The organism is Catenulispora sp. GP43 (assembly GCF_041260665.1).
Classification (GTDB): domain Bacteria; phylum Actinomycetota; class Actinomycetes; order Streptomycetales; family Catenulisporaceae; genus Catenulispora.
In genome coordinates this window covers 57672-167364 of sequence record NZ_JBGCCT010000026.1, presented here as the reverse complement: position 1 = coordinate 167364, position 109693 = coordinate 57672, and the positions used below count along the sequence as shown (strand labels likewise).

At 71.3% G+C, this 109693-nt stretch carries 91 protein-coding genes (1 of these 91 running past the window's edge); 42 read left to right on the top strand and 49 right to left on the bottom strand.

Annotated elements, in window-relative coordinates:
- The first annotated feature begins 190 nt into the window (after positions 1-190).
- Positions 191-712, top strand: coding sequence for a GNAT family N-acetyltransferase (locus ABH926_RS39140; protein ID WP_370371081.1), 522 nt, complete (start codon positions 191-193; stop codon positions 710-712).
- Between the two features lie 122 nt (positions 713-834).
- Here the strand turns inward: ABH926_RS39140 and ABH926_RS39135 are convergent, their stop codons facing one another.
- Positions 835-1062: a hypothetical protein gene (locus ABH926_RS39135; RefSeq protein WP_370371079.1), complete on the bottom strand. Its 228-nt coding sequence runs from the start codon at positions 1060-1062 to the stop codon at positions 835-837.
- A gap of 95 nt (positions 1063-1157) precedes the next feature.
- Positions 1158-1628 (bottom strand): MarR family winged helix-turn-helix transcriptional regulator, encoded by a 471-nt coding sequence (locus ABH926_RS39130; protein WP_370371077.1) that lies wholly within the window; start codon positions 1626-1628, stop codon positions 1158-1160.
- A gap of 64 nt (positions 1629-1692) precedes the next feature.
- On the opposite strand from ABH926_RS39130, the gene ABH926_RS39125 reads away from it, so the two are divergent.
- The gene (locus ABH926_RS39125) at positions 1693-2076 is read left to right on the top strand and encodes a cupin domain-containing protein (RefSeq protein WP_370371076.1); all 384 of its coding nucleotides are present in this window, start codon (positions 1693-1695) and stop codon (positions 2074-2076) included.
- Between the two features lie 13 nt (positions 2077-2089).
- Here ABH926_RS39125 and ABH926_RS39120 read toward each other — a convergent pair whose 3' ends face one another.
- Entirely contained in the window at positions 2090-3133 is a 1044-nt protein-coding gene (locus ABH926_RS39120; protein ID WP_370371092.1) for a S1C family serine protease, read from the bottom strand.
- A 326-nt stretch (positions 3134-3459) separates the two neighbouring features.
- Between ABH926_RS39120 and ABH926_RS39115 the strand changes: the two genes are divergently transcribed.
- Positions 3460-3966 carry an RNA polymerase sigma factor gene (locus ABH926_RS39115; RefSeq protein WP_370371074.1) on the top strand — a complete coding sequence of 169 codons (507 nt, stop codon included), beginning with the start codon at positions 3460-3462 and terminating at the stop codon, positions 3964-3966.
- On the top strand, positions 3963-4613 hold the full coding sequence (locus ABH926_RS39110) for a hypothetical protein (RefSeq protein WP_370371072.1): 651 nt from the start codon (positions 3963-3965) through the stop codon (positions 4611-4613). The genes ABH926_RS39115 and ABH926_RS39110 overlap by 4 nt, the downstream gene beginning before the upstream one ends.
- 83 nt (positions 4614-4696) lie before the next feature.
- Here ABH926_RS39110 and ABH926_RS39105 read toward each other — a convergent pair whose 3' ends face one another.
- Both ABH926_RS39105 and ABH926_RS39100 read right to left on the bottom strand, forming a co-directional pair.
- Positions 4697-5260 carry a hypothetical protein gene (locus ABH926_RS39105; protein ID WP_370371071.1) on the bottom strand — a complete coding sequence of 188 codons (564 nt, stop codon included), beginning with the start codon at positions 5258-5260 and terminating at the stop codon, positions 4697-4699.
- An 81-nt stretch (positions 5261-5341) separates the two neighbouring features.
- Entirely contained in the window at positions 5342-5839 is a 498-nt protein-coding gene (locus ABH926_RS39100) for a hypothetical protein (protein ID WP_370371069.1), read from the bottom strand.
- Between the two features lie 315 nt (positions 5840-6154).
- Here ABH926_RS39100 and ABH926_RS39095 point away from each other — a divergent pair, with 315 nt between their 5' ends.
- Both ABH926_RS39095 and ABH926_RS39090 read left to right on the top strand, forming a co-directional pair.
- A complete protein-coding gene (locus tag ABH926_RS39095; protein WP_370371068.1) occupies positions 6155-9880 on the top strand; it encodes a beta-mannosidase in 3726 nt (1241 codons plus the stop codon).
- A 37-nt stretch (positions 9881-9917) separates the two neighbouring features.
- Complete coding sequence (locus tag ABH926_RS39090; protein WP_370371067.1) at positions 9918-11990, top strand: glycosyl hydrolase family 8; 2073 nt, start codon at positions 9918-9920, stop codon at positions 11988-11990.
- A gap of 83 nt (positions 11991-12073) precedes the next feature.
- Here ABH926_RS39090 and ABH926_RS39085 read toward each other — a convergent pair whose 3' ends face one another.
- Positions 12074-12973 carry an SDR family oxidoreductase gene (locus tag ABH926_RS39085; protein ID WP_370371066.1) on the bottom strand — a complete coding sequence of 300 codons (900 nt, stop codon included), beginning with the start codon at positions 12971-12973 and terminating at the stop codon, positions 12074-12076.
- Positions 12974-13061: 88 nt separating this feature from the next.
- Here ABH926_RS39085 and ABH926_RS39080 point away from each other — a divergent pair, with 88 nt between their 5' ends.
- The gene (locus ABH926_RS39080) at positions 13062-13628 is read left to right on the top strand and encodes a TetR/AcrR family transcriptional regulator (protein WP_370371065.1); all 567 of its coding nucleotides are present in this window, start codon (positions 13062-13064) and stop codon (positions 13626-13628) included.
- Positions 13629-13640: 12 nt separating this feature from the next.
- On the opposite strand, the gene ABH926_RS39075 is transcribed toward ABH926_RS39080, so the two are convergent.
- Positions 13641-14234 carry a DUF3995 domain-containing protein gene (locus ABH926_RS39075; RefSeq protein ID WP_370371064.1) on the bottom strand — a complete coding sequence of 198 codons (594 nt, stop codon included), beginning with the start codon at positions 14232-14234 and terminating at the stop codon, positions 13641-13643.
- A gap of 1 nt (position 14235) precedes the next feature.
- Entirely contained in the window at positions 14236-14961 is a 726-nt protein-coding gene (locus ABH926_RS39070; RefSeq protein ID WP_370371062.1) for a TetR/AcrR family transcriptional regulator, read from the bottom strand.
- A gap of 101 nt (positions 14962-15062) precedes the next feature.
- On the opposite strand from ABH926_RS39070, the gene ABH926_RS39065 reads away from it, so the two are divergent.
- The gene (locus tag ABH926_RS39065) at positions 15063-16229 is read left to right on the top strand and encodes an FAD-dependent monooxygenase (protein WP_370371061.1); all 1167 of its coding nucleotides are present in this window, start codon (positions 15063-15065) and stop codon (positions 16227-16229) included.
- 20 nt (positions 16230-16249) lie between these two features.
- Here the strand turns inward: ABH926_RS39065 and ABH926_RS39060 are convergent, their stop codons facing one another.
- Entirely contained in the window at positions 16250-17218 is a 969-nt protein-coding gene (locus ABH926_RS39060; protein ID WP_370371090.1) for a zinc-binding alcohol dehydrogenase family protein, read from the bottom strand.
- 98 nt (positions 17219-17316) lie between these two features.
- Positions 17317-17748: a DUF4234 domain-containing protein gene (locus ABH926_RS39055; RefSeq protein WP_370371060.1), complete on the bottom strand. Its 432-nt coding sequence runs from the start codon at positions 17746-17748 to the stop codon at positions 17317-17319.
- A gap of 253 nt (positions 17749-18001) precedes the next feature.
- Between ABH926_RS39055 and ABH926_RS39050 the strand changes: the two genes are divergently transcribed.
- Positions 18002-19255 carry a polysaccharide lyase family 7 protein gene (locus tag ABH926_RS39050; RefSeq protein ID WP_370371058.1) on the top strand — a complete coding sequence of 418 codons (1254 nt, stop codon included), beginning with the start codon at positions 18002-18004 and terminating at the stop codon, positions 19253-19255.
- On the opposite strand, the gene ABH926_RS39045 is transcribed toward ABH926_RS39050, so the two are convergent.
- Positions 19228-19572: a hypothetical protein gene (locus ABH926_RS39045; protein ID WP_370371057.1), complete on the bottom strand. Its 345-nt coding sequence runs from the start codon at positions 19570-19572 to the stop codon at positions 19228-19230. The genes ABH926_RS39050 and ABH926_RS39045 overlap by 28 nt on opposite strands.
- Before the next feature lie 49 nt (positions 19573-19621).
- On the bottom strand, positions 19622-20002 hold the full coding sequence (locus ABH926_RS39040; protein ID WP_370371055.1) for a winged helix-turn-helix transcriptional regulator: 381 nt from the start codon (positions 20000-20002) through the stop codon (positions 19622-19624).
- A gap of 122 nt (positions 20003-20124) precedes the next feature.
- Here ABH926_RS39040 and ABH926_RS39035 point away from each other — a divergent pair, with 122 nt between their 5' ends.
- Positions 20125-20712: a carboxymuconolactone decarboxylase family protein gene (locus ABH926_RS39035; RefSeq protein ID WP_370371053.1), complete on the top strand. Its 588-nt coding sequence runs from the start codon at positions 20125-20127 to the stop codon at positions 20710-20712.
- On the opposite strand, the gene ABH926_RS39030 is transcribed toward ABH926_RS39035, so the two are convergent.
- On the bottom strand, positions 20672-21133 hold the full coding sequence (locus tag ABH926_RS39030; RefSeq protein ID WP_370371052.1) for an FAD-dependent monooxygenase: 462 nt from the start codon (positions 21131-21133) through the stop codon (positions 20672-20674). The genes ABH926_RS39035 and ABH926_RS39030 overlap by 41 nt on opposite strands.
- 174 nt (positions 21134-21307) lie before the next feature.
- Here ABH926_RS39030 and ABH926_RS39025 point away from each other — a divergent pair, with 174 nt between their 5' ends.
- Together ABH926_RS39025 and ABH926_RS39020 are read left to right on the top strand one after the other, a co-directional pair.
- Positions 21308-21658, top strand: a complete 351-nt coding sequence (locus ABH926_RS39025; protein WP_370371050.1) for a WhiB family transcriptional regulator — start codon at positions 21308-21310, stop codon at positions 21656-21658.
- Positions 21658-22317, top strand: coding sequence for an alpha/beta hydrolase (locus tag ABH926_RS39020; RefSeq protein ID WP_370371048.1), 660 nt, complete (start codon positions 21658-21660; stop codon positions 22315-22317). Before ABH926_RS39025 ends, ABH926_RS39020 begins: the two co-directional genes overlap by 1 nt.
- Positions 22318-22374: 57 nt before the next feature.
- Here the strand turns inward: ABH926_RS39020 and ABH926_RS39015 are convergent, their stop codons facing one another.
- The 6 genes from ABH926_RS39015 to ABH926_RS38990 form a co-directional block, all read right to left on the bottom strand.
- Positions 22375-23826, bottom strand: a complete 1452-nt coding sequence (locus tag ABH926_RS39015; RefSeq protein WP_370371046.1) for a S41 family peptidase — start codon at positions 23824-23826, stop codon at positions 22375-22377.
- A 167-nt stretch (positions 23827-23993) separates the two neighbouring features.
- Complete coding sequence (locus tag ABH926_RS39010; protein ID WP_370371045.1) at positions 23994-25631, bottom strand: phospholipase C; 1638 nt, start codon at positions 25629-25631, stop codon at positions 23994-23996.
- A 112-nt stretch (positions 25632-25743) separates the two neighbouring features.
- Positions 25744-26985 carry an iron uptake transporter deferrochelatase/peroxidase subunit gene (gene efeB, locus ABH926_RS39005; protein WP_370371043.1) on the bottom strand — a complete coding sequence of 414 codons (1242 nt, stop codon included), beginning with the start codon at positions 26983-26985 and terminating at the stop codon, positions 25744-25746.
- 73 nt (positions 26986-27058) lie between these two features.
- The gene (locus ABH926_RS39000) at positions 27059-28282 is read right to left on the bottom strand and encodes an EfeM/EfeO family lipoprotein (protein WP_370371041.1); all 1224 of its coding nucleotides are present in this window, start codon (positions 28280-28282) and stop codon (positions 27059-27061) included.
- A 143-nt stretch (positions 28283-28425) separates the two neighbouring features.
- Complete coding sequence (locus ABH926_RS38995; RefSeq protein WP_370371088.1) at positions 28426-29412, bottom strand: zinc-dependent alcohol dehydrogenase family protein; 987 nt, start codon at positions 29410-29412, stop codon at positions 28426-28428.
- Positions 29413-29574: 162 nt separating this feature from the next.
- Positions 29575-32277, bottom strand: coding sequence for a carbohydrate-binding protein (locus ABH926_RS38990; protein ID WP_370371039.1), 2703 nt, complete (start codon positions 32275-32277; stop codon positions 29575-29577).
- A 276-nt stretch (positions 32278-32553) separates the two neighbouring features.
- Here ABH926_RS38990 and ABH926_RS38985 point away from each other — a divergent pair, with 276 nt between their 5' ends.
- Both ABH926_RS38985 and ABH926_RS38980 read left to right on the top strand, forming a co-directional pair.
- Complete coding sequence (locus tag ABH926_RS38985) at positions 32554-34401, top strand: arabinofuranosidase catalytic domain-containing protein (RefSeq protein WP_370371038.1); 1848 nt, start codon at positions 32554-32556, stop codon at positions 34399-34401.
- Between the two features lie 189 nt (positions 34402-34590).
- Positions 34591-35259 carry a DUF4097 family beta strand repeat-containing protein gene (locus ABH926_RS38980; RefSeq protein WP_370371036.1) on the top strand — a complete coding sequence of 223 codons (669 nt, stop codon included), beginning with the start codon at positions 34591-34593 and terminating at the stop codon, positions 35257-35259.
- Positions 35260-35275: 16 nt separating this feature from the next.
- On the opposite strand, the gene ABH926_RS38975 is transcribed toward ABH926_RS38980, so the two are convergent.
- The 7 genes from ABH926_RS38975 to ABH926_RS38945 all read right to left on the bottom strand — a co-directional run bounded on the left by ABH926_RS38975 (position 35276) and on the right by ABH926_RS38945 (position 42705).
- Positions 35276-35857 carry a hypothetical protein gene (locus tag ABH926_RS38975; protein ID WP_370371034.1) on the bottom strand — a complete coding sequence of 194 codons (582 nt, stop codon included), beginning with the start codon at positions 35855-35857 and terminating at the stop codon, positions 35276-35278.
- A 94-nt stretch (positions 35858-35951) separates the two neighbouring features.
- On the bottom strand, positions 35952-37496 hold the full coding sequence (locus ABH926_RS38970) for an MFS transporter (RefSeq protein WP_370371033.1): 1545 nt from the start codon (positions 37494-37496) through the stop codon (positions 35952-35954).
- Entirely contained in the window at positions 37493-38152 is a 660-nt protein-coding gene (locus ABH926_RS38965) for a TetR/AcrR family transcriptional regulator (protein ID WP_370371031.1), read from the bottom strand. The genes ABH926_RS38970 and ABH926_RS38965 overlap by 4 nt, the downstream gene beginning before the upstream one ends.
- A 194-nt stretch (positions 38153-38346) precedes the next feature.
- A complete protein-coding gene (locus ABH926_RS38960; protein ID WP_370371029.1) occupies positions 38347-41121 on the bottom strand; it encodes an AAA family ATPase in 2775 nt (924 codons plus the stop codon).
- 222 nt (positions 41122-41343) lie between these two features.
- Positions 41344-41634, bottom strand: a complete 291-nt coding sequence (locus tag ABH926_RS38955) for a hypothetical protein (protein ID WP_370371027.1) — start codon at positions 41632-41634, stop codon at positions 41344-41346.
- A 14-nt stretch (positions 41635-41648) separates the two neighbouring features.
- Positions 41649-42101 (bottom strand): carboxymuconolactone decarboxylase family protein, encoded by a 453-nt coding sequence (locus ABH926_RS38950; RefSeq protein WP_370371025.1) that lies wholly within the window; start codon positions 42099-42101, stop codon positions 41649-41651.
- Between the two features lie 28 nt (positions 42102-42129).
- Entirely contained in the window at positions 42130-42705 is a 576-nt protein-coding gene (locus ABH926_RS38945; protein WP_370371024.1) for a carboxymuconolactone decarboxylase family protein, read from the bottom strand.
- Between the two features lie 58 nt (positions 42706-42763).
- Between ABH926_RS38945 and ABH926_RS38940 the strand changes: the two genes are divergently transcribed.
- On the top strand, positions 42764-45787 hold the full coding sequence (locus tag ABH926_RS38940; RefSeq protein WP_370371022.1) for a BTAD domain-containing putative transcriptional regulator: 3024 nt from the start codon (positions 42764-42766) through the stop codon (positions 45785-45787).
- A 70-nt stretch (positions 45788-45857) separates the two neighbouring features.
- Here ABH926_RS38940 and ABH926_RS38935 read toward each other — a convergent pair whose 3' ends face one another.
- Entirely contained in the window at positions 45858-46805 is a 948-nt protein-coding gene (locus ABH926_RS38935; RefSeq protein WP_370371021.1) for a pyridoxal-phosphate dependent enzyme, read from the bottom strand.
- A gap of 84 nt (positions 46806-46889) precedes the next feature.
- Here ABH926_RS38935 and ABH926_RS38930 point away from each other — a divergent pair, with 84 nt between their 5' ends.
- A complete protein-coding gene (locus ABH926_RS38930; protein WP_370371019.1) occupies positions 46890-47288 on the top strand; it encodes a nuclear transport factor 2 family protein in 399 nt (132 codons plus the stop codon).
- 6 nt (positions 47289-47294) lie between these two features.
- Here ABH926_RS38930 and ABH926_RS38925 read toward each other — a convergent pair whose 3' ends face one another.
- From ABH926_RS38925 to ABH926_RS38885, 9 genes are all read right to left on the bottom strand, one after another.
- Positions 47295-48002, bottom strand: coding sequence for a glycosyltransferase family 2 protein (locus ABH926_RS38925; protein ID WP_370371018.1), 708 nt, complete (start codon positions 48000-48002; stop codon positions 47295-47297).
- Positions 48003-48131: 129 nt separating this feature from the next.
- The gene (locus tag ABH926_RS38920) at positions 48132-49562 is read right to left on the bottom strand and encodes an aminobutyraldehyde dehydrogenase (protein WP_370371016.1); all 1431 of its coding nucleotides are present in this window, start codon (positions 49560-49562) and stop codon (positions 48132-48134) included.
- Positions 49555-50871, bottom strand: a complete 1317-nt coding sequence (locus tag ABH926_RS38915; RefSeq protein ID WP_370371014.1) for a flavin monoamine oxidase family protein — start codon at positions 50869-50871, stop codon at positions 49555-49557. The genes ABH926_RS38920 and ABH926_RS38915 overlap by 8 nt, the downstream gene beginning before the upstream one ends.
- Positions 50872-50897: 26 nt before the next feature.
- Positions 50898-52025 (bottom strand): ABC transporter ATP-binding protein, encoded by a 1128-nt coding sequence (locus ABH926_RS38910; RefSeq protein ID WP_370371012.1) that lies wholly within the window; start codon positions 52023-52025, stop codon positions 50898-50900.
- A 5-nt stretch (positions 52026-52030) separates the two neighbouring features.
- Positions 52031-52894 (bottom strand): ABC transporter permease, encoded by an 864-nt coding sequence (locus ABH926_RS38905; RefSeq protein ID WP_370371010.1) that lies wholly within the window; start codon positions 52892-52894, stop codon positions 52031-52033.
- A complete protein-coding gene (locus tag ABH926_RS38900; protein WP_370371008.1) occupies positions 52891-53790 on the bottom strand; it encodes an ABC transporter permease in 900 nt (299 codons plus the stop codon). Before ABH926_RS38900 ends, ABH926_RS38905 begins: the two co-directional genes overlap by 4 nt.
- On the bottom strand, positions 53790-54959 hold the full coding sequence (locus ABH926_RS38895) for a spermidine/putrescine ABC transporter substrate-binding protein (RefSeq protein ID WP_370371006.1): 1170 nt from the start codon (positions 54957-54959) through the stop codon (positions 53790-53792). Before ABH926_RS38895 ends, ABH926_RS38900 begins: the two co-directional genes overlap by 1 nt.
- A 211-nt stretch (positions 54960-55170) precedes the next feature.
- Positions 55171-55809 (bottom strand): TetR/AcrR family transcriptional regulator, encoded by a 639-nt coding sequence (locus tag ABH926_RS38890; RefSeq protein WP_370371004.1) that lies wholly within the window; start codon positions 55807-55809, stop codon positions 55171-55173.
- Positions 55806-57050 carry an aromatic ring-hydroxylating dioxygenase subunit alpha gene (locus tag ABH926_RS38885; RefSeq protein ID WP_370371002.1) on the bottom strand — a complete coding sequence of 415 codons (1245 nt, stop codon included), beginning with the start codon at positions 57048-57050 and terminating at the stop codon, positions 55806-55808. The genes ABH926_RS38890 and ABH926_RS38885 overlap by 4 nt, the downstream gene beginning before the upstream one ends.
- Positions 57051-57184: 134 nt before the next feature.
- On the opposite strand from ABH926_RS38885, the gene ABH926_RS38880 reads away from it, so the two are divergent.
- The 7 genes from ABH926_RS38880 to ABH926_RS38850 all read left to right on the top strand — a co-directional run bounded on the left by ABH926_RS38880 (position 57185) and on the right by ABH926_RS38850 (position 64505).
- Complete coding sequence (locus ABH926_RS38880) at positions 57185-57622, top strand: hypothetical protein (protein WP_370371000.1); 438 nt, start codon at positions 57185-57187, stop codon at positions 57620-57622.
- Positions 57619-58875 (top strand): NADH-ubiquinone oxidoreductase-F iron-sulfur binding region domain-containing protein, encoded by a 1257-nt coding sequence (locus tag ABH926_RS38875; RefSeq protein ID WP_370370998.1) that lies wholly within the window; start codon positions 57619-57621, stop codon positions 58873-58875. The genes ABH926_RS38880 and ABH926_RS38875 overlap by 4 nt, the downstream gene beginning before the upstream one ends.
- Positions 58876-58882: 7 nt before the next feature.
- On the top strand, positions 58883-59080 hold the full coding sequence (locus ABH926_RS38870) for a ferredoxin (RefSeq protein WP_370370996.1): 198 nt from the start codon (positions 58883-58885) through the stop codon (positions 59078-59080).
- Positions 59077-61194, top strand: a complete 2118-nt coding sequence (locus tag ABH926_RS38865) for an acetate--CoA ligase family protein (RefSeq protein ID WP_370370995.1) — start codon at positions 59077-59079, stop codon at positions 61192-61194. The genes ABH926_RS38870 and ABH926_RS38865 overlap by 4 nt, the downstream gene beginning before the upstream one ends.
- An 11-nt stretch (positions 61195-61205) precedes the next feature.
- Complete coding sequence (locus ABH926_RS38860) at positions 61206-62420, top strand: acyl-CoA dehydrogenase family protein (protein ID WP_370370993.1); 1215 nt, start codon at positions 61206-61208, stop codon at positions 62418-62420.
- A 1-nt stretch (position 62421) separates the two neighbouring features.
- Positions 62422-63588, top strand: a complete 1167-nt coding sequence (locus tag ABH926_RS38855; protein WP_370370991.1) for an acyl-CoA dehydrogenase family protein — start codon at positions 62422-62424, stop codon at positions 63586-63588.
- 65 nt (positions 63589-63653) lie between these two features.
- Positions 63654-64505, top strand: coding sequence for a 3-hydroxybutyryl-CoA dehydrogenase (locus ABH926_RS38850; RefSeq protein ID WP_370371087.1), 852 nt, complete (start codon positions 63654-63656; stop codon positions 64503-64505).
- 114 nt (positions 64506-64619) lie between these two features.
- Here ABH926_RS38850 and ABH926_RS38845 read toward each other — a convergent pair whose 3' ends face one another.
- Positions 64620-68816 carry a cell wall-binding repeat-containing protein gene (locus tag ABH926_RS38845; RefSeq protein ID WP_370370989.1) on the bottom strand — a complete coding sequence of 1399 codons (4197 nt, stop codon included), beginning with the start codon at positions 68814-68816 and terminating at the stop codon, positions 64620-64622.
- Between the two features lie 330 nt (positions 68817-69146).
- On the opposite strand from ABH926_RS38845, the gene ABH926_RS38840 reads away from it, so the two are divergent.
- The 8 genes from ABH926_RS38840 to ABH926_RS38805 all read left to right on the top strand — a co-directional run bounded on the left by ABH926_RS38840 (position 69147) and on the right by ABH926_RS38805 (position 80431).
- Entirely contained in the window at positions 69147-70775 is a 1629-nt protein-coding gene (locus ABH926_RS38840; RefSeq protein ID WP_370370987.1) for a glycosyltransferase family 2 protein, read from the top strand.
- The gene (locus ABH926_RS38835) at positions 70772-72001 is read left to right on the top strand and encodes a hypothetical protein (protein WP_370370985.1); all 1230 of its coding nucleotides are present in this window, start codon (positions 70772-70774) and stop codon (positions 71999-72001) included. The genes ABH926_RS38840 and ABH926_RS38835 overlap by 4 nt, the downstream gene beginning before the upstream one ends.
- Positions 71998-73884, top strand: coding sequence for a glycosyltransferase family 39 protein (locus tag ABH926_RS38830; RefSeq protein ID WP_370370983.1), 1887 nt, complete (start codon positions 71998-72000; stop codon positions 73882-73884). The genes ABH926_RS38835 and ABH926_RS38830 overlap by 4 nt, the downstream gene beginning before the upstream one ends.
- A 203-nt stretch (positions 73885-74087) precedes the next feature.
- Positions 74088-75830, top strand: coding sequence for a PQQ-binding-like beta-propeller repeat protein (locus tag ABH926_RS38825; protein WP_370370981.1), 1743 nt, complete (start codon positions 74088-74090; stop codon positions 75828-75830).
- A gap of 311 nt (positions 75831-76141) precedes the next feature.
- Positions 76142-77032: a lysostaphin resistance A-like protein gene (locus ABH926_RS38820; RefSeq protein ID WP_370370979.1), complete on the top strand. Its 891-nt coding sequence runs from the start codon at positions 76142-76144 to the stop codon at positions 77030-77032.
- 29 nt (positions 77033-77061) lie between these two features.
- Positions 77062-78321: a sensor histidine kinase gene (locus ABH926_RS38815; protein ID WP_370371085.1), complete on the top strand. Its 1260-nt coding sequence runs from the start codon at positions 77062-77064 to the stop codon at positions 78319-78321.
- Between the two features lie 4 nt (positions 78322-78325).
- Entirely contained in the window at positions 78326-79012 is a 687-nt protein-coding gene (locus tag ABH926_RS38810) for a response regulator (protein WP_370370977.1), read from the top strand.
- Between the two features lie 66 nt (positions 79013-79078).
- Entirely contained in the window at positions 79079-80431 is a 1353-nt protein-coding gene (locus ABH926_RS38805) for a condensation domain-containing protein (protein ID WP_370370976.1), read from the top strand.
- 35 nt (positions 80432-80466) lie between these two features.
- Here the strand turns inward: ABH926_RS38805 and ABH926_RS38800 are convergent, their stop codons facing one another.
- Positions 80467-81402 carry a phosphotransferase gene (locus ABH926_RS38800; RefSeq protein WP_370370974.1) on the bottom strand — a complete coding sequence of 312 codons (936 nt, stop codon included), beginning with the start codon at positions 81400-81402 and terminating at the stop codon, positions 80467-80469.
- On the bottom strand, positions 81399-81707 hold the full coding sequence (locus tag ABH926_RS38795) for a phosphopantetheine-binding protein (protein WP_370370973.1): 309 nt from the start codon (positions 81705-81707) through the stop codon (positions 81399-81401). The genes ABH926_RS38800 and ABH926_RS38795 overlap by 4 nt, the downstream gene beginning before the upstream one ends.
- 234 nt (positions 81708-81941) lie before the next feature.
- Here ABH926_RS38795 and ABH926_RS38790 point away from each other — a divergent pair, with 234 nt between their 5' ends.
- From ABH926_RS38790 to ABH926_RS38770, 5 genes are read left to right on the top strand one after another with little or no spacing between them, the layout of a single operon-like run.
- On the top strand, positions 81942-83246 hold the full coding sequence (locus ABH926_RS38790; RefSeq protein WP_370370972.1) for a lysine N(6)-hydroxylase/L-ornithine N(5)-oxygenase family protein: 1305 nt from the start codon (positions 81942-81944) through the stop codon (positions 83244-83246).
- Positions 83247-83274: 28 nt separating this feature from the next.
- Entirely contained in the window at positions 83275-83919 is a 645-nt protein-coding gene (locus tag ABH926_RS38785; protein WP_370370971.1) for an FMN-binding negative transcriptional regulator, read from the top strand.
- Positions 83916-85541, top strand: coding sequence for an AMP-binding protein (locus ABH926_RS38780; protein ID WP_370370970.1), 1626 nt, complete (start codon positions 83916-83918; stop codon positions 85539-85541). Before ABH926_RS38785 ends, ABH926_RS38780 begins: the two co-directional genes overlap by 4 nt.
- Before the next feature lie 5 nt (positions 85542-85546).
- Positions 85547-88729 (top strand): amino acid adenylation domain-containing protein, encoded by a 3183-nt coding sequence (locus ABH926_RS38775; RefSeq protein WP_370370969.1) that lies wholly within the window; start codon positions 85547-85549, stop codon positions 88727-88729.
- Positions 88730-88761: 32 nt separating this feature from the next.
- Complete coding sequence (locus ABH926_RS38770; RefSeq protein WP_370370968.1) at positions 88762-90150, top strand: condensation domain-containing protein; 1389 nt, start codon at positions 88762-88764, stop codon at positions 90148-90150.
- Here ABH926_RS38770 and gntA read toward each other — a convergent pair.
- The 4 genes from gntA to ABH926_RS38750 form a co-directional block, all read right to left on the bottom strand.
- Positions 90097-90789: a guanitoxin biosynthesis heme-dependent pre-guanitoxin N-hydroxylase GntA gene (gene gntA, locus ABH926_RS38765; RefSeq protein ID WP_370370967.1), complete on the bottom strand. Its 693-nt coding sequence runs from the start codon at positions 90787-90789 to the stop codon at positions 90097-90099. The genes ABH926_RS38770 and gntA overlap by 54 nt on opposite strands.
- Positions 90790-90879: 90 nt before the next feature.
- Positions 90880-91899 (bottom strand): zinc-binding dehydrogenase, encoded by a 1020-nt coding sequence (locus ABH926_RS38760; protein ID WP_370370966.1) that lies wholly within the window; start codon positions 91897-91899, stop codon positions 90880-90882.
- Between the two features lie 78 nt (positions 91900-91977).
- The gene (locus ABH926_RS38755) at positions 91978-93798 is read right to left on the bottom strand and encodes an ATP-binding cassette domain-containing protein (RefSeq protein WP_370370965.1); all 1821 of its coding nucleotides are present in this window, start codon (positions 93796-93798) and stop codon (positions 91978-91980) included.
- On the bottom strand, positions 93795-95723 hold the full coding sequence (locus tag ABH926_RS38750) for an ABC transporter ATP-binding protein (protein ID WP_370370964.1): 1929 nt from the start codon (positions 95721-95723) through the stop codon (positions 93795-93797). The genes ABH926_RS38755 and ABH926_RS38750 overlap by 4 nt, the downstream gene beginning before the upstream one ends.
- A 300-nt stretch (positions 95724-96023) precedes the next feature.
- Between ABH926_RS38750 and ABH926_RS38745 the strand changes: the two genes are divergently transcribed.
- Genes ABH926_RS38745 through ABH926_RS38720 form a run of 6 tightly spaced genes read left to right on the top strand, consistent with a single transcriptional unit; the run spans position 96024 to position 101851 of the window.
- Positions 96024-96809, top strand: coding sequence for a TIM barrel protein (locus ABH926_RS38745; protein WP_370370963.1), 786 nt, complete (start codon positions 96024-96026; stop codon positions 96807-96809).
- Between the two features lie 23 nt (positions 96810-96832).
- Entirely contained in the window at positions 96833-98122 is a 1290-nt protein-coding gene (locus tag ABH926_RS38740; protein ID WP_370370962.1) for a DegT/DnrJ/EryC1/StrS family aminotransferase, read from the top strand.
- Entirely contained in the window at positions 98119-98910 is a 792-nt protein-coding gene (locus ABH926_RS38735; RefSeq protein ID WP_370370961.1) for a hypothetical protein, read from the top strand. The genes ABH926_RS38740 and ABH926_RS38735 overlap by 4 nt, the downstream gene beginning before the upstream one ends.
- Before the next feature lie 5 nt (positions 98911-98915).
- Complete coding sequence (locus tag ABH926_RS38730) at positions 98916-99176, top strand: phosphopantetheine-binding protein (protein WP_370370960.1); 261 nt, start codon at positions 98916-98918, stop codon at positions 99174-99176.
- Positions 99173-99931, top strand: a complete 759-nt coding sequence (locus ABH926_RS38725; RefSeq protein ID WP_370370959.1) for a thioesterase II family protein — start codon at positions 99173-99175, stop codon at positions 99929-99931. Before ABH926_RS38730 ends, ABH926_RS38725 begins: the two co-directional genes overlap by 4 nt.
- A 15-nt stretch (positions 99932-99946) precedes the next feature.
- Positions 99947-101851: a radical SAM protein gene (locus ABH926_RS38720; RefSeq protein WP_370370958.1), complete on the top strand. Its 1905-nt coding sequence runs from the start codon at positions 99947-99949 to the stop codon at positions 101849-101851.
- On the opposite strand, the gene ABH926_RS38715 is transcribed toward ABH926_RS38720, so the two are convergent.
- The 6 genes in view from ABH926_RS38715 to ABH926_RS38690 are tightly spaced (each overlapping or abutting the next) and all read right to left on the bottom strand, a layout consistent with a single transcriptional unit that may run on beyond the window.
- Positions 101848-102645 (bottom strand): inositol monophosphatase, encoded by a 798-nt coding sequence (locus ABH926_RS38715; RefSeq protein ID WP_370370957.1) that lies wholly within the window; start codon positions 102643-102645, stop codon positions 101848-101850. The two genes, ABH926_RS38720 and ABH926_RS38715, sit on opposite strands and share 4 nt — an antisense overlap.
- The gene (locus tag ABH926_RS38710; RefSeq protein WP_370370956.1) at positions 102642-103682 is read right to left on the bottom strand and encodes a 2-ketoarginine methyltransferase; all 1041 of its coding nucleotides are present in this window, start codon (positions 103680-103682) and stop codon (positions 102642-102644) included. Before ABH926_RS38710 ends, ABH926_RS38715 begins: the two co-directional genes overlap by 4 nt.
- Positions 103679-104650 (bottom strand): TauD/TfdA family dioxygenase, encoded by a 972-nt coding sequence (locus ABH926_RS38705; protein WP_370370955.1) that lies wholly within the window; start codon positions 104648-104650, stop codon positions 103679-103681. The genes ABH926_RS38710 and ABH926_RS38705 overlap by 4 nt, the downstream gene beginning before the upstream one ends.
- Positions 104647-107754 (bottom strand): amino acid adenylation domain-containing protein, encoded by a 3108-nt coding sequence (locus ABH926_RS38700; RefSeq protein ID WP_370370954.1) that lies wholly within the window; start codon positions 107752-107754, stop codon positions 104647-104649. Before ABH926_RS38700 ends, ABH926_RS38705 begins: the two co-directional genes overlap by 4 nt.
- Entirely contained in the window at positions 107751-109169 is a 1419-nt protein-coding gene (locus tag ABH926_RS38695; protein WP_370370953.1) for a condensation domain-containing protein, read from the bottom strand. Before ABH926_RS38695 ends, ABH926_RS38700 begins: the two co-directional genes overlap by 4 nt.
- Positions 109166-109693: the final stretch of a lantibiotic dehydratase gene (locus ABH926_RS38690; protein ID WP_370370952.1), read on the bottom strand. 1842 nt of this gene lie beyond the right edge of the window; 528 of the gene's 2370 nt are visible here — the last part of the coding sequence; its start codon lies beyond the right edge, outside the window; it ends in the stop codon at positions 109166-109168. Before ABH926_RS38690 ends, ABH926_RS38695 begins: the two co-directional genes overlap by 4 nt.

Sequence of the window (109693 nt, the reverse complement as noted above, 5' to 3'; positions counted from 1 at the left end):
GGGGGTTTGGTTTCGGGGGGGGGGGGGTTTTTTTTCCCTTTTTTTTGGGTCTTTTTTTGTTTGGGGGGGGGGGGGGGGGCCCCGGGGGGGGGGGGGGGGCCCCCCCCCCCCCCCGGCGGGGCCCCCCCCCCCGACCACGCACATCACCATGACAACGACCGAAGCCGCGCCGCGCCTATCCTTGGACGCCGTGCCCGAACGAGTGATCCGCCCCCGCCGCCCCACCGACCTGCCGGCCTGCGCCGAGGCATTGCGCGGCGTCCACGAAACCGACGGCTACCCGGTCCGCTGGCCGGCCGACCCCCAGGGCTGGCTGACGCCGCGGGACATGATCGGCTGCTGGATCGCGACCGCGGGCGACACCGACACCGACACCGACCGGGTCCTCGGCCACGTGGCACTCACCCGGGCCGGCGCCGCCATCGCCGAGGCGCTCGCCCTCCCGGCGGCCAAGCTCGCCCTGGTCGCGCGCCTGTTCGTGGCGGTGGACGCGCGCCGCGGCGGCCTGGCCACGGACCTGCTCGACCGGGCAGCCCGGGCGGCGAGAGACGAGGGGCTCCAGGCGGTGCTCGAAGTGGACGCGGCGGCCGCCGGCGCGATCGCGCTGTACGAGCGGGCCGGATGGCGGCTGGCGGGGAGCGGTGACGGCGGGTGGATCGCCGCCGACGGGCTTCCGGCCAGGGTGCGGTTCTATGTGGGGCCGGTCGGGTAGTCGGCAGCCGGCCAGCCATCTGAAGCGGCCGATCAGCTCAGATGGCGCAGCTTTCGCGCCCTGCTCAGCCCAGCCCGGCCATGACTCGCAGGCCTGCCAACCGGCCGATCAGCCCGGGCACCTCACCGCCGCGCCTTCTTCCCCCGCACCATCGCCATCCCCGCGAAAGCGGCGCTCGCCGCGACCACCATGCCGCCGGCCAGCAGCCCGACCGAATCTGCGGCCTGCTTCTCCGGTTCGATCACCGCCGCGGGCAGTGCCGGACGTCCCGCTGCCGCGAACGCCTCGGCGGGTGCGGCCGTCACGATCACTGCGGCGAGGGTCAGGGCGGTCAGCGGGCGATGTCTCATGATCACAGTCGAGTCGCTCGCCCACCGCGCTGCCGGTACCGACACGGCCCCGCTCGGCCGAGGGCGGCATAAGACCGATGATCGGCGCGCCCGGGCTAACCGTTGAACCACCCTGGGATGTCGAACTTCATCTCCCGGTCGGCCGTCATCTCCCGCAGCGCCTCCTCCATCGCGGTCATCCGCTCCTCGCCGAGCCGCTCGGCCCAGCGTGCGCGCAGGCCGGCCATCGCCTCGAACGCGCGCTGCTGCACCTCCGTGCCGCGCGGGGTGAGTCGGATGATCTTGCTGCGGGCGTCCGCGGGGTCGGCGACCCGCTCCACGTACCCCTCGCGTTCGAGTCCTTCGATGGTCTTGCCCGCCGCCTGCTTGGACACGCCGAGGCGCCGGCCGAGCTCGGAGGCGGTGACGCCCTCGCCGATGGCCTTGAACGTGACGCCGTGCAGCGGCCGGAAGCCCGGGTGGCCGGCCTCGGCGAGCTCGGTGTGCACGTCGTCGATCAGGGCCCGGAAGCCGAGCAGCATGAGCAACGGCAGGTCAGAGCCTGGCGGCGGGAGCGCTCTTGACACAATCGACAACCTTATTGTCTAGTTAGGACAACGCCGTTGTCGATTGTAGACCGAGGAGCCCTCCATGTCCGTCATCCGCACCTCCGAGACCCGCCGCAGCCAGACCCCGGCCGGCACCATGACCACCCTCGCCTCGCCCACGCTCGGTGCCGCCGAGCGGCCGATCTGGCGCGTGGACGTCGAGGCCGGGGCGCCGGCCGGGCCGCTGCACGTCATCGACGTCGAGCAGATCTGGCTCTTCACCGCCGGCGCCGCGGACGTGGAACTGGCCGGGGACAAGCACGCGCTGCGCGCCGGCGACACCATCGTGGTGCCGGCCGACGCCGAGCGCCGGGTCACCCCGGACCCGGTTGCCGGGTTCAGCGCGATCGTGACCGCGCCGGCCGGGGGACGGGCGTGGACGCTGCCGCGCGAGGGCGACGGCATCGTCCCGCCGTGGACTGTCTGAGCGGTCCGTCCGCTCACCCGTTCAGCGTCCCGAGCGTGACCGTCGCCGTGTGCTTCGATCCGTCCGGGGACGTGTAGTCCACCTTGACCTGCTGTCCGGGCTTGAGCGTCACCAGCACCTGGGACAGCGTCGTCGGGTCCGGCGTCGGCGTGCCGTTCACCGCGGTGATCACGTCGCCGACCTTCAGCCCGGCCGCCCCGGCGGCGCTGTTCGCCTCCACCTGGGCGATGCCGACGCCGGCCGGGGTCCCGTTGTTGTCCACCACGCCCTGCACCTTCACCCCGAGCGCGGCGCGGCCGGAGTCGGTGACCTTGCCCGAGGCGATCAGCTGGTCGGCGATCCGGGTCGCGGTCGCGGTCGGGATCGCGAAGCCGATGCCGGGCGCGGCGCTGTTGCCGAGCTCGGGGTTCAGGGCCGCGGCCGACGGGATGCCGACCACCTCGCTGGACAGGTCCACCAGCGCGCCGCCGCTGTTGCCGTTGTTGATCGCCGCGGAGGTCTGGATGGCGTCGCCCACGGTGATCGCGGCGCCGTTGGCGTCGTTGGAGGTCACGGTCCGGCCCAGCGCCGAGACGATGCCCTCGGTCACGGTGCCGGTCAGGCCCAGCGGGCTGCCCATCGCCAGCACGATCTGCCCGACCTTGAGCTTGGTGGAGTCGCCGAACTTCGCCGGCTTGAGCCCGCCGGCGCCGCCGCTGACCCGGATCACCGCCAGGTCGCCGGTGGGGAAGCTGCCGACCAGCGAGGCGGTCAGCGGCTGGCCGCCGGTGGGCTGGGTGACCTTGAAGCTGGTGGCCTGCCCGACCACGTGCGCGTTGGTGAGGATGTCGCCCTTGGTGTCGTAGACCACGCCGGAGCCCAGGCCGCTGTCGGTGCTGATCTGCACCACCGAGGGCAGGACGTTGGCGACCATCATCTCGTAGTCCGACTGCAGCTGGTCGGAGACCTGCGGCGTGGCGGCGTTCGGGCTCGCCGGACTCGCCTGCCCGCCCGCCGCCGAGGACGACGCGGCCGGTGCGGAGTCCGACTTCGGCTTCGACGACCCGCAGCCGGCCATGGCCAGCAGGGCCACGCACACCGCGGCGGCGGCCGCACCCTTGTTCGCACGCTGCTTCAACGGTGACCTCGCTGAGTCGGGGGCAACGATCACCCGGTGGTCTGCACACACCGGGGCCTGCGCAAACGTCGCCAGCGCCAGACGTGTGAACCCCGGGCTGTGACAGAATCCGGCGAAGACGGCAACCCCATGGTGTGAGCGAGACGACGACGCAGCGACCACAGCGCCCACAGCGCCCTCGAGATCGGCCGCGAACGGAGCCCACGCATCCGGGACGGCCCTGGCGGCCCGCCCCGGACCACGACCCCGCCGCCGGTTTCGAGCACATGTACCGCGCCAACATCGACGCGGTCACCGCCTACTTCGCCCGGCGCAGCACGGATCCGCAGACGGTCGCCGACCTGACCGCGGACACGTTCGTCGAGGCGATCACCTCCTACACCACCTTCGACCCCCGCCGCGGCACCGCGCGCGCCTGGCTGTTCGGCATAGCGCGCCGGGTCTTCGCCAAGCACTGCGAGTCCGACGCGCGCCGCCGTGAGCGCGCGGTCCGGCTGGCGGGGCGCCGCGATCTGGCGGCGGACCACGTCGAGGAACTCCTCGACCGCATCGACGCCGAGCGGGAGGGCCGGGCCCTGGTCAGCGAGCTGACCCGGCTGCCGGACCTGGACCGCCAGGCCGTCGAGCTGGTCGACATCGCGGGCCTGAAGGCCAAGGAGGCGGCGGCAGTGCTCGGCATCTCCGCGGGCGCGCTGCGCATGCGGCTCATGCGCGCCCGAACCCGTCTACGCAGGGCGCACACCACGCGCCCGGAATCCGGAGCGACACCATGACCGAGTTCGCCGACCACCTCTTCGAAGACCTGATGGCCGAGCACGGGGCCGCCCTGGCCACGGACGCCGCGGCCGCCGCGCAGGTACCGGGCACCCGCCGCCGGTACGCGCGCCCCGCCTGGGCCACCGCCGGCACCGTGGCGGCGGCCGGCGCCACGGCCGTCGGCTTCACCGTCTTCGGCGCAACCGCCTCGGCCTACGCCGTGACGGACAACCACGACGGCACCGTCACCGTCTCGGTCACCAAGGCCGGCGGCATCTCCGGCGCGAACGCCGAGCTGCACCGGCTCGGCGCCAGCGTGGTGGTGCTCAAGGCCACGCCGGGCTGCCCCTCGATCGACTCCTTCGCCGCGCCGGCCCAGCGCGCCGGCCAGACGACGCTCGGCGTGCAGGCCGGTCCCGGCGGCCTCAGCTCGGTCACGGTCCAGGCCAAGGGCCTGCCGCCGAACGACACGATGCTGGTCGCCTTCAGCTTCGACGGCGGCAGGGGGCAGGTCGCCTCGGTGTTGACCGACCGACCGGTGCCGGCCTGCGTGAGCCTGCCGGCCGGCCCGCCGAAGGGGGCGGTGACCGGGACCGACGGCAGCGGCCTGCGGACCGGTACGGGTCCGGGCAGCGGTGCGGTGCTGGAGCAGAAGAACGGCTGAGTAGAGGGTCTGACGGGTCCCGGATCGGCATGCGACGCCGATCCGGGACTCTTCTGTTCCAGCCGTGCCTGTTCCAGCCGTGTCTATTCCGGCCGTGCCGGAGCGGCCGCGACTTCCCGGTACCGCTCATGCGCGGTCTGCCGTGTGACGCCCAGCGCGTCCCCGATGAGCTCCCAGCTCAGCTCCTTGGCCCGAGCGGCCCCCACTACCGCCGCGATCTCCGAGCCGATGCGCGCCTGCGTGACCCGCAGTGCCTTGACGACGGCCAGCGGCCGGGCGTCGTACTCGCCCTCCTTGCGCGCCGTCTCAAGGGCGCCGGCCAGCGCCTCGGCGGCTTTGGCGACCGTCAGGAAGTACACGGTGACGTCGTCCATGTGGACGTCCCACTGCGCCCGCGCCGTGTCCTCGGCCTGCGGGTCGTAACCGACGCGCTCGCCGCGCCAGCCGCACACGCAGGCCGGCAGCAGCCACGCCGGCTCCACGCCCGGATCGTCCGAGCCGGCACCCGGCGACCACCAGCCGTCCCGGAACTCCATCTCGGACCACTGGCCGCCCGAGCCGTAGGCCGGGATCACGCCGTTGGCGAGCACCCCGACCGCGTGGCCTTCGTGCTCCTCGTCGGGGACCCCTTCGTAGAGCCAGCCCATCACGCACCCCCTTTGATGTCAGGATTCCCTTACGCTTGACTGTATGGGAACCCTGACGCGGAATCAAGGAGCGCTCGGCCGTCAGTGCCGCACCGCGGCCGACACCTTCGCCGTCAGCGTCCCCGACAGCTGTCGGTTGCTGTTCGCGGTGCCGGTCCCCGAGCCGTTGGCGGGGACGTTCGAGATGCTCACCACGGTCGCGTCCTGGAGTCCTCCGTTCTGGTCGTCGAAGGACACGGCGATCGTGTAATCGTGCGCGCTGCTGGTCGGGTTCGTGGCCGTGACCTCGGCTGACGCCTTGCCGTCCGAGCCGATGGTGACCGCTCCGACCTTGACGTCCGAGGTGGCGGTCACGCCGTTCTTGATCTGCCCCAGCGCCGATGCCGCGGCCGACGCCGCCTGCGAGGCCGCCGAGCCGACCGCCGACGCCCCCTGCGAGATCGCGCTCGACACCGCGCTGCCGGCGCTCGATCCGGGGCTCGACGCGCTGCTGCTGCACCCCGCGACCGCGCCAGTGGCCCCCACGGACACCACGCCCAGCGCCATCCCGGCGATCCACGACCTGCGACAGACCTTCATGCCCGCATCCTCCATGCCCGCTTTTCCGACGACCTCACGGCGCGCGAGCAGATACCCACCAGAGAGTGACCCATCCCTTGGGCGCGGAACCGGGTGCCGGCTGAGCGGGGGAGCCGGGATCGCGCTACTCCGATCGGGGTGCGGGGCCGTGCTCCACCAAATCTGGTTAAGGACCTTTCGCAGACTCTTGACGACCTGGTCGGAGGGTGAGTAGCGTACGCCCCGATCTCGTTAGGGAGCTTTCCTAATTCCATCGCGCACCGCTCCAGCACCGTCGCATCCCGCGTCACCCGCCAAGCCCACGAGGAGCCGGGCATGAGATCCATTGACACGATCCGCACACGCCGCTCCAAGGCCCGCGTTTTCGGGGCCGCCGCGCTCGTCTGCACCGTCCTGGCCGCCACCGTCCAGATGGCGACGGCCGGCAGCAGTCCTCAAGAGGCGTTGAGCGCGCGCTCCGTCGCGCCCGCCGCCACCGCCGTCGCCGTGGACCCCGCGACCGGCTCGTCCGCGGTCCAGAACCTCGGCGCGGCCACCGGTTGGAAGGTCCTCACCAGCTCGACCGCCACGCAGGGCGGCGCGAAGATCTCCACGCCGGGCTTCTCCACCTCCGGGTGGCTCACCGTCGCCAACGACGGCGGGGGAGCACCGGGCACCGAGATCAACGCCCTGCTGCAGAACGGCACCTGCCCGAACGTCTACTTCTCCACGAACATGAAGACCTGCTTCGGCCAGATGACCAAGGTCGGCCCCGACACCATCGCGCAGTTCTCGGTCCCGTGGTGGTACCGCACCGACTTCACCGCGCCGGCCAGCGGCCAGGGCGCGCGGCTGGTCCTGAACGGCGTCGTCGGCTCGGCCGATGTCTGGGTCAACGGCACGCAGGTCGCCTCGTCCTCGACCGTCACCGGCGACTACGACAAGAACGTCTTCGACATCACCTCCAAGCTGGTGTCGGGCACCAACTCGCTGGCCATCGAGATGCACCCGAACAACCCGAACTCGATGCTCACGCTGGACAACGTCGACTGGAGCCAGATCCCGCCGGACAACAACACCGGCATCCAGTTCCCGGTCCAGCTGGAGTCCGGCGGCCCGCTGATCGTCGACGACGCGCACGTGAACCAGAGCACCGCGGCCAACCTGTCCAGCAGCGCGCTGACGGTGAAGGCCTCGGTGGTCAACGTCACCGGCTCCTCGCAGACCGGCGCGGTCACCGCCACCGTCACCCCGCCCGGCGGCGGCACGCCGATCTCGGTGACGCAGAACGTCACGGTCGCCGCGAACGCGACCTCGACCGTCACCTTCGCGCCGGCGAACTACCCGGCGCTGACGCTGTCCTCGCCGAAGATCTGGTGGCCCTACCAGATGGGTGCGCAGCCGCTCTACACGCTGGCCACCTCCGTGGCGCAGAACTCGACCGTGCTGAACTCGACCTCCGAGACCTTCGGCGTCCGCACCGTGCAGTCGTCCCTGGTCGGGTCCGGGAGCGCCGCGACCTCCGGGGTGCGCCAGTTCGGCATCAACGGTCAGCCGCTGGTGATCCGCGGCGGCGGCTGGGACCCCGACCTGTTCCTGCGCTACGACCCGGCGGACACCGCGCAGCAGATCGCGCTGATGAAGTCCATGGGCCTGAACGCCATCCGGCTGGAGGGGCACTTCATGCCGCCGGACTTCTACCAGCAGATGGACGCCGCCGGGATCCTGGTCAACGTCGGCTACCAGTGCTGCGACGAGTGGGAGAACAGCGGCTCGGCCGGCACCGTGTACCAGAACACGGCGACGACCCAGGGCGCGATCTGGCGCAACCACCCGAGCATCTTCAGCTTCCAGTGGAGCGACAACAACCCGACCTCGACGCAGGAATCCCAGGCCCTGAACGGCTTCGCCGCGGCCGACTTCCCCGGTCCGTTCGTCTCCTCCGCCGAGTACAACTCCAGCTCCCAGCTCGGGGTGTCGGGGGAGAAGGAGGGTCCTTATGACTGGGTCCCGTCGAACTACTGGTACGACACCTCGCACTACCCCTCCGGCGACTCCACGCTGACCAACGCCGGCGGCGCCTGGGGCTTCGACTCCGAGCAGAGTGCCGGCGACACGGTCCCGACGCTGGACTCGATCAACCGCTTCCTGTCCTCCTCGGACCAGTCGGCGCTGTGGCAGACCACCGCCGCCAACCAGTACCACGCGAACTATGAGGGCACCAGCCACAGCGGCTACGCGTTCGGCACGCTCTACAACCTGGACCAGGCCGTCTCCAAGCGCTTCGGAGCCTGGTCGAGCCTGGCGCAGTACGTCCAGGAGGCGCAGGCACAGAACTACGAGGACACCCGGGCGCAGTTCGAGGCCTACATCGCCCACTCCACCAACGCCACCCAGCCCTCGACCGGCACCATCTACTGGCAGATGAACAAGGGCTGGCCGACGCTGCTGTGGTCGCTCTACAACAACGACTACGACCAGGCCGGCGCGTACTTCGGCGCGCAGGAGGCCAACCGCACGCTGCACGCGATCTACACCCTCGACAACCACACCGTGACCGTCGACAACCTGTCGGGCCAGACGCAGTCCGGCGTGACCGTCGAGTCGAAGGTCTACAACACCGCGGGCTCCCTGCTGGACGACCAGACCTCCGGCTCGCTGTCGCTGGCCTCCCAGAAGGTGCAGAACAAGGTGCTCACGCCGAAGCTGCCCAGCGGCTCCGGCACGGTCTACTTCGTCGAGCTGCTGGTCAAGCAGAACGGCACCGTGGTCGACCGCAACGTCTATTGGGACTCGACCACGCCGGACGCCGTCAACTGGGGCTCGACCATCCCCTCCGGCGGCGGCAACCCGCAGGCCACGATGAGTTCCTACGCGAACCTCAGCGCCCTGCAGAACCTGCCGGCCGCCACGGTGTCCGCGACGGCGGCGACCACCAGCCAGGCCGGCCCGAACGGCGCCGACAGCCTGGTCACGGTGACCGTCACCAACAACTCCACGACGCCGGCCGTCGGCTTCCTGCTCCGCGCGGACCTGCGGCGCGGGACCGCCTCCGGCTCGGAGCTGTCCGGCGACAACGAGGTGACCTCGGCGGTCTGGAGCGACAACGACGTCACGCTGTGGCCGGGGGAGTCCGAGACCCTGACCGCCACCTTCAAGTCCTCCGACCTGCAGGGCGCGACCCCGGTCGTGAGCCTGTCCGGCTGGAACGCGGCGAAGACCGACGTGGTCGCGGGCACCGGAACCGGCGCCCCGAACGACTTCTCGATCTCCGACTCGCCGGCCTCCGGTTCGGTGGCGCAGGGTTCTTCGACCACCGCGACCGTCTCCACCGCCCTGACCAGCGGAACCGCCGAGGCCGTCACGCTGACCGCCTCGGGTCTGCCGACCGGCGCCACCGCGGCGTTCAGCCCGGCCTCGGTGACGGCCGGCGGGTCGTCGACCGTGACGATCTCGACCGCGGCGAGCACTCCGGCGGGCACGTATCCGATCACCATCACGGGTACCGCGCCGTCGGCCAAGCACACCGCGAGTTACTCGCTGACGGTCACGTCTTCGGGCGGCGGCGGCTGTACTCCGGCGCAGTTGCTGGCGAACCCGGGCTTCGAGTCCGGGGGGACCTCGTGGACCCAGACCTCGACGCTGGGGTTCGACCCGATCACCAAGGCCACCTCGGCCGAGCCGGCGCACTCGGGTTCGTACATCGCGTGGTTCAACGGCAACGGCAGCAAGGACACCGACACGATCGCGCAGTCGGTGGCGATCCCCGCCGGGTGCAGTGCGTCGCTGACGTACTGGCTGCACATCGACACCACCGAGAGCACCAGCACGGCCAAGCCGGACACGTTCACCGTGCAGGTCCTGAACTCCTCCGGAACGGTGCTCGGGACCGTCGGGTCGTTCTCGAACCTGAACGCCGCCTCGGGCTACTCGCAGAAGACGGCCGACCTGTCGGCCTACGCCGGCCAGACGATCACCCTGAAGGTCACCGGCAGCGAGACCGACACCAGCGGGGGCACGACCACCTTCGTGGTCGACGACACCGCCTTGCAGACCAGCTGACACCCCCCACCCCCACCCCCAGAAAGGATCGACCACTGTGAAGCGCCGCTCTCAGCGTGTGCTCAGCCTGGCGACCGGAATCAGCACCCTGGCCGGAGTCGTGGCGATCGCCGTCGCGCACTCCGCCCCGGTCAGCGCCGCCGGGCCCAACTACGCCTTCCCCCAGCACCAGACGTACAAGGTCGGCATCATGCCGTCGGCCTCGCAGGCCACGCGCGACGCCGCCGTGGAGAAGCAGTACAACTCCTGGAAGTCCACGTACCTCGTCCACGGCTGTGCCAGCAACGAGTACTACGTGTCCACCAAGGGCGACGGCGACGCCACCAACAACGGGCCGGTCTCCGAGGGCCAGGGCTACGGCATGAACATCGTGCCGCTGATGGCCGGGTACGACGCCAGCGCGCAGACCGAGTTCAACGGCCTGTGGCAGCTGGTCAAGGACCACGAAGACCAGTACGGCATGATGCAGTGGCAGCTCGACGGCAAGACCTGCAAGTACTACAGCGGCGGCACGCCGGACGGCGCCACCGACGGCGACCTGGACATCGGCTACGGCCTGATCCTGGCCGACGAGCAGTGGGGCGGCTACAGCAGCGACGCCGAGACCTGGCTGACCAACTTCTGGAACCACAACGTGGCGCCGGACGGCCATCTCAAGTGCGAGGACGACGGCCCGAACACCGACACCCGGCCCTCGGACCACATGATCGACCACCTGCGGGCCTACGCCGCGTACGACCCCTCGCACGACTGGAACAAGGTCATATCCCGGACCGAGGCCGTGGACGGCTCGCTGGTGAGCAACTACTCGTCCTCCTACGGCCTGCTGTCCGACTTCGTCGTCGGCGCCGACGGCAGCAGCCCGAAGCCGGCCCCGGCGAACTACCAGGAGGACCAGCCGGACAACATCGTCGGCTACAACTCCATCCGCGTGCCGTGGCACATGGGGACCGACGCGCTGCTGAACGGTTCCTCGGTGGCCTCGTTCGAGCTGAGCGAGGCGCAGAAGTGGTCGGCGTGCGCCAAGAAGGTCTCGGGCTCCAACCCGGCCAACGTCTACCCGCACCTGAACCTGAACTGCACCGGCTACAACACCTCGGACGTCGCCGAGGAGGCCGGGGACTCGATCGGCCCGTCCGCCATGGCCGCCGGGGACCAGGCGTGGACCGACACGATCTGGAACTACCTGCAGACCAACCCCTACGGTGACGGCTACTACGGCGAGACCATCAAGACCCTCGTCATGATCGTGATGGCCGGCGACTACTGGAGCCCGGCCTCGGCCTCCACGCCGCCTCCCACCAACGACTTCTCGATCTCGTCGTCTCCGGCGTCGGGCTCCGTCACCGCCGGCGGCACCGCGACCGCCTCCATCTCCACCGCGGTGACCGCGGGCAGCGCCGAGTCGGTCGCCCTGAGCGCCACCGGCGGCCCGGCGGGTTCCACGGTCAGCTTCAGTCCGTCCTCGGTCACCTCCGGGGGCAGCTCGACGCTGAGCGTGGCGACGAACTCGACGACGGCTACCGGCACGTACACCATCACCGTCAGCGGCACCGCCGCGTCCGGGACCCACACCGCCACGTACACGCTGACGGTGAACCCGACCAGCGGTGGCGGCTGCACCCCGGCGCAGTTGCTGGCGAACCCGGGCTTCGAGTCCGGTGCGACCTCGTGGACCCAGACCTCGACCCTGGGGTACACGCCGATCACCAAGGCCACCTCGGCCGAGCCGGCGCATTCGGGTTCGTACATCGCGTGGTTCAACGGCAACGGCAGCAAGGACACCGACACGGCTTCGCAGGCTGTGACGATCCCGGCGGGCTGCTCCGCGACGCTGACCTACTGGCTGCACATCGACACCACGGAGAACACCACCACGGCGAAGCCGGACACGTTCACCGTGCAGGTCCTGAACTCCTCCGGGACCGTGCTCGCGACGGTCGGCTCGTTCTCGAACCTGAACGCCGCCTCGGGCTACTCGCAGCAGACCGCGAACCTGTCGGCCTACGCGGGCCAGACCATCACGGTGAAGTTCACCGGCTCGGAGACCGACACGAGCGGGGGGACCACCAACTCCGTCATCGACGACACCGCGGTGACGACTTCCTGACCTGACCGGGAGGAAAGAGGGCACCGGCCCTGACGCTTTGAGGGAGGCGTCGGGGCCGGTGCCTTTGTGTTTCCGCTCCGGCTCTACTGCTCGACGAAGTAGTGGTCCTGCTCCAGGTCCTCGATCAGGCCCACGTGCTCCGGCTCCCAGCCGAGGGTCTTGCGGGTGAACTCGTTCGAGGTGGGGTTGTCCAGGCCGACGAGCCCGCCCAGGAAGCCGAAGTGCGCGGCCGCCTCGTCGGCGGGGATCGACGCGGTCGGGACGCCGAGCCGCTTGCCGATGGTCTCGGCGATCTCGCGGAAGGTGTAGCCCTCGCTCTCCACGCCGTGCAGCCGGGTCCCGCCGGGCGCCGACTCCAGCGCGAGCCGGTAGATGCGCGCCGCGTCCCGGGTGTTCAGGGCCGGCCAGCGGTTGGCGCCGTCGCCGAGGTAGCCGGCCACGCCCTTCTCGCGCGCGACGCGGATCAGGGTCGGGCCGAAGCCGTGGTGGTCCAGGTCGCTGTGGATCAGCGGGGCCAGGCGCACCACGGAGGTGCGGACACCGCGCTCGGCCAGGGCCACGAGCGCGTTCTCGGTGTCGATGCGCGGGCCGCCGGGCAGCGCGTGCTCCTCCAGGCCGAGCACGCCGGGCGCGCGCATCGCCAGCATCAGGGTGCCGGTGGTGGCGACCAGCGGCTTGCCGGTGCCGGCCAGCCGCTCGCCCATGGCCCGGACCACGCGCAGGTCCTCGGCCGCCGCGGCCGCCATGTCGGTGAAGGAGTGGTCGTAGGCGAGGTGGATGACGCCGTCGGCGGCGGCCACGGCGTCGAGGTAGCTGTCCGGGTCGAAGACGTCGCCGCGGTGCACCTCGGCGCCCCGGGCCGCGATCCGCTCGGCGGCGGCGTCGTTGCGGGCGAGCCCGACGACCTGGTGGCCGGCCTGGAGCAGATCGGGGACGACGGCCGAACCGATGTGTCCGGACGCGCCGGTGACGAGAACACGCATGAGGGCCTCCCAGGCCAGTGATGACAGTTTCTGACATCACCAACGCTAGCACTGATGTCAGTCGCTGTCATCAACTACTATGGGGGCCATGAGTCGCTGGCCGTTGAACCCCCGAGGACGTCTCGAACAAGCCGCCATGGACCTGTTCGTGGAACGGGGCTACGACCAGACGACGGTCGCGGAGATCGCCGAGCGCGCCGGCCTGACCGAGCGCACCTTCTTCCGCCACTTCAGCGACAAGCGCGAGGTGCTGTTCCAGGGCGGCGAACTGCTGCGGTCGACGATGGTCGAGGCCCTCGCCGCCGCCCCCGCCGACGCCCCGCCGATGGCCGCGGTCCACGCCGCGGTCACCTCGGTCGCGCTCTTCTTCGACGAGCGCCACGACGCGTCCCGGCTCCGCCAGGGCATCATCGACGCGCACCCGGAACTGCAGGAGCGCGAGGTCGCCAAGATGGCGCGGATCGCCCTGGCCCTCGCCGACGGCCTGCGCGAGCGCGGCGTCGCCGACCCGGACGCCCGGCTCGCGGCGGACGCGGGCATCGCCGTGTTCCGCTCAGCGTTCGCGCAGTGGGTGCGCAGTGAATCCGGCGACATGGCGAAGTCGATGGAAGAGTGCTTCGCCGCGCTGGAGAAGCTGGTCGAGCCAGACCGCTGATCCGGTGCCGGCCTACCCCAGCCCGGACAGCGTCGAGAGCAGCACCACCAGCGCGCCGCCGATCGCGCCGGCCCGCGCGTAGCGCCCGATCTGTATCTGGTCGGCAAACCGTGCCCGATCCGCAGCCTGGCGCAGGTACCAGAGCGTCGCCATCGCGAACGCCAGCCCGCCGACCATGAAGTACGGTCCCCACAGGTACAGGTACCAGCGCAGCAGTGCGACGGCATCGGGCTTCGCGTGCACCGCTCCGGACTCCACCAGCGCGCCGCCGATGACGAACAGCAGCCCGTGACCGGCCAGCAGGACCGCAGCCCCGGAGCCGCAGAACACGGCGAACCGCCCGACGCGGGTGCCGCGCTGCCGCGTCAACGCCAGAGCGACGGCGCTCGCGAACAGCTTGAGGAACCCGCTCAGCCACAGCACGGCGAGGAACCAGGTCACCCCGTCCCGCGCCTTCGCGACGAGCTCGGGCGAGACAGTGGACGTGGCGCCGGCGGTGTGCCCGGTCGCCCACACGAAGCTGGGCACCGCGAACAGCACGCCCCACACCATGGCGACCCACGCTGCCCGGTTGCGGGTCCCGGTGCCCGCCGCGGCCGTGTCCATCTCAGCGCGCTGTCGCGCCGGCCAGCAGGGCCCGGACGGTCTTCGTGAGCTCCGCACGGTTCTCCGCGGTGCCCGGCGTCTCGGGGGAGCCGCCGACGAGACGCTCGAAGATCAGTCCGTCGACGGCGGCGACGAACGCGCGGGCCCGGCTGTCGAGGTCGGGGACCCCATGGTGGGCCAACAGGTCGCGGGTCTGCCGGAAGGCGGCCTGTTCGTGCGGTGCCAGTAGGGCGCGCAGATCCGGCTGCGTGATCGACTCCATGCGGCAGTGGTAGCGGGCCAGCGCGCGGTTGCGGGTGCGCGACAGCGAGAGGTCGATGAAGGCCGCGGTGGCCTCGGCCACGGCGGCGAGGTCGGCCGGCATGGTCGGCGCGGCCGGTGCGACGGGCGCGGCCGGCTCCGGCTTCGGCTCTGACCCGGCCGGTTCCCGTCTCGGCTTCGGCTCCGGCCTCGGCTCCGGCCTCGGCTTCGGTTCCGACACCGCCGGCTGGGAGGGCAGGTCCAGTCCGCCCCGCCGCAGGTCCTCCCGGTCCAGATCGGACAGCCGCTTCACGATCGCCGTCAGCAGGGCCTGCCGCGTGCGGAAGTAGGCCGACGTGGTCCCCAGCGGCAGTGCGGCGCGGGTGTCCACGGCGCGGTGCGTCAGGGCCCGCATGCCCTCCTCGGCGAGCAGGTCGATGGCCGCGTCGGCGAGGAGCGCGCGGCGATCGCGCTGGTCGGTCGGCATTCCGCGGGCTCCCTGGGGCGGTCGCTTGTGGTTTCTACATCTGTAGCGTAGCTTCTACATCTGTAGAGAGTTCTACAGATGTAGAAGAAAGGGGTGGGGCGATGAAGGCGGCGATGGTGGTGGGCGGCGGCATAGCCGGACTGGCCACGGCGATCGGCCTGCGGCGCGTCGGCTGGCAGGTCACTGTTCTGGAACGCGCGGCGGTCCTGGACGACGCCGGCGCCGGCATCTCGGTGCAGGCCAACGGGATGCGCGCGCTGGACGTGCTCGGTGTCGGCGACGCGGTGCGCGCCGTCGGCGCGGCGCAGGGCGCCGGCGGGATCCGAGTCCCCGCGGGGGCATGGCTGTCGCATCTGGACGCCGAGGCGGGTGCGCGTGTCCTCGGCTCGCCGGTCTACAGCTTCCTGCGGGCCGACCTGCATCGGGCGCTGCGTTCCGCGCTGCCCGACGGATGCCTTGTCACCGGTGTCACGGTGCACCATGTGGTACGCAAAGCGGACGCCGCAGAAGTCTGCTTCAGCCTCGCCGGCTCGGGCGACACCTCGCAGACCGTGGATCTCGTGGTCGCCGCCGACGGCGTCCACAGCCGCGTGCGCGCACAGCTGTTCCCGGACCACCCCGGCGCCGTCTACGCCGGCACGACGGTGGTGCGCGGCGTGACGTCGGTCCCGGTGCGGACCGAGGTCGACATCGACCAGACCTGGGGCCACGGTGCCGAATTCGGATCGACCCGCCTGCCCGGCGGCCGCGTCGAATGGCACTCGGCGGCCAACGCCGGCGAGGGCGTGCGCCACGGCGACCCGCTCGCCGAGGTGGCGCGCCGGCACGGCGGCTGGCACGCCCCGATCCCGGCGCTGCTCGACGCGACCGAGCCGGGTGCCGTCCTCCAGCACGACGTCTACGAGCTGCGCACTCCGCTGCCCGCCTACGTCGCCGACCGCGTGGTCCTCGTCGGTGACGCGGCCCACGCCATGACCCCTCACCTCGGCCAGGGTGCTTCCCAGGCGTTGGAGGACGCGGTGTGCCTCGCCGCGTATCTGGACTCCGAGCCGACGATCGACGCGGCCCTGGTCCGCTACGACCGCGAGCGCCGTCCCCGCACCCAGGCGGTGGTCGGCGCGGCCCGTCGGACCGGCCGCATCGGCCAGCAGCTCCAGGGCCGCCTCGCCGTCGCGCTGCGCAACGCCGGGATCCGGCTGACGCCGTCCTCCGCCGCGGTGAAGGCGATGGTCAAGTACGCCTTGTGGGAGCCGCCGACCCTCGGTTGAGGGAGCTGCCGGGAACGCTGTCAGGAACCTGCCACGTCCAGCACCAGCTTGCCGGTAGTCGCCCCCGACTCGATCCGCCGGTGCGTCTCGACGGCCTGCTCCAGCGGCACCGTCTCCACCTGCACCCGCAGCGTGCCCTCGCTCGCGGCCCGGACCGCGCGCCGCAGCGCCTGGCCGGCGCGGTCGGGGTGCACGGCCGAGTACGCGGCGAGGTTGAAGCCGGAGACGGTCTTGTTGCTGAACCAGAGCTCGTTCGCGGAGATGCCGACGTCTTCCGCGCCCGAGGCGTTGCCCATGACCACCAGGCGCCCCAGCGGGGCCAGGCGGTCCAGGCTGCCCTGGCGCGCGGGGCCGCCGACCATGTCCACGACGACGTCGAACTGCCCGGCCGCCGCGAGGTCGTCGCGCAGGATCACCTCGTCGTAGCCGAAGCCGCGGGCCGCCTCCACCTTCGCCGCGCTGCCGACCGTCCCGACCACGCGGCCCGCGCCGAGCAGCCGCGCGACCTGCCCGAGCTGGCTGCCGACCCCGCCGGCGGCGGCGTGCACGAGCACGCTCTCGCCGGGGGCGAGCCGGGCGATCTGGTCCAGGACCAGGAAGGCCGTGGTGCTGTTGGACGGCAGCGCGGCGGCGGTGGCCGGGTCCAGCGCGGAGCCGTCGTCGGCGAGCGGCGCCACCAGGGCGGCGTCGGTGACGGCGACCTCGGCGTACCCGCCGCTGTCGACGATCGTCAGGGCGGCCACCGGCTGGCCGACCGTGAGCCCGCTGACACCCTCCCCGATCGCCCGCACCCGCCCCGACACCTCGATGCCCGGCACGAACGGCAGCGGCACGTCCACCACGCCGCGCCGGTACAGCACCTCGGCGAAGTTGGCGCCGGCGTACGCCACGTCGATCGACACCTGCCCGGCACCGGGCTCGGGCACCGCGGTCACCACCCGGCGCAGCACCTCCGCCTCCCCGAACTCGGGGATGACGACTGCCTTCATCTGCTCTCGCGCATCGCTCATGACGATCATTCTGGCGAGCAGACCGCCGGCGACAGGAGTGCGAGTTCATGCTGGGCTTGGCACCACCAGGCTACGGGTCACATCGGCGGCGGCGCCGTACCCGCGTCCACCGCGAGCGGGACCACGCTGCCCTCCGGCGGATCGCCATAGTGCTTCCAGATCTGGTTCAACTCGTGCTGGTAGTACAGCGACTGCAATCCGGCGCAGAAGACCAGGATCAGCCCGATCACGCCGCTGCAACTACCCGGCAGGCCCGCGGCCCGCTGCATCGCCGCGATCCGCCCGCCGGTCCGGTACACCGAGACGAACGGCGGGACGATGATGATCCACCCGATCGCGATGGCGAGCAGCGCGATGAGCGGACTGACCTCGATCCGCTCGTCGAAGTCCTCGGCCTCCCGGTTGATCTTGTAGTACCAGACCAGGTGGTAGATCCCGAGCGTGATCAGCGGCCAGACGAACCAGACCAGCAGGATGTTGCGGTGTTTGCCGACGCGACCGTTCACCATGGCTCCAGGGACGAATGGGGTGTGACTCCCCGCACTAGTGCCCGGCGCTCGGGGCCGGCAAGCGGTGACTGGGCCGCACGGGTTACGCCGACTGCCTGCCGCAAAGCATTGACGAGGCCGCTGCCGTTTCCTATCGTGTGCGCCGTTCACCTACGTAAAGCTCATTCATGTATGTGAATTCACTCGCACGGCACCCTTCTTGTTCGGGCACCCCACCTCTGCACAGGCACTGGCTCGGAAAGGGAGTTCCGCAATGACCAGGATCACCAGAATCGCCCGGCCCCACCGGGCGCGAGGCAACCCGTCGCGCCGCCACCGTCTCAGGTCCCTCGCCGCCGGGATGCTCGGCGCCGTGCTGACCATCGCCGGGACGAGCCTGGCGCTCGCCGCTCCGGCCTCCGCCGGAAACGCTACCGGCCAGGTCACCGGGTACCAGGGACTGTGCCTGGACGACCGCGGCGCGGTCACCACCAACCTCAATCCCGTGCAGGTCTACTCCTGCAACGGCACCAGTGCGCAGCAATGGAGCGTGGACAGCACCGGCAACACGCTGCAGGTGCTCGGAAAGTGCCTGGACGTGAAGTCCGCCGGTACCGCCAACGGCACGGCCGTCGACCTCTACGACTGCAACGGCACCGGCGCCCAGCAGTGGGTCCCGCAGTCCAATGGCGAGCTGCTGAACCCGAACTCCGGCAAGTGCCTGGACGACACCGGCTACGGCGGATCCGGTACGCAGGCCCAGATATGGAGCTGCACCGGCACCGCGAACCAGCAGTGGACGCTGCCCTCCGGCGGCAGCACCGGCGGCGGCGGGCTGAGCACCTCGGTCGCGCCCGGCGGCAACTTCGACCTGTCGCTGTGGGAGTTGCAGGAGCCGACCGGCTCGCCCGGTTCGCCCACCACGATCCTGCCCGCGCAGCTCGAAGGGCCGAACGGGTATCAGGACTCGTACTTCTACACCGACTCCACCGACGGCGCGATGACGTTCTGGGACCCCGAGAACGGCGTCACCACCCCGAACTCCAACTACTCGCGCTCCGAACTGCGCGAGATGGACTCCAGCGGCGCGGCGGCGAACTGGTTCGCCGCGGGCACCACCAACACCCTCAGCGCGACGCTGAAGGTCACGCAGGTGCCCGACCACGTCTGCGTCGGCCAGATCCACCTCGGCTCCGGCGGCTCGACCAAGCCGCTGCTGGAGCTGTTCTACTACGCCAACGGCGACATCAAGATGGCCATCGAGCAGACCCCGGCCGGCGGCAACGAGGTGCTCTACAAGGTCGGCAACGTGCCGGTGGGCACGCAGTGGAGCTACGTGATCGGCCTGAGCGGCAGCACCATCAGCCTGTCGCTCAACGGCGGCGCGGCCCAGACCTGGACCGCCTCCTCCACGTTCAACGGCTACGGCATGTACTTCAAGGCCGGTGACTACGACCAGAGCTCCGGCAGCGACGACAGCGTCGGCGCCAAGGTCGGGTTCTACGCCTTGGCCATCCACCACGGCTGATCGGCTCCCTGCAACCACATCGCGCCGCCGGGCGCCACGGCGATCGCCGGCACCCGGCGGCGCGGCAGCGACCGGCAGTCGACGTGCACCGGCTCGGCGATCGACCAGCCGTCCGGCGCGAGGCTGCGGCCGCTCACCGGCGGGAACACGTGCAGGGCCACGACATCGCGGTGCCGCGTGGCCCACAGGCACATCCCGAACCGCTCAGCGTGCTCCCCGGTGGAGAAGTACGCGGCCGGGAACAGATAGCCGATGCGGGCGACGCTGTCAGCGCGGACGCGGAAGGCCAGCCGGACCATGTAGCGGGGCTCTTTCATACATGAAGAGACGGCCGAATCCCCGTTTCATGACGCGACTTCCACCAGATCAGCGTTCGCCGGCGGCGTCCTCGTCCCGCGCATCCTCCTCCAAAGCACTCGCCCAGCGTTCGGACCAGCGGACCAGCCCGCGCAGCTCGTCGCGCGCGTCATCGCCGAGCTTCGTGAGCCGGTAGGCCCCGGCGGCGTCGCGCTCGACGAGCAGGCTCTCCTGCAGTTCGGTCAGGCGCTGGTGCAGGACGCTCGACGACATGCCGTCGCACCGCGCCTGCAACGGCCGGAAGCCCAGCGCCTCTTCCCGCAGCTCCCAGATGACGCGCAGCACCCAGCGTCGGCCGAACAAGTCGAGCGCGGCCATCAGCGGACGGCCGCTGGAGGAGCCGCGGACCGGGCGGCCGGGGCGCGGGGCGCCGGAGGGTGCGGCGGTCATGCGGGGTGTCCTTTCGCGGGTGTGCGAGGGGGTGGCGCTTCGGAACCAGAAACACTACTCTCGCCCTCAATGCTTCTAAAATCGAAGCGTTTTCCACGGAACCCCGAAGGGAGCCGACCACCATGGCCGCCCGGATCCCACCGCTTTCACCGCCGTACTCCGACCAGGCCGCCGACCTGTTGCGGCGCATGATGCCCGGCGGCCAAGAGCCGATCGCGTTGTTCCGCACCTATGCCCGCAGCCTCCCGCTCGCCGAGGCGCTCCACGGCTGGGGCGGCCACGTCCTCAGCCGCCGCCTCACCCTCAGCCTGCGCGACCGCGAGATCCTCATCGACCGCACCTGCGCGCGCTGCGGCTGTGAATACGAGTGGGGTGTGCACGTCGCCTACTTCGCCGATCGCGCCGCCCTCACCGACGACCAGATCGCGTCCATCACCGAAGGGGACAGCGCCGATCCCTGCTGGACCGCCGAACGCGACCGCCTGCTCCTCGACGCCGCAGACGCCCTGCACGACGCCAACGACATCGACGACGCACTCTGGTCCCGGCTCGCCGCGGAGTTCACCGACGAGCAGATCCTCGACCTCTTGATGGTCTGCGGCTGGTACCACGCCATCAGCTTCACCGCCCGCGCCGTCAGGCTTCCCCTGGAACCCGGCTCGCCGCGCTTCAGCCGCCTCGCGGGGGTTCGGCGAGCATCCAGTGGCTGAACGCCGCGTAGTGCTCGGCGTAGGAAGGCGCGTCGTCGGCGCTCTCGACGGCGCGCGAGTGCTCGCGGACGCCCTCGTAGCGCACGCGGCGATCCGCGTCGTACTCCTTCAGTGCGGACGCGATGTCGCCGCAGTTATCGGCAAGGGCGCGAGCCAGCACGCCGACATCCTCGACGCCGAGGGTGCCGCTGGCGGCGATGTGCGGCGAGAGGCCGTGCGCGGCGTCGCCGGCCAGCACCACCCGGCGTGAGACGAAGGTGGGAAGCGGGCGGACGAACATGATCTGGTTGTGCAGGATCGCCTCGTCGGGCGTCCCCTCGATCAGCCCGGCCAGGGCCGCGTTCCAGCCGCCCTCGGCCAGGTGCGCGGGCGCGCCAGCGCCTGCTCCTTGGCGGTGCCGGTGACCGGACTGGCGGCTCACTGACGGTCGAATGACTGAGCGGGGCGTGAGACCGGCCCGTGCCGCGCCCCGGTCGCCGGCCATCTGCCGAAACAGCACGAGTCATATGACGGAAGCCAGCTCCACCTGCCGCTTCTTAGCATGATCCACACGTGGGAACCACGACACCTCGCGGTGACAGCGTCAGAAGGGATCATGACCATGAACGGTTCAGGGCTGCGGCCGATAGCCGCGTTGTGGGATTGGCAGGAGTCCGCCGCCTGCAGGGGTGCCGACAGCGCACGGTTCTTCTCGCCTTCTGGCGAGCGCGGGTTCGCCCGGCGCGAGCGGGAACGGCTCGCCCAGGAGTTGTGCGACGCCTGTCCGGTGCGCGAGGAGTGCGCGCGGTTCGCGTTGGCCGTCGGCGAGGAGCACGGCATCTGGGGCGGCACGACGAGCCAGGAGCGCATCGCGCAGCTGCGCCGGCCGCGCGGCGGCCTTTCGCGCGTCGACATCGCGGCGGCCCGTTCCCGGGAGACCACCGCCTCGCGGGCCGAGGCCGCGTGATGAACTCCGAGCCGCATCCGGAGACCGTCGTGCTGATCGGCGGCACCTGTGTCACGACCCTGGACTGGCAGGGCTGGATGTCCCGCTACACCGCGCGCGGATACAGCGTCATCGCCACCGGTGCCCCGCTTCCGCCGTCCGCCGACTGCGTCGGGCCGCGCGACTGGGCGCAGGTCGCGTCGGTCGTCACCTACTACGAGCGGCTCCTGCTGACGGTGCCGCAGCCTCCGGTCTTGATCGGGCACTGCTTCGGCGGGGTGATCGTGCAGTTGCTGCTCGATCGCGGGTACGGCGTGGCAGGCGTCGCCGTCAACCCGCCGCGGATTCCCGAACGGCGAGTGCGTGGGCGGGTCTTCACCGGCGCACGGCCGTCTCGTCGCGCCGATCCTCTGACGATCGACTACCGTTCGTCCTTGCGGGCCCCGCTGCTGTTGGTCGGCAGCGGTGCGGACCGCAGTGTGCCGCCGGACTCGGTGGAGGCGACCGCACGCCGCTACTGGAAGTCGGAGGCGGTCACCAGCTACCTCGAGTACCCCGCCGGCTGTCACCACACGCTGAGCGCTCCCGGCTGGGAGAGCGTCGCCGACGACGTTCTGGACTGGGCCGAGTTGTACGCCGATCCGGGGCGGTTGACGTCTGCGGATCTGTGGAACCGATGACTTGGCTGTCGGTGCTTCCGGGCCCGGTAAGCCTGGTCGGCCCGGTCGGCCCGGTCCTCAGCCCTTGCCCTTCGGACAGCTGAGCAGCGCGACCGCTTCGCTGAACACCGTGTCCTTCCCGGCTGCCATCTCGGCCGGCGGGAACACGGGGATCCGGATCCGCGGCGGGATCCCGGTGATGTCGAAGGTGGGGCCGGTGCGCGAGACCGGATACTCCTCGTTCGGGAGCTCGAACTCCCAGCCGTTGGGCAGAACCCGGTTCAGCGTGTCGGAGAACGAGCCCTGGGTGTTCTCTCCGATGCGGACCGGGGCGGGGGAGCGGCCCGTCAGCGCCTGTGCGAACGTCTCGCCGGCGCTCACCGTCGAGCCGCCGGTCAGCAGCGCGATGGGGCCGCGGTAGACCGGCTTGTCCGACGGGCCGACACGGATCGGCTGCGGGTCGCTGAACACGGCCGGGTCGCCCGGGTCGTCGCGGTGCTTCTTCCAGTAGGCGGTGTACGGCGTGGCGGTCAGGCGCGAGACGACGTCCAGCGCCAGGACGTCGGAGCCGCCGCCGTTGACGCGGTCGTCGATGACCAGGCCGCGCAAGGCGTTCGGCCCTTGGGTCCGGGCCGGGGTGAAGATCGCGTCGAGTGCCTTGGTGAGCTCGGCCTGGTCGGCGGAGAAGCCGCCGCTGTCGTCGGGGCTGGTGTAACCGGCGAACGAGGACAGGCGCAGGTAGCCGATCCCGCCGGGGAGGTCCGCGTAGGCGATGTGGCCGCGCCCCCATTCCTGGAGCGGGGTGGTGAGGTCGTGCGCCTGGATGAAGGCCTTGATCTCGAGGTCGTAGCCGCGGCTCGGATCGATGGTGCCGGGCCGGGACGGCGAGACCGTCGTGGTGCCGTCGCTGAGGGCGGTGTGGGCGTCGTTCAGCGGGGCGAAGGCCTGGGTGAGGATCTGGAAGAGCTGGGCGTCGGTCGTGGTCGGGGTGATCTCGGCCCGCAGACGGTTCCCGGTGGCCTGCCAGTCGATGCCGCGCGCGGCGAAGAACGGATAGTTCTCCTGGTAGGTCTGCCAGAAGACGTCGAAGACGGTGCGCGGATCGGTGGGAGTCGGCTGCGAGCACCGGGCGGGGAGCGTGGGCAGGCGCGTGAGGTGCCGGGTGCCCACCGACTCCTGGATCGTCATCGCGAGCGCCCGCGCGTGCCGCTCGGGGCGGAGGGTGAACTGCGTGGTCCCCACTGCGAAAGTCGTATCCCCGTCAGGCCCGCTCGCCCCGACCTGGTCTCCGGTGAAGTCCGGCAGACAGCTGATGGCGGTGGTCTCGTAGGACGCGACGGTGCCGCCCTCGACGTCCAGGACCGTGCCGTAGCCGTCCATCCGCCACACGCCGTCGAGCGGGGACCGTCCTGCCCCGGCTTCGGCGCCGGTCGCGGCCGCGGCCGTCACCAGCGCCGCGGCGACGGTGACGGCACCGGCCCGGCAGAGCGTCCTTCGGCGCGGCGTGCGTCGTGTGCTGGTTCGGTTCATGCTGTCAGCGTGCTGCGCCGGAGCGGGCCCGGACATCGGCCGTCAGTTCTCTGTGCCGCTCATCCTTCGGGATGACGCCACGGCGCCCGGACCCTCACACCTTCTGAGGGCCCGGGCGCCGACGGCTTTGGTTCTGCTTCGCCGGCCAGCGCGGACGGCGGGGGTGACTACCAGCGCGAGACGACGGCGCCGGTGGTCGGGTTCAGGATGACCTTGTTGCGCACGTCGCGGTCCCAGAAGTTGAACATGCTGTCGATCGAGCCGGCGGTGCGGTCGAAGGACCCGTTGCCCACCTGGCCCAGGCACCAGTTGTTCTCGACGAACTGCAGGATCGAGGCCTGGGAGATCTGGTTGTGGCTGATGTAGTTCTGCTTGCTGAAGGGCGAGATCACCAGGAACGGCTGGCGCGGGCCGACGCCGCAGCGGTCCGCCTGGCCGGCGGCCGGGGTGGCCGCGGTGCAGGCCGGGGAGGCGTCGAGCGCGGTGTTCGAGCCGCTGACGACCTTGCCGGACTGGTGGTCGTACCAGCCGTCGGAGTCGTCGTACGCGACGATGATCGCCGTGTCCTTCCAGTCCGCGGACTTCTGGATCGCGTTGATCTCGGTCGCGATGAAGTTCTGCTCGTCCAGCGGGTCGGAGTAGCCGGCGTGGCCGTCCTGGTACTCCGCCGCCTTCAGGAAGCTGACCGCCGGCAGGTTGCCGGTGTTCAGCGCGGTGGTGAAGTTCGACAGGTCGTACTGGTGGTTCGCCTGGTCGCTCTTGCCGATCATCGACGGCTTCGACGGCGGCAGGTGGTGCGGGTTCGCCGTCGACTTGTAGTACTCGAACGGGTTGTGGTGCGGCGAGTAGTCGGAGGAGGAGTTGCCGCCGATGTTGGTGTGCGTGGCGCCGCACTGCGCGTAGCCGGTCGCCGAGGCGCTCGCGGCGGTGGTCGGCGCGAAGCCGCCCTGGAACCAGCCCCAGGTCACGTTCTTCTTGTTGAGCAGGTCGCCGACGTTCTGGCCGGACAGCGCGGCCAGCGGCGAGGTCGACGCGTGGCCGTTGTCCGAGCAGTCGTCGTACGCCGGGTCGGCGTCGGTGTACAGCGTGCCGACGCCGGAGGCGTTCGGGGCGCCGATGAACGAGGCGGTGACCGGCTGGCCGGTGGTGGAGTTCACCGCGGTGGCGCCGTAGGTCTGGCCCGAGATCAGGTTGAGCGCGCCGGGGGTCGACGGGCCGAACACGTCGCTGTAGGCGTTGTCGCTCATCGCGTAGTTCTGAGCGTAGTTCCACAGGCCGGTGACGGTGTTGCCGTCGTAGTAGTCCATGACCAGGCCGGGGGCGCCGTACAGGATCGGCTGACCGGTGCAGGTGGCTACGTTGGTGCTCTGGACGTAGGCGTCGTTCTTGCCGTTGTCCGAGGCCTTCTGCTCGGCCGTGTAGCCGTGGTTCTGGTCACAGGTCAGCGCCTGGCTCGGGGACAGCCGCTGCGGGTTGTACTGGTTCGGGTTCGCCGTCAGCAGCGACGGGGTCAGCCCGTTGGACTTCGGCGTGTCCTTCTTCGCCGTGAACTGCGTGCCCTGGCCGTTGTTCGCGGCCTTCGGGTAGGTGCCGAAGTAGTGGTCGTAGGAGACGTTCTCGTCGAACAGCACGACCACGTGCTTGATCGGCGTGCTGGTGCGGTTGTCGCCGCTCCCGTCGTGGCCGTGGTGCCAGTTGTAGCCGGACGCGAAGGCGCTCGGGGTGGCGACAAGACCGAGCACCGCGGCGGCGGCCGTGGGCAGGACCCACTTCCGGCGGATCAGTCGTTTCATGCTCTGCGACATCGGATTCTCTTCCTTAGAGACGGCCTTGCCTGTTTCCGGGGACAGTCTCGACAACCGCAGTGAACTCGCTGGGAATCTGATGAGAATTCTGTGACACGAGACCTGCGAATCTTCAGGTCAGAAGCGTCGAGGCGAAGAAGTCCGAACCGGGCGAAACACCGGGGAGCACCAGGAAGTACCCACCGCCGAACGGCGATATGTAATCGTCCAGCGGCTCTCCGCTCAGGCGGTTCTGCACCGTCTCGAACTGCCGCCGGATGTCCTGCTGGTAACACGTGAAGACCAGGCCCATGTCGAGGTTCCCGTTCGGGTCCACGCCGCGGTCGTAGTTGTAGCCGCGGCGCAGGATCCGCGAGGCGTCGGTGGCCGCGGTGCGCGGGTTGGCCAGGCGGATGTGACTGGTCAGCGGGATCGTCTCGCCGGTGGCGTCGTTGGAGTAGTCCGGGGCGTCGGTCTCGACGTGCCCGGACAGCGGGGCCCCGCTGCCGCGCCGCCGCCCGAACATGTTCTCCTGCTCGCCGAGCGAGACCCGGTCCCAGAACTCGGTCAGCATCCGGATCAGGCGCACGCTCAGATACGTCCCGCCGACCGCCCACGCCGGGTTCTTCGCCGGATCCACCCACACCAGCCGGCTCATCTGCGCCGGGTCGGCGACGTCGGGGTTGGCGGTGCCGTCCATGAAGCCGAAGTGGTTGCGCGGCGTCCCCGAAGGCCGGGGCGGACTGACGAAACCGTCGATGCGCCACCGGATCTGCGCGGCGCCGCGGACGCCGCGCATGATGTCGCGCAGCGCGTGCAGCACGGTGTCGCTGTGGTCCGCGGACAGCTGCAGGCTCAGGTCGCCGTGGCACTGCGCCTGGTCGAGGTCGTCGTTCGGGAAGACCGGCATCGGGAACAGCCCGGCGGGCTTGCGCGCGGACAGCCCGAAGCGGTCGTCGAACAATGAGGCGCCGACGCCGAGCGTCACGGTGAGGTTGTCGGCGGCCACCTCCGGCCCGAGCGTGCCGGAGTCGGTGGGCGGTCCGGCGACGCCGGCCTGGTCCGGCAGCCCGCCGGCGGTGAGGAACGAGGCCCGCGCGGTCAGCGTGCGGAACAGCTCGGTGAGCCCGGTTTTGTCGGTCGCGGTGACGTCCAGCGCCAGCATGATCGTCGCCGGCGAGGCCGGCCGCAGCACCGCGGCCTGGTGCGGCCCGCGGAAGGAGGGCGGCGCGGCCGGAGCGCCGTCGGGCACGGCGGCGGCCGAGGCGGTGTCGCGGGTCAGCGCGACGCCGGTCCCGGCGGTGGCGGCGGCTGCGGCCGCACCGCCGATGCCGGCGGCGCGGAGCAGGGATCGGCGGCCGATCGGGGCGGTCATCGGATGCTCCCTGGTGAGATCTGGTTCAGGCCGGACGTTTCGTCGTGGGGGACGGGCTCGGACATCACGGCCGTCACGACTTGTCCAGCCGCGGCTCGCAGATCGTCGCCACCGGCGCCAGCAGCTCCACCGCGCCGCCCGCCGCCGAGTTCAGCGCCTCCCGCTGCGCCGTCGTCAGCTGCGCCGGCGGTGTCCACGAGCCGTCGGCCCGGTGCTGCGCCTCGGTCAGGGTGCGCAGGCGGGTCAGCGCCGCGTCGATGCGCGGCAGGTCCGGGTCGCGCGGCGTGAGCAGCGGCCGCAGGATGCCCAGCAGCGCCTGCGTGCCGTCGATGTTCGCCTCGACCGTGGCCAGCGTCGTGCCGCTGCCCTGGTCGCTCTGGCCCGACAGCTCGAACCGGACCGCGTCCTCGAGGATCTCGTGCGTCCGCAGCCCCAGTTGCAGCGGGTCGATCTGCGCGGTCGGGAACTGGGCCGCCAGCTTGTCCACCGAGCTCGCCAGGTCGGCGGCCGGCCCGGTCAGCTGCGCGGCGCTCTGGCCGTGCCAGAGTCCGTACTCGAGGCGGTGGAAGCCGCCGAACCCGGAGTCGCCGACACCGCCCGGCAGGTCGTCCGGCAGTCCGTCGATCGCGTCGCCGAGGTCGCCGAAGGCGTCGTACGCGCCGCCGAGCCGCTCGTACTGCTGGTGCGCCGGCAGCCAGTCGGCGCGGGCGGCGTCCAGGTTCCCGGCGGCGAGGTCGGCCTGGAGCTTGCCGACCAGCGGCTTCAGCGTGCCCAGCCCGCCCTCGACATAGGCCTGGTACTGCTTCACCGGCCCTGTGAGGTCCTCGCGCGAGACCGGCAGCACCCCCGGGGTCACGGTCCCGGCCATCGCCGCCGACGCGCTGCCGGTGACGTGGACGGCCGGCCCCGTGACCGGGTCGGCGTCGGCCGGCCAGCAGCGCAGGGCGTAGGTGCCGGCGCCGAGCACCACCGGCATCTGGTCGGTGGTCCCGGCGGCCAGCCCGACGAGTTCGCCGTAGATCGCGCCGCTGCCCGGATCGACCAGGTACACCTCGGTGGTCTCGATCCCGGTGTTGGCGATGAGCAGGTTCTGCTTGCCCGGCTTGGCCGAGGTCCAGTCGGCGCCGCAGTCGTAGGCGTCGACGGTCAGCGCGTCGGACGGCAGCCCGGCGGCGTACTCCGGCTTGGCCGGCGCGTGGTGCAGGGCCGTGCCGGCGATCGCGGCGGACGCCACCACGACGGCGGTGAGCGGCAGGACGACCTTCGGCGAAGCCAGTCTGGGCAGGATCTTGGACAAGGGGAGCCCCATCATGGCGAGCGTCCGGAACGGGTTCGCCGCTGAGCTTAGGGCATCCTTAGTTGGTCGGGACCTGCTCGAACGCGGAATTCATCGGCCCTTCGCCGAGTGTTGGCCCGGGGCCGGCCCGCCCGCGCCGGACCTCAGTCGCGGACGCTCACCACGACCTTCCCGCCCCGCGCGCCCGACTCCACCGCGGCGTGCGCGGCGGCGACCTCGGCCAGCGGGTAGACCTTCTCGTCCAGCCGCGGCCGCAGCAGCCCCTGGTCGACCAGCTCGCCCACGGCCGCCAGGATCTCCCCGTGGTGCTCCCGGCCGTGCCCGGTGAGCATCGGCAGCAGCGTGAAGACGCCGGAGTACGTGGCACCGCGGAACGACAACGGCGCGAGGCTGTGCGATCCCCAACCCAGAGCGCTGACGACGTGCCCGGTGTACGTGCGCACCGCGGCGAACGAGGCGTCCAGCGTCGCCCCGCCGACGGTGTCGAAGACGATGTCGAAGCCCTCACCGCCGGTGTGCTCCGCCACATACGCCTCGACGTCGCCCACCGTGTAGTCGATCGGCGTGGCCCCGAACCCGCGGATGACGTCGAGACTGGCGCCGGAACCGGTCGCGTACACCTCGGCACCCCGGGCCCGCGCCAGCTGCACCGCGACATGCCCGATCCCGCCGGCGCCGCCATGGACCAGCACCTTGTGCCCCGGCTGGACGCCGGCGCGGTCCACCAGCCCCTCCCACGCGGTGATCGCCACCAGCGGCAGCGCGGCCGCCTCACGCATATCGATGCTGCGCGGCTTGCGGGCGAGCAGGCGCGCGTCGACCGCGGCGAACTCGGCGAGCGAGCCCTGCAGATCGCCGACGCCGCCGGTGAGCCCGTACACCTCGTCGCCCGGTGCGAAGCCGCTCACCCCGGGACCGACCTGTTCGACCACCCCGGCCAGGTCCAGGCCGAGCACCGCGGGCAGCGCGGTCCGCGCGTGCGCGGCCCGGCCCGCACGGATCTTGGTGTCCAACGGGTTCACCCCGCTGGCCTCCACCCGCACCAGGACCTCGCCGGCGCCGGCCTGCGGCACCTCCTGCTCGGTCAGGACCAGCGCGCTGCCGAACTCCTGGAGAACCATCGCCCGCATCATGGCGTCCCGCCTTCCGAAGATCTGTCCATAGGGACCTTCGCGGTGAACAGCGCAGGGTCCCGCCATGTTCCCGCCTTGATCCCACCCGCCACGGAAGACGGCTGGACGGGCCCCATCGGACCCGTCCAGCCTCAGGCGGTGCTTACGTGCTCACGCTGCTCACGGATAACTGGTCACGTCCACCGCGGACGTGTTCGACGGCGTCGGACCGCCGACCCCGTTGATCACGTTCTCGATCGCGCCGGCGTTGGTGATCGAGACGGTCACCAGGTCGTGCCAGCTCGCCCCGGACGCCGCCGACGTGAACGCGTTGTCCGACACCACGCTGTTGTTGGTGCTGAAGAAGCAGTACACGCCGAGCCCGTACCCCTGGAAGCCGGTAGCAGAGCCGGACACCGCGAACGACGGGTAGCCGCGCGCCGAGCCGTCCATCCACGAGCCCTGATCCGGCACGTCGTAGGGCATCTCGCTCTGGTAGAAGTAGTCCTTCCCGCCGCTGCCGTTCCACTGCACCTGGACCGCCTGATAGTGCTCGACGGCCAGGCCGTACATCGCGACGTTCGCGCCGTTGACCACCAGGCCGTTGGCGGCCGTGTTGGTGGTCCAGCCGACCGTGCCGTCGTTGCCGTGGTCGGCGCGCCACAGCCACAGGTCGTCGCCGATCACGTCGGCGCTGTTGACGACCAGCGTCTGCGTGGCCGAGCCGACCGTCGCGCCGCCGATGCGGGCGAACACGTCGGACAGCACGGTCGGGTCGCTCGCGTGGCTCGCGCTCGACCCGGACGGGCCGATCTGTACGAGCGTCTGCGAGTTGGTCGTGCCGGCGTCGAAGATGAGGCCGCCGATCCGGATGCCGTTGACGTCCGCCGTGGACAGGATCGTGCTGCCGCCGTTGGAGACCAGCGTGGCCAGGCCCAGTCCGAGCACCACGGTGTCCGGACGGGTCACGTTGATCGTGCCGTTGATCTGGTAGATGCCCGGGGTGAACAGCAGGTTCTGGCCGTTGGCGAGCGCGGCGTTGATGGTCGCCACGCTGTCGCCGGGCTTGGCGATGTAGAAGGAGCTGATCGGCAGCGAGCTGCCCGGCGTGTTCCCGTTGCTCCAGCTGGTGCCGGACCGGTTGGCCTGGTTCCCGGGGACGAACACGTTGTAGGTGCCGGAGCCGTCGACGTACAGATACGGCTTCTCCGAGATGGTCGGCGTGGTCCCGACCGAGGTGTCCGGCGGGTTCGGGAAGCTGGTGCCCGGCACGCCGGTGGAACCGGTGAAGACCATGTTCCAGTTCGCGCCGGTCCAGCTGCCGAACTGGTCGTTGCGCAGCATGTACTGCTGCTGGCTGCCGGAGTCCACCTGGCCGGTGACCACCGAGTCGCCGATGAAGCCGCCGGAGGAGTAGCCGTTGAGCGACAGCGCCAGCGAGCCGTTGATGTCCATCCGCCGCAGCGGGGTGGCCTGCGAGGTGGCCCACACCGTGCTGCCGGAGGAGGGGGAGCTGGTCAGGTTCTCCGCGTCGCGCCAGAAGTTGATGGTCGCGTTGCCGCCGTTCCAGTTCGCGTCCGCGTGGACGCCGCCTCCGGTGATCGTGGTCTGCGTCGGGGACTGCCCGAGGCCGAGCACCTGGGTGTAGAAGCCGACCGGCACGTCCGCGTTGTACGTGCCCGGCTTGAACAGGATGGCGTAGCGGTTCGTGCCCATCTCGCTGCTCTGCTGCGAGTCGTAAACGGTGTTGATCTCGTTCTGGATCGTCGAGGACGACATCGACGGGTCCATGACCAGCACGTTGGGGCCGAAGTCGGGCGTGCCGCCGCAGGAGGTCCCGCAGCCGCCGGTCGGCACCACGAGGTTGAACGCCTGCGCGCCGGTGCCGTCGCAGGTGTTCTGGTCCAGCTGCACGCCGGCGGCCGTCGAGGCGCCGGGGGTGTCGACGCACAGGCCGGAGTTGTCGGCCACGAAGGTGTAGTCGCCGTTGGACTGCTGGTGCGCCGCGAACAGTTCGTTCGTGTTGCTGACGCCGCCGTACTGCCAGGTCTGCAACAAGGCGCCGGCCGCGGTGGCCGTCACCCCGCCGGTGATGTTCCAGCTCTCCCCGCCGGCCTGGGCGTTCTGGTTGAGCACCTCGTACTCGCCGGTCGCGACCGGGACGAACTGCCACAGCTGGCTCGACGCGCCGGTGCACGCCGTCTGCTGCACGGCGGTGCCGTCCGCGGTGCCGCCTCCCGCGGCGCTCGCGCACAGGCCCGAGGTCTGGTTCACGACCTCGTACCAGGCCGAGGTGTCGATGCCGGTCGACGCGGCGGCGAAGGCGAGGCTGTTGATGTTCCAGCCGCCGTTGTCCTGATCGACGGTCAGGGTCTGCTGCCCGGCGGGAAGCGTGACGGTGGCCGAGACCGTCGTCCAGGTCTGCCAGCCGCCGGTCGCCGGCACGTTCACCGAGCCCGACAGGTTCGTCCCGGAGGAGTTGGCGATGTGCAGGCTGTCGGTCACGCCGTTCGGCGAGGCGAGCCTGAGGCTCACCGTGTAGGTCCCGGCCGCCGCGACGTTCACGGTGTAGTCGAACCATTGTCCGGACGCGGTCCAGCCGACGTCGTATCCGCCACCGGTGTCGGTGGTGGTTTCGAGGTCGATGCCGTCGGAGCGGTAGCTGTTGGCTGATCCGTTGGTACTGGCGACGTTGTACGCGACGCCCTGACCGCCGGTGTCGTAGTTCTCGGCCTGGACCGTCCCGGGGACCGCGGCCGCTGTTCCGCCGTAAGGGCTCCCGCCCGCGGCGTGGGCGACGGAGGGCGGGCCGGCCAAGGCCAAGGCCAAGGCCGACACGACCGCCAGGCCGAGCATCAGTCTCGTGATGCGGAAGCGTCCCATTTTCTCCAGCCTCGTCAGGGTTCGGAGGGACTTAATTCACGTCGTGATTGAACTCGCGATCCGCATCCGCGTCAAGCAGCGGGGAGTGATCCATCGGAGTTGGGTGAAACGGCGGCTCGAAGACCGACCCAGAGTCTTGACTTACACCCATAGTCAGACGAAACATGTGCGCAACACCAGCCCGACATCAAAAGCCTGATCCGATGGAGGTGTCCGTTGCTCTTCCCACCAAGACTCCGACGTGGAACGCGGCTGATAGCCGCGTTCCTGATCGCGATGGCCATAGCCGTCGCCGTACCGGTCTTCAGCGCAACCTCGACGAAAGCCGCGGCGGCCACGGCTGCGCCGTGCGACATCTACGCGTCGGGCAACACGCCCTGCCAGGCCGCGTACAGCACCACGCGGGCCATGTTCGCCTCCTACAACGGCCCGCTCTACCAAATCCAGCGCGCGTCGGACAACGGCACCCTGAACATCGGCCTGGAGTCCGCCGGCGGCGTGGCGAACTCGGCGCCGCAGGTGTCGTTCTGCTCCGGGACGACCTGCACCATCACGCTGCTGTACGACCAGACCCCCAACGCCAACAACCTGCCGATATCCCCGGGCAAGTCGTGCTCCGGCTGCTCGAACGGCCTCGGCGGCCCCGGCCCGAACGGTTCGGACGTCGGCGCGGACGCCATGGCGCTGCCGGTGACCGTCGGCGGCCAGCCGGCGTACGGCGTCCTGGTCAACACCGTCGGCACCGGGTATCGCGACAACGCCGCGAAGAACGTGCCCACCGGCTCGCAGCCCGAGGGCGAGTACATGCTGACCTCGTCCAACCTGACGAGCGGCAGCTGCTGCTTCGACTTCGGCTCGGCCGAGACCAACGACAGCGACGACGGCAACGCGACCATGAACGCGATCTACTACGGAACCGCCTGCTGGACCGGGGGCTGCACCGGCACGGGGCCGTGGGTCGGCGGTGACCTGGAGAACGGCATGTACTTCAGCGACGCCGGCCCGAACCCGTCGAGCATCCCGAGCGAGACCGGCTCGTTCGTGACCGCGTGGGAGAAGAACAACGGCACGACGAACTTCACGCTCAAATACGGCAGCGGACAATCCGGCGGACTGACACAGGCCTATTCCGGAGCACTGCCCAACGGCTACAACCCGATGAAGGTGCAGCCGTCCATCGAACTGGGCACCGGCGGGGACAACAGCGACCTGGGCAAGGGTGAGTTCTTCGAGGGCGCGGTCACCGCCGGGTTCCCCTCGGACGCGACCGAGAACGCGGTGCAGGCCAACGTCACCGCGGCCGGCTACGCCAACAACAGCACGACGTTCACCACCAGCGCCTCCGTGGTCAGCCTCAAGGCGCACGCCAACGGCCACTACGTCGACGCGCCCAACAGCACCACCTCGCTGATCGCCGACGCCGCCTCGATCGGCAAGTCCGAGGAGTTCGAGATGGTCGCCGGCACCGACGGCACGGTGAACCTGAAGTCCCTGTCCGACGGCGACTGGGTCACCGCCGAGAACGACGGAGCCGCACCGCTGATCGCCAACCGGGGCGGCGTCGGCAACTGGGAGGTGTTCGGTCTGATCCACAACCCGGACGGGAGCGTGAGTCTGCGCTCCTTCACCGACCAGGACATCGTGACGGCTGACAACGCCGGCGCGTCGCCGCTGATCGCGAACCGCACCGCGATCGGGCCCTGGGAGGAGTTCGACCTCGTCCAGGACACCGTCCCGGTCAGCCTGCGCGCGCACGCGAACAACGACATCGTGACCGCCGACAACGCGGGCGCCTCGCCGCTGATCGCCAACCGCACCGCGGTCGGGCCCTGGGAGACCTTCGACCTGATCCCCAACACGGACGGCAGTGTGAGCCTGCGCGCGCACGCGAACAACGACATCGTGACGGCTGACAGCGCCGGCGCGTCGCCGCTGATCGCGAACCGCACCGCGATCGGGCCGTGGGAGGAGTTCAACCTCATCGCCAACGGCATCGGGAGCGTCAGCCTGCGCGCGCATGCGAACAACGACATCGTGACCGCGCCCAACGGTGGCGCGTCGCCGCTGATCGCCAGTCAGACGTCGATCAGCTCGGCGGAGCAGTTCGACCTCGTCTTCGACTGACCCCATACCCCGCTTCACCACCGCCTCACCAGCGCACCGCCCCCTGCCACTCTCACCGGCCGGGGGCGGTGCGCCGTGTCAGCGGCCGTGTCAGGACGGGGTCAGGGCCGCGTCAGCGCGTGGGCCGACATTGGAGGTGTGAGAGCGGGCCGGACGGGCCCGCCGAGGTGAGAAACCAAGGAGCACATCATGCAGAACTTCGCCACTCCCAGCCCGGTCTTCGTCAGCCTGGACATCCCGGCCGGCAGCGTCCGTCTGATCGCCACCGAGCGCACCGACACCCGGGTCGAGGTCCTGCCCGCCGACGCCTCGAAGCGGCGCGACGTGAAGGCCGTCCAGCAGACCGGTATCGAGTTCCGCGACGGCGTGCTGAGCATCACCACCGCCGAGGCCAACCGGGTGCTGGGCAGCTCCGGCGCCCTGCGGGTGACCATCGAACTGCCGGCCGGTTCGCGCATCGAGGGCAAGGCCGGCGCCGCGGAACTGCACTCCACCGGCCGGCTGGGCGAGGTGGCCTTCGAAGGCGGCTACCGCAGCGTCAGCGTGGAAGAGGCCGCGAGCGCACACCTGAAGGTGCACGCCGGCGACGTCTCCATCGCCCGGCTGTCCGGCCCGGCGCAGATCCGCAACGGCAAGGGCGACATCACGATCGCCGAGGCTCACGCCGGCCGGGTCGAGCTGCGCACCGACATGGGCAACCTGTCGGTCACCGCCGCCCGCGGCGTGTCCGGGATCCTGGACGCGGGTACCGCCCACGGCCGGATCGCCAACACCCTGCGGAACTCCGAAGGTGCCGCCGCGGGCCTGACCATCAAGGCCACCACCTCCCACGGCGACATCACCGCCGCCGGCCGCTGAAGCGCCGGCCGGATGGTCAGTCGTTCAGAACCGCATCCGACGCCACCGGTTCCGCTGCTCCCTCACCCGAGTAGAACAGCGGAATCCGGTACAGCGCCGGGGGATCGCCGGGCAGTCCGAGTTCGCGCCAGCGCCGCTGGATCGCGACTCGGACCAGCCGGCGTGCGCGGAACAGCAGGAAGAGCGCCAGCGGTACCTCGACGAACGCCGCCGAGGCCAGGCTCTCCCACACGTCGGGGGTTCCCCAGTCCAGGACTATGTCGAACCAGGCGTCGCACAACAGCAGCGTCGCCGTGAACACCGCCAGCAGCACCACGATCTGCCGGCCCAGCATCGCCGCCACGACCGTCCCGGTCAGGGCCAGCAGCAGCAGGATGTCGAAGCCGACCCACGCGGCGGACCAGGCTTTCGAGCGGTACCCGGTCGGCATCGAGAAGGCCAGGTAGACGATCCAGGCGCCCAGGCCCGCGCAACAGGCCACGAGCACGGCCAGGAAGCGTGCGCGCAAGCGCTTCACGCGCTCCGGCTGGGTGCTCAGTTCGCGGGCCGCGTCAAGGATCGACCCGGATTGGATAGGAGCTTTCACCGCTGTGTCCATGTCGGTCTCCCCCAAGGCCCGGCCGTGGCGGTGGTGTCACGGCCGGGCGGTTTCCTTACTGCTACCGCTCCATCAGGTACTACTGCTCCATCAATCAGTGTGCGAAGACCGGGACCGCGTCCTCAACGGTGTCCGTGCGCTCCGTACCGCTGCCGTCGGCGCTGCGACCGCCGCCGGTCTGCGTCTGCGTCTGTGGGCGGGCGTTGATCAGCACGCCGGCCACGAGTGCGGCCGCCGTCAGCAGCCCGGCGGCGAGCCAGTACGCCACCGTGAAGCCGTGGACCATGGCCGAGAGCTTCAGCTGCGCGCCGCCGGCCGCGGAGTGCACGCCCGCGACGTGGCTCTTGGCGTAGTTCGCGGTCGCGCTGTTGGCGATCGTGCTCAGCAGCGAGGTGCCGATCGCGCCGCCGACCTGCTGCGAGGTGCTGACCATCGCCGAGGCGACGCCGGCGTCCTGCGGCCGCACGCCGTGGGTCGCCAGGTTCATGGCCGGCATGAACACCAGGCCCATCCCGAAGCCGAGCATCAGCAGCGCGGGCAGGACGTGGGTGGTGTACGAGCCGCCGACCGAGATCTGGGTCAGGATCAGCATCGCCGCGGCGGCGGTCAGGGCGCCGGGGACCATCAGGCGCCGGGTCGGCACCTTCGGCAGCAGCCGGACGGCCACCTGCGTCGCGCCGATCATCATGCCCACGACCATCGGCAGGAACGCCAGGCCGCTCTTGAGCGGGCTGTAGCCCAGCACGACCTGCAGGTAGTAGGTCAGGAACAGGAACGCGCCGAACATCGCGACCACGGCCAGGCCGATGGTCAGGTACGCGCCGCCGCGGTTGCGGTCGGTCACGACCCGCAGCGGCAGCAGCGGGGCGGACACCCGGGTCTGGGAGAAGACGAACGCGGCGACTAGCACCACCGAGGCGATGATGAAGCCGAGCGTGGTCGTCGAGCTCCAGCCGTCGGACTCGGCCTTGTTGAAGCCGTAGACCAGCGAGGCCAGGCCCGCGCCGGCCAGCACGATGCCCAGGACGTCCAGGCGGTTGTGGTTGCGGGTGCCCTCGGGCTCCTTGATCTCGAAGATCGCGCCGAACACGGCGACCACCGCGAACAGGACGTTGACGTAGAGCGTCCAGCGCCAGTTCGCGTACTCGGTCAGCAGGCCGCCCAGCAGCAGGCCGACCGCCGCGCCGCCGCCGGAGATGGCGCCGTAGATGCCGAAGGCCTTGGCGCGCTCCTTGGGCTGGGTGAAGGTCACGGTCAGCAGCGACAGCGCTGCCGGGGCGAGTATCGCGCCGAAGGCGCCCTGCAGCGCCCGGGCGCCGAGCAGCATGCTGGTGTTGACGGCCGCGCCGCCGATCGCCGAGGCGCCGGCGAAGCCGATCAGGCCGATGAGGAAGGCGCGGCGCCGCCCCCAGCGGTCGGCGATGCGCCCGCCGAACAGCAGCAGGCCGCCGAACGCCAGGGCGTAGGCGGTGACCACCCACTGCCGGTTGGCGTCGGAGATACCCAGGTCGCGCTGAGCGGAGGGCAGGGCGATGTTCACGATGGTGCCGTCGAGGACGACCATCAGCTGGGCCAGGGCGATGAAGGCCAGAGCCCGCCACCGCCTCGGGTCGAGGTTTTGCGTTATCGACTCGGTCATGACGAGAAGGTCCTTGTCTGGGCGGGGCTCTGGGTGTGGCTCTGGTTCGGGGTCTGGGTGGTGAGCGGCAGCACGATCTGGTCGATCACCGTCTGGACGAAGTCCGGGGCCGGCGCTCTGCCGGTCATGATCATCCGGTGGAAGACCATGGACGGCACGATGTCGGACAGCAGCTCGTAGTTCGGCAGCGGCGCGATCTCGCCGCGTTCGACGGCCTGGTCGAAGACGGCGCGGAACACCGCCTTGCGGGGCGCGATGAAGTGCTCGGCGAACACCTCGCGGAGCTTGGCGTCCCGGACCAGGCCCGAGACCAGGCCGGCCTGGACGTCGGTGCGGAAGGCGGCGTCCTCGGTGTCGTGGAAGTGGCAGGTGAGCTCGACGAGGTCGCCGCGCAGCGTGCCGGTGTCCGGCAGCTCGGGCTGGGCCTTCATCCGGCCGACGGCGTCGACGACCAGCTCGGGCTTGCCGGCCCAGCGGCGGTAGCACGTCGCCTTGCCGGCCCCGGCGCGCGCGGCGACGGCGTCGATCGTCAGGCGGTCGTAGCCGACCTCAGCCAGCAGCTCCAGAGCCGCCTGGCACAGGGCGTCGTCGCGGGAGGCGTCACGCTTGCGGCCGGGGGCGGGGCCGGGCTGGGTCGCCTGGCTGGTCTGCGTCATCGGGGCTCACCCACTCCATGCTGAACGAGTTTGTATCGATACGAGGTCGTCTCGGAACTCCATCGTATCGAAACGATGCCGTTTCGCAAAGTGGGAACCGGGCGGCCGGACGCGGGCCTGGTCAGCGGCCGATGGCACGGTCGATCGGCACACCACCCGGGGTGTGCGGGTCATCAGGCCGTCAGGCCGCCGTCCTACCTGTCGGCGCCCTTCTGAAGCAGCCCGGCCAACTGCGACCGCTGGCGCACACCTAGCTTGTGGAGCACCTGCTCCACGTAGTCGTCCACCGCCCGCGGCGCGATCCCCAGCGCCTCCGAGATCTGGCCGTTCGTCGCACCCTCCGCCGCCAGCCGCATGACGCGCCGCTCCTGCGTCGCCAGCCGCGCGCCGGACAGCTCCGCCGGCAGAAGCAGCAGGTCCAGCTCGGTCTCGGCCTCCTCCAGCCACGAATCGGCGCCCATCGTGGTGAAGGCCGAGGCCGCCGCCGTCAGCAGACGTCCGGCCGGGGTCGGATCGCCGTCCTCGCGCAGGAAACGGCCGTAGGCGAGGTGGGTGCGCGCCTGCTCGAAGGCGTCGACCGAGTCTGCGTGCGCGGCCAGCGCCCGGTCGAACCAGGGCGCCGCTTCCGCCGGCGGCAGGACCTGTGCCTGGCAGCGGTAGACGACCGCCAGCGTGGCCGGCAGGCCTCCGGTCTCGGCGCGGGGGAGTTCCTCGGCGATCTCGTCGCGGGCCTGATCGGCGGCGCCGAGGCGGATCAGGGCCTCGATGTAGTCGCCGAAGGTCGGCATGAACAGGCTGTGCTCGACCACGCCGCCGGCGAGCAGGCGCTCGCGGACGCCGGCCAGCACCGACACCGCCTCCCGGTGCCGGGCCTGCGCCAGGTCCGCCGAGCCCACGGCGGTATTCGCGATGTCGCGGTAGAAGGTGGCGCCGGTGGCCTCGGTCAGCTGCTCGGTCGCGGTGGCCAGGTCGCGGGCGCGGGTGAAGTTGCCGCGCAGCGCCGCCAGCCGGGCGGCCAGGCCCACGGCGAGCGGGGCGACCTGGCGCTGCCCGAGTTCGCCGCCGAGGCGCCGGGACTCCTCGACCGCCTTGTGCGCGGCGGCGAAATCGCCCTTGCGGATGGACAGCAGGACCTGCGGGATCAGCAGCAGCGGCAGGTGTTCCTCGGCGCCGGCCTGGCGCAGCAGGCGCGCGGTGCGGCTGATGTACTCCCCGGCCTTGCCGGTCATCCCCAGCCAGATCAGCACCATGCCGGTGACCCCGACGGTCTCGAAGCTCTGGCGCCAGGGGTCGGCCTCGCGGAACGCCGGGAAGTAGTCGGCCATCACCCGGGCCGACTCGGGGGCGCGTCCCATGCTGACCAGGCCGAAGGCGTTGATGGTGCGGGCGGCGGCCGCGCCGGTGCCGGTGCACGAGGGCGTCAGGGCCACACCCTTGGCGCTGAGCCGCAGCGTGTCGTGCAGGCGGGTCGCGGTGATCGCGGTGGCCGCCGCCGCGCCGAGGTAGGACGCGGCCAGATCGGGGTCGTGCGCGGCCACCTCGTCGGCGTCGGCCTCGAACAACTCCAGCACTTCCTGCGCGCCGGCCCGGGCCAGCGTGATCTGGTGCAGGACCCGGTTGGCAGCGTTGGCCACGGCGGGCGAGCGCGAGTACCGCAGCGCGTCGCGGGCCAGGATCTGCGCGGCCTCCACGTCGCCGGAGACCTGGGCGCACTCGGCGGCGCCGATCGACATCAAGGCCCCGATCTCCGGCTCGGCGCTGAGCTCCCGGGTCCGCAGATACGCCCGCCGGGCCGCGGCCAGGGCGCCGCGGGAGCGGGCCGCGTCGGCGGCCTCGGCCAGGAGCCCGGCCGCCTCCTCGTCGCCGGGCAGCGCCGCCGCGGCCGCATGCCAGGCGCGCTGGTCGGCCAGGAACGTCCCGCCCACGTCGCCGCCGTTGTCGGCCAGCCAGTCGGCGAAGGCCTGGTGCACCAGCCGCCGCTCGGCCGGCGGGTAGTGCTGGTAGGCGGCCGAGCGGAACACCGGGTGCCGCATCTGCCAGCGGTCGCCGTCCTCCCACACCAGGCGCTCCATCCGGGCCAGGTCCAGGTCGAACGCCGACAGCCCGAGCCGGGCCATGGCGCCGGCGGTCTCGGCCAGCCCGCCGGTGTAGCTGGTCGCCACCACCATCAGGGCCCTGGTGCAGCGCTCCGGCAGCCGCTTCAGGCGGGTGGCGAAGGCGTGCTCCAGGCGCGGTCCGGACGGCACGACCTGGCCGTCGTCGGGGTCCAGCCGGCCGCTGAGCGCCGCGTCGGCCAACTCCAGCAGCGCCAGCGGGTTGCCCTGCGCGGCCCGGTGGATGTGCTCGGCCATCCGCGGCCCGACCCGCCGCGCCGCCTCGGCGCCGATCAGTACCTCGGCCGCGGCCCGGTCCAGCGGCGAGAGCTCGATCGAGGGCGCGTCCAGGCCGTCGAAGACGCTCGGCTCGCCGTTGCGCAGGGTGATGAGCACGGTGGTCGCCGCGTCCCCGAGCCGCCGCGCCGCGAACGCCAGCGCGTAGGCCGAGGCCTCGTCGGCCCAGTGCCCGTCGTCCAGGGCGATGAGGACCGGCTGGTGCGCCGCCACGTTCTGCAGCAGCACGGTCAGCGCCCGCCCGACGGCGAACGTGCTGCTGCCCGCGCCGCTGCCGGCCGCCGCCCCGATCGCGGTCTGCAACGCCTCCCGCAGCAGCTCCGGCAGCTCCGCGATCTCGGCGCCCAACGGCCGGCACAGATCAGCCAGCACGCTGTACCCGATCTCGGCCTCGGTCTCGAAACCGCGGGCCTGCAACACCAGCATCCGCTCGGCGGCGCGCTCGACCGTCCACGCCAACAGCACGCTCTTGCCGATGCCGGGATCGCCCCGCAGCAGCAGGATCTCGCCGCTGCCGGAGCACGCCCGGTCCAACGACTCCTCGGTCCGTGCGGACTCCCGATCGCGTCCTAAAAGCACGGCTAGTGCCCTCCCAGCGCCCGCCACCCATACCCTGGCAAATCAGGATGCTCCCCAGCGTGGCACTGCCGTGCCGGGGCTGCCGGGCTTCTAACGAACTCATGTCCGCACAGGCCCGATGGGGCCGTTCCAGGCGCCGGGTAGTCCTCACAAAGTCCTCTTCGCGCCGCATCGTCCGGCCGCTTCCCTCCCCCTCAGGCGAGAAGCGGCCGGACGGGCCGGCTACCGCAGGTCGACGGTCTCGCCGTCGCTCCTCGACCCGTCGCGGGTGAGCGCCATGGCCGCCGGCGCGTCGGTGAAGGTGGCGATCGCGCTCAGCGCCGCGTCACGCTGCTCGAGGCTGTCCCAGTGCCAGGCGTCGGTGTAGGTGCCGTCGTCGAGCCGGACCAGCCGGACCTCCGACAGGCCGGTGTGCGAGGCCCGGATCGTGGCGATGAGCGAGGCGCGGTGCTCCAGGAACTCGTCGAGGTCGTCCGGAGCGACGGAGTAGGAGTGCGTTCTGATGAAGGTCATCGCTGGATCCCCGGCTACCAGGCGCCGGCGATCTGGCGGGTGGTGACGTTGAGCCGGTTGAACAGGTTGGTGACCGCGATCATCAGGATCAGCGCGGCCAGGCCCTTGTCGTCGAAGTGGCTGCTGGCGGCGTCCCACACGTCGTCGGACACGGCGTCCGGCCGGTCGGCCAGCCGGGTGGCGGCCTCGGCCAGGGCCAGCGCGGCGCGCTCGGCGTCGGTGAAGTACGGCGTCTCGCGCCAGGCGCCGGCCAGGCCGATGCGCTCGTCGGACTCGCCGAGCTTCCGCAGGCTCTTGACCCCGGCGTCCACGCACGGGCCGCAGCCGTTGATCTGGCTGGCGCGCAGGTGGACCAGTTCCAGGGTGGCGTCCGGGACTCCGCCGGAGTGGATCGCCTTGAACAGGTCCATGATCGGCTGCATCGCGCCGTCGAGGACGTTCGCCGGGTTGGTCATACGGGGTTCCACGGGTTCCCTCTTTCTCGGTGTGTGGTTCTCAGTGGTCGGAGACGGCTTCGGAGCCGCCTCCGGACGGGTCGTCGTGCCGGACCAGGGGCCAGTCGATGCCGATCCGGCCGGCCAGGGCCAGGTAGTTGCCGAAGACGTCGAGCGCCACATGCGCGATGACCTCGACGAACTCGGCGCAGGACAGCACGGCCCGGGCCGCGTCGACTTCCTCGTCGGTGAGCGCGCCCCGCCGCCGCAGCAGTGCCCCGGCCAGATCGAGCACCCGGGCGGTCCGCTCGTCGGCGGCCTGCCCGGCCCGGGCCCGGTCGACGTCCTCGGCGGTGAGGCCGGCGAGCCGTTCGCCCACATAGGCGTGGACCGACAGGCAGTAGTCGCACCGGTTCTCCTGCGCGACCAGCAGCGCGAGCTGCTCGCGGGTCGCCGCCGACAGCCCGCCGTCCCGCAGCGCGCCGACGAACGCCAGGTACCCGCGCAGCGCGGCCGGACTGTTCGCCAGAGCCTTGACGAAGTTCGGCGTGATCCCGAACGTCCGCTGCGCCTCGGCCAGCAGTTCGGCGGCGACCCCGGTCGCGACCTCCGGTTCGATCTGGGGGAGTGCTGTCATGCGAGAACACTCGCCGGTGGCCTTGATAGATTCTCGATGCGCCGACGATGAGCTCACGATGAGCCGGCTGTCGGCCCACTGTCACGGCGGGGGAGGCCTGGTGGGCGTGCGGTTCACAGTCCTGGGCACGGTCGAGGCGCTGGACGGCGACCGCCCGGTCGCCCGGCTGACCCCCCGGCATCGCGCGGTCCTGGGATACCTCCTGGTCAACGCCCGGCGGCCGGTCAGTGCCGAGCGCATCATCGACGCGGTCTGGGGCATCGACCAGCCGGACACCGCGCGCGCCCAGGTCCACGCGGCGCTCACCGCCATCCGCCGGGCGCTGCGCGGCACCGACGCGGCGGACTCGATCCAGACCACGGACGCCGGCTACCGGATCCGGCCGGCTTCGCCCGGCGGCCTGGACCTCGACGATTTCAACGCCCTGACGGCCGCGGCGGTCCGCCGGGCCGCCGAGGAACCCGAGGGCGCCATCGCCGACCTGCGTGCGGCGCTGGCCCTGTGGACCGGTGAGGCGCTGGCCGGCGTGCCGGGCGACTTCGTCGCCGACGCCCGCGCCCGGCTGGAGGACCGGCGCCTGGCCGCGGTCGAGCGGCTGGCCGAGCTGGAGATCGGCCTCGGGCGGCACGACGAGGTGCTCGACGAGCTGGCGGCGCAGGCCGCGGCCCATCCGCTGCGGGAGCGCCTGGTCGGACAGCTGGTGCTGGCCCTGTACCGGGCGGGGCGGCAGCCGGACGCGCTGGCCGCCGCCCGCGCCTACCGCGCCCTGCTGGCCGAGCAGCAGGGCCTTGATCCGGGACGGGCGTTCACCGAACTGGAGCAGGGAGTTCTGCGCGGTGACTTGCTTGCCGGGGGCGCGCTGCAACTCGCCGAATCCGAGCGCCCCGCGCCGCAGCCCGCCGTTCCGGTCGCCGCAGCCGTCTCCGCGCGATCTGTCCGATGGAACTTCTTGCCCTACGACATCCCGGATTTCGCCGGCCGGAACGCCGAGCTGGAACAGCTGGCACCAGCGGCGACCAGGTCCGGGGAGCCGATCGGGAGAGTCGTCACCATCGACGGCATGGCCGGCATCGGCAAGACCGCCCTCGCGGTCCGCGCCGCACACCGCCTGGCCGACCGCTTCCCCGACGGTCAGTTGTTCATCGACCTGCACGCGCACACCGCGGGGCACGCCCCGGTCACCGCGGGCGCGGCGCTGGAGGTCCTGCTCCGGCAGATAGGCGTCCCGGCGGACCGGGTCCCCGCCTCGACCGCGGATCGCAGCGCCCTGTGGCGGGTGCGGCTCGCCGAGCGCCGGGTGGTCGCGGTCCTGGACAACGCCCTCGACGCCGGCCATGTCAGGCCCCTGCTGCCGGGTTCGTCGTCCAGCGTCCTGATCGTCACCAGCCGGCGGCGGCTGGTCGACCTGGACGGCGCCCGCGCGCTGTCGATGGACCTGCTGTCGCCGGCGGACGCGGTCACGCTGTTCGGCAGCATCGTCGGCGAGCGCGCCGACGCCGAACCGCTGGCCGTGCTCGACGTGCTGCAGCTGTGCGGCTTCCTGCCGCTGGCCGTGCGCATCGCGGCGGCCCGGCTGCACCACCGTCCCCGCTGGACCGTGGCCTACCTCGCCGGCCGGCTGCGCGACGAGCGCCGCCGCCTGACCGAGCTGTCCACCGCCGACCGGGGTGTCGCCGCCGCGTTCGCGCTGTCGTACCAGCAGCTGACCGGGGAACAGCGCGGGATGTTCCGGCTCCTGGGGCTGTCTCCGGGGCGCGACATCGCCCCCGATGCCGCGGCGGCGCTCGCCGGGATCGACGGTTTCGACGCGGAGGACCTCCTGGAGGAGTTGCTGGACGCGCACATGCTCACCCAGCAGGAGCCGGGCCGTTACGGCTTCCACGATCTGCTGCGCGAGCACGCTCTGGCGACGGTGGAGGCCGAGGTGGAAGCCGACGACCGGAATGCGGCGCTGCACCGATTACGGGCGTACTACTTGGCGACCGCCGAAGGCGCGGTGGATGTCCTGTTCCCCTATGGCTCGGCTTCCTCACACTCCGCGCCGGACCTCACCGAGTCGGAGGCGGCGGCCTGGTTGGCTGCCGAGCGCGCGAATCTCCAGGCCGTCGCCCTGCACGCCGCCGATGACGCCCCCGTCCACACCAGCCGGACGGCGGCCATCCTGCGGCCGTATCTGGACGGCAACTCCCACCACGACGAGGCAGTGGCCCTGCATACCGCGGCACTGCGGGCGAGCAGGATTTCGGGCGACCGGCAGGCCGAAGCCCACGCGCACACGAACCTCGGCTGGAGCCACTGGCGCCAGGGCCACTACGCACCGGCCGAGCGGCACTCGGCCGTCGCCCTGGAGCTGGCCCGGGAACTCGGCGACGGCTACGACGAGGCGCGGGCGGCCAACACCCTCGGCAACGTCGCGCTGCGGCGGCGCGATCCGGAGCGGGCCTGTGCCTTCTTCGAGCAGGCCCTGGCCCTGGCCTGGAAGACCGGCAACCGCGTGGGCGAGGCACACGTCCTGGGCAACCTCGCCGAGGCCCTGGAGCACGCCGACCGCGGCGAGGACGCCCCCGCCCACCTCGGCGCGGCGCTGGCCCTGCACCGCGAGCTGGGCAACCGGCGCGGCGAGGCGCTGGTGCTCGACAAGCTCGGCCTGCTGCACCGCAAGCGGGGCGAGTACGGCCTCGCCGACGCCCGCCACCGGGAATCGGCGGACCTGTACCGCGAGATCGGCAACCGCAGCGACGAGGCGGCCGCACGCAACGGCGGGGCCGAGTCGGCGCTGGCGGCGGGCGACCCGCGGCGCGCCGCCGCCGAGCACCTCGCGGCGCTGGCGCTGGCCCGCGAGACCGGCAACCGGCCGGAGGAGGCGCGCGCCCACGGTGGCCTGGCGCGCGCGTACCGGGCCTGCGGCGACATCGGCGCCGCCCGCCGCGCGGCCCAGGAGGCGCTGGACTGCTACACCGCCCTGGCCGTCCCCGAGGCCGATGACATCCGCGTCTTCCTGATCGGGCTCGACGCCCGCGAGACCGGCGACGCCCGCGAGACCGGCGACGGCCGCGAGACCGGCGACGCCCGCGACGACTGACCGGAAGACCGGCTGACCGGCTGACCGGCTTGTCGGCTGAGTGATCGGCTATCGGCCGCCGGCCTGCCGCCTACCGGCCGAGGTCGGCCGGATCGGTGTTGGCGCCGCACAGGACGACGCCGACCCGCTCGCCGGGCTCGGGCCGGTAGGCGCCCTCCCGCAGCACCGCCAGCGCGGTGGCCGATCCGTGTTCGACCACCAGCCGATGGCGTTCCCACAGGAAGCGGCGGGCCGCCACGATCGCGGCGTCGTCCACCACCACCGAGCGGATGTCCGCGCTGCGGGCCCAGGCCAGCGCGGCGGCCGAGACGCGCGGCGCGCCGAGTGAGTCGGCCGCGATCGTCTCGACGTCGACGTCGCGGACCTCCTGCGCGTCCAGGGCCGCGCGCAGCGCCCGGCTCCCCTCGGGCTCGGCGCCGACGACGCGGACACCGTGGGCGTCGGCGGCGGCCGTGACGCCGGAGAACATGCCGCCGGCCCCGACGGCGACCACGACGGTGTCCAGATCCGGGACCGCCTGCACCAGCTCCAGCAGGATGGTCCCGGCCCCGGCCGAGGTCAGCCCCTCGTCGTGGGTGTAGGCGTCGACGGCCCCGGTCCGGGCGGCGAACTCCGCGGCGGCCCGCTGCGCCTCGGCCTGCGACGCCCCGCCGACCCGCATGTCGGCTCCGAAACCGCGCAACCGCTCGACCATCACCGGGGCCGCGTCCCGCGCCAGGAAGGAGGTGACCGGCACGCCGAAACGCTGCCCGGCCCATGCCGCCCCGAGATCGGCGTTGCGCCCGGTCGAGGTGACCATCCCGGCCGCCGGCATGGCCCCGGCCTCGAGCAGCGCGGCGGTCAGGTTGGCCGCCGCCCGCGCCTTGAACGAGCCGCTGTGCTGCAGGAACTCCAGCGCCAGGTGGACCCGGACCCCCGGCACCGCGGCCGCGTCGGCGGGAACCACCGTCAGCGGCCTGATGACCCCGGCCAGGCGGTCGGCGGCGTCCTTGACGTCCCGGTGCTCGGGCTCACGCATCACGGCATCCTCGCAGCTGTCGGTCGACCACGGACGCGTAGATCATCGACCAGCACCGGCGCCGGGAACAAGTACCATCGCCCCATGTCCAAGACGGAGCTCGACACCCTGACCGCCGACTTCTTCGGCGCCTTCGACAACCGTGGCGCGAACCCGCCCGACGTGGCCCGCATCCGCCGCCTGATGCTCCCGACCGGCGTGATCGTCAAAACCGGCCCCGACTTCACGGTCTACACCGTCGAGCAGTTCATCGAACCCCGCGAACGCCTCCTCACCGAAGGCCGCCTCGTCGACTTCGCCGAATGGGAGACCTCCGAACGCACCGAGATCGCCGAGGACGTCGCCTCGCGAGTCGGCGAGTACCGCAAATCAGGCCTCCTCGACGGCGAGCCCTACGAGGGCACGGGCGTCAAGACGTTCCAGTTCGTCCGGACGCCGGAGGGTTGGCGGATCGCTGCGTTCTCCTGGTGGGATCAGCCCTGAGCCCGCCTATTCGCGGATGTACGCCAGGAGCAACACGAAGACCGCGCGGACGAGGTAGGGAACGGATTTCAAAGGAGACGTACTGGGGACTCCTCCAATCCGCGGCTGCATCACGACGGGCACCTGGCGCACGGTGTAACCCGCCTTGATGACCCGGACCAGGGTGTCGATGGTGTCCGCGAGGTATTCGACCGGATACCACCTCGCGAAGTACTCGATGAGGTCCCGATTGCAGACGCGAAGGCCGGATGTCGTGTCGGTGAGCCTGGTCCTCGCCTGCCGTGAGATGACGAAGCTGAACAAGGACATCGCCCACCACCGCGGCCCGGATGCGCGGTATTCACCCGCTCCGGCGAATCTGGCGCCGATGACGAGGTCGGCTTCCTCCAGGCCGGCGATCAGTGCGGGGATGCTGCTCGACTGGTGCTGGCCGTCGGCGTCGAATTGGACGGCGATCTGGTATCCGTAATTCCGGGCGTAGACATATCCCAGGCGCCGGGCCCCGCCGACACCGAGGTTGTACGGCAGCTGCACCACCTTGGCCCCCGCCGCACCGGCGACGGCCGCTGTATCGTCCGTCGACCCGTCGTCGACGACCAGGACGTCCACGTCGGGCAGCGACGACCGCAGGTCCTTGACGACGGCCTCGATCGACGCACCCTCATTCCAGGCCGGAATGATGATCAGCGTGCTGTTTCCGCTCGTCGACTGCACCGAGGTCCTCCGAATCGGCCCTCAGGAGGGCTGTGTGTTCGCCCGGCGAGCGAGCCTCGTCCTCAAGCTTACGACGTGAGGTCTGGCCCGGGGCGCTGATCGCCGGGCGTGCCGCCTCAGCGTGCCGCCTCAGACCATGACGTGCTTGACCTGCGTGTAGTCCAGCAGCCCGGCCATCGCGAGATCGCTGCCGTAGCCGGAGTGCCCGATTCCGCCGTGCGGCATCTCCGACACCGTCGTGCCGTGCGTGTTGGCCCACGCGATCCCGGAGCGGAAGCCGCGTACCGCCCGCATCGCGCGGTCGTGGTCGCGCGTCCACACGCTCGCGGCCAGTCCGTGGCGGACGCCGTTGGCCAGCGCCATGGCCTCGGCCTCGGTGGCGAACGACTGCACCGTGACGACCGGGCCGAAGGTCTCCTCCTGGACGATCTCGTCGTCCTGCGCGACGTGCAGGACCACCGTCGGTTCGTGGTACCAGCCGGGGCCGTCGAGTGCGTGGCCGCCCACCGCCACTTCCGCGTGCGCCGGCAGGCGTTCCAGGACACCGCGGACCGCCGCCAGCTGGGCGGCGCTGTTGAGGGGGCCGAAGTCGGCGTCGGCTGTCGGGCCGGTGCGCAGTGCCGCTACCTGCTCGGTGAACGCCGCCACGAAGGCGTCGTGGATCGTCCGGTCGACCAGCAGGCGCGTCGCCGCGGTGCAGTCCTGGCCGGCGTTGTAGAACGCGACGGCGGCCAGGGCGGCGGCCGTCACCTCCACGTCCACGTCGTCGTGGACGACGACCGGGGCGTTGCCGCCGAGTTCCAGGTGCACGCGTTTGAGGTCGGCGGCGCACGCGGCCGCGATCTGGCGGCCGGCGCGGACGCTCCCGGTCACCGCGACGAGGCGGACCGCGGGGTGCGCCACCAGTGCGCGTCCGGTCTCGCGGTCGCCGCACACGACGTTGGCCACGCCCGGCGGCAGGTGTTCGGCGGCGATGCGGGCGAGCAGGGCTGTCGTCGAGGGTGTGGTGTCGGCGGGTTTCAGCACCGTGGTGTTGCCCGCGGCCACCGCCGGCGCGAGTTTCCACACGGCCATCATCAGCGGGTAGTTCCACGGCGTGATCTGCGCGCACACGCCGACCGGCTCGCGTCGCAGCATCGACGTGCGGCCCTCGGCGTACTCGGCCGCCGCCGCGCCCGGCAGGGCGCGGGCCGCCCCGGCGAAGAAGCGCAGCACGTCGACGATCGCCGGGAACTCGTCCCGCAGGAACAGGGCCCGGGGCTTGCCGGTCTCCCGGACCTCCGCGTCGGCGAACGCCCCGGCCCGCGCCTCGACGTCGTCGGCTATGCGCAGCAACGCCCGCTGGCGCTCGGCCGGGGTGGTCGCCGACCAGGAGTCGGATGCCGAGGCCGCCGCTGCACATGCCGCATCGACGTCGTCCGCGTCGGACAGAGCGGATCGGCCGGCGACCCGACCGGTCGACGGGTCGACGAGGTCAAGGTGCGCGCCGCACGCCGCCGCTGACTCGCGTCCGCCGATGAGGTTGAGAACAGTAGGGACCTCAGCGGTGACCTCAGCCATGCCGCAGCACCTCCGTGGCCGTCGCGCGGCCGGTCCGCACCGCGCCTTCCATGTATCCGGCGACCCACTGATCCGAGCCGCAGACGTAGAACGGCGGCTCATGCGTGCCGTGCAGCGGTCCGACCCGCATCACGTCTCCCGGAGCCCACTGCGTCACGTATCCCTGCGTCCACGGATCGGTTCCCCACATCCGCAAGTAGGCGGCGGTCGGCTGCTCGGCCTCGGGGCCGTAGAGCCGTGCGATGTCCGATATCAGCTCCCGCATACGCGCTTGTGGCGGCATCCCCAACATCACGCCGTAGCGTTCAGGCGGAATCAGCGCAGAGAGCAGTCCGACCCCCTGCGGCCAGGTGCTGCCGAGCACGTCCTCGCACTCGGACAGAGCGTTCATTCCCTGCTCGCGCCAGAACGGCCGGTCGTACGCCACTGCCAACTTCGCTGCGCACGCCTGGCGTTGTGCGTGCAGCGAGGCGAGCCGCTCGTCCGACACCCCGGTCACGGCGACCGACCGCAGCGGCCCCGCCGGCAGCGCGCTGACCACCGCGTCGGCGGTCAGCGTCTCGCCTCCCACGAGGCGGACCGTGCAGCGTCCAGCCCGCACCTCCACGGCCGCCACCGCGGCACCGGCCCGCACCCGGTGCCCCAGCTCGACGGTCATGGCCAGGGCCACCGTCGCCGAGCCCTCGGCGACGCGCAGCCCTTCCCAGTCCTCGTAGTCGTAGTGGCCCGCGCTCGGTACCGCCGCGTTCTTCCGTAGCGCGCCGAGCAGCGACGTCCGCTCGACCGAGCCGCTGGCCAGGCTGAGCTGTCCGATCTCCCACAGCCGCACGACCTCGGGGGTCGCGCCGACGGACCGCAGCCACTGGCCCACCGACAGCGCGTCGAGCGCTGCCGCGTCCGGGTGCGACCACGGGTCGTCCGGGTCGACGGTCCGGGCCAGGTCCACGAACTCCTGCGTCACCCGCCGCTGGCAGTCCTCGTCCCCCGGGCCGAACCAGTGCGGCGGATCCCCGGCCGAGACGCCTTCCGGCGTGGCGCGGGCGATCAGCCCGGGCTCGGCGACGTAGCTGGGGACCAGGGTCAGGCCGAGTTCGGCGACCAGGCCCAGATACGCGGTGTGCGCGCGCCCGACCACCTCGCCGCCGAGCTGCACGATCCGGCCGTCGTCGAGCACCGCCTGCTCGACCCGCCCGCCGACCCGGTCCCGGGCCTCCAGGACCAGGACGTCCGCGCCGCCGGCGGCCAGGTCCCGCGCGGCGGACAGCCCCGCGAGGCCCGCGCCGAGGACGATCACGTCGTAGTGGTGCATGAACCCTCCTTCCAGGACCGGGCCGGTCAGGCCAGGACCAGGCAGTGCTCGGTCTTCCAGGCGATCTCGACCTCTTCGCCGCCGGCCCAGCGGTCCTCGTTCCGGGATCGCGCGGTGTTCTGTTCCAGCGCGGCGACGGTCACGCCGGGCGCCAGCTCGATCAGATAGGTCGTGGTCGGGCCCGAGTACACGGTGTCCTTGATGACGCCGCGGGCCCGCGGCATGTCCGCCTCGAAGTCCGACAGCCAGATCTTCTCCGGCCGGATCGAGACGCTGACCTCGGTGCCGTCGGCGATCTCCGGACAGGTCCCGACGGCGATCGCCGGGCCGCCGCTGATCTGGACGGCACCGGCGGCGGACCGGTAGACGCCGGTCATGAGGTTCGAGGTCCCCATGAAGGACGCGACGAACTTCGTCTCCGGACGCTCGTACACGTCCTCGGGCGTGCCGCAGTGCTCCACGTGCCCGGCGTTCATCACGGCCACCCGGTCGGACATGGTCAGCGCCTCGTCCTGGTCGTGGGTGACGAACACGAAGGTGATGCCGACCTCGCGCTGGATCTGCTTGAGCTCGATCTGCATCTGCCGCCGCAGCTTCAGGTCCAGGGCGGCCAGCGGCTCGTCCAGCAGCAGCACGGCCGGCCGGTTGACCAGGGCGCGGGCCAGCGCGACGCGCTGGCGCTGGCCGCCGGACAGGGTGCGGGGCTTGCGGTCGGCGAACGTGTCCAGCTGCACCAGGTCCAGCATCTCGCCGACCCGGCGCTTGATCTCCGGCCGTGCGACGCCGGCCCGCTTGAGGCCGAAGGCGACGTTGTCGGCCACCGAGAGGTGGTCGAACAGCGCGTAGCTCTGGAACACGGTGTTGACGTTCCGCTTGTTCGGCGGCAGGCGGGTCACGTCCTGCCCGGCGAGCAGGATCGTCCCGGCCGTCGGATCGGCGAAGCCGCCGATCATCCGCAGGGTCGTGGTCTTGCCGCAGCCGGAGGGCCCGAGCAGGGAGAAGAACTCGCCCGGGGCGATGTCCAGGCTCAGGTCGGCGACGGCGGCGCTGTCGTCGTCGCCGCCGAACTTCTTGGTGATCCGGTCCAGCCGGACTGCGGGGGTGGCGGGCTCCGCGGGAGCCGCGGGCGTGGCGGCCGAAGTGGTGGTGCTCATGGATATCAGTCCCCGGACAGGAGGTCGAGGCCGCCGGAGCGGCCGAACAAGCGCGGGATGGACAGAGCCGCGGCGATGAGGGTGATCGAGCCGGCCAGCATCAGCGTGCCGACGGCGTTGATGGTCGGCTCGACGCCGAAGCGGATGGCGGAGTAGATGCGGACGGCCAGCGGCTGCGGGTCCACCCCGGTGGTGAAGTAGGCCAGGACGAAGTCGTCGAAGACCAGGGCGAAGATCAGGACCGCGCTGGCCAGGATGGCGGGCAGCAGCGCCGGCAGCGTCACCAGGCGCAGCGCCTGCCACCGCGTCGCGCCCAGGTCCATGGCGGCCTCTTCGACCTCCGGGTTGAGCGCGGCGACCCGCGAGCGCAGGATCACCGTCACGTAGGAGATGGAGAAGGTGATCTCGGAGATCATCACCGTGCCGGTGGACAGCGTGATGTTCAGGCCCTTGTAGAGCATCAGCGACGCCACACCGGTGACGATCTCCGGCGTGATGAGCGGGACCAGCATGATCAGCGCGGAGTACGAGCCGAGCCGGCCGCGCGCCCGCACCAGGCCCAGCGCCAGCGCGACGCCCAGGGCCACCGAGCCGATCATCGCCACCAGCGAGATCTTCAGGCTCATGCCCAGCGAGGACAGCAGGACGTGGTCGTGGAAGAAGGCCGAGTACCACCGGGTGCTGAAGTGCTTGAAGACGGTCAGCGACTTCTGGGAGTTGAAGGAGAACAGCACGACCATGCCGATCGGCAGGTAGAGCAGGATGAAGAAGAGCACGGTGACCACGAAGGCGAAGCGGGGCTTGGCCTCGACACCGCGCCGGTGGGGACGAAGCCGCCCCGAGCGGTTCCGGAAGATCGCAGCGCTCATCGGGTCGCCTCCGCCTCGTCCTTGCGGGCCCGCCGCAGGTAGCCGAACATGCCGACCAGGAGCACGGCCATCAGCAGCATCGTCAGCGCCGAGCCCAGCGGCCAGTCCTGGCCCTCGAAGAACTTGTCCTGGATCAGGTTGCCGATCATGATCTGGTTCGGGCCGCCCAGGAACTGCGCGGACACGAAGTCGCCCATGGCCGGCAGGAACACCAGCACCATCCCGGCCGCCGCGCCCTGCCGCGTCGCGGGGACCGTGACGAACAGGAAGGTGCGCAGCGGGCCGCCGTACAGGTCGCGGCCGGCCTCGACCAAAGACGTGTCCAGGCGCTCCAGCGCCGCGTACAACGGGATGATCATGAACACCACGAAGCCGTAGACCAGGCCGGCGATGACGCCGGGCCCGGTGTTGAGGATCTTCGTGTGCGAGTCCGCGAGCCCGGTCGCGCGCAGGAAGCGCAGTACCGGGCCGTCGTCGGACAGCACCACCGACCAGCCGTACATCCGGACCAGGTAGTTGGCGAAGAAGGGCACGACGATCGCGGCGATCAGCGCGTTCTTGAACCGTCCGGCGTGCAGCGCGATCGCGTAGGCGACCGGATAGGCGATCAGCAGGCAGAGTACGGACGTCAGGGCCGCGTACTCCAGCGAGCGGAACATCACGGTCCGGTAGGCCGGCGCGCCCAGCCGCCGGATGTTGTCCAGCGTGGTGCCGAACCGCGGGTTGCCCAGATCGTCGGTGGTCCCGAAGGACAGCGCCGCGACGAGCAGCAGCGAGGAGATGAAGAACACCGACATCCACAGCGTGCCGGGTAGCGCCAGGCGGTTCCAGATCCGGGTGTCGGCAGCGGCCGGCCGGGTCGGGCCGGTCGTGGGTTCGGGGACGATGTCGACCATCAGCCGGCTTTCACGTCGGTCCACACGGCGTCGCGGGCGTGCCCCTGGGCAGCCGTGCCGTTCTGGAACATGCGGTCGGTCACCAGGTCCTCGGGCTTGATGACGCATTGGGGGAACTGCGCGACGAGCTTCGCGTAGGCGTCCTCGGTGCCGTTCACGGGCATCGGGTAGCCGATGTAGTCGATGTTCTTGATGACGTTCTCCGGCCGGAGCATGTAGTCGATGAAGAGCATCGCGGTGCCGGGATGCTCGGCGTTGGCCGGGATCACGTAGCAGTCCGTGTTCACCGGCGACCCCTCCCTGGCGGTCTGGAACCCGTAGACCGAGGCGTCCTTGGCCTGGTTGAGCACGGAGACCATGTCGCCGCTCCAGGCCTGGGTCATCAGGGCATTGCCGTTGAGCAGGTTGTTGTAGTCGTCGCTGGAGAAGCCGCGCAGGCGCGGGCGCAGGTTCTTCAGCTCGGCGTCGATCTTCGCCAGGTCCGCGGCGTCGGCGGTGTTGATGGGCAGGCCGAGCTTCAGCGCCGCCATGCCCAGCACCTCGTCCTCGTCGTCCAGCAGGAACACGTCGCCGTTGGCGGCCGGGGACCACAGGTCCTGCCAGGAGCCGGTCAGGTCCCCGAGCTTGTCCTTGCGCCAGCCGATCCCGGTCTTGTACATGGTGAACGGGACGCTGTGCCCGGACGCGTCGTCGTACCAGGGGTCCTGGAAGTAGTCGTAGTGGTCGAAGATCGCCGGGGCGTTCTTCAGCGCCGTGTGGTCGATGCGGTGCAGCTTCCCGCCCGCGGCCAGGCGCTGGGTCCACTTGGCCGAGGGGAAGACGACGTCGTACTTGTTCCCGGCGGCCAGCTTGGCGCCCATCGACTCCATCGAGTCGAAGTTGGACTGGATGACCTTGACGCCGTACTCCTTCTGGAACCCGTCGAAGACGGACGGGTCGACGTAGTCGGCCCAGTTGAAGTAGACCAGGTCGCCGTCCACCTTGACGTCGATGGGCGGCTCGGTCGACGCCGCCGCGGCGGCCGGGCCCGGCGACCCGGCGGCTCCGGCGCCGCCCGACCCGGTGAATCCGCACCCGGCCGCGGTCAGGGCCACCGCGCCGGCGGCCCCGGCGCGCAGAAGCGATCGGCGGGACGGCTCGAAGGACTCCTCGGAAGACTGGCGGGACATGGCTTGTCCTTTCGTCGTGGGTGGGAGGGGCCCGGCACCGGGACCCGGTTCGCGGCAAGGCGGTACCCAGGACCGCCGGTGGCGGGGTCGAGCGTTATGAGGGGGGTTACCGGCCCGATGCGGTACGCGGACCTGTTTTTCACCGCGCGCCGGTGGCTGCGACGCGGGCTCTGCGATCCGCACCGCCGCGGTGGCGCGGCAGTGGGCGGGTTTACCCGGTGACGGTCCTGGGGCCGGTGGCCGGAATCGGTGTGTGCACCCCGAGCTGCGGGGCGACGACGGCCCAGATCTGGTCGCGCGCGTCGTCCAGCGTCATCGCCGAGGCGCCGAGCAGGATCCGCGCGCCGTAGCCGTCGGTGAGCGCGATGATCAGGTCGGCCAGCCGCCCGACGTCGCAGGCTCCGAACTCGCCGGCGCCCTGGCCGTCGCGGACGATCCCGGCGATCCAGTCCCGCAGGTTCGCGTACAGGTCGCGGGCGACGGACCGGGAGTCGGGGTCCCGGACGGCGCGCAGATGCAGCTCCTGCCAGAGCAGGAAGTCGCGGCGCAGTTCGGTGTCGCCGGGCAGGCAGTCGTCGATGGCCCGGGCCAGGAGCCAGGTGTGCGGGGTCTGTGACGGCGGCGCGGTCGCGGTGTTCTCAGAACCCGTGGTGTCGTAGGAGTAGCGCAGCGCTTCCAGGAAGAGCTTCTCGCGGGTGTCGAAGTGATAGTGGAGCGCGGCCGTGGACACGCCGGCCCGCTCGGCCACCATCCGCATCCTGACCTTCTCGAACCCGGTCTCGGCGATGACCTCGCACGCCGCCCGCAGGATCACCGCGCGAGTCTGCTCGGTCCTGGTCTCAGCGCTCATCGCCGCTCATCGCTCCCTTCGGATGATCTCTGGGATCTGTGTGATCCCTGCGAACCCTGCGAACCCTGCGAACCCAGGTCGGCTCGGATCCTATCGGCGAACCAGCCGACTCCGGCTTCGCGGCGCGAGAGCGGGCCCGGTTCGAAGCCGGGGGTGCGGATGCCGGATTGGACCCGGCGCAGCAGTTCGGCGTCCTCGTCGCTGGTGATCCAGCCGATGGCGATGTTGAGCCGGCGTGCCAGGCGGGTCCGCCTGCTGGAGCCCCGGCGGGTGTAGAAGCCGCCGGGGACGGCGACGCGGTCCTGGCCCGCGGGGATGGCGGTCCAGGCGAGCACGTGGTCGGGATAGAAGTCGAGCAGCGTGTTCGGGTAGATGACGGCGTAGCGCCACATCCGCTGGTCTTCCTCCCGCAGGCCCGGCATCGTCGAGGTCAGCCGCTGATAGAGGCGTTCGCGCCAGTTGGACGACGGCTTGTCGCGCAGCGGCGTCTCGAACAGGACGTAGTCCGCGGCCTCCTCGGTGATCCGGTAGTTCTGGTAGTCGAGCAGCCGCATCAGCCCGGGGTGGGCGACCGGCACGTGGTAGCCCTCCAGGTAGTTGTCGACGGCGACCTTCCAGTTGGCGCCCTGGACCTCGGCCCCGGCCAGATCGTGGATCCGGTCCCGGCCCACCGGCACCAGGTCGCCCCCGGCGTAGCGGCCCACCTGCCCGGCCAGGCCCGCGCAGGTCTGGGCCAGCGGCGCGGCGGTGCCGTCGACGTTGACGAACACGAAGCCCAGGAAGGACTCCACGGCGACGGTGAACAGGCCGAGCTTCGGCTTGTCCAGGCAGGGGATCTGGCGGCCCTCCGGTGCCCCGACCAGCGAGCCGTCGAGCTTGTAGGTCCAGCCGTGATAGGGGCAGCGGATCGCCGCGGGCGTCTCGGGCTCCGGCTCGGGGGCGTCGACCAGGCGGGTCCCGCGATGCCGGCAGACGTTGAGGAACGCGGCCAGACCGCCCTCGCCGTCGCGGACCACGAGCACCTCGCGGCCGGCGGCCCAGGCGGTCAGCCGGGAACCGGGGTTCGGCAGATCGGATTCGTGGCAGACCAGCTGCCAGCTCTTGGCGAAGACCGCGTTCTGTTCGGCCTCGGCCAGCGCCGGGTCGGTGTAGTAGCGCGCGGCCAGGGCCGGCGGCGGGGGCGGTTCGGCCGGGCGTCCGCCCGGCGCGGTGACCGCCGCCAGCGGTTCGGTGATCGGCACTGGTCCTCCTTCAGGGGATGGCTGACCGATTGGTCAGTCAGGTTGCAGTGAAGTTTCCCGCCTGTCAAGGGTTGCTGACTAATCAATTAGTCAGTTACGCTCCCGCCCACCGAAACACTCCCCGGAGGTGGAGGGTGTCAGAACGTTTCCGACGACGCCGGCCGGTCTGGCTCGGCCTCACCGCGGAGCCCGAGCGCGAACTGCCGGAGGCGGTCGCCGCGCTGCGGATGCGCTCGCGGCCCGATGGAGAACCCGCGGATCCGACAAGGCTGCTGGACAGCGAGCGCCGCCGCATCGGCGAGCTCGTCGTCCGCGGCAGTCAGCGTTCGTGGTCGCGGTACCTGGACGAGGTCGCCGATCTGGTGCGGGCGGCCGCGGCCGACGCAGACGTGTCAGTCGCGTCAGTCGACGCCGACCGGGCGCTGCTGGCCGCCGAGGTCGTCCTCGACCACCACACGATGCTCATCGGCCTGCCCGGCTCCGCCTACCGCCGGGCCGCGGCCCAGCGTGAAGCCCTGGCCGAAGCAGTGCGAGTCCTGCGGCGACTCCCGAACGGACGAGACAGAAGATGACCGAGATCCATTCCCTGATGACAGGGCCCGCACCGCTGCTCGGCGAGAGCCCCGACCGCCGGGAGACCGGCGACGCCTACTGGCGGGCCGGCGGGTATCGCGAGATGTCACCCGACCTGCTGTTCAACCGTGTCAAAGCCGCCGGACTGCGCGGACGCGGCGGTGCCGGCTTCCCGGCCGCCGCCAAGGTGCAGGCCGTGCGGGCCGCCGGCTCGGTACCGGTGGTCGTCGCCAACGGCGCCGAAGGAGAACCGGGCTCGGTCAAGGACCGATGGCTGATGCGGGCGCGGCCGCACCTCGTCCTGGACGGCATGCTGCGGGCCGCCGACATGACGCGCGCCGCGCGCTGCTACGTCTACGTGGCCGACGACGAAGCCGCCGACAGCATGCGCCGCGCGCTGGCCGAACGCGAGCCCGTCGTGCCCACGTGGATCGTGCGGTTCGAGCACAGTTACGTCGCCGGCGAGGAGACGTCGGCGATCCGCCGGATCAACGGCGGCCCCGCGCTGCCGGCCGCGAAACCCCCGCGGCCCTTCGAGTCCGGCGTCGACGGCGTCCCGACGCTCGTCGCGAACGTCGAGACCCTGGCCCGGATCGCCCTGCTGGCGGCGCGGCCGCAGACCCCCGACTCGGCGGTGCTGACGGTCTCCGGCCGGGGCCTGGAAGCCGAGCTGGTCGAGGTGCCCGTCGGCACGTCGCTGCAGGCCCTGGCCTACCGCGCGGACCGCCTCGACACGCCCGGCGTCCTGATGGGAGGCATGTTCGGGGGGATCCTCGGCCCCGGCGGCCTGGCGACCGCGCTCGAACCGGCCGCCCTGGCCGCGGCGGGATCGGCGCTCGGCTGCGGGGCCGTGTACTTCCTGGCTCCCGGCGAGTGCCCGGTCGGGCTCGCCGCCGACGGCCTGGCGCGCCTGGCCGCCGAGAGCAGCCGCCAGTGCGGGGTCTGCGTCTCCGGCACCGCCGCGCTGGCGCGCACGATGACGTCCGTCGTCCACGGCACCGCGGGGCAGGAGGACCTGGCCCGGCTCAGCCGCTGGTCGCAGAGCTTGGTCCGGCGCGGCGCGTGCGGCCTGCTCGACGCGGCGGCGAACCTCGCCGCCTCCCTTCTGCGCTCCTTCGGCCCGCTCACCGAGGCCCACCTCGACGGCCGCTGCCCGCGCTGCTCCGCCGACGGGACGCCGGACTCCGACCGGTTCCAGGTGGCGCCCCCGACCGTCCGAACCACCAGTCACCCCGTATCAGCACCGCGATAGAGGAACCATGAAACTGCTGTTGGACGCCACCCTGTGCGAGGGCTACGGCGTGTGCCAGGAACAGGCCCCCGCCCAGATCGAACTCGACGACTTCGGCTACGCCGCGATCCTCGCGGCCGAGGTCCCGGCCGACGGTGAGGCGGCCGTCCGGGCCGCCGTCGCAGCCTGCCCCAACCGCGCGCTGCGCCTGGAGCCGCAGCGATGAGCCGCGATCTGGCCCCGCTGAGCCGCGACCTGGCGCCGCTGTTCGACCCGGTGTCGGTGGCCGTGGTCGGCGCGAGCGACGACCCGGCGAAGTACGGGCACGCCATCGCCTCGCAGGCGCTGCGTGCGCCGCACCGCCGGCCGATCCACCTGGTGAACCGGCGCGGGGGCACCGTGCTCGGCCAGAGCGCGGCGCCCAGCCTGACCGCGCTCGGCGAACCGGTCGGCCTGGTCGTGGTCTCGGTCCCGGCGCCGGTGTACGAGCAGACCGTCGAGGAGGCCCTGGCCTGCGGGGCCAGAGCGATCGTCGCGGTGACCGCGGGCTTCGCCGAGACCGGAGCCGAAGGGCTCGCGCGCCAGCGGGCCGTCGCCGAGAAGGTGCGGGCGGCCGGCGCGGTCCTGGTCGGGCCCAACTGCCTGGGCATCGCCGACAACACGACCGAGCTGTATCTGGCCTCTGACGCCTTCGACCTGGGCGGCGTCGCGCTGCTGAGCCAGAGCGGGAACCTGGCGCTGGAGCTCCAGCTCGCGTTCGCGCCGCACGGCCTGGGCTTCTCGCGGTTCGTCTCGCTCGGCAACCAGTCCGACGTCACGCTCGTGGACCTGGTCCGGGACTGCGCGCGCCACGACGCGACGAAGGCGATCGCGGTGTACGCCGAGGACTTCGGCGACGGCCGGGCGTTCGCGCAGGCGGCGGCCACGGCGGGCAAGCCGGTGGTGCTGCTCAGCGCCGGACGCGGAGCGGCGGCCGCGCGCAGTGCGGCGTCGCACACCGGGGCGCTGACGACGTCGGCCGCGATCGTCGCGGCCGCGTGCCGGGACGCCGGTGTCGAGCTGGTCCGCACGCCCCGGGAGATGACCGCGGTCCTCGCGGCGGTCGCCGGCGGCCGCCGGGCGCGCGGGCGTCGGGTCGCGGTGTTCACCGACGGCGGCGGGCACGGCGTCGTCGCCGCGGATGCCGCCGAGGCCGCCGGATTCGCGGTCCCCGAGCTCGGTCCGCGGGTCCGGGAGCGGCTGGCCGGGCAGCTGTGGGGGCCCTCGGCGCTCGGCAACCCGGTCGATCTGGCGGGCATGGGGGAGCAGGACCCGATGTCGTACGCGGCCGTGGTGCGGACGCTGCTGGACTCCGACGAGATCGACGCGGTCCTGATGACCGGGTACTTCGGCGGATACTCTTCTGACTCCGGGGGCCTTGGCGGCGCGACCGGGACGCTCGGCGCGACCGAGCTCGCGGCTGCCGACTCGATCGCCCGGGCGGTGCGGGCGTCCCCGAAGCCGGTCGTGGCGCAGTCGATGTATCCGGACGCGCCGAGCTGTCAGAACCTGCAGGCGGCGGGCATCCCGGTGTTCGCGGCGATCGAGGACGCGGCGCGGGCGCTGGCGGCCGTCGTGGTCGCGGAAGACGCCGGCGCCGAGGGCGGTGCGGCGGCACTGGAACCGTTGCCCGAACCCGCCGAGCCGATGACCGACACCGGCTACTACGCGACGCGCGCCGTGCTGGCCGAGGCAGGCTTGCGATTCCCGGCTTCGGCCGAGATCAGCACCGAGGCCGGGGTACGGGCATTCGCACGCAGTACATCAGGCCCCTTCGTCCTCAAGGCGCTGCATCTGCTTCACAAGTCCGACGCCGGCGGCGTCGCCCTGAACCTCGCCGACGAGGAAGCGCTGGTCGCGGCGCACCGGGAGATGCATGCGCGCCTGTCCGCGCCGTCCTACTCGGTGGAGCAGATGGCGGATCTGGGCGCAGGCGTCGAGCTGATCGTCGGCGTGAACCGCGACCCGCGCTTCGGCCCGATCGCGATGGTGGGCCTCGGCGGGGTGTTCACCGAAGTCCTCGGCGACGTCGTGTTCGCACTCGCGCCAGTCTCCGCCGCCCGCGCGGAGACGATGCTGCGCGATCTGCGCTGCGCCGCCCTGCTGGACGGGGTGCGCGGCCGGCCGGCGGTCGACGTGGCTGCCGCCGCGAAGGCGATCGAGCAGATCACCCGCGTCGCCGCCGTCCAGTACGACCTCGCCGAATTCGAGGTCAACCCGTTGTTGGCCCTGCCGTCCGGGGCGCTCGCCCTGGATGCCCGGGCCGTGCCGCTGGTCCCACCGTCCCTTTCCGACTACTGAGGAGCCCCGACATGGACTTCCGATACACGCCCGCCCAGCGGGACCTCAAACAGCGCGCCGCCGACTACGTCAAGCTCCTCATGCGGTACGAGGACCAGGCCGAGCAGGCCCGCGGCGCGCTCCCGAAGGACATAGTCAGGGAGCTGACCCGCGCCGCGATGGATGCCGGCGTCTACGCGATCAACATGCCGGTCCAGTGGGGCGGCCCGGGGCTGTCGCTGCTGGAGCAGGTGATCGTCGAGGAGGAGTTCGGCAAGGCGACGAACTGCCTGTGGGACATCCCTTGGCGGCCGTCGAATGTCCTGGCCTACGGCACGCCCGAACAGCGGGAGAAGTACCTGCTGCCGATCATCCGCGGTGAGAAGTTCGACGCCTTCGCGGTCACCGAACCCGAGGCCGGGTCGGACCCGAGCAGCGGCGTCACGGTCGCCCGGCGGACCGAGGGTGGGTGGCTGCTCAGCGGCGAGAAGTGGTTCGTCACGTGCGGCGACATCGCGGACTTCCTGTTGGTGCAGGCCGACGCGCTGGTGGAGACCGCGGACGGCTCCGGCCCGCTGAAGCTCGCGACGCTGTTCTTCGTCGACAAGAACGCGCCGGGGCTGCGGATGACGCGGGTCCCGCACTTCATGCACCACGCGGTCAACGGCCACCCCGAGTTCACGCTCACCGACGTCTTCGTCGCCGACGAGGACGTGCTCGGCGAGGTCGGCCAGGGCTACGAGCTGACCAAGGAGTGGTTCACCGACGAACGCCTGATGATCGCGGCGCGCACCGTCGGCGCCGCGGAGCGCGCGTTGCAGGAGGCGCGCGACTGGGCCGCCGAACGCCAGGCGTTCGGCAAGCCGATCGGCGAGTTCCAGCTGATCCAGGGCATGCTCGCGGACTGCGCCGTCGACATCGCCGTGAACCGCGCCTACACCCACCAGGTCGCGTGGGAGGCCGACCAGCCGGACACCGACCGCAAGACCCTGCACGCCAAGGCCTCGACCGCCAAGCTCGCCGCGAGCGAGGCGGCCGGCCGGGTCGCCGACCGCTGCGTGCAGATCTTCGGCGGCCGCGGCTACGACAGCGCGTACGCCGTCGAGCGCATCTTCCGCGAGCTGCGGGTGGACCGGATCTGGGAGGGGACCTCCGAGATCCAGCGCGTGATCATCGCCAACGAGCTGATCAAGCGCGGTACCCGTTCGCTCGCGTTGCCCCAGCCCGCCGCCAAGAAAGAGAACTGACATGGACTTCCGTCTCACCCAGCGCCAGCTCGAGTTGCAGACCGCGGCGCGCGAACTGGCCGACTTCATGACCAAGTACGAACTCGCCTGCGAGCAGGACAACGGCCTGCCGGCCGCGGCGCACGCCGAAGTCCGCGACGCGGTGCTGGCCGCCGGCCTGCAGGCGATCAACATGCCGGCCGAGTGGGGCGGCGCCGGGCTGACCATCTTCGAGCAGGCCGTGGTGCAGGAGCAGCTGGGCCGGCTGACCGGCGCGCTGTGGGACATGGTCTGGCGCCCGGCCAACGCGCTGCGCTTCTGCACGCCCGAGCAGCGGGAGCGCTTCCTGGAGCCGGTGATCCGCGGTGAGCGCCGCGACTGCTACGCCGTCACCGAGCCGAACGCCGGGTCGGACCCGCAGAACCTGACGACGACCGCGCGGAAGACCGACGGCGGCTGGCTGCTCGACGGCGAGAAGTGGTTCGTGACGGTCGGGGACCACGCGGACTTCCTCATCGTGCTGGCCGCCGCCGGCGACGCTGCCGCCCCGACGCTGTTCCTGGTGGACAAGGCCACCGAAGGCGTGGCGGTGAAGCGGACGCCGCGCTTCATGCACACCTTCGTCTACGAGCACCCGGAGTTCACGTTCACCGACGTCTTCGTGGCCGACGACCAGGTGCTCGGAGGGATCGGCGAGGGCTACGACATCACGCGCGGCTGGTTCACCGAGGAGCGCCTGATGATCGCCGCGCGGACGATCGGCGCCGCCGAGCGGGCGCTGGAGCTGGCGCGCGACTGGGCCGTGTACCGGGAGCAGTTCGGGCAGCCGATCGCCAACTTCCAGCTGATCCAGGGCATGCTCGCGGACTGCGCGGTCGACGTCGCCGTCAACCGCGCGTACTTCCTGCAGGTCGCCTGGGAGCTCTCGCAGCCCGACGCGGACCGCAAGACCCTGCACGCCAAGGCGGCGATAGCCAAGCTGGCGGCGAGCGAGGCGTCCAACCGGGTGGTGGACCGCTGCGTGCAGATCTTCGGCGGCCGGGGGTACGACAGGTCGTACGCGGTCGAGCGGCTCTATCGCGAGCTGCGGGTGGACCGGATCTGGGAGGGCACGTCCGAGATCCAGCGGCTGGTGGTCGCCGGCGAGCTGATCAAGCGCGGGACCGGCGTGCTGCGGCTGCCGTCGTGACCGGCGCCGTCGCGGACGTTGCCGTCGCGGACAATGCCGTCGCGGACGATGCCGGGCCGGAGGACTTGCACCTGATCGGCGTCGTCGGCTGCGGCCAGATGGGCTCGGGCATCGCAGAGGTCTGTGCCCGCGCGGGCTTCGAGGTGGTGGTGACCGAGACCGGCGCCGCGGCCGCCGCGGCCGGCCGGGCCCGCATCGAGGCCTCATTGGGGCGGGCTCGGGACCGGGGCAAGATCACCGATCAGGAGCGCGACAAGGCCCTGAGCCTCATCGAGGTCACCGCCGACTTCGACCGCCTGGCCGACCGCGACCTGGTGATCGAGGCGGTGGCCGAGGACGAGCCGGGCAAGCTGGCCGTCTTCGCCCGCCTCGACGCGGCGGTGCGCCGCCGTGACGCGATCCTGGCGACCAACACCTCCAGCATCCCGGTGATCCGCCTGGCCACGGCGACCTCGCGCCCGGAGCACGTGATCGGCATGCACTTCTTCAACCCGGTCCCGGTCCTGAGCCTGGTCGAACTGGTCCCGTCCCTGGCGACGCACCCGGCGACGGAGGCCCGCGCCGCCCGCTTCGCGACCGTAGCCCTGGGCAAGGAGGTGATCCGGGCCAGGGACCGAGCCGGCTTCATCGTCAACGCCCTGCTGATCCCCTACCTGCTGGGCGCCACCAGGATGCTGGAATCAGGCCTGGCCACGGTCCAGGACATCGATCGCGGCATGGTTCTGGGCTGTGCGTACCCGCTCGGCCCGCTGGCCCTGGCGGACCTCATCGGACTCGACACCGTGAAGGCGATCGCGGAGTCGATGTACGCGGAGTTCAAGGATCCGCAGCACTCACCACCCCCGCTCCTGGCCCGCATGGTCGAGGCCGGGCACCTCGGCCGCAAGTCCGGGCGGGGCTTCCACACCTACGGCTGAGAAAGCGCTATCGCCCCGCGGCGGCAAAAGCAAAAGCCGACGCGGGGCGATAGCGGTGATGAGGATCGAGTAGCGGTGTGCACCGTCCGGGTCGGCGCACACTGCTATGGCGCGTCAGCTACTGCGTCCGCGCACCGCCGAAGTGATCTGGCCGGCCTCCGCGGGCGAGACCACGGCCGGCCCGCCGAAGATCGAGACCTGCGCCAGCTGCGGCGCCAAACCGCTCAGCAGGCTGCTCAGCCCGGTGCTCAGCGCCGGCGGGACGATCACCATCGCGCCTCCCTCGGCAGCCGTCGCCGCCCCGCCGGTGAGCGCGTCGGCGAAGCCGCCGCCGGAGGCGATGCCGAGGCGGTGCAGCGGTCCGGGGAAGGCCTGGACGACCTGGGTGGCCGTGCCATAGCGGTCGCTGCCGAAGAAGCCCTTCACGTAACCGCCGGTCCTCTGCGCCGCGGTGACCGCCTGGCCGCCGACCGCGTAGAGAGTCGGATTGGCCGACGTGGACGAGGCAGCGAACCGATGGACGTACGCGGCGGTCGCCGGATCCATCAGCTTGTCGTCGGTCAGCAGGATCGCCGCCGGGACGCCGTTCGCGGAGCCCGGGCCGGTGGCGAACGGGCCGGCGGTCAGGGCGTCGGCGTAGTTCAGACCGGTCGCCAGGATGACCTTCGACGGGTTGATGCGCTGCGCGATCTGCAGGGCCGTGCCATAGCGGTCGGTGCCGCCGTAGCGCTGAACGGTGTAGCCCAGGGCGGTCAGCCGCTTGGCCACGTCGTCGGACACCGCGCTCGTGCCGCCCAGGATGTCCACCCGGGAACCGGTCGGCAGGATCCGGTGGATCTCCGCCTCGGTCTCCGGCGTCAGCGTGTGCGAGTCGGTGAGCAGCAGCGGGCCGTGCACGTCCGCCGCCAGCGGGACGCCGGCCAGGGCGTCGGGGAACGCGTCGCCGCGAGCCAGCACGACTTCGCGAGCCTGGGCCCGGCCCGAGGTGTCGCCGCCGGCGTTCGCCCACAAGCTCTGCGAGGCCTCGACACCGGTCTGGTAGCGGTCGCCGCCGGCGACCCGGGTCACCGTGGTCACCGCCTGGCCGCGCAGATCGACGGTCAGCGGGCCGCCGGCGGTCCCCAGGGTCAGCCGTCCCGTGTCCCCGCCGGCCGGCGACGGGCCGGCGGGCGCGTAGGAGACGTTCACGTTCAGCGTGCCGCCGGCGGGGATGACCGTTCCCGGCGTCGGCCCGGCGGCGCTGAAGGGCGCGTTCGGCGCCGTGACCGAGGTGATGGTGACCGGTACCGACGTGACGTTCCGGACCGCGACGGTCTGGCTGCTGGTCGTGCCGGCGGCCAGCGGCGTCGGGGTGCCGAAGGCCACGGCCGGGGCGGACAGTCCGGTGCCGTTGGCCGTGCCGGTCAGGCCGAAGGAGTAGGACGGTGTCTTCCCGCCGTCGGACACCGACGCGGTCAGCGTCGCGTTCGTCGGGCCGGCCGCGGTCGGCTTGAAGATCAGCGGCAGCGTGACCTGCTGGCCGGCGGTGAGCGAGATCGGCAGGGCCGGGCTGTTCGGGCCCGGGGCGAAGGCCGGATCGCTGATCGACAGGCTGTTGATGGTCAGGTTCTCGGTGGCGGTCAGCATGACCGAGCCGCTGGTACTGGCTCCCGAACCGGTGGGCACCGATCCGAAGTCGGTCGTCGCCGGCCCGGTGAGCACCGGATTGTTGCCGCTGAGCTGGATGTACATCGCGCCCTGGCCGGTGTCGGGCGTCATCTCGAACTGCGCCGTCTGCGCCGAGTAGTCGGTCGGCGAGAACGTGACCGGGATGTCGACCGAGTTGCCGACGTCCAGGGTGAACCCCTCGGAGACGGTGGTCGAGGTGCTGAAGATCCCCGCCGGGGGCTTGAACTTGTCGAGCGTCACCGGCACGTTCCCGGTGTTGGCGACGGTGATGTCCTTGGTCACCGAGGTCCCGGGGGGCACCAGGCCGAAGTCGATCGCCATCGGCGAGACGCTGACCGACTTGACCGCGTTGACGGCCTCACCGCTCAGCGGGATCTGCAGCGGCCCGGCGTCGGTGTTCACCGTGATCGAGTCGTGGTCGCCCGAGGCCGGCGACGGAACCGTCGGCGAGTAGGCGACCGGCAAGGCCAGGCTCCCGTTCGGCGCGATCACGGTGCCGGCGGCGGGCAGGCTGCCGATGATGGAGAACGGTGCCGCGGGCGTCTGGACCGACTGGATCGTGACCGGGTTGCCGCTGAAGTTCTGGAGCTGGACGGAGCTCTTGACGCTGGTACCCGTGGGCGTCGGATCATTGCTGTCCGAGAAGTCCACAGAACCCGGCGAAGCGGTCAGCCCGGGCCCGCTACCCGTGCCGCGCAGCCCGAAGGCGTAGGAGCCGGCGGCCCCGCTGGCCGTGGTGATGCTCGCGGTCAGCGCGCCGACGGCGACCCCCTGCACGGTCGGCGTGAAGGTCATCGGCACGGTCACCGACTGGTTGGCGGTCAGCGTGATCGGCAGGGCCGGGGCGTTCGGGCCCAGCGTGAAGGCCGGGTTGTTGCTCGTCAGGCTGTTGATCGTCAGGTTCTTGGTCGCGGTCAGCGTGACCTGGCCGGCGGCCCCGCCGGCCTGGCCGACCGGCACCGTGCCGAAGTCGGTCGACGAGCCGTTCAGGATCGAGGACGCCGGACGGCCGAACGCGATGATGTTCCCGTCACGGGTACCGACGTAGACACGGTTGGAGTCGCTGTCGGCGACCACGAACTTCGACGCCGTGCCGATCGGCAGGGTCGCGATGGGCTTCCAGCCGTTGGAGTCCGGGATCGCGTTGAACGCCATCAGCTGCGCGCCCGTCCCGGCGCTGCCGTTGGAGTAGACCACCCACAGCGTGGCGCTCCCCGAGGCGGTGCCGTCGGAGGTGATGATCGGCGAGCCGCTGCCGAACGGGAACGGCTGGGACGAGGTGCCGGCCAGCGTCAGCGTCGGATTGCCCGAGGCGTCCTGGCCGATCTTGAACGCCCGCAGCATCCCGCCGCTGCCGGGGTTCCCGACCACGTACACGTATCCGCCGTCGCCGCCCCAGACCGCCGGGTGTCCCCAGACACCGTCGAGGGGGCCGATGGTCTGCACGACGGCGTCCGTCGGCGGGCCGCCGGGCGTGGCCGGCGCGCCCTGCTGCATTCCGCCGAGGTTGTCCCGGTTCAGCAGGAACAGCCGGCCGTCCTTGCCGATCTGCACCATCAGGTGCGGCACCTTCGCCGTCCCGAAGCTGTCCGGCAGCGCGACCGGCGCGCCCGAGCCCAGGTCCTGGTCGTTGGTGTTCAGGCTGGCCGTGTCGGCGGGCGTGAAGAAGTCCTTGGTGACCAGCGACCCGTCCTGCTGGACGCCGAGCCGCACCACCGACATCCCGACATTGCCCTGAGGGGCCTTGCCCGGCTGGGTCAGGCCGGGGCCGGCGGCGGGGAAGGGGCCGTTGCCGGTGCTCAGGTAGATGTCGCCCGAGGCGTCGGCCACGAGGCCGCCGCCGGACTGCCAGATGCCGCCGCCGTCGCCGGCCACGCTCGAGGTCCACATGGTCTTGACCGACCCGCCGGCGGCGGCGTTGACGCCGGCGACGTAGCCCCGGTAGTGCAGCTGGTCGCAGATGCTGCCGAAGGAGACATAGACGGTCCCGTTCAGATCCAGCAGGCCCGCCCGGGAGAGCTCGGCCTGGGGGTTGAAGGTGACGCCCGGCGCGTTGGTGGGGTGCCCCTGGATCGTGACCGGGAAGTTGGCGCGTTCATTGCCGGAGCCGGGATCCACGGAGTGCATCGCGTAGATCGGCTTCGTGTGGTCGGCCGTGTTCACCTTCGCGGCGAAGAACACCGAGTCGGTGGCCGCGTCGTAGACCGGGGTCGCCGTGATCCCGATGACCGGGGCCAGGTCGGTGCAGTTCACGTCGCCGGCCGGGTTGTTGATCGAGGGCCAGGCCGGACCGACGTTGATGTGCCACAGGATCGCCCCGGTGACCGGGTCCAGGCCGTAGACGTTGTTGGTCTCGGTGGCCGCGATCAGGATCGGCGCGGTCCGGCCGTTCTTCGCCGGCACCACGATGGGCTGGGCGTAGACCTGGCCGTCCAGCTTGGTCGAGAACAGCTGCCCGAAGTCCGACGACGCGGCGTTCGCCGGGCTCAGCCCCGGCTCCGAGCTGTCCCAGCCGTCCCGGGAGTTGTCGACCGAGATGGTCGTCGACGCTTCAGCGGGCGCCGCGGTGGCTCCGACCAGGGAGCCGAGCACGATGCCCGCCGTCCCGAGCGAACCTATTCGGGCTATACGTCGCTGAACCATTGGTGGGTCCCCCCGGCGGAATCACAGTGCGGCAACACAAAAATGCCACGATAGTCTGTCCCGACCGCAGCCATCACCACAAGCGTCAGCCAGTTGACGCGTCGGCAAAGCCCACGGCGCCTGACATACTCTGATCCGCGCCGCCACAGCACCCGGGTAATTCGCGTGTCACCCGCGAACACCGGCAAGACGGGCCCCGGGGGCCGCCCCACTAGCGGCGGTGATGGCTCGTTCGGCTACGGCGAAACCGGTCGCGGCCGGCAACAGCCACGCGCCAGCACAGGACCGATGCACTTGAGGTCCCACCGAATGGGGAATAGGGAACGGCCGATGAGAACCAGGCCCAAGGGGAGCTATAACCATGCGCGGCGCAACACCGCGAACCGCCGCAGTGGCAAGAATGCGGCGCATCTGCTGAGCCGGCGCCAGACCGTGTTCGTCCTCGGACTGGCGGCCGTCGTCACCGTCGCGGTGGTGGTCCGGCCGATGGCGGCCCTGACCGTGCTCGTCGCCGCCTGCATAGCGTTCTACTCCCTGTTCGCCATCCTCAAACTCGTTGTGACGGTCGCCGGCCAGAAGCACCGCTCACTGCCCCGGCGCGAGGTGACCGCGGACGATCCCGGCCTGCCCTACTACGGGGTCCTGCTTCCGGTGCACAAGGAAGCCAACATGCTCCGACACCTGGTGGCCCGGGTGGAGCGCCTGGAATACCCGCGCGAGAAACTGCGCATCCTGCTGCTCATCGAGTCCGACGACGAGGAGACCCTGAGCGCGGCCGAGGACCTGGCCCTGCCGTTCCGCTGGGGCGCCGAGCCGGGCGACGAACCGCTGGGCCACCTGACGGCCGTCGTGATTCCCCCCGGCGGGCCCAAGACCAAGCCCAACGCCATGAACGTGGCCTTCGACCTGCTGGTCGCCGCCGGCTGCACGTTCTGCACCATCTACGACGCCGAAGACCGCCCGGCCCCGGACCAGCTGCTGCGCGCGGTCGGCACCTTCCGCGCCGCGCCGCCGGAGCTGGCGTGCCTGCAGGCCGAGCTGGTGTTCTGGAACGACGACACCAACTGGGTCACCGCGCTGTACTGGATCAGCTACAAGGTGCACTTCCGGCGCTTCCTGCCGGGCCTGGCCCGGCTGGGTATGACGATCCCGCTGGGCGGTACCTCGAACCACTTCCGGATGAAGGCGCTGACCGCCACCGCCCTGTCCAACGGCGACATCTGGGACGCCTACAACCTCACCGAGGACGCCGACCTGGGCGCGCGCCTGGTGGCCGGCGGCTATCACATCGACCTGCTGCACTCGGTGACGCTGGAAGAGGCCCCGGCCCGGATGCGGATCGTGGACAAGCAGCAGCGCCGCTGGAAGGGCGGCTATCTGCAGACGGGCCTGGTGCACACCCGCCGGCCGGTCTCCAGTGCCCGGCAGATGGGGCTCGCGCGCTGGCTGTGCTTCAACCTGCTGATGATCGGCACCCCGCTGTCGTTCCTGCTCAACCCGATCTTCTGGGGGATGACGGCGGCCTACTTCGTGACCCGGACCCAGCTGGTCACCGAGCTGTTCCCGCGCGACATCTACTACCCGAGCCTGATCCTGCTGCTGGTCGGCAACTTCGGCCTGCTCTGCGAGCTGATGCTGACCTGCCTGCAGGAGGTCGAGCACACCCGCGGCCAGTACGGCCTGGTCAAGTACATGCTGCTGGCGCCGCTCATGTGGCTGTGGATAAGCCGCTCCACCTACATCGCGGTCTTCGAGATGGCGATCGGCAAGCGCACCTGGCACAAGACGCCGCACGGCCACGAGATCGGCGACGACGGCGACGACGGCGACGGCATAGGCGGGTCCGGTACATTCGGCCGGACCGAAGCGGCCTCCGGGGCCGGATCGGCCGTGGTGGCCACAGTGACCCGCACCGTCGCACCGCGCGCGCCGCAGACGATGGTGGGGGAACGGCAATGAGGGCTCCGATACGCATCCGCATATCCGGTGCGGCATCCAGCGCGATCGCGGCGACGATCGCGGCCGCCGTCCTGCTGGTCACGGCCGGCTGTGCCCAGATGGCGCCGGGGCTCCCGGACGGCACGGACGCGATCGTGGCCGCGCCGCAGAGCGGAGACCCGGCCCATCCGCAGCTGACCCCCCAGGCACAGGTGGCCGGGATCGGTCCGGAGGAGGGCGCGGGCGTGGTGGTGAGTCCCGCGGCGCCGTCCCTGGTGCCGACCCCCGTCCAGCAGATCCCGGCGGACCTCGGCGTCAACCTGTACTGGCACACGATCGGCACCCCCGCCGTGGTGGACGCCACCGCCGGGCGGCTCCTGAACTACGTCGTGGGGCTGGGGGCCAACAGCGTCGCGATCGCCTTCCCGATCTTCACCGACGGCGTGCACCCCACCCGCGTGTACGGCAAACCCGACATCACGCCGAGCCCGGAAGCGCTGGGCAGGGTCATCGCCGCGGCCAAGGCCAGGGGCCTGCGGGTGATGGTGCGGCCCCTGCTCGACGAGGCGAACCTGCTGCCCTCCGGAGGCTGGCGCGGAAGCATCGCACCGCCGAACGTCGACGCCTGGTTCGCCAGCTACCGCAGCTTCCTGGACCCGTACTTCGCGGTCGCCAAGACCCAGCACGCTGAGGAGTTCGTGGTCGCCACCGAGCTGGACTCGTTCATCGGCGACTCCGCGCAGTGGCGCCAGGTGGTCGCCGACGGCCAGGCCCGCTTCGGCGGCCTGATCACCTATGCCAGCACCTGGAACACCTGGGACCACGCACACGTGCCGAGCCCGGTGCCGGATGTCGGCGTGGACGCCTATCCGCCGGTCCACCTGGGCGACTCGGCCACCGTGGATCAGCTGTCCGCGGCCTGGACCTCCTGGCTCAAGAGCCGGCCCGCGTCGGTGCTGTCCCAGACCGCGATCCAGGAGCTGGGCATCCCGGCGCAGTCCGGCGTGTACGCCAATCCCGGTTCCTGGGGCAGCGCCAACGCCGCCATAGAACCGCAGATCCAGGTCAACTGGTTCGCCGCCGCCTGTCAGAGCGCACGCGCGCTGCACATGCGCGGGCTGTACTTCTGGATGCTCGACAGCAACGCCGATCCGTCCAACGCCTCGAACTACCCGTCGGGATCGTTCATCGGGCGCGGCGACTCCGCCATCAAGACATGCTTCTCCCAGGGCTGGAGCCACTCTTGACCGCCACCGTCGACGCCGACTCCCCGGAGACCGAGCAGGACCGGGACACGGACACGCGCACGGACACACGCACGGACACGGACACGGACACGGCAGAACCGTCGGAGACCGGCACCGACGACCGCGGCCGGAACGCTGACGACCGCGACCAGAACACCGACGACGGCGACCAGGCCGATCCGGTCGATCCGGTCGATCCGGTCGAGTCGCCCTCGGACTCCGCGTCGTCCGGCAAGCCCGCGGCGAGCAGCCACGGCGCCGACGAGACCATGCTGATCCCGATGCTCCTGCGGCCGACGGTCCGCGAGGAACAGGGGCACGGGCAGCCGGCCGTCCCGAAGTCCGACCGCTGGATCGTGCTCGCCCTCACCGCCGTCGCGATCGCCCTGTCGGCCACGGCGTACGGCTACTACGTCCACGAGCACATCACGATGGCGATCAAGGACTCGTACTCCCACCTGGAGATCGGGCGCCGCGTCATCTCGGGCACCACCCCGGGCATCGCCCAGCTCGGCGGGGTGTGGCTGCCGCTGCCGCACGTGCTGCAGGCGCTGCTGGCGTGGAACTGGTTCATGTACCACACGGGGCTGTCCGGCTCGCTGATATCGATGGCGGCGTATGTGATCGCGTCGCAGGCCGTGTACCGCGTCATCCGGGTCTTCGACCCCGAACGCGCGTGGCCCGCGATCACGGCGGCCATGGTGTTCATGACGAACCCGAACGTGCTCTACATGCAGAGCACCTCCATGGACGAGCTGCCGTTCTTCGCCTGCACCCTGGTCGCGGTCCTCTACCTGCTGCGCTGGGCCACCACCGGCCGTCCCACCAGCCTGATGGCCAGCGGCATGGCCAGCTTCGCGGCGATGCTGTGCCGGTACGAGGCCTGGTTCCTGGGCGTCCTGTACGTCATCACCGTGATGGTGATCGCGCGCAAGAACGGCCACACCTGGCGCGACGTCCGCGGCCTGGGCCTGGTGGCCTCGGTGTTCGGCCTGGTCATCGCGGCCGCCGGCTGGCTGCTCTACAACTGGGCCATCTTCGGCAACCCGCTGAACTTCCTCGACGGCTCGGAGTCCGCCGCCAAGCAGATGGCCGGACGCACCGACGCGGAGATCGGCCACTGGCGGGTGGCCCTGCACGGCTACGGCACAGCGGTGATCGCCGACGTCGGTCTCGCAGTCCTGATAGCGGCGGCCCTGGGCCTGCTGCTGCTCCTGGGCCGGGAACGGCTGTCAGCACGCAGCCTCCCCCTGCTGTGTCTGGTCACGCTGTTGCCGTTCCACTTGTACTCGATCGAGTCCGGCCAGTTCCCGTTCGGCGTGCCGGACATCAACAACGACCTCGACAACCTGCGTTTCGGGCTGCCGCCGATCGTGCCGGCCGCCTTGCTCGTGGGCTATCTGTTCAGCCAGCTCCCCGGCAAGCACGGGAAGGTGCGGCTGCCGGGCTGGATCCCGGCCACCGTCGCCGCCGCGGCCAGCGTCGCCCTGGCCGCGATGGGTGCCGTGACCACCGTCCACCACCAGGCGGCCATCGCGGCGGAGGCCACCAACGACCTCGGGTACCTGTCCTACCAGGCCCAGGTCGCGGACGAGCTGGAGCACCACACCAGCGGCTTGATCCTGATGAACGCCTACGGCAACGAGAAGGCGTTGTTCCCGGTGTTGGACCGCGTGATCTACGAGGGCAGCAAGACCACCCACGAGAACATCTGGTTCCAGAGCCTCGCCGACCCCGCCGCCAACAGGATCCAGGTGATCGTGATGCGGTTCACCGGTCCCACGGCCGATGACGTGTTCCGGCGCCTGCACGGCTCGCCGGAGCTGAAGGACTACCGGCTGGTGCTTCAGAACGGTCAGTACTTGGTCTACGTCCGTAGGTGACGCAGGATCGTGCCGCCCGGCGCCGCGCCCGGTGGGCTTGTATCCCACCTGATAAGGCGCCGGGTATCGGGTTTCGTAGACGCCTGGCAGATCGATAAAATCTGTCGGGGGGATCTCGGTGTGATTCCGGCGATCCATGATTTCAAGATCTTGGCGGGGGGTCCCGTCTCACCCGGAACGTCTCAAGTGGGGGACACGACGATATGAGCACACCGCCTGAAGAGCCGGTCCACCGGCCGAACCCGTTCGCGCCGGAGCCGGAGGACGCCAGTCCCTACGACTCCGCTCCTCCGCCCGCGCCCCCGGTGATGCATTCGCCCTACCGTCCGGACGAGGCGCTTCCCGGGCAGGGCAACCGCGAGCGGCAGCCGCCGCGGTTCCCGTCGTTGTTCGGCACGGACCACCACGGCAGCGGGCACGGTGGGCACGGGGGGCACGGTGGGCATGGCGGCCACGGTGGGCAGCCCGAGCAGCCGCAGGCGCCGATGCCGCCCTTGGCGCCGCCGTTCGAGCAGCGCTCGTCGCAGAACGTTTCGGCGGGTTGGGGCGGGGTCAACGAGTCCTACCCGGTGCCGCCGCAGTTCTCGTACAACCCCGACATCCAGCCCCCGTACCAGCCGCCGGCTCCCGCCCCGACCCGCAACTCCCGCCGGGCGATCATCGGCGTGGCGGCCATCGCGCTGCTGGCCGTGGGCATCGGGGGCGCGGTGCTGCTGCAGACCAGCTCATCGAAGTCGAACGGCGGGTCGACCGTCAACATCCTGGGTCAGGACTCGCACACGGCCCCGGCCAAGTCCGTCACGGCGGCCTGGTCCGTGCCCGCGTCCGGCGACGCCGCGACGGTCGTCGGCAGCTGGATGGTGAACAGGAAGACGGTGGTGCGCGGCGACACCGGGGCCGTGAAGGCCTACGACGCCGAGACCGGCAAGCACCTGTGGACGTACCAGGTACCCGGTCAGGGGGCGTCGATCTGCCTGATGAGCCAGGTGACGGTCCAGGGGATCGGCATGGTGCAGTACGGCGCGTCCGGCAACTGCACCACCATCGCGGCGATCGACACCTCCAACGGCAAGACGGTCTGGACGCAGAACCTCGTGGCGCCCCCCGGTTCGCCGGCGGGCACGACGCCGATGATGGCGATGGGCGGCGACGTGGTGGCCGCCCAGTACGGAACCTCGATCACCGTGTGGAACGCAGCCGACGGCAAGCAGCTGTGGACCACCGACCTGACGAAGTCCAAACCGCCGTGCAAGGCGAACCAACTGGCGGCCAAGGGCACCTTCGTCACCCTGATCGAGGACTGCGGCGCCGGCCCGGTCACGGTCCGCAAGGACTCCCACACCGGCGCCGACCTGTGGCGCACCCCGGTACCCTCGGACGGCCTGAACGGCGCCCAGGTCACCCTGGTCGAAGCGGCGCTCCCGACGATCGTGCACGTCGAGTCCTCATCGGTCGACAAGTACTACACCTTCGACGCCCAGGGCAAAGCGAAGGCGACGGTCCCCGGCACCGGCGACTTCGGCAAGCTGGACCTGAACATCGGCCCCCAGGGCGCCCAGCAACAGGTACCGCACGTCCAGGACAACACCTTCCTGGCCCCCACCGCCGACAAGGACGCGACCACCGCCCTGGCCGCCTTCGACCTGACCTCCGGCAAGAAGCTGTGGCAGACCCCGGCCGCGTCCACCGGCCCGGTCATCATCGCCAGCCAGGACTCGGACAAGGTCACCGTGTTCGCCGCCGCCGCAGCGGGCTCATCCCCGCACCTGACCACGTACGCGATGCACGACGGCGGCATCCTCGCCTCCGGCATCAGCGGCGGCGCCCTCGGCAACGACTGGGGCGGAGCCACAGCCGCGGCTTTCGTCACCAACGACCGGCTGATCGTGCTGCCGGCGGCGCCGGAGAAGGGCGCGGACGTCCTCGCCTTCGCTTTGGGCAGCTGAGGCACGGCGCACTGAGGGTGCGGTACTGAGGATGCGGTGCCGTTCGCTTTGTGAGGTCTGAGGCGCCGCCTGTTCCACCGAACTCTCGCTTGCGATTGCTCGGTGGGGCGGGCGGCGCTTCGCGTTTCGGTCCGACTGCGCGGTCGGAACAGGGCCGAGACGCCCTCCACCAAGGCACGATCGCCCTCGCGCATCCCCCGTGCGAGCTACCGCATCCGTCCGCCGGCGGGTGATTCGTGGGGTGCGGTCGGATCCCTAGCGTTGCTCACGTGGCCGCCGCTCAGGCGGCCGGGAGGCTGGGGAGGCTGTCAATGAGCACGACGGATGTTCGCCGCGACGCAGACTTCGATCACGGGTCGGCACGGTCCGGTCCGGATCGCGGCCGCTGGGGTCGGATGGCGCACAGCCCGCTGGGCTGGGCGCTGGCCGGGCTGGTGGGGGTGGGCCTGGTGGCGGGGGTGACCGCGAACGGGCCGGGTCCGGTGCCGGTGTTGGGAGGGGGCGTCGCGGTGGGCGTCTACTGGGTGGTGATGCGGCGCCTGGCGCGGCGGGCCACTCCGGAGATCGCGGGGCGCGGTGCCGGGCGGCAGGCGTTGCTGGGCACTGCGTTGGGGCTGGGGTTCGTCGCGGTCTCGACGTTGCTGATCGTGGCTTTCGGCGGGTACTCGTTCTCCTGGGCGCACCACGCGGTCGTGGGAACGTTGGCCTCGGTGCTGGCGGTTCAGGCGGGGGCGTCGCTGACCGAGGAGCTGATGTTCCGGGGCGTGGCGTTGCAGGCCATCGAGCAGCGGTGGGGCAGTCGGGTCGCGGTCGCGGCCACCGCGCTGTTCTTCGGCGCGGTGCACATGGCCAACCCCGGGGCCACGCTGTGGAGCGGGCTGTCCATCGCCGTCGAGGCCGGGGCCATGTTGGGGGCGGCGTTCCTGTGGCAGCGCAGTATCTGGCTTGTCACCGCGGTGCACTTCGCCTGGAACAGTGCCGAGCAGCTGCTGGGCGTGCCGGTCTCCGGGCACACCCCCGACGCCCGGCTGTTCAGTGTGCGGACCAGCGGTTCGCACCTGCTGACCGGCGGCGCGTTCGGGCTGGAGGCGTCGGTCTTCCCGGTGGTGATCGGCCTGCTGCTGGCGATGCTGATGTTCGCCGCCGCCCGCCGGAGCGGCAATGTGGTGCCCGCACGTCGCGCCGACCGGAGGAACCGCTAGTGAAGACGCCCGCCACGCCTCGTCGGCCGATGTCGCCGCGAGGCGCGGCAGGCTTGCTGGGCCAGCGGGACGCCTCGGTCGAGGACGGTGTGCTGGCGGCGGGGCTCGCGGTGCTGGCCTTCGCCCCGGCGCTGTCGAAGGTCGGTGCGCAGATCGGCGACCTGCCCGGCCGGCCGGCCGACGTGGCGAGCGTCGCGCTGGCCCTGGCGCAGGCACTGCCGCTGGCCGTGCGGCGGAGGTTCCCGGCGGCAGTGCTGGCGGTCGTCGGCGCCGCGTTCGCCGCGGATCAGGCCCTGGGCTATCCGACGACGTTCGCCAGTCTCGGGCTGTATTTGGCTCTTTATTCTGCCGGGGCGCACCAGGATCGCCGGCGCCGCACGGTCGCCGCCGCGGCGACCGTCGGCTACGCCGTGCTGGCCTTGGTACTGCACCACCTCGGCGCACCACATGGGATCGGCGACTACTCCGTCTTCTATCTGGTCACCACCGTGGCCTGGCTGGCCGGCAGCGTGATGCGCCGACTGCGGCAGCAGGAGATCGAGCGGCGGCGGCTGGTCGCCGAGGCCGCCGGCGCCGCCGAACGGGCCAGGATCGCGCGGGAACTGCACGACGTGGTCACCCACCACGTGACCGCCATGGTGGTGCAGGCCGATGCCGCGCAGTTCCTGCTGAGCTCGAATCCGGAGCGGGTCGTGGCGGGGCTGACATCAGTGTCCGATACCGGGCGGCGAGCGCTGACCGAACTGCGCTACCTGCTCGGCGTGCTGGAGGCGACCGGCGACAAGGTTCACTCGACCGGCGACACGGAGCGCCCGACCAGCGACACGGTGGGCCAGACCGGCGACACGGTGTGCCCGGACCGGGCCCCGACCCAGGGCGCGATCGCCGACCTGGTCGAGCAGGCCAGAGCCACCGGCCAGCCGGTCGAATTCCGCGAGATCGGCGACCACCGACCGCGGCCGGCTGCCGTCGAGCTGGCCGCCTACCGCGTGGTCCAGGAGGCGCTCACCAACGCGATGAAGTACGCGACCGCAGCCCGCACGAATGTCTCGGTACATCAGCACCCGCAGCACATGGAGGTCGAGGTGACGACCGAGGGACCGGCGAAGCAAGGAGCCGCCGCCTCCGCGTCCCCTCCCCGCGCTCCGCAACTGCCGGCCGGCGGTCGGGGACTGGCGGGCCTGCGCGAACGTGTCCGGGTACTGCATGGTGAACTGGAGGCCGGTCCCCGCTCGGACGGCGGATTCGTCGTCCGGGCGCGGATCCCGTTCGGACCCGATCAGGAGTGACCCCGTGACCGACCGGCCCATCCGCGTGCTCGTCTGTGACGACCAGGAACTGGTGCGCACCGGCTACGCCACCATCTTCTCGGCCCAACCCGACATGGAGGTCGTCGGCGAATCCGCCAACGGCGTCGAGGCGGTCGAGATGGCGGCCCGCCTCCGCCCCGACGTGGTGGTGATGGACATCCGCATGCCGCTGCTGGACGGGATCCAAGCCACCCGCCGCCTGGCCGGACCCGACGCCGCCGACCCGCCGAGGGTCCTCGTCGTCACCACCTTCAACGTCGACGCCTACGTCTACGACGCCTTCCGCGCCGGAGCCAGCGGCTTCCTACTGAAGGACGCGCCCCCGGCCGAGATGGTCAACGGCGTCCGCACCGTCGCCCGGGGCGAGGCCCTGCTGGCGCCGGCGGTCACGCGCACCCTCATCGGTCGCTTCGCCGAACGGCTGCGCCCGGGAGACCCTTCCCGCACGGCGCGTGAAGAGATCGTGCGAACACTGACGCCTCGCGAACTGGAAGTGCTCGAACTCATCGCTGAAGGACTCTCGAACGCCGAGATCGCGGCGTCCCTGTTCATCACGCCCGAGACCGTCAAGACCTACGTGTCGCGCATCCTGACCAAGCTCGACCTGCGCGACCGGGTCCAGGCCGTCGTTCTCGCCTACCGGATCGGGCTCGCCGGCGGCACGCCTTAGAGGCGCCCGCGGCTATATTCGATGATTGCGACGCGTGATCCGTCGCGGAACGGGGAGGTGTTGCGAATGCGAATGATCGAATTCGTCGACGACGCGATAGCACCGGGACGGGTGCTCGTCTGGTCGGCGGTGGGAGCCGAACCGGCGGCGGGAGACGGGGCTCCGCCCTCGCTGATCCAGCAGACCTATCTGCGGCAGTCCTGGGCACAGCGCGCGGCCGGCGCCGCGAAGCCCCGATGGTGGGGAGTGGCCGCCGACGTGGCGGGGCGCTTCGACCGGGACGCGATGGCCGGGGTCTTCGCCGAGCTGGTTCGGCGGCATGACGCTTTCCGGGCGATGTTCCACGTCGAGGACGGAGGCGTGGAGTATCGGCAGGTCGGCGCGGACCGTGTCGAGTTCGTCGCCGAGGATCTCGGGACCCCCGGGACCGGTCGCGAACTCGCCGTCCGGCTCTCGGAGATCTTCGACCGGCGGACTGATCCGTTCACCTGGCCCCAATACGTGTTCGTCACCGTGGAACGGGAGTCGGACTGGACGGTGCTGTTCAGTGCCGATCACGTCGTCATCGACCTGTACTCGCTCGCGAACGTGGGCAACGAGCTCGTCGAGCTCTACGAGTCGGCGGTGGAAGGACGAGAACCCCAGCTGTTCCCCGGCGTTCGCTACGCAGAGTTCTGCGAGGCGGAGCGGGAAGCACTCCCATCCCCGGAAGTCCTGACCGAATCGGTCGGCCTCTGGCACGCACTGGCCGAATCCGGTGACGGCACACTGCCGGGCTTCCCGATCGACCTGGGCGACTTCCGGGAGCAGCCGCGGGTCGCCGCCTATGAGGAGTCAGTCCTCGCCGACGCCGCGATGACGCAGCGCTTCGAGCGCTGGTGCCGAAGCCACGGTGGCAGCCTGCCCTCCGGCCTGGCCGCGGCCGTCGCGATCGCCTCGACGCCCGCCGGGGAGCCGTTCCGCACCATCCTGGCCGTCGGGACGCGGCCGGTCGGTCCCAGGTCCACGATGGGCTGGTACGTCACCGCGGCACCGCTGTCGTTCCCCGTCGGCGACGACAGTTCGGGCCTGCGCGCGACGATGGCCACCGCCCACGCGGCGATGCGCACCATCGACCGGGACATCCCCTACGCCGTGGTCACCGACCGGCTGCCGCCGGAACTGGGCTTCGACGACGCCAGCTGGCTGTCCATCGTCGACTTCCGCAGCCTGCCGGGAGCGGAGCGGCACACCGAGTGGAACCTGCGAGCCGTCGGCGCGCCCCGGTACGTGACCGGCGGCGACCTGTGGATCAACATCGTCGCCCGGGGACTGACCGCTCATGTCCGCTATCCGAGTTCGGATGAGGCCAGGAAGCGGGTGCTGAGGTTCCTGGACACCATCGCCGACATCATCGCCGGTGTCTCGGGAGCCGAATAGCAGCGCGTCCCCGTCCCCGGTTGTCGTGCCGGCGGCTACTGAAGCGTCTCGACAAGACGCCGCGTCCAGAACCGGAGCATGTCCGGATGGTCGTTCGCCGGCCCGACCCCGTCGATGATGCTCAAGTAGGTTCCGGCCTGGTGCGCGGCCCCGAGCAGCGGCGCTTCGGCGAGCACCCGGCGCATCTGCGCGGCCGGGACGAGGTCGGACCACGCGCTGTCGAACCTGGACTCCAGGGCGCGCCGCTCCTGGGCGGTGGCGTCGATCAGCGGCTGTGCCAGCTCCACGACGGGGTGGGCCAGGCACGCGTCGGTCCAGTCGATGTGCATCCACCCGCGGCCGGTCCAGCGGGAGTTCGCCCCGTTGACGTCGCCGTGCACCAGCGTCGAGGGCATCGACAGGGTGCTGATCTCGGCGACCCGGCGGTCCAGGGCCGGAAGCAGGACGTCCACGTGGTCGGCGAGGTCCGCGCCGAGCAGGTCGCGGCGCTGGGCCAGGGCCGCCACCGACGCGCAGGCCCGGGACGGCGTCCGGTCCGGACAGCCCAGCGCGAGGATCTCCTCGGCCCGGCCGATGGTGGTGCGCTGCAACCGCAGGACGTCGTCGATGGGGTGCCCGACCGACGGTTCGTCGCCGGTGGGCATCTCGGTGGTGACCAGCCAGCCGTCACCGTGGCCGAGCACGGTCGGCACCAGGTCCGGCACGGTCTCGGCGAGCCAGGCCGTCACCCGCCCCTCGTGGGCGAAGACCGGAGGCACCGCCTTGTACCAGACCGGTTCCCGGTCGGTGGGTACGCGCAGGACCGCGGAGACGCTCCAGCGCCGGATCTCGATCGGCACGCCGGTGCGGCGGTATCCGTGCCGGGCCAGCAGGCCGTCGGTGCGGGTGACGGCCTTCTCGAGCCAGTCCGCACCGAGCCATCCGGTGCCGTCGTCCGGCTGATCCGACAGGTCCGGCCCGTCCGGCCTCACCGCGGGTTCGCGGTTCCGGCGCCCACGGCTTGGGCGACGGCGGCGGCGAAGTCCCCGAGCCGGGGGTGGTCGAAGACCAGCGTGACCGGCACCTCGGCGGACAGTTCCGCACCGAGCAGGGCGACGATGCGCATCGCCAGGAAGGAATGACCGCCGACGTCGAAGAAATCGGTGTCCGGGCCGACCTGGACCTCCAGGACCTGCTCCCAGATTCGGCTGACGGCGTCCACTGTTGTCTGCACGCTCACTGCCTCCCCGTAGGCTGCGCCGGGCGAGATCCCGACGCCGTGGGTCAGGGTACTCATTCGGCTCCGTCGGCGCTATCAGTCTTCTTCGGTGCACGGAGTGCGAATCAGGGGTTGCTTGGAGTTGATCGAGCGGCTACTACTAGACGGAGACGTCGCCGCCGGGCATGTCACGGGGATGTACACGCCGGCGTCGCCGCCGTCGGCGGGCCGCGGCCCGCCGCAGCATTCGACAGCGCCAGGGGGGAGCGTCTGATGACGGCCGGGAAGCCAGTGGATCAAGATCCTTATGAAGTGATCGGCATCGGTTTCGGCCCGGCGAACCTGGCGTTGGCCGTCGCGCTCGCGGAGACGCAGACGCCGACGGGGACGGGCACGGGGGCGGAGACGGCCCAGGGTGCCCCGGCACCGGCTCGGACGCTGCCCGGGCGGACGCTCTTCTTCGAGCGCAAGCCGCGTTTCGGATGGCATCAGGACATGCTCATCGAGGGGGCGACCATGCAGGTCGCGTTCCTCAAGGACCTCGCGACGATGCGCAACCCGACGAGTACGTTCACGTATATCAGCTATCTGCATTCGCGTCACCGGCTCGCGGACTTCATCAACAGCAAGAGCTTCTACCCTTATCGCGTCGAGTACCACGACTACCTGGAATGGGCGGCTCAGCGCCTGGACCACCTGGTGCGCTACGACTCCGAGGTGGTCGCCGTCCGCGCCCGGTACGAGGACGGGATCGCGGACCTGCTGGAAGTGGATGTCCGGACCCAGGGGCGGACGCGGACCCATCTCACCCGCAACGTCGTCATCGGTGCCGGGCTCGTTCCGAAGCTGCCGAAGGACGCCGCCGTGTCCGGGCGGATCTGGCACAGCGCCGAACTGTTGAGCCGACTCAAGGACGTGCCGGCCGACCGGGGGACTTCCTTCGCCGTCGTCGGCGCCGGCCAAAGCGCGGCTGAAGTGGTGGCGCATCTGCACCAGACCTATCAAGGCGCCGATGTGCACGCGGTCTTCTCCCGGTTCGGCTACAGCGTCGCCGACGACAGCCCGCTGGCCAACCGCATCTTCGATCCGGTCGCCGTCGACCAGTTCTACCAGGCGCCCGAGAACGTCCGGGAGATGCTGCTCGACTACCACCGCGACACCAACTACTCGGTGGTCGACCTGGATCTCACCCAGGAACTGCACGACATCACGTATCGCGAGGGCCTGTCCGGTCGCCGGCGGCTCCACCTGCACAACGTCTCCCGGCTGCGCGGCGTCACCGAGAGCCCGGACGGAGTCGACCTGGTGGTCGAGTTCCTGCCCAGCGGCGAGGTCGAGACGATCCGGGTCGACGCCCTTGTCTACGCCACCGGCTACGAGCCGGCCGACCCGCTGGCGCTGCTCGGCGATCTGGGCGCCCAGTGCAAGCGGGACGACCAGGGCCGCCTCGTGCTCGGCCGGGACTACCAGGTGATCACCTCGGATTCCCTCCAGTGCGGCCTGTATCTGCACGGCGCCGGCGCCGAGCACACGCACGGACTCACCGCCGGGCTGCTGTCCACGGTCGCGACGCGCGCCGGCGAGATCACGCGCTCGATCCTCGACCACGTTCGCTGAGGCCACCCCTGCCGTAGGAGTCCTGTTCATGTACGTTCCTGCGTTGTACGAACCTGCCACCGATCAGCAGATCGGCGCGGTGCTGCGCGGCCACCCGCTGGCGCTGCTGCTCACCAACGGCTTGGACGTCCCGCACGCCACCAACCTGCCGATGGTCTTCCGGGACGACGAGCCCGGTGACGTGGTCGGCTCCACCTTGTGGGGCCACATGAACCGGGCCAACCCGCACTGGCGGGACCTGGCCGACGGGATGTCGGCGAAGGCGGTCTTCTCCGGGCCCGGCACCTATATCAGTCCTGTGAATTACCAGATCGAACCGGCGGCGCCCACCTGGGACTTCGTCACCGTGCACCTGCGCGGGACGCTGCGGGTCGTGCAGGCCGGCGAGGAGACGCTGGCAGTGGTGCGGCGCACGGCGGATCTGCTGGAGGCGTCGTTCGGCGACGGCTGGGATCCGTCCGGGTCGGTCGGCTACTTCCGGTCCATCGTCCGCGGCGTCGGCGCGTTCGAGTTCCGGGTCGAGGCGGCCGAGGCGATGTTCAAACTGAGCCAGGAGAAGAGCCCTGAGATCCAGCAGAGGCTCATTGACAGATTCGCGACGCAGGAGGCTCGCATTCCCGCGTGCGGGGTCGCGACGCTCATGCGGGAAATGGGATTGGGGGAGCGGCTGTGATCGGCCCTTCGCTGTGGGGCGGCCCGGCGGATCCGCCGTGCCTGCTGGAAACCTTCGCGGCCATGGTCCGTGACCGCGCCGACGACGTCGCGGTCGTCGATGACGACGTCGAGCTCACCTACGACGAGTTGGGCCAGTGGATCGGTGAGCTGGCGGCCGAGTTGCTGCGGCGGGATGTGCGGCCCGGCGACCGGGTCGCCGTGCTGGGCACCCGCAGTGCGGCGATCGTGGCGATGATGTGGGCGGTCGTCGGTGTGGGGGCGACCTACGTGCCGCTCGACACCGAGTACCCGGCCCGGCTCGTGGCCCACATGCTCGCCGACAGCGGTGCCAGGCTGGTGGTGCACACCGCCGAGCAGTTGGACGTGGCGACCGAGGTGCCCGCGCTGCGGTTGCCGGGATGGTCCGGTCGGGCCGGCGCGAGCGGTGGCAGTGACGGCAGCGGCGGCAGCGGCGGCAGTGACGGCAGCGGCGGGAGCCGCACCCAGGTCGACTGGCCGACAGCGAAGTGCGACCCCGAGGAACCGGTCTACGTCATCTACACCTCCGGCTCGACCGGGCTGCCCAAAGGCGTGGCGCTGCCGCACCGGAGCATCGACAACATGGCCGCGTGGCAGTACGGCCATTCGGTGCGGCCCGACCTGCGCACGGCGCAGTTCGCCCCGCTCAACTTCGACGTGTGGTTCCAGGAGGTGCTCGGCACCCTGTGCGGCGGCGGCACGCTGGTCGTCATGCCCGAGGCGCTGCGCCGGGACCCGATCGCGCTGCTGGACTGGCTGGATCGGCACGGCATCGAGCGGTTGTTCCTGCCCTGCGTCGCCTTGCACATGCTGACGGTCGCCGCCTGCGACGGCGAGGCCGCTCCGCCGGCCGCGTTGGCTGAGATCAACACCGCCGGCGAGCAGTTGGTCTGCACTCCGGCGATCCGTGAATTCTTCCGCCGGCTGCCCGGATGCCGGCTCAACAACCATTACGGCCAAAGCGAATCCGCGATGGTCACCGTGCACACGCTGACGGGGCCGAGCCACTCCTGGCCCGCGCTGCCGCCGATCGGGACGCCGCTGCCGGGCTGCGAGGTGCTGCTGGACGTCCTGGACCCGGCCGAGCCCGAGGTCGGCGAACTGCTCGTGGCCGGGGCGCCGATGTCGGCCGGCTACCACGACCGGCCCGAGCTCAGTGCCCTGCGATACATCGACATCCCGCGCACCGCCCGCGGCCACCGCCGTGCGTTCCGGACCGGCGACCTGTGCCGCATCCAGGACGGCGCGGTGTGGTTCCTGGCGCGGACCGACCATGAGGTGAAGATCCGCGGCTTCCGGGTGAATCCCCTGGAGGTGGACGGATGCCTGGCCGAGCTGCCCGAGGTGGTGGAAGCGGTCTGCGTCGCCGTCGAGGTCGCGCAGGGCTCCAGGCAGCTGCGCGCCGCGGTCACGGTCGCGCCGGGGGAGTCGTTCGACAGCGCGCGGGCCCTGGCCGAGCTGCGTTCCCGACTGCCCGCGCAGTCCGTGCCGGTGTCGATCACCGTGCTCCCGGAGTTCCCCCGCACCCCGAGCGGGAAGCTGGACCGGGAGCGGGTGGCCCAGTTGATCGGTCCGGCCGCGCGTCGGAGAGCCAGGGGGTAGCGGTGATGGACTCCTATCACTTCGGGAACCGCATCGACGCGATCGTGGCCGCCCACGCGCGCACGACGCCGGACGCCGTCGCCGTGCGGCAGGGCGCTGTGGCGTGGACCTACGCCGAACTCGACCGGCGGGCCGATCTGGTCGCGGCCGGACTGAGGGAGCAGGCCGTGCGGCCCGGCGGCGTCGTGCCGATGCTGATGGACCGGTCGACGGACCTGGTCGCCGTGATGGTGGGCATCATGCGGGCCGGCTGCGCCTCGGCGTGCCTGGATCCGCGCTGGCCGGTCGAGCGGCTCGCGGACGTGATCGGGCAGTGCGGCGCTCCGGTGGTCGTCGCGGACCAGCCGGGGCCGGGGCGGGTCACGCCGGAGCAGCTGTACGGGTCCGGAGCCGTGCGAGCAGATCAGACCGACCACGCCGGTCGCACCACGCCGGCCGCCTCGGCCGATCTGGCTAATGCCGATCTGGGCAACACCGCTCCAGCCGATACCGCTCCAGCCGATACCGCTCCAGCCGATACCGATCCAGCCGGTATCGATCCGGCCTGCGTGTTCTTCACCTCGGGTTCCACCGGCCGCCCGAAGGGCGTGCTGGCCCCGCACCGGGGACTGGTGCGCTCCGTCGTCGGGAACCCGGCGCTGCCGTTCGGGCCGCACACGGTCCAGCTCGCCGCCTCGCCGCTGCCGTGGGACGGCTTCGCCTCCGAGTGGCTGGCGCCGCTGCTGCACGGCGGGTGCTGCGTCATGGCCGACCGCGGCCCGGAGCCGCTGGACCCGGACCAGCTGCGCCGCCAGGTCGCCGGCGGTGTCAACAGCCTGCTGATCCCGGCCGCGCTGTTCGGGATCATCGCCGAGGAGGACGTCGAGGCCCTGGCCGGCGTCGAGTGCCTGTTCGTGGGCGGTGACCGGTTGTCCGTGCCGGCCGCGCGCCGGGTCCTCCAGCGTTTCCCCGACCTGCGTCTGGTCAACGCCTACGGCCCGGCCGAGAACTCCATCATGACCACCGTGCACGTCGTGCGGCCGGCCGACGTGGTCCCGGACGCGACCGACATCCCGATCGGGGAACCGCTGCCCCTGACCACCGTGGTGGTCGTGGACGACGCCGGCGCCCCGGTCCCGCCGGGCGTGGTCGGCGAGCTGGTGACCGGCGGCGACGGGCTGGCGATCGGCTACCTCGGCGATCCGGCCGAGACCGCGCGCCGCTTCTTCGACACGGCCGACGGCCCGCTTCCGCCCGGCCGCTACTACCGCACCGGCGATCTGGCGGTGCGGGACGAGGAAGGGCTGCTGCGCTACCGGGGCCGGGTGGACCGCCAGCTCAAGCTGAACGGCATCAGGATCGAGCCGGCCGAGGTCGAGGCCGTGCTGGAGACGCATCCCCAGGTCACCGGATGCTTGGTGTTCCTCGTGGAGACCGCGCCGGGACGCAAGCAGCTGGCCTGTCTCTACACCACAGCCGACGGCGAGCCGATCACCGCCGAGGATTTCCGCCAGACGGCGGGGTCGCGCTTGTTGGCGACCATGGTCCCGGCGATCTGGCAGCACACTGATCGGCTGCCGATGAGCACCATGGACAAGGTCGACGTCGAGGCGGCGCGCCGGCTGGTGGCCGCGGCCCACGCGGCCGTCGGTGACGCCGCCGGTACAGCACCTGTTCCGAACGGCGATCCGCTCTTGGAGGAGTTGGCGGTCCTGCTGGGCCAGCCCGGGCTCGCCGCGGACGCGGACCTGCTCGACGCCGGCCTGACGTCGCTGGACGCCGTTCGCCTGGCCACCAGGCTGGCCCAGCGCTGGCAGCGGCCGGTCTCCTCCGCCGACGTCTTCCGGCTGCGCACCGTCGAGGCCGTCCGGCGGCGCGCCTTCGAGCGCCCGGCCGGCCGGCGGACCCCGCCGCCCACCCCGGTCCCGGCCGTCGACCACGCCCCGCTCACCCGGGCGCAGCGCCGTCAGCTGTTCGCCGAGTGGGTCGCGCCCGGCGACATGGACAACGTGGTCGTCGAGGTCTACCACATCCGCGGGCCGCTCGATCCGGACGTCCTCGACGCGGCGGTGTGCCGGGCGGTCGCGCGCCACACCTCGCTGCGGACGTGCTTCCCGGTGGTCGAGGGCATGCCGGTGCAACACGTGGTGCCGGCTGATGAACTCCCCTCGCCGTTGTCCGTGGTGGCGCCGCCGGAGGATCCCGGGGGACCGCTGGAGGCGGTCGCGCAGGCCTTCGCCGAAGGCTCGTGGGGGGCGGGGCCCTTCCACCTGGATCGGGAACTGCCGATCCGGGCCCGGCTGTGCCGGCTCGAGGACGAGCGCCACCTGCTCGCGCTGCAAGTCCACCACATCGCGATCGACGGCCGGTCCGAGCCCGTGGTGCTGCACGACATCATGTCCGGCTACGCCGACGTGCTGGCCGGCCGGCCGCCCCGGCCGCCCGCGGAGCTGGACTACGCGTCCTTCGGCGAGTGGGAGCGGACCCACCTGGACGCCTGGACCGCGGCGGGAGCCGATCACTGGCTCAAGGTCCTGGCCGACGCGCCGCCGGCCTTCCTGCCGTCCCCGCCGCCCGGCGGCCAGGTGGAGAGCCGGTGTCTGACCAAGCGGATCGACGCGGACACCGTCGCCGGACTCGCCAGAGCCGCGGCGGCGCGCGGCGGACCGCCGGTCTCCGGCCTGATCGCGGCGGCCGGGCTCGCCATGGGCCGCGAGCTGTCGGTGTCGGACCTGTGCCTGGGCACCATCACGGACGGCCGGATCGATCCGGCCATCGACGAGGTCGTCGGGTACTTCGTCAACCCGCTCGCCATCCCGTTGCGCGGCGTGCTGCGGAGCAGTCCCGGACAGGTGCTGGCGCAGACGGCCGAGAGCGTGGTGTCGGCGCTGGAGTACGCGACGACGCCGTTCGACGAGCTTGTCAGGATCCTGCGGCCGCCGCGCGACCGCCATCCCTGGTTCCAGGCGTTCACCGTGTTGCAGGGGCCCAGAGTGCACGGCGAGCTGGCCGCGGGCGTGGTGCTGAACCACGTGCCGACGCAGCCCACGATGACCCGGCGGGAATGGACGCTGCAGAGCTTCCCGCAGGCCGACGGCAGCTGGTATGTGACGGCGGACGGCCGCCGGGACACTCTGTCCGACGATGCTGCGGCAGGCGTCATGGATGGACTGGAAGCCGCCATCGCCGAACTCGCGGCCCTGGGGTGAGCGCGCGTGCGCCGGGGGCGGGGGCCCAGGTCGTGACCAAGGTCGACAGCGGGAACGAGGCAAGGAAGGGCGGGACGCGCATGGACGGGCATTCGCCACTGTCGTCGGTGCAGGAGGAGATGATCCGGAACATCGTCGACCATCCGTCGGCGGCGGGCCGGTACGACAGCGTCTCCTGCTTCCGGCTGGAGGGCGCGGTCGACTTCCCCGCGCTGTCCGGGGCGGTGGCCGACCTCATCGAACGCCACAGTGCGCTGCGCACGGTGATCCGGCAGGACGGCGAAGCCCTGTTGCAGTACGTCGCCGAGCCCGGCGAGCTGGACCAGGTGACCAGTTTCCCGGCCTGCGACGACCCGATCGCCGAGCTCGCCGAGAACCCCGCCGGCGGGCGGTACACGCTCGCGGACATCCTCGGCGGGCGTCCCCTGTTCCGGGTGGAGTTCCACGAGCGGCGATCCGTGCCGCTGCTGATCATCGCCGTCAACCATCTGATCTATGACGGCTGGTCCATCGGGCTGCTGTGGCGCGACCTCGGCGAGTTCTACGCCGCCCGGGTGCAGGGCCGACCGGCGGAACTGCCGATCCTCACCACGACCTACGCCGAATACGCCACGACCCAGCGCGAGGCGGCCAGCGCGCTGCGGGATGCGGCGATCGACCACTACCGCCGGGCTCTGGGCCAGGGCCCGAGGCCGGTCCGGTGGCCGGCGCCCCGCGAGCCGTACGCCGGGGCGCCGACGGACATCGACATCATGCCGGTCGTCATCGACGGCGAGCACGCGGCGCTGGTGCGTGAGGTCTCCAAGCGGCTGCGGGTACCCCCGTTCGTCGTCCTGATGACCGCCACCGCGATGGGGATGTCAAAGGTCTGCGGACAACCCGACCTGCTGATCGGCGTGGACACCGCGAACCGTGACGATCCGGCCCTGCTGGAGGTCGTCGGGCTCTTCCTCAACACGCGCCTGGTGCGAGTCCACGCCGCTCCCGGGGAAGGGCTGGCCGACGTCGTGGCCCGCGTCCGCGAACCCTGGAACGCCACGGCCGCGTTCGGCGCGGTGTACTACGACGAGGTGCTGGCCGCCCTCGGCAATCCCCTGTTCTTCAAATGCAGCATGCCGACCCTGTCCGCCCTGCCGATCACCGAGCAGCAACGTCCCAAGCTGCACGGGATGTCGGTCGACGAGGTCGAGACGGAAGTGGAGCAGAGCACGTGGCGTGACATCGCGCTCAACTGGTACAGCGAGGGAGCGGGTTTCCGCGGCGAGCTCTTCCACCGGCTCGCGGCGGTCGACACGGAGACCGCCCTCGAGGTGCGCTCCGCCGTCCTGGAGACGATCGCCGCCGTGCGCGACGACCCCGCCGGCGGATCAGTCCCCGCCGTGCAGCGGACACCGCCAGTCGGCGCCGACGTCGCGCCCTGAGAACTGGGCGAGCTGCGGAAGCGTCAGAGTCGGGTTCAGCGAGCCCTGGAGTCGCAGATCCCGCTCTCTGATCTTGCGCAGCATGTCGCCGTACTTCCCCGCGTCCTGTAGCGGCCGTTCGTGGGAGAGCGCGTTGAAGGCCAGGGTCGGCCACTGGAACCGGCGCGCGATCCGCGACGCGGCCGCGTGCAACCCGACGACGAAGAAGTCACGGCCCTGATAGCAGAACCCTGGGTCGTCCTCGTTGTCCTCGTTGTCCTCGCCGTCGGACCCTGTCGGCTCGCCAGGGCCGGCCGCGTCGGCGTCGGCGTCAGCGTCGTCCAGCTCGTGCATGCCGCACAACTGCCGCCACAACAACTCTTCGAACCCCGCCTCGTCGAGGCCGTAGGGGCCGTCGAACACCGCGACGTGGACCGCGACCGGGTGGGTCGGCGCCGGGTTCTCGGCCGTGAACCGCCGAAGCTGCTCGGCGCAGTCCTCGATGGCTGCGGGCGAGCCCAGTTCCGGATAGATCCGGAGCCGATAGCTGCCGCGCCGCACGGCCGAAGCGCCGCCCAGACAGGGGAAGGACGGGTCGAGCATCTTGCTGCGGAACTGATCGCGGACGGTCCGCGGCGCCGGGATGGGATCGGATGACAAGGCGGCCTCCCAAGCGGATGTGCCGGTGTCGGTGTCGGAATCGGCGGGATGGGGGCCCGGCCCGGCGCGGGCCGCGGCCCCTGCCGGTGATCAGGCGCCGTCCGCGCCGGCCAGGTCGAAGACGACGCGGATGGTCCCGTCGGCCTTGTCCAGGGCGCGCCGCAGCGCGGGCCCGTGCTCGTCGAGCTTGACGAAGTCGGTGAGCAGCGGCTCGGCGTCGACCGCCCCGCGGGCCAGCAGGTTCAGCGCGTCGCGGTACTTCCCGCCCGGGCCCATGACGCCGATCATGGTCGCGTAGGCCAGCGGCAGCTTGGCGGTCTCGATCGGATGCGTGGCCCCCACCCGGTAGCCGACCAGGACCACGCGGCCGCCCGGCCGGACCAGCTCCAGCGCGCCCACCGCGGAGTCCGGCGCGCCGGAGGCCTCGAAGACGGCGTCGAAACCCTTGCCGCGTACGGCCTGGATCTGCTCGGAGCCCGGCTCCACGGCCTGCGCCACGCCGATCCGCTCGGCGACCCCGCGCCGGAACGCGACCGGATCGGTGGCCAGCTCGACCACCGCGCCGGCGGCGTGCGCGGCCTGGGCGATCAGCAGGCCGATCCCGCCGCAGCCCAGTACCGCGACCCGCTCTCCGGGCCGCAGCGCGGCGCGGGCGACGGCGTGCAGGGCCACCGACAGCGGCTCGGTCTGGCAGGCCGCGGCGAGGCTGAGCCCGTCCGGGACCGCGTACAGGTTGGCGACCGGGACGTCCACATACTCGGCGCAGCCGCCGTTGACGGTGAATCCGACCTCTGTCAGCGACTCGCACATGACCGGCAGGCCGTCGCGGCAGGGGTCGCAGACCCCGCAGGCGTGGATGAGGTCCCCGATCACGGGGCGGCCGATCCACTCCCTGCCCGTGTCGCCGACCTCGGTGACGATCCCCGACCATTCGTGGCCCGGGACGATGGGATAGCGGTTGCCGTGCCACTTGCCCTCGTACAGCCACAGGTCGCTGCCGCACACGCTGTTGTAGTGCACGCGGACCCGCGCCCACCCCGATGCGGGCGGTGCCTGGTCGATCTCGATGACCCTGGCCTGTGCCCCGCCCCCGAATTCCAGAGCTTGCATGCCGACATTCCTTTCCCCAGTCCGGAAAGCCGTAGCCGTCCGCGTTTTACACAAGGAGATGCTCTTCGTGGCCTTCGCTCAGCGCCCTGGCGTCGCGGGTGAGTCCGCCGGCATCCGGTAGGCCTCCGCCTGGATGGCGTAGAGCTCGGCGTAGGTCCCGCCCTGGGCCAGCAGTTCGGCGTGGCTGCCGGCGGCGGCCAGCCGACCCTCCTCCAGCACCAGGATCAGGTCCGCGTCGGTGACCGTCGAGAACCGGTGGGAGACGACGACCGTGACGGCGCCGGTGCGTGCGCTCAACTCTCTCGCGCGTTCCATGTAGCGCTTGAAGATGGCGTGCTCGCTGTGCGCGTCCAGGGAAGCCGTGGGCTCGTCCAGGACCATGAGCAGCGGCTCGCTGCGCATCGACGCGCGCGCCAGCGCCGTGCGCTGCCACTGTCCCTCGGAGAGGTCGAACCCGCCCAGCTCCCGCCCCAGCAGGGTGTTCAGCCCGTCTGGCAGTCCCTCGGCCAGTTCCAGCGCGTCGGCGTCGGCCAAGGCGGCGCGGACGCGGTCCTCGTCGGCCAGACTCGGCAGGTCGCCGAGGCCGACGTTCTCGATGAAGGCGGTGTGGAAGCGTCCGAAGTCCTGGAAGGCCGCGGTGGACCGGCTGCGCCACGACGACGCGCGCAGCCCGGCCAGATCGGTGCCGTCGACGGTGATCCGCCCGGACTGCGGCGCGTAGAACTTGCAGAGCAGCTTCACCAGCGTCGTCTTGCCGGATCCGTACTCGCCCACGATCGCCACCACCGAGCCCGCCGGAAGCTTGATGTCGACGGCCTCCAGGGCGGGCCGGGATGCACCCGGGTACTGGTAGCCGAGGTTCTCGATCGTGATGCCGTCGCTGAGCGTCGCGGGCGGTTCGGTGGCGGCGGTCGCGCTCGCGCGCGCGGCCTTCGCGTAGTCCTCCAGCCACAGGTACGGCGCGATGAACTGCCGGACGCTCATGGTCGCCGCCGTGCTCTCCACGATGGACTGGACCGAGGCCCGCAGCGTGACGGCGATGGTGACGAGCAGGACCAGGTCGCCGGGGGAGCCGTGGCCGTGCGCGGTCCGGTCGACGGCGAGCACCAGGCCGGCCACGAACGCCGCCGAGAAGACGGTCCAGCCGGTCAGCGCCCACACTCCGGCGGCCATCTGGGCCCGCGCCCGGGGGCGCATCGCCTCCTGCCAGGCCTCCGCCTGGCGGCGTACGAGTTCGGGCCCGGCTCCGGACACCCGGATCTCCTTGCCCTCCGAGGCGGACAGCCCGAGGCCGAACAGGTGCTGCTGGAGCCGGTAGGGCTCGGCGGTCGCGAGATCGGCGCGGATGATGCTCAGCTGCGCGCGGTTGTCGAACCAGATCGGCACGGCCGCGAAGGCGAGCAGCAGGGTCAGCCACGGGCTCACACTGCCCAGCACGAGGAGACTGGCGATCAGGCCGGCCACGCCGCCGACCGAGCGCAGCGTGTTCCACATGCCGGCGGCCAGCCGGCTTCCCGCCTTGCGCACCAGGGTGATGTGGTCCAGATACTCGGGCCGCTCCAGGTGGTCCAGGCTCTCGATGGTGGCCAGGTCGCGGAAGATCCGCGGGTGGATGTCCAGCCGTCCGACGCGGTCGCCGACGGTGAGCAGCAGGGCGTCGGTGATGTCCTGGACGACGATCAGCAGGCCGTAGGCGACCGCGGCCGCGGCGGCGGCGAGCACCGCCGCCGTCGGCTCCCGCTTCGTGGCGGCGTCGACCGCGGCGCGCAGGGCCAGCGCGCTCCCGGCCACGGCGAACACCCGGACGGCCAAAGCGGCCAGCGTGGCCAGCGTGAGCCCGGGCACGCGGCGCCAGGACAGGACGAAGATCTCAGCCCACAGTCGCAGAACCCTGCTCACAGCGTGCTCCCCTCGGGCTCGGCTTCCAGCTCTGTCGCGCCTGCGGGCTCTGCCTCTGCCTCTACCTCTACCTCTGCATCGGCCTCAGCTTCCGCCGCTGCTTCTGTCTCTGCGTCCTCGGTGCGCAGCAGGCTCTTGGCCTGCACCGTGAACAGTTCGGCATAGGAACCGCCGAGCGCCATGAGCTCGTCGTGGTCGCCGGCCTCGGTGATCCGCCCGTTCTCCAGCAGCACGATGCGGTCCGCCTGCCGGACCGTGGACAGCCGGTGCGAGATCAGCACGACGCCGGTGTCGCCCCGGTGCTCGGCGAGCCGGTGGAACACCTCGAACTCGGTCCGCACGTCGAGGTGGGCGGTCGGCTCGTCGAGGACGAGCAGGCGCGCGCCCTTGCGCACCGCGTACAGCGCCCGGGCCAGCACGGCCTGCTGCCACTGGCCTCCCGACAGGTCGACGCCGCCCTCGCGGCCGCGGGCCAGCGGGGTCTGCCAGCCGTTCGGGAGTTTGGCCAGCACGTCGTCGAAGCCGGCCGCCACCGCGGCGTCATCGGCGGCGGCCTGGTCGGCCGGCACGTAGGCCTGCCCGAGGGTCACGTTGTCCGCCGCGGACAACTCGTAGCGGATGAAGTCCTGGAAGACCACTGAGACGCGGCTGCGCCAGGCGTCCCAGCCCTGTGCCCCGATGTCCTTCCCGTCCGCGGTGATCCGGCCGGAATCCGGGGTGTAGAGCCCGGACAGAAGCTTGATGAGCGTGGACTTCCCGGCGCCGTTGAGGCCGACGATCGCCAGCAGTTCCCCGGGGCGTATCTCGAGGTCGATGTGGTCGAGCACGGCCCGGTCGGTCCCCGGGTAGTGGAAACTCACGTCCTCGAAACGGATCAGCTGCGGTGCACCCGGCATCGTGGCCGCCGGCTCTGCGGTGTCCGGCGCTGCGATCAGCGGGCTCAGGGCGGCGTCCAGTTTCTCGAAGGAGCGAAGCACCTCGACCGAGCCGGCCATCTGGTAGACGACGTCGCCGGAGCCCACCGAGCTGTAGACGGTCCAGCCGGCCAGCAGGACCGCGGTCTGCACCGCCAGGGCCGTCCGGCCGTGCGCCGCGTCCAGGCTGACCAGGATGTAGGCGGGACACAGCCCGATCATCACGAGGGCGAACTGGAGCCAGGAACGGGCCGCCACGCCGGACACGTGCCGCCAGAACGGCATGTTGCCGGCCTCCACATGGGTCTGCATCCGCTCGACCATCCAGTCGGCGAAGCCGAAGACCCGGACGTCCTTGCCCTCGGCGGCGGAGGATGCCGCGTTGCGCCAGACGTCGGCGTGCATCTCCTCCTTCATCGCCGACTGCAGCGACATCACCGCGCCGCCGTACTGGTGGGCGCGCAGATAAAGGCCGACCAGAGCCGGCACGATCAGCAGCGGGACGAGCCACCATTCGTAGCGCGCCACCACGGCGCAGGCGGCGATCGCGCCGATCAGGCCCGCGCCCCAGCGCAGCTGCGCGATCGCGCCGTCGGCCGGGGTCGTGGCGCCGTGCTCGGGTTCGGCACTGGTGCGCCGGATCAGCCGCTGCACCGTCGGGTCCTCCAGCGGGCCGATCGAGGGCACGCCGGTGGTCAGGGACAGCACGCGGGTCCGATGGCGGCCGTCGACGCGGGTCCGGACCTGGAACTCCAGCGGTTTGACGGCCGCGTCGGCCAAGTGCCCGGCGAACAGGACGCAGCCGAACAGGACCAGAGGCAGCAGCGCCGCGCCGAACAGGTCCGAAGCCGTCGACGTCGTCAGCCTGCTGACCATGAAGCCCAAAGCCGCCGCGGTGGCGGCGGGGATGCACGCCGAGGCGACCAGCGCCGTGCCGAGCAGCACCGCGACCGGCAGTCCGCCTGATCCGAGGGATCTGAACAGGAGCAAGCGGTCATTGAGTATGCGCATGCTGACACCCTTGCAATCCGTAGTCTCTGGCCGGCAGTCGTGGATCGGTGTCCACGCACTACGCAAGCGCCCCCGCGTAGCCACGGCTTCGGTAAAGCGGCACAATCGCCGGTCGGTCATCCTAAGGGCTCTGTTACGGGCTGGCAACGGTCCGGTTCAAGTCGCAGAGGCCTGGCATTCAATCTCTGGACGGGCTCAGGACACTGAACTAGACTCCGGCCTTGATCGTCGAACTCCGATGTTCGCATCCGTGCGGCTTGGCCGCGGATGTGGCGCGACGACGTGCATGGGGGGTTTCTTATGCAAGACGGATCTCAGGCTGCCCCGGGTTACCGGCAAAGCTTCGCGTGGTGGTCGTTCACCGAGCCCACACCTCCACCCGGCGACCTGTTGGCGCAGGCGAAGGCCATCGGGTTCGAAGGTGTCGACTTCCTTCCCGAGGAACACTGGCCGCACGCGGCCGAGCTCGGGCTGGAGCTGGTCATCATCGACGGGCACATGCCGCTGGAAGAGGGCTTCATCGACCCGCACCGGCACGAGGAACTGCGCGAGCAGGTCCGCGTGGCGCTGAAGAAAGCGGTCGCCAACAACGTCCGGTACGTCGCCGTCGCCTCCGGCGACCGCGGACCGCAGACCCCTGAGGACGCCATCACCGCGTGCGTCGAGGGCCTGGCACCGCTCGCGGCCGAGGCCGAGGCGGCCGGTGTCGGACTCCTGCTGGAGCCGCTGAACACCAAGGTCGACCACGCGGGCCACGAGTGCGCCAGCACGGCCTGGGCCGCCGAGGTGGTCGAGCGCGTCGGATCACCGGCGCTGCGGATCCTCTACGACTTCTACCACTCGCAGATCATGGAAGGGGACCTGCTGCGGACGGTCGACCAGTACTTCCCGCTGATCGGCCACTTCCACACCGCGGGCGTCCCGGGCCGCCACGAGATCGACGAGCGGCAGGAGATCAACTACCCCGCGGTGGCCGCGCATCTGCGCGAGCTGGGGTACCAGGGATTCGTCTCCCACGAATTCGTGCCTCTCACCGACGCCGCCGGCGCGCTCCGGCAGGCGTTCGAGGTCTTCAAGCCCCGGTAACCACCCTGTAGGCAGGGAGAGACGTGAGCAAGCTGGCGATCAACGGGGGGCGGCCGCTGTGGGCCGCGGGCTGGCCGGCCTGGCCGACGGCCACTGAATCCACCCGTCAGAAGACATTGGAATGCCTGGAGTCGGGACGCTGGGCGATCTCCGGCCCCAAGGCCGAGGGCCCGGGGAGCGAGGCGGCGTTCGCCCGCGAATTCGCCGACTTCCTCGGCGCCCGGCACTGCGTGCCCACCACCAACGGCACCTCCGCCCTGGTCACCGCGCTGGAGGCGCTGGACGTCGGGGCCGGCGACGAGGTGATCGTCCCGGGCATCACCTGGGTCGCCTCGGCGTCCACCGCGATGGCCGTCAACGCGCTGCCGGTGATCGTCGACGTCGATCCCCGGACGCTGTGCCTGGACCCCGCCGCGGTCGAGGCGGCGATCACCCCGCGCACGAAGGCGCTGTCGATCGTGCACCTCTACAACAGCGTCTGCGACCTCGACGCGCTCACCGAGCTGTGCCGCCGGTACGGCCTGGGCCTCATCGAGGACTGCGCGCAGGCGCACGGCGCCCGGTGGCGCGGGCGGGCCGTCGGCCTGTGGGGAGACGTCGGCACGTTCAGCATGCAGCAGACCAAGCTGCTGACCGCCGGCGAGGGCGGCGTCGCGGTGACCGACGACGACGATCTGTACCGGCGGATGTACCAGTTGCGCTCCGACGGCCGCTCGCGGGTCGCGGACCCGCGCGTCGGCGAGATGGAGCTGTCGCTGACCGGCGAGGTCATGGGTTCCAACTACTGCATGCCGGAACTGACCGCCGCCGTGCTCTCCGGACAGTTGCTCGAGCTGCCCGCGCAGAACAAAATGCGCGCGGAGAACGCGGCCACGCTGGACGCGTCGCTGCGTGAGATCCCCGGTGTCGCGCCGGTCGAGGCGCTGGAAGGCGTGACCGAGCGGACTCATTACTACTACGTGTTCCGCATCGACCCCGAAGCCTTCGCCGGCTTCGACGCCTCGGTCGTGTCCGCGGCGCTGCGGGCCGAGACCGGTGCTCCGTTCCAGACCACTTATCCGCCGCTGCCCGGGCATCCGCTGCTGCGTCCGGACAGCAAGCGGCGGTACGGTGCCATCCCCGGCATCGAGCGGCTGACCCAGACCTCCGTCCCCGCGGCCGAAGACGCCTACCGCTGTTGCGTCACCCTGCACCACCCGGCACTGCTGGCCGATCCGGCGCAGATGGCGGTGCTCGCCGAAGCCGTGGCCAAGGTGGCGCAGAACGCGGGCGAACTGGCACAGGTCTCCGGCGATATGGAGAACCCCCTGTGACGGTGGCGTCGGCGCGCAACAGAATCCTGATGCTCGACTTCCCCGGGCGGCGCCCCGAGGCGCACCTGACGGAACTGCGGTTGGAAGACGCGGATCTCGAGTGCGAATACCTGCTCACCCACCCGCTGCCCACCGAGCTCGACACGAGGGCGTACGCCGAACAGCTGTGCCGGCGCATGGACACCGACCCCCGGGACGCGGTCGCGGTCGTCGCGTACTGCGCGGCCGCGCCCCTGGCGGCGCCGATCGCGGCGCGGGTCGGCGGACCGGACCGGCCGCCGCTGCCGATCGTCTACCTGGATCCGTCCCGCTGCCTGGACTACCACCTCGTCAAGAACTACACCGAGATCGCCCGCCAGATCGCCGGGCACACCGACCTGGAAGAGCGCATTCCGCTGCTGGACGTGGCGGCGCTGATCCCGACGCCGGAGGAATACCTGGCACGGATCGCCGCCGACCTCACCCAGCGCTCCCGGGCCGTGCTCGCCGCGGACGGTTTCACGGCGGCGGAGGCCGACCAGGCGATGGGGACCACGATCGACCTGTACATGCAATGGCTGACGTACCTGGTGGCCGTCCATCACCCGGACCCGCCGCCGCCGGCCGCCGACGTGTTGCAGCTGGTGTCGCGGGACCACCCCGCCGAGGCCGCCTGGCTGGGGATCGCTCCCGAGCAGACCGTGCGCTTCGACTGCCTGCGGCCGGTGCTCGCCGAGGACCCCGGGGTGCGCGGCGCGCTGCTCGCCTTCCTCGACCGGGCCGCGACCGCGGCCCCCACCCGGATGTGATGGAGATGGACGACGCAATCATGACGCCGACCGAACTGCGGCTCGCCGAGATCTGGGGCCGGGTCCTGGATCTGGAGGCGGTCGCGCCCGACGAGGACTTCTTCGACCTCGGCGGGGACTCGCTGCTGGCCACCAAGGTGGTCCTGCTGGCCCGCCGGGAGTGGGATGTCGAGTTCACCGTCCGGGTGCTCCTGGACGCCCCGGTGCTCAAGGACCTCGCCGAGCGGGTGGACCAGCTGGTCGCCGCGGCGCCCGTACCGGAATGAACCTTCCCCGGTGTCTGTGGGACGTCGACCGCGCGGGGACGGGGCCGTTCCACACGACGCTGGTCCTGCTGCCGCATTCGGGCGGTTCGGCGCAGGCGTTCGGCCGGTGGCGCGGGAGCTTCCCCGCCGGGGTCCGGGTCCTGGCGGCCCAGTATCCCGGCCGCGCGTCCCGCACGAGCGAGCCGCACGCCGGCACGGTCCGTGACATCGCGGCCGAGCTGGCCGCCGCGCTGGAACCGGAGTCCGGGCGCCTCGGCGTCTTCGGACACAGCCTGGGGGCGTACGTCGGCTTCGAGCTGTGCCGGGAACTCGAGCGCGCCGGCCGGCCGCCGGCCGTCTTCTTCCCGTCCGCGGCCGTCCCCGCGCATCACGACCGCGGCTGGGGATCGTCCCCCGCCGACCTGACCGACGGCGAACTGCTCGGGGAACTGCGGGAGTACGGCGGCACGCCCGACGGCCTGGAGGAGTTCCCCGACATGCTCAGTCTGGCGCTCGGCGTCTGCCGGGCCGACCTGACCCTGGCTTATGAGTACAGCCCCGGTCCCGGACCGTGGGCCTTGTCCGCGCCGATCGTCGCGCTCGGCGGCGACGCCGACACCGTTGTCTCGCCTGCCGGCCTGCGCGGGTGGGGCGATTTGGGCACGGGGCCGTTCGAGGTCCACACGTTCCCGGGCAACCACTTCTACCACCTGGAGCACACTGCGGCCGTGACCCGGATCCTCGCCGAGGCTCTCAGCCGTACGACTGCGCGTTGAAGACAGGAATCTGATATGAGGTCCGTCGTACTCGTCGAGCTTCCCACCTATGAGAACATCCTGCCGCTGGCCTCGGGTTACCTGCAGGCCATGGCGGCCCACGACCCCGAGGTCGGCCCGGCGTACTCCTTCCGGATCGTCTCGCGGCCGGTCTCGCTGCCGCGCGAGGAGATCCTGGCGGGGCTGCTCGAGCTGGACGCCGACGTCTACACCTTCAGCTGCTACATCTGGAACATGCGGCTGGTCCGGTGGCTGCTCGACCGGCTGCGGCAGGAGCGTCCGGAGTCCCGCTTCCTGCTCGGCGGCCCGCAGGTGATGAACCACGCGGCCACCTACCTCGCCGACAAGCCGGAGAACGTCTACGTGTGCAACGGCGAGGGCGAGCACACGTTCGTCGAGCTGCTGCGCCGGCTCGCCGCGGACACACGGGAACTCTCGGCCGTCCCGGGACTGTCCTACTGGCACGACAGTGACCTCCGCACCACGCTCCCGGCGCCCCGGATCAAGGATCTGATGGAGATCCCCTCCCCGTTCCTCACCGGTGTCTTCGACGACCAGTCCTACAGCTTCGCCATCATGGAGACGAACCGGGGATGTCCCTTCAGCTGTAGCTTCTGCTACTGGGGCGCCGCCACGAACGACAAGGTGCACAAGTTCGAGGGCGACCGGATCAAGGACGAGCTCACCTGGATCAGCGAACACGGCGCCACCGGCATCTTCATCGCCGACGCCAACTGGGGCCTGTCGCCGAGGGACGTCGAGCTGACCCACCACATCGTCGAATGCGGCAAGCGCACGGGCTACCCGCTGGTCGTGCACATGGCGGCGGCGAAGAACAAGCCGGAACGCATGGCGGAGATCACGGAGATCTTCGTCAAGGGCGGCATGATGGTCACCCAGCCGATCTCCCTGCAGACCCTCGACGCCGGCACGCTGGCGACCGTGGACCGCCAGAACATCCGCAAAGAGACGTACATCTCGCTCCAGCAGCAGCTCCGCGACAAGCAGATCAGCTCCTACGTGGAGCTCATCTGGCCGCTGCCGGGGGAGACCTACGAGTCGTTCAAGGACGGCCTGACCTCGCTGTGCCGCTCATACGCGGACACGATCATCGTGTACCCGCAGCTGCTGCTGCACAACACGCCGATGCACAGCCAGCGCGAGCTGCACGGCCTGGTCACCGAAGAGGTGCCCAGCGAGGTCGCCGAGGCGGAGGTGGTGGTCGGCACCCGCTGGGTGTCCCGCGAGGAGTGCCGTCAGGGCTACTGGCTCAACTACGCGGTCCACTCCCTGTACAACATGCGGGCCCTGTTCCTGCTCTCCGGATACCTCGACGCGACCGGCGTCATCGCCTACGGCGACTTCTTCGCCGACGTCGCCCGCTACTTCCAGAGCCGCACCGACAACGAGGTGTGCCGGTTCTTCGCCGAGTCCACGGCGCAGCTGGCCAACTACGACCTGCTCAACAGCGGCAAGACCGCGCACTTCACCCTCAGCTCCCTGCGCTCCGAGTTCGACGCGCTGCTCGCGGACTACGTGCGTGCCCAGCCCTGGTGGGAAGACCCGCTGGCCCGTGAGGCGTTCGAGCTCGACCTGTTGAGTCGTCCTTATATCTATCGCGAACCGTTCCGCGCGCCGGAGTACGACTTCACCGAGGCCGTGGTGAAGGGCACGGATGACAAGCAGTCGGTCCTGGTCGAGGTGTCCGCACCGATGACGCGACTGCTGACCGACCGGGAACTGCTGCCGGCCGGCGCGGACAGCGCGGACGCGCGTACGACGGTGCGTATCGACCACCGGGCCAGGCAGAAGATGCCTTACATGCCCCAGCGCAGCCTGGAGCACAACGCGAACTACTGCCAGGGCATGGTGCTTCGTTTCCGTGAAGTGCTTCCCACCTGGCGGGTTGTGGAGGGCTAGGGCAGGTCTCCCTTCAGCACCGCCCACAACTCCTCGCAGAGCCCGCCGCGGCAGGCCAGCGCCCACCCGAGATCGGGGCGCATCCCGCCGTGCGCGTCACGGAACACTCCGCCGGCCTCTGGGACCAGTAGCGCGACCGGCGCCTGGTCCCAGATCTGGCCGCCCTCGTCCAGCAGGGCTTCGAGCCGGCCTTCGAGCAGGGCGCCGACGGCGCAGACCTCCTCCTCGACCCACGTGGCCGCGTCCGCCAGCGCCTGGCCGGCCCTCGAGCCGGGTTCGACGAACCCTGAGACACGAGCTTGGGCCAGGCTCGGTCCCGCCGTCATCGTCAGCCGCCGTGGCGGCGCCTCCGGATCGGCATCAGAGCTCAGATACGCTCCCGCCCCGCGCAGCGCCCAGTACCTGAGCCCTTCGGTCGGGCGCGTGATCACGGCGGTTCGCAGGCCCGCGGCGTCCTCCAGCGCGATGTGTGTCCCCCAGTCGCGGCCGCCGGCCAGGAACGACGAGGTGCCGTCGATCGGATCGATGATCCAGCGCCGGCCGGTGCCACCGGTGCCCTGGCGTGCGCCGCATTCCTCCGACAGCACCGAGTCGGCCGGGCGCTCGGCGGCGAGCATGGCGAGCAGCGCCGTCTCGACCTCGATGTCCGCCTCGCTGACGGCGCTGCCGTCCGCCTTGCGCCAGGCGCGGACCTGCGGGCCCGGTGTTCGCAGGGCGATCTCGTCGGCGACGTCCGCCATCCGGTGCAGCAGGGCCAGATCGGCGTCGTCCGGGTGTCCGACTCTGCCCGTCATATCGCTGCTCCGGCGGGGCGCAGCAGGAACCCGAGCTCCAGGCCGGTCGAATCCACGTCGGGATCGACGGTGTGCTCGGCGACGATCTCCGCCCCGGCCTGCGCGAACAACCCGCGCCAGAACGCCGCGGTCTCCAGCCGTTGCTCGGTCACCTGGTGCAAAAGGTAGTAGGGGTTGTAGTACGCCAGGCCTAGGCCGTGCCGGACCACTGCGTCAGACGGGCGGTGGTCGACCTCCACCACCGCCAGATGCGCGCCGGCCGGGGCCAGCGCCCTCCGGACCAGGTCCACGACCGCGTCGTGGCCGCTCTGCTCCAGCACTTCCTGGAGCGAGAAGGCAGCGATGGAGCACGGCGCGGTCATGGCGGGATCGTCGAACGCGTACTCCTCGGCGGGCGAGGCGACGAAGCGCACCCGGTCGGCGGCACCGCGCGCCTCCGCCTGCCGGCGGGCCGCCTCGATGCTGGGGCCGAACGGGTCCACGCCGATGCCCCGGCCCTTGTTCTCGCCGTCGCCCTCGCTCTCGCAGAGGTCGAGCAGGAACGTGCCGTCGCCACAGCCGAGGTCGACGAGCGTGGCCGCGGCCGTGGGCAGCTTCGCCAGCAGACCGCGGACCAGCGGGATGGCGTCGTGGCGGCTGATCCCGCAGCTGCCCTTGCCGACCATCGCGCCGTCCCGGCCGGCGTAGGCCTTGCGGTCGGCCAGGACCGCCGGGAGTTCCTTGAACGTGTCGCTGTAGCCGCCGAGCAGCAGCTCGTACCAGGGGCGATAGGCGAGCACGTCCTGCCCCCGCGCCGTCAGGGCCGGCGCCGTCTCCGGCTCGGTCACCATCTCCTCGGCCGAGAGGTAGCGCAGCAGGCCGGCCAGGCGCTCGCGGTCCAGGCCGCAGGCCGCGGCCAGTTCGGGCAGCGGGCGGCCGGGTGCGGCGGCGAGTTCGTCCAGGAGCCCGGAGCGCAGTCCGTAGTCGAGCACCTGGGCCAGGAAGTAGTGGCGGATCGGCTGGAGCGCGTCGACCAGACCGCCCTCGAACTCACTCATGGTCTGTCCTCTTCCGAAGGGAACTGCTCATGGGCCCGCCGATCGACCGGATCGCCGAGGGCGACCAGGAAGGCGGGATCGCCGCTATGCGGCGCGCGCCCGAGGGCGGTACGGATGTTGTCGGTGACGAGGAGATCGCCGCTCTGCCAGGCGATCGCCGTCGTGGTGGCGTCGTAGGCCGCGTGCAAGGCCGACAGGTCGTGCGGGCTCAGCGGTGTGCCGTCGCCGAACGCGGAGTCGACCGGCAGATCGTCGCCGAAGGCCTCGGTGAGCAAGGCGCGCTCCCGCGGCTCCAGACTGCCGTTGTTCAGGAACGCGATCTGGTTGAACCAGCATTCGAGCCCGGTGCTCGGGTGCCGCAGGATCGCGGTGCGGCGCCGACGGGTGCGCAACACGTCGTCCGGGAGCCAGGCGTGGTCGATGCCCTGTGCGGCCAAGACCTCGGTCAGCCGCTCACGGTCGGCGACCCCGAAGGCGTCCTGCCACGTCATGCCGAAATAGCCGTGGAAGGACCGGGTCATCAGCCAGCCCTGGGTGCTCAGTCGGTCTCGGAGGTGTTCCGGCAGGTGCGCGAGCAGCGCGTGCGCATCGCTCAGCAGCGCCTCCCCGCCGGAGTCGGGAGGCCGGACACAGGCGGTGAGCACGGTGCCGGGCACGATGGTGCCGAACGCTTCTTCCTGGTACGGGCACAGCTCCCGGCCGGCCGGCCACCTGATCGGTGACAGGACGCCCTGCGCGAGTTCGCTGCGATGGCCGAAAGCCTCGGTGGAGACGAACGGCTGGACCCCCAGGGCCGCGCGCGCCGCGGCGAGATCGGCGGGTGAACTCGCCGGCAGACCCCTGACGAGCACCGCGCCGGTGTCGAGCAGTCGCGCCGAGATGGTCGGCGCGCTGGCGGCGAGCCAACCGAGCGGATCGGCGTCCGGGGCCTGGAGGACAGGCGCAGCGGCCGAGGTGACATCCGTCATCGGACGGTGTCCATCAGTGGCTGCACATCGACCTTCCCGTTGGCGGTCGTGGGCAGTTCGGGGACGAATCGCACTGGCAGGTGTCTGAGTTGCGGCGGCAGCGATTCGCGGACTTCTTGTTCGAGCCGGTCGGGATCGGCGTCGGCTTCGGGGACCACGAACAGGTGCGGCCGATCGTCCGGGGGACCGGTGAGCGCGACAGCCTGTCGGACGCCCGGCCGCCGACGTGCCGCGGCTTCCAGCTCGCCGAGTTCGAACCGGACTCCGGAGACCTTGACCTGGCGGTCTTGCCGGCCCACGTAGTGCAGAACGCCGTCGGGCGTCAGCCGAACGAGGTCCCCGGTCCGGTAGAGGCGCCTCGGCTCCTCGTCCGCGTACGGATCGGGGATGAACCGGGCCGCGGTCTGCTGCGGCTGGGCGACGTACCCGTCGGCGACTCCCGCTCCGCCGATCCACAACTCCCCGGTGAGACCCGCGGCGACCGGGATGCCGTTCGGTGCGACCACCCTGACGTCGGCATGCGGGAGAGGCCGGCCGATGGGCGGCAGTTCGTCCGCGCCGAGTACCGCCCAGCCCGCGGTCGCCACGATCGTGGCCTCGGTGGGGCCATAGGCGTTGAGGACTCGGAACGGCAGGCCCGCCGGTATCGGATGAAGCCGCTCGGCGCCGGTCATCAACACCCGGAGCCGGCAGGCGGCGGGCCAGTCCGACTCGGCCAGCAGTTCGGCGAAGCTCGCGGTCACGAACGCGCAGTCGGCTTCGGCGGCCAGCCATTGCGCGAGCGCGAGCGGATCGATGCGGGCGTCCGCCGGGACGGTGCGCACCGTCGCCCCGGCCCACAACGCCGGCCACACCTCCAGCGCGGAGCCGTCGAACCCGGTGCTCGCCCACTGGGCCACGGTGTCCCGCGGGCTCAAGGCACAGATTCCGGCTGCCCACGCACACAACGGGTCCAGCCCGGAACGGCGCACCACGACGCCCTTGGGCTGCCCGGTGCTGCCCGAGGTGAACATGATGTAGGCCGGGCTGGAGGTGGGCGCCGGTCCCGAGGGTGGCGCCGAGGTAGGGCGATCCAGGTCCTCCCAAGTCAGGACTTTGATGTCTGGTGTATCAGGATCCTGGAAGAGCGCGGCCGCCAGTGTCGAGGTGGCCGCGTCGATGCGCACCCCGGACCCGCACCCCGCTTGCCTGACCATCGACCGCAGGCGCTCGACGGGTTGGTCCGACGCGAGCGGGACGTACGTGGCGCCGGCGTAGAGAACCGCGAACGCCGTGGCGAAGAAGCGACGGCCGGCCCCGCCGAGGACCCCGACGACGTCGCCAGGCCGCCACACCTCGCGTCCGCGCTCGCCCAATCGCACGAGATCGGCGTAGGTGAGGGACCCGGATTCATCGGCGAAAGCGACCTGGCGGCCGTCTCGCCCGGCATGCGCGACCACTCGGGTCAGCAGCTCGCCGACCTCGGTGTCGCGCACTGCCGGACCATCGGCCGGATCGAGCCGGGACAGCCACTCGGCCGTATAGGTCCACAGTGCCCACAAGTCGTCCTCGGACACCACGGCGGACTCGCCCTCCAGCAGGATCTCGGCGCGCGGGTCCGCTTCCCCGGGCCGGACCACGAGGACCGCGTCCACCGGTCCCTTGGCAACCCCGGTCGCCAACCCCACCTCCACCGTCGCCGTCACACCCGCGAACCGCACCTCGGTGATCGTCTGCTCGAAGTGGCTGAAGCCGGCGGTGAACAGCGTGTTGCCGCCGCGGACCCGCCGGCCGAGCCCGCGTACGATGTCCTGCACCGGCAGGTGCGACCGGTCGATCGCCTCGCTCAGGGCGGTGTCGACGGCGGCGAGGTGCGAGCCGGGATCGTCGCGGTGCGCGACGACCACCGGGACGAAGGACACGAACATCCCCGCGGTCGAGCCGAACTCCGCCGGACGGTTGGCGGTGCCCGTGCCCAGGACGAAGTGCTCGCGGTTCTGATGCCGGGCCACGGCGTCGGCGAACGCCGCGAGGAACACCGCGAAGCGCGAGACCTTGGCCCGACGCGCGGCGCGGTCCGCTCGTTCCATCAGGTGGCGGGGAACCGGGATCCGGAGGAACAGGTCGCCGTTTGCGGTGGTTTCGCTGCTGCTGCTGCTGCTGCTGCTGCTGCTGCTGCTGCTGCTGCTGCTGCTGCTGCCGCTGCCGCCGCCGTCTCCGGCGAACGCCGTCAGGTCGGAGGTCGCGCACGCCTCGACAGCAGCCTGGACCGCGCCTTCCGCCGGCGGCGTCTGGTCGCGCGCGTAGACGAAGTAGCCGAGATCGGGATCCGTTCCGGGGTCCGGCTCGCCGAGCGTCGCCAGGAAGGTCAGGAAGCTGAGTCCGTCGTGGACGAGATGGTGTTCGGAATGGAGCAAGCCGGCCGAACCGTCGGGGAAGCGCACCAGGGTCCAGCGCGCCAGAGGGCCGGCCGCCAGGTCGAACGGCCTGTCGGCGTCGACTTCGCGCAGGACGTCACTGGTGACGGACGGCATCCGGTCCAGCCTGACGTCCCGGAGCTCCACATCCTGCGGTGCCACGGTGTCGGCGGGAACCTCCTGCCACACCCCGTCCGCCGTCTCCTTGACGGTGGTCCGCAGCACCGGCAGCCGCCTGAGCGCCTCCGCCAGGGCGCCGCGCAGCGCATCCGGGTCGGGCACCGCGTCGAACCGAAGCAGCGCGTGGAAGTGGAACCGCGGCGATCCCGGGTCGAGCTTGGCCTGGAACCACATGATGCGCTGCTGCCACGTGAGCGGGACCAGCTCGCCCGGCTTCGGCGGCGTCTGGACACTCGCCGGACCGGTTCCGGACTCGGGCCCGGCCACAGCCGGCGTCGGCGCCGGTGCTGCTGCTGCGGCGAGGTGTTCCACCAGGAGCGCCGAGAGGTCGTCAGCGGTGAGTACGTCCCTGGCCGCCAGGCGGAGCCCGTGACGGCGCTGCAACGCCACGACCAACCGGCCGGCCGCCAGCGAGCTCCCGCCCAGCTCGGTCAGGGATCGCCCGGCGAGCCTCTCGGGCGGGACGCCGATCACCTCGGCCGCGACCGCGATGATCGAGTCGGGGGAGGGAAGGGAGGACGCGGTCATGTCCATACGTCTCCAAGGTCTGCGATGCCCGCGATGATCGCGGTGAGCGAGTCGACGAACGTGGTCACGGCGCGATGTGCTTCGTCAGTGCCGGGGAACCGGATGTGCGCGGCCAGCCCCCGGTCGACGCGGTTGATCCACAGATCGCCGCCGGTCGTGTGGCGGGGGGCCGCGACGGCCCGCAGGTTCCACTCGGCATGGCGGTCCGCGCCCGGCAGGTGCCGGAAGTCGGCCAGCGACAGCCAGCAGGCCTGCTCGAACCCGAGTTTCTCAGGAAGCTGATCGGTGACCGGGCTGTAGGGTGTCTGCGCGTCGCGGTAGCCGCTGAGCATCGCCCTCTGCGCGGCCAGGAGTGTCCCGGCGAAGTCGGCGTGGGTGTCGGTGTCTGTGTCTGTGTCGGTGTTCGTGTTCGTGTTCGTGTTCGTGTCGGCGACGGCGAACGTCAGCGGGACCGCGTTGACGTACCACCCGATCGCCGATTTCGCGGGTGACGGCCTGGTCTGCAGGGCCAGCACGGCGTGGAACCGATCGCGGGCCGCGCAGGCGTGGGCGACCGCGGCGGCCAGCCCGGACGTCAGGCCGCCGCGGCGGTCGCGGCACCAGCGCTCGAAGCGCTCGGCGGTCGCCGCGTCCGCGAGGTCGATCTCCCGGTACGCGGCCGGATGCGGCTGGTCGGGACCGCCGCCGAGGTCCACGGGGAACCCGGGGAAGGTCCCGCCGGCGGCCTCGGCCAGGTCCAGCCATCTGCGGGCGGCCGCATCCCGGGCGCGATCGTCGGGCGCGGCAACACGTTCGGCCGCGCAGTATTCGGAGTACACCGCGCTGGGCAGCAGCCGCGCGGGCCGGCTGCCCGCCCCGGCTTCGTAGCATTCGACCATCTCGTGGGCGACGTAGCCCAACGAATACAGGTCGGCGTGCACGCGGTCGGCGGCGAACAACAGGGTCCACCCCGATTCCCGCGCCACGGCGGCGAACAGGAAGGCGGGCCAGACGAACGGTTCGGTCCATCGGTCGAAGGCCTCGATCAGCCGGCTCGCCGCCTCGGCGCCGGACGCGGCGGTCCCCAGGTTCTCGACCGCGAATCCGGCGGTCCCGATGGGCACCGTCAGCCGCTGGGCCTCGCCCCGCTCGACCCGGAACGTGCAGGAGAGCGAATCGTGCCGCCGGACGACGGCCGACAGCGCGGCGGACAACACGTCGTGGTCGAGCCGGCCTGGTAGGTCGACGGCGACGCCGGCCCAGCGCGGCTGCGTGACACCGGCCATGCGGCGGGCGTCGCACTGCTGGAGGTGTTGTTCCTGGACGTAGGACGGCGGGGCCGCGGACTCCTCAAGGGGGGCGGCTGCCGCGACGGGCCGCCACAGGAACAGGTCTCCCGGCCCCAGGGAGGCACCGTTGAGCTCGACCATTCTCATCGTTGCCCGTCCCCGTCCCCGTCCCCGTCCCCGTCCACGGCGACGACGCGCAGCTCCGACGTGTAGCGCTTCCCGGCGGCATCCGAGAGCCATAGGCCTGATACGTCCGGAAGCATCTCGCTCAACGTCACCATGGCCTGACCGGTCCCGGCGGCCCGCCGGGCCGTCCTGGCGAGCATGCCGACCAGGGCCGGACTGGTGAAATCGACCGCCGTCGGCTTGGTCCCCGAGCCGGTCCGGGCGAACACCCGCTCCGGGAGTCCGTGCCCGGCCCGCCATCGGCGGGCCTGCCGATACCGGTCGGCGTCGTCGGACACGAAGGCCCACGCCAGCTCCTCGGCGGGGAACCGCCACGTCTCCCGGGCCATGACCAGTCGGTCGACGGTGACCCGCGGGCTGTGCGGCCCGGCTGCGATCGGTCGGAAGGTGTTGGCGACCGCGGCGCTGAGGATCTCACCGAGTACTTCCAACAGGTCGTACTCGGCACCGGTCGAGCGGGTCGCGACCAGCACGGCGCCGTCGCG

What these genes read in the sequence shown, in the direction of transcription:
- ABH926_RS39135 (WP_370371079.1), bottom strand. Translation starts at nt 1,062, where the DNA reads ATGAGACATCGCCCGCTGACCGCCCTGACCCTCGCCGCAGTGATCGTG.
- ABH926_RS39125 (WP_370371076.1), top strand. Translation starts at nt 1,693, where the DNA reads ATGTCCGTCATCCGCACCTCCGAGACCCGCCGCAGCCAGACCCCGGCC.
- ABH926_RS39120 (WP_370371092.1), bottom strand. Translation starts at nt 3,133, where the DNA reads ATGGCCGGCTGCGGGTCGTCGAAGCCGAAGTCGGACTCCGCACCGGCC.
- ABH926_RS39115 (WP_370371074.1), top strand. Translation starts at nt 3,460, where the DNA reads ATGTACCGCGCCAACATCGACGCGGTCACCGCCTACTTCGCCCGGCGC.
- ABH926_RS39110 (WP_370371072.1), top strand. Translation starts at nt 3,963, where the DNA reads ATGACCGAGTTCGCCGACCACCTCTTCGAAGACCTGATGGCCGAGCAC.
- ABH926_RS39105 (WP_370371071.1), bottom strand. Translation starts at nt 5,260, where the DNA reads ATGGGCTGGCTCTACGAAGGGGTCCCCGACGAGGAGCACGAAGGCCAC.
- ABH926_RS39100 (WP_370371069.1), bottom strand. Translation starts at nt 5,839, where the DNA reads ATGAAGGTCTGTCGCAGGTCGTGGATCGCCGGGATGGCGCTGGGCGTG.
- ABH926_RS39095 (WP_370371068.1), top strand. Translation starts at nt 6,155, where the DNA reads ATGAGATCCATTGACACGATCCGCACACGCCGCTCCAAGGCCCGCGTT.
- ABH926_RS39085 (WP_370371066.1), bottom strand. Translation starts at nt 12,973, where the DNA reads ATGCGTGTTCTCGTCACCGGCGCGTCCGGACACATCGGTTCGGCCGTC.
- ABH926_RS39080 (WP_370371065.1), top strand. Translation starts at nt 13,062, where the DNA reads ATGAGTCGCTGGCCGTTGAACCCCCGAGGACGTCTCGAACAAGCCGCC.
- ABH926_RS39075 (WP_370371064.1), bottom strand. Translation starts at nt 14,234, where the DNA reads ATGGACACGGCCGCGGCGGGCACCGGGACCCGCAACCGGGCAGCGTGG.
- ABH926_RS39070 (WP_370371062.1), bottom strand. Translation starts at nt 14,961, where the DNA reads ATGCCGACCGACCAGCGCGATCGCCGCGCGCTCCTCGCCGACGCGGCC.
- ABH926_RS39065 (WP_370371061.1), top strand. Translation starts at nt 15,063, where the DNA reads ATGAAGGCGGCGATGGTGGTGGGCGGCGGCATAGCCGGACTGGCCACG.
- ABH926_RS39060 (WP_370371090.1), bottom strand. Translation starts at nt 17,218, where the DNA reads ATGAAGGCAGTCGTCATCCCCGAGTTCGGGGAGGCGGAGGTGCTGCGC.
- ABH926_RS39055 (WP_370371060.1), bottom strand. Translation starts at nt 17,748, where the DNA reads ATGGTGAACGGTCGCGTCGGCAAACACCGCAACATCCTGCTGGTCTGG.
- ABH926_RS39050 (WP_370371058.1), top strand. Translation starts at nt 18,002, where the DNA reads ATGACCAGGATCACCAGAATCGCCCGGCCCCACCGGGCGCGAGGCAAC.
- ABH926_RS39045 (WP_370371057.1), bottom strand. Translation starts at nt 19,572, where the DNA reads ATGAAAGAGCCCCGCTACATGGTCCGGCTGGCCTTCCGCGTCCGCGCT.
- ABH926_RS39040 (WP_370371055.1), bottom strand. Translation starts at nt 20,002, where the DNA reads ATGACCGCCGCACCCTCCGGCGCCCCGCGCCCCGGCCGCCCGGTCCGC.
- ABH926_RS39035 (WP_370371053.1), top strand. Translation starts at nt 20,125, where the DNA reads ATGGCCGCCCGGATCCCACCGCTTTCACCGCCGTACTCCGACCAGGCC.
- ABH926_RS39025 (WP_370371050.1), top strand. Translation starts at nt 21,308, where the DNA reads ATGACCATGAACGGTTCAGGGCTGCGGCCGATAGCCGCGTTGTGGGAT.
- ABH926_RS39020 (WP_370371048.1), top strand. Translation starts at nt 21,658, where the DNA reads ATGAACTCCGAGCCGCATCCGGAGACCGTCGTGCTGATCGGCGGCACC.
- ABH926_RS39015 (WP_370371046.1), bottom strand. Translation starts at nt 23,826, where the DNA reads ATGAACCGAACCAGCACACGACGCACGCCGCGCCGAAGGACGCTCTGC.
- ABH926_RS39010 (WP_370371045.1), bottom strand. Translation starts at nt 25,631, where the DNA reads ATGTCGCAGAGCATGAAACGACTGATCCGCCGGAAGTGGGTCCTGCCC.
- efeB (WP_370371043.1), bottom strand. Translation starts at nt 26,985, where the DNA reads ATGACCGCCCCGATCGGCCGCCGATCCCTGCTCCGCGCCGCCGGCATC.
- ABH926_RS38995 (WP_370371088.1), bottom strand. Translation starts at nt 29,412, where the DNA reads ATGCGGGCGATGGTTCTCCAGGAGTTCGGCAGCGCGCTGGTCCTGACC.
- ABH926_RS38990 (WP_370371039.1), bottom strand. Translation starts at nt 32,277, where the DNA reads ATGGGACGCTTCCGCATCACGAGACTGATGCTCGGCCTGGCGGTCGTG.
- ABH926_RS38985 (WP_370371038.1), top strand. Translation starts at nt 32,554, where the DNA reads ATGGCCATAGCCGTCGCCGTACCGGTCTTCAGCGCAACCTCGACGAAA.
- ABH926_RS38980 (WP_370371036.1), top strand. Translation starts at nt 34,591, where the DNA reads ATGCAGAACTTCGCCACTCCCAGCCCGGTCTTCGTCAGCCTGGACATC.
- ABH926_RS38975 (WP_370371034.1), bottom strand. Translation starts at nt 35,857, where the DNA reads ATGGACACAGCGGTGAAAGCTCCTATCCAATCCGGGTCGATCCTTGAC.
- ABH926_RS38970 (WP_370371033.1), bottom strand. Translation starts at nt 37,496, where the DNA reads ATGACCGAGTCGATAACGCAAAACCTCGACCCGAGGCGGTGGCGGGCT.
- ABH926_RS38965 (WP_370371031.1), bottom strand. Translation starts at nt 38,152, where the DNA reads ATGACGCAGACCAGCCAGGCGACCCAGCCCGGCCCCGCCCCCGGCCGC.
- ABH926_RS38955 (WP_370371027.1), bottom strand. Translation starts at nt 41,634, where the DNA reads ATGACCTTCATCAGAACGCACTCCTACTCCGTCGCTCCGGACGACCTC.
- ABH926_RS38945 (WP_370371024.1), bottom strand. Translation starts at nt 42,705, where the DNA reads ATGACAGCACTCCCCCAGATCGAACCGGAGGTCGCGACCGGGGTCGCC.
- ABH926_RS38940 (WP_370371022.1), top strand. Translation starts at nt 42,764, where the DNA reads ATGAGCCGGCTGTCGGCCCACTGTCACGGCGGGGGAGGCCTGGTGGGC.
- ABH926_RS38935 (WP_370371021.1), bottom strand. Translation starts at nt 46,805, where the DNA reads ATGCGTGAGCCCGAGCACCGGGACGTCAAGGACGCCGCCGACCGCCTG.
- ABH926_RS38930 (WP_370371019.1), top strand. Translation starts at nt 46,890, where the DNA reads ATGTCCAAGACGGAGCTCGACACCCTGACCGCCGACTTCTTCGGCGCC.
- ABH926_RS38920 (WP_370371016.1), bottom strand. Translation starts at nt 49,562, where the DNA reads ATGGCTGAGGTCACCGCTGAGGTCCCTACTGTTCTCAACCTCATCGGC.
- ABH926_RS38915 (WP_370371014.1), bottom strand. Translation starts at nt 50,871, where the DNA reads ATGCACCACTACGACGTGATCGTCCTCGGCGCGGGCCTCGCGGGGCTG.
- ABH926_RS38910 (WP_370371012.1), bottom strand. Translation starts at nt 52,025, where the DNA reads ATGAGCACCACCACTTCGGCCGCCACGCCCGCGGCTCCCGCGGAGCCC.
- ABH926_RS38905 (WP_370371010.1), bottom strand. Translation starts at nt 52,894, where the DNA reads ATGAGCGCTGCGATCTTCCGGAACCGCTCGGGGCGGCTTCGTCCCCAC.
- ABH926_RS38900 (WP_370371008.1), bottom strand. Translation starts at nt 53,790, where the DNA reads ATGGTCGACATCGTCCCCGAACCCACGACCGGCCCGACCCGGCCGGCC.
- ABH926_RS38895 (WP_370371006.1), bottom strand. Translation starts at nt 54,959, where the DNA reads ATGTCCCGCCAGTCTTCCGAGGAGTCCTTCGAGCCGTCCCGCCGATCG.
- ABH926_RS38890 (WP_370371004.1), bottom strand. Translation starts at nt 55,809, where the DNA reads ATGAGCGCTGAGACCAGGACCGAGCAGACTCGCGCGGTGATCCTGCGG.
- ABH926_RS38875 (WP_370370998.1), top strand. Translation starts at nt 57,619, where the DNA reads ATGACCGAGATCCATTCCCTGATGACAGGGCCCGCACCGCTGCTCGGC.
- ABH926_RS38870 (WP_370370996.1), top strand. Translation starts at nt 58,883, where the DNA reads ATGAAACTGCTGTTGGACGCCACCCTGTGCGAGGGCTACGGCGTGTGC.
- ABH926_RS38865 (WP_370370995.1), top strand. Translation starts at nt 59,077, where the DNA reads ATGAGCCGCGATCTGGCCCCGCTGAGCCGCGACCTGGCGCCGCTGTTC.
- ABH926_RS38860 (WP_370370993.1), top strand. Translation starts at nt 61,206, where the DNA reads ATGGACTTCCGATACACGCCCGCCCAGCGGGACCTCAAACAGCGCGCC.
- ABH926_RS38855 (WP_370370991.1), top strand. Translation starts at nt 62,422, where the DNA reads ATGGACTTCCGTCTCACCCAGCGCCAGCTCGAGTTGCAGACCGCGGCG.
- ABH926_RS38845 (WP_370370989.1), bottom strand. Translation starts at nt 68,816, where the DNA reads ATGGTTCAGCGACGTATAGCCCGAATAGGTTCGCTCGGGACGGCGGGC.
- ABH926_RS38840 (WP_370370987.1), top strand. Translation starts at nt 69,147, where the DNA reads ATGAGAACCAGGCCCAAGGGGAGCTATAACCATGCGCGGCGCAACACC.
- ABH926_RS38835 (WP_370370985.1), top strand. Translation starts at nt 70,772, where the DNA reads ATGAGGGCTCCGATACGCATCCGCATATCCGGTGCGGCATCCAGCGCG.
- ABH926_RS38825 (WP_370370981.1), top strand. Translation starts at nt 74,088, where the DNA reads ATGAGCACACCGCCTGAAGAGCCGGTCCACCGGCCGAACCCGTTCGCG.
- ABH926_RS38820 (WP_370370979.1), top strand. Translation starts at nt 76,142, where the DNA reads ATGAGCACGACGGATGTTCGCCGCGACGCAGACTTCGATCACGGGTCG.
- ABH926_RS38815 (WP_370371085.1), top strand. Translation starts at nt 77,062, where the DNA reads ATGTCGCCGCGAGGCGCGGCAGGCTTGCTGGGCCAGCGGGACGCCTCG.
- ABH926_RS38805 (WP_370370976.1), top strand. Translation starts at nt 79,079, where the DNA reads ATGCGAATGATCGAATTCGTCGACGACGCGATAGCACCGGGACGGGTG.
- ABH926_RS38795 (WP_370370973.1), bottom strand. Translation starts at nt 81,707, where the DNA reads ATGAGTACCCTGACCCACGGCGTCGGGATCTCGCCCGGCGCAGCCTAC.
- ABH926_RS38785 (WP_370370971.1), top strand. Translation starts at nt 83,275, where the DNA reads ATGTACGTTCCTGCGTTGTACGAACCTGCCACCGATCAGCAGATCGGC.
- ABH926_RS38775 (WP_370370969.1), top strand. Translation starts at nt 85,547, where the DNA reads ATGGACTCCTATCACTTCGGGAACCGCATCGACGCGATCGTGGCCGCC.
- ABH926_RS38760 (WP_370370966.1), bottom strand. Translation starts at nt 91,899, where the DNA reads ATGCAAGCTCTGGAATTCGGGGGCGGGGCACAGGCCAGGGTCATCGAG.
- ABH926_RS38750 (WP_370370964.1), bottom strand. Translation starts at nt 95,723, where the DNA reads ATGCGCATACTCAATGACCGCTTGCTCCTGTTCAGATCCCTCGGATCA.
- ABH926_RS38745 (WP_370370963.1), top strand. Translation starts at nt 96,024, where the DNA reads ATGCAAGACGGATCTCAGGCTGCCCCGGGTTACCGGCAAAGCTTCGCG.
- ABH926_RS38730 (WP_370370960.1), top strand. Translation starts at nt 98,916, where the DNA reads ATGGACGACGCAATCATGACGCCGACCGAACTGCGGCTCGCCGAGATC.
- ABH926_RS38725 (WP_370370959.1), top strand. Translation starts at nt 99,173, where the DNA reads ATGAACCTTCCCCGGTGTCTGTGGGACGTCGACCGCGCGGGGACGGGG.
- ABH926_RS38720 (WP_370370958.1), top strand. Translation starts at nt 99,947, where the DNA reads ATGAGGTCCGTCGTACTCGTCGAGCTTCCCACCTATGAGAACATCCTG.
- ABH926_RS38715 (WP_370370957.1), bottom strand. Translation starts at nt 102,645, where the DNA reads ATGACGGGCAGAGTCGGACACCCGGACGACGCCGATCTGGCCCTGCTG.
- ABH926_RS38710 (WP_370370956.1), bottom strand. Translation starts at nt 103,682, where the DNA reads ATGAGTGAGTTCGAGGGCGGTCTGGTCGACGCGCTCCAGCCGATCCGC.
- ABH926_RS38705 (WP_370370955.1), bottom strand. Translation starts at nt 104,650, where the DNA reads ATGACGGATGTCACCTCGGCCGCTGCGCCTGTCCTCCAGGCCCCGGAC.
- ABH926_RS38700 (WP_370370954.1), bottom strand. Translation starts at nt 107,754, where the DNA reads ATGACCGCGTCCTCCCTTCCCTCCCCCGACTCGATCATCGCGGTCGCG.
- ABH926_RS38695 (WP_370370953.1), bottom strand. Translation starts at nt 109,169, where the DNA reads ATGAGAATGGTCGAGCTCAACGGTGCCTCCCTGGGGCCGGGAGACCTG.